Source organism: Streptomyces sp. NPDC029292 (genome assembly GCF_055569295.1).
In genome coordinates this window covers 1-95,199 of record NZ_JBVHXR010000001.1, presented here as the reverse complement: position 1 = coordinate 95,199, position 95,199 = coordinate 1, and the positions used below count along the sequence as shown (strand labels likewise).

Below are 95,199 nucleotides of genomic sequence, written 5' to 3'. Positions count from 1 at the left end.
CCCCCCCCCCCCCCCCCCCCCCCCCCCCCCCCCCCCCCCCCCCCCCCCCCCCCTCTTCCCCCCCCGAGGCGGTGGCCCCGGAGCTCGTCGCCGCTCTCGACGAGGTCGCCTAGGCGGCGCTGCGCCTCCTCCCTCGGTGCGCCCGGATGATGTCCGCGTACCGATGCCCGCTCCCCTTCACCGTGCGCCGCTGCGTCTTGTAGTCGACGTGCACCAGACCGAAGCGCTTGGCGTAGCCGTACGCCCACTCGAAGTTGTCGAGCAGCGACCAGGCGAAGTACCCGGCGAGCGGAACACCCTTGCCGGCCGCCGACGTGCAGGCCGCGAGGTGCTGCTCCAGATACGTCGTGCGCTCGGGGTCGTCGACGGTTCCGTCGGGCCGTACGACATCGGGATAGGCGGAGCCGTTCTCCGTGACGTAGATCTTGCGGGCGCCGTAGTCGTCCGTCAGGCGGAGCAGCAGGCGCTCGATGCCGGTGGCGTCGACCTCCCAGTCCATGCCGGTGCGGGGTACGCCGAGACGGCGGACCGTGCGGACGTGCGGGGCCGGTCCGCTGGGGTCGTCGGCGACGGTGGACGGGAAGTAGTAGTTGAGGCCCAGCCAGTCCAAGGGCTGCGCGATGGTGTCCAAGTCCCCCGGAAGTTCGGGGAGTTCCACCCCGTACACCTCGCGCATGTCTGCGGGGAAGCCGCGCCCGTGCACCGGATCGAGCCACCAGCGGTTGGTGTGGCCGTCCAGACGGCGGGCAGCCGCGACGTCCTCGGGGCGCTCGGTGGCGGCCTCGATGCTGGACAGGTTGTTGACGATGCCGACCTGGGCGTCCGGGACCGCCGCGCGGATCGCCTGGGTCGCCAGGCCATGCCCCAGAAGCAGGTGGTACGAGGCACGCACCGCGGCAGTGAGATCCGTCAGCCCAGGAGCCATCCGGCCCTCCAGATGACCGATCCACGCCGAGCACAGCGGCTCGTTGAGCGTGGTCCAGTGCCGGACGCGGTCACCCAGCCGCTCCGCGACGACCGCCGCGTACGCGGCGAAGTGATGAGCCGTCTCGCGCACCGGCCAGCCGCCCCGGTCCTGGAGCACCTGCGGCAGATCCCAGTGGTAGAGGGTGACGGACGGCGTGATGCCCGCCTCCAGCAGGCCGTCGATCAACGCGTCGTAGAAATCGAGCCCCTTGGCGTTGACCGGGCCGTCGCCGCCCGGCATCACGCGCGGCCAGGCGAGGGACAGCCGGTAGGCGTTGGTGCCGAGTTGCCGCATCAGCGCGATGTCCTCGCGCCAGCGGTGGTAGTGGTCGCAGGCGAGGTCCCCGTCGTCGCCGTTGTCGATCTTTCCGGGGGTGTGCGAGAAGGTGTCCCAGATCGATGGCGATCGGCCGTCCTCCGCCACGGCTCCCTCGATCTGGTACGCCGATGTGGCCGTGCCCCACAGGAAGTCGTGCGGGAGTGCGGCGAGGTCGATGGTCACGGAAGTCCCTTCGGAATGGGGAGAGTTGGTCACTTGACGGCTCCGGCCGTCAGCCCGGCGACGAGATAGCGCTGCAACAGCAGGAAGCCCGCGACCACCGGCACGCTGACGACGAGCGAGGCGGCCATGATCTGGTTCCAGTAGACGTTGTTGAGCGTGGAGTAGCCCTGGAGCCCGACGGCTAGCGTGCGCGTGGTGTCGTTGGTCATCACCGAGGCGAACAGCACCTCGCCCCAGGCGGTCATGAAGGCGTAGACGGCGACCGCGACGATGCCGGGGATCGCGGCCGGGACGACCACCCGGAACAGCGCGCCGAGTGGTCCGCAGCCGTCCACCAGCGCCGCCTCGTCCAAGTCGCGCGGCACCGAGTCGAAGTACCCGATCAGCATCCAGATCGAGAACGGCAGCGAGAAGGTGAGATACGTCAGGATCAGCCCGCCGCGCGAGCCGAACAGGGCGATGCCCGTGGCGTTGCCGATGTTGACGTAGAGGAGGAACAGCGGGAGCAGGAAGAGGATGCCGGGGAACATCTGCGTGGACAGCACGGTGACCGTGAAGACGCGCTTGCCGCGGAAGCTGTAGCGGCTGACGGCGTACGCGGAGAAGACCGCGATCACCACCGAGCAGACCGTCGCCGCACCCGCAACGATCAGCGAGTTCACGAAGTACCGCGCGAGCGGGATCGTCGACCAGATGTCGATGTAGGGGCGGATGGTCAGGCCGCTCGGCAGCCAGCGGAACTTCCCCGAGACGTCCGCGAGCGGCTTCAGCGAGCTGGAGACCATGACGTAGACCGGCACCAGGACGAACCCGGTGAGCAGGGTGAGGAAGATCCGCCGGGACCAGAGGAAGGACCGGGGCGGAGCCATCGGCGAGCGAAGCGTCGTGGAGCTGCTAGACATCGGCCGTCTTCCTTCCCCAGGAGGTGAGCAGCAGATAGCCGCCCGTCACGACGAGCAGGAAGAGCAGCAGCAGGACCGACATCGCGGAGCCGGTGCCGAAGTTCCAGGTGACGAACGACGCCTGGTAGATGTGGACCGAGATGAGGTCGGCTGCCTCCGGAGCGGTCTTGCCGAACAGGACGTACGGCGTGTTGAAGTCGTTGAACGTCCACAGGAACAGGACCAGGACCAGAACCTGGTTGACCGGGCGCAGCGACGGCAGGGTGATGCGGCGGATCCGTTGCCACATGCCGGCCCCGTCGAGGGCGGCCGCCTCGTACAGCTCGCCCGGGATGTTCTGCAGTCCGGCCATGACGATGAGGAAGGCGAACGGCCAGCCCTTCCACACGGACACGGTGAGCAGGGCGTAGAAGCTGTTGTCGCCGATGAGCCAGAAGGACGGCTTGTCGGTGAGGTGCAGCTGGTCGTGCAGGACGTGGTTCACCAGGCCGTTGTCGTGCTGGAACATGAACACCCAGGTGATGACGGCCGTGTACACGGGCAGCGCGTACGGGACGAGGAACAGGGCGCGCAGCAGGCCGCGGCCGCGGAAGGTGTCCTGCATGTAGATGGCCGCCGCCGTGCCGATCAGCCAGCACAGGCCGACCGACAGCAGGGTGAAACCGACGGTGACGAGGAACGAGTGGAGCAGCGCCTCGCCGACGGGCGCGCTGAAATCCACCGAGACCTTGTAGTTGTCGAGGCCCGACCAGGGGGCGGTGCCCCAGTCGCGGATGTAGAACTGGGTGAGCTCCTTGAAGCTCATCACGATGCCGATCACCATCGGCACCAGGTGGACCAGGAGTTCGAGGATCAGAGCGGGCAGAAGCAGCAGGTACGGCAGCCCGATGCGGCGGATCCGCCCGGTGCGGCGCGGGCCGCGCGCCGCACCGGGGGATTTCGTGCGCACCGTCCGCTCGCCGACCTCCGTGGAGGCGGTCGTGGTGGTCATGTCGGTGCTCGCGCTCACTTCGTCGGCATCTGCTGCTGGGCCTTCTCGAGCCTGGCCTTCACCGAATCCGTGGTCACCGGGCGTCCGGCGGCTGCGTCGGCGAACAGGTCCTTGACGGCCGTTCCGACCGCCGTCTCGAACTGGGACTCGTCGGCGACCTGCGGAAGCGCGGCGGCGCTCTTGGCGAGGGTGTCCTTGAGGACGGCGATCGCCGGGGTGTTGAACGTGGCGTCCGACTGGGCGGCCTTGACCGGCGGGATGGAGCTGTACGCCGTGTTGAGGATCTTCTGCTCCCCGTCGCTGGTCATGAACTTCACGAACTGCGTGGCGCCGTCGAGGTTGTCGGTGTTCTTGAAGACGGCCAGATTGATGCCCGCCACCATCGAGTTGACGTTCGTGCCGGTCCCCGGGGTGCCGGACTGCACGGGCACCGGAGCGATGCCGTACGCGTCCGCGCTCATGCCCTGCGAGGTGAGGTTGGCGGACGCGGACTGCCACAGCAGCATCGCGTTCTTGCCCTTGGCGAAGTCGCTCACGGACTGGTTCTGCGCGTACTCGGCGTTGCCCGGCGCGATGATCTTGTCCTTGGCCATCAGGTCGACGTACTGCTTGACCGCGGCGACCGTACCGTCGGAGGTGAAGTCGGGCTTGCCGTCGGCGGTGAAGAAGCCGGCGCCGTGCTGCTGGGCGAAGACGAAGGCGTGGTGGATGTTCTCCGACGGGTTCGAGCCCTCTGCGCCCAGGCCCCACTTGCCGTTCTTGGAGAGCTTCTTGCCGTCGGCGATCAGCTCGTCCCAGGTGGCCGGCGGCTGGGCGATGCCCGCGTCGGCGAACATCTTCTTGTTGTAGTAGAGGGCGTACGCCATCGAATACAGCGGCACCGCGGCCGGGTCCTTGCCCTGCGCGCCCGTCGAGCCGAGCGCCGAGTCGACGAAACGGTCCTTGCCGCCGATCTTGGCGAAGTTCTTCGCGTCCCACGGCAGCAACGCGCCCGTGGCCTGCAGCGACGCGCTCCAGGTGTTGCCGATGTTGAGGACGTCGGGGCCCTGGCCGGAGGTGGTCGCGGTGAGGATCCGGTTCAGCAGGTCCGACCAGGGCACGACCTCCACCTTGACCTTGATCCCGGTCTGCTTCTCGAACTTGTCGAGTTCGGGCTGGAGGACCTTCTTGTCGACCTCGATGCTGGCGCCCTGGTTGGAGGCCCAGTACGTGAGCGTCTTCGGCGAATCGTTGGACCCGCCGCCCGTCGACGAGCCGCCGCCACAGGCGGTCACGGCGGTCAGCAGGGAGACGGTGACCGCACCGGCGGCCGCGGCTCGGATTCTGCGCATGGCTGCTTATGTCCCTTTCCCGGAGGGAGAGCCACGAGGGCCGTATGCGTTCACTTCCCGAACGCCCCTCATGGCTTAATTTAGGACGTGAGTTAAGACCCGGAAGAAAGTCGCGTCAAGGGATCGCGCAGAGGTATCTTGCAGGTCGGGCAGTCCGGAAGGGATTCACATGGCGGGGCGGAACGGGCGGACAGTGCGTGACCTGCGGCGAGGCAATCGCACCGCCGTGCTGCAACGGTTGTATTTCGACGGGCCGATGAGCCGGTACGAGCTGGGCCCGGCCACCGGGTTGAGTTCCGGTTCCATCAGCAACGTGGTCGCCGAACTCGTCGCCGACGGACTGGTCGAGGAGGCGGGCAGCGTCGACTCCGACGGCGGCCGCCCGCGCACCTTGCTGCGCGTGGTGCCCGGCAGCGGCCACATGATCGGCGTCGACGTCGGCGAAACCCGCGTCCGCGTCGAGCTGTTCGACCTGACCCTCACCGAACTCGCCCGCACCGAGAGGCCGTTGGAGCATCAGCACTACGACGTCGAGGTCGTCGTCGGCCACATCCGCGACGGCATCGCCGAGGTCCTGGCCGAGACGGGCATCGCCCCGGAGCAGCTCCTCGGCGTCGGTATCGGCGTCCCCGGCATCGTGGCCCGCACCCCGGAGCGCGGCGCGGTGGTGCACGGCCAGACGATCGGCTGGGACGCCGTCCCGCTCGAATCCCTGCTCCGTTCGACCTGCGAACTCCCCGACACGGTCCCGTACTTCGCGGACAACGGTGCCCGGACTCTCGGCCAGGCCGAGATGTGGTTCGGCGCCGGCCGCGGCGCCCGCAACGCGGTCGTCGTCCTCTTCGGCTCCGGAGTCGGCGCCTGTCTGGTGACCGAGGAGGTGGAGAACGGCCGGTCCGTCGAATGGGGTCATCTGACCGTACGGGTCAGGGGGCGCCGCTGCCGCTGCGGCGCCCTGGGCTGCCTGGAGGCGTACGCGGGTGCGGAGGCGCTCCTCGACCGCTGGCGCGAGGAAGGCGGACGCCCCCCGGAGGGCACCGACGAGGAGACCGCGCTCACCGCGATGCTCGCCGCGGCCTACCCGCTCGAGAAGGATGCCGAACCCGACCCCGTGGCGCTCGCCGTCCTGGAGGAAACCGCCGAGTACCTGGGCGCGGGCCTGTCCGACCTGATCAACCTCTTCCAGCCCGAGCGGATCCTCATCGGCGGCTGGGCCGGACTTCAACTCGGCTCCCGTTTCCTGCCCGCCGTACGCCGGTACGCGGCCTCGTACGCGCTGCGCTATCCCGCCGAGCGCGTCTCCATCGACCTCGGCAGGCTCGGCCCGGACGCGGTCACCGTCGGCGCCGCGATCCTGCCCCTCGCCGACTTCTTCGCCCGGGGTGGACGGCGCGCCGAGCCCGTACCGGAGGACCGGTCACCGGCCTGGCGCACGGCCCTGGAGGAGCGGGCTCCGCACTGATCCGCGGCAGGCGATTCCGCCGGTCACCGGTCATGACCCATGAGGTAATCGACGCGCGCTCCGCCTCCCGGAACCATGAAGGGCGTACCCGCTCGACTCGCCCGTCACCGGATTCCGGGAGGTTTCCCATGCCGTACTTCGAGAGCCCCGTCGATGGCACCCGGCTGCACTTCGTCGACTACGGGCCGGCCACGGGGCCGGTGGTCGTGTTCGTCAACAGCTCCTACCTCGCGACGGACATGTGGGAGTTCCAGATGCTGCCGCTCGCCGAAGAGGGCTACCGGTGTGTGGGGTTCGACCGGCGAGGGCACGGCCGCTCCGAGGACGTGTGGGGCGGCTTCGACCTCGACAGCCTGGCCGACGACGTCAACGGACTGCTGAGCCACCTCGACCTGTGGGACGTGACGCTGGTCGGGCACTCCGTAGGAGCCTCGGAAGTCGTGCGCTGCCTGACCCGGCACGGGGCCGGACGGGTGGCGAGGGCGGCGCTCGTGGCGGCCGTGGTGCCAGGAGTCGTCCGGACCGAGAATCATCCCGAGGGCTTCGACCCGGCCGTCATGCGGACCGGCAACGAGACCATCCGGCGCGACCCGGCCGCCTTCTTCACCGGCACAGCCCACGAGTTCTTCGCCCTCCAGCTCCCCGCCAACGAACTCTCCCCGGCCTACGTGCAGTCCTTGATCGACCGCTGCCTGCGTTCGACTCCGCGCGCCGGGGCAGCTCTCAGGGAGCTCGTGGCCACCCTGGACCTCACCCCCGAGCTGCCGAAACTCGACCTGCCCGTCCTCGTCGTGCACGGCACGCACGACACCTTCGTGCCGCTGGACGAGACCGGCCGCCGGGCGGCGGAGCTGCTGCCCGACAGCACGCTCAAGGTCTACGAGCACGGGGGCCACGGCCTCTTCGCCACCCACGCCGATCAACTCACCGCGGATCTCCGGGAGTTCGCGGCCCGCGTTTGACCTCGTGCTCAGGTCACGCGAACGCGTTCACCCCGGTCAGCTCCGCCGACAGCTCCCACAGTCGCGCGGCCTGCCCGGGGTCGATCGCGTAGTCCCGTACGCCGATGCGCGTGTCGTCCGCCGGAGCGGGCTCGGCGATGTCGCAGTCCTCGCAGTACACCCCGCCCATACCGGCCAGCTGCGGTGAGGTCGCGGCCCACACCTGAGTGGCCGCGCCCTGCTCGGGCGTCTTGAAGGCCTCGGGGTGCAGCAGGGCGCCGTTGTCGTCGATCCAGCCGCGCTCGACCATCTCCTCCTTGCGGAGGTGACGCTGAAGGGGCGTGAGGATGCCGCCGGGGTGCAGGGCGAAGGCGCGTACACCGGAGTCGCGGCCGAGCCGGTCGAGGTGCACGGCGAAGAGCACGTTCGCCGTCTTCGCCTGTCCGTAGGCCTCCCATTTGTCGTAGCCGTTGTTCCAGTGCACGTCGTCCCAGCGGATCCCCGAGTTGTGGTGGCCGGTGGAGGACACCGCCACCACGCGTGCGCCGCCCGGCTCGATCGCCGGCCAGAGCCGGTTGACGAGCGCGTAGTGGCCGAGGTGGTTGGTCGCGAACTGGGCCTCCCAGCCGGGCCCGACCCGGGTCTCCGGGCAGGCCATGATCCCGGCGTTGTTGATCACGATGTCGACGGTGCGGCCCGAGTCGAGGAATCGCTCGGCGAAGCCGCGCACGCTCTCCAGGTCGCCGAGGTCGAGCTCGTCCACCTCGACCCCGTCGATACCCTCCAGCGCCTCTCGGGCGGCGGCCGGGCGGCGCGCGGGGACGACGACACGGGCGCCCGCCTCGGTGAGCGCGCGTGTCGTCTCCAGGCCGAGGCCCGAGTAGCCGCCCGTGACGATCGCGAGCTTTCCGGAGAGGTCGATTCCGTGAAGGACGTCGTCGGCGGTGCTCCGGGCACCGAAGCCCGAACCGATCTTGTGCTGTGCAGTGGTCATGCGTCGCACGCTACGAATTGAAGTGGACTCGAAGTCAACCGGACACGGCCGTCCCTGTGGGGCTGCGAGCCGGGGCCGCCTCCGGGCATGGAAAGACCCCGACCGGACGGGGGAATCTCGGTCGGGGCCGCCTGTGGTGGGCACGGATGGCGGTCGCCTCTCGGCGAAGGGCTCCACAGGGCTTCAGCCGAACGATCGTCCCTGTGAGCAAAGGTGAGGCCCGGGGACACTGTCCCATCCGCACCCACGGTTGGTTCAACGGGTAACTACCGGTGGGTGTTCCCTCTGACGTGGCCGGAGGCGGTGATGTGCGTCACGACGGCCACGCGCGACGCATCAGGGTTTCACGGCGACCGCGCCGAACTGGGGAAGTGCGGCGGGGGAGGCGGACTCGGCGCGCCACTGCGCGCACGAAACGAGTCCCGGTGTGACCAGATCCAGGCCGTCGAAGAACGCCGTGATCTCCGCGCGGCCGCGTGCGGTGATCGGCGGGGTGGCGTTCTCGTTCCAGAACTTCATCGCCTCGATGTTGCCCTCGCCGCCGAGGTCGGAGTCGGTGGTGGGATGGGTCAGCGCGAGACAGCTGCCCGAGGGAACCGCGGCCATGATCCGGCGCACGATATCCTGGGCCTGGCCGGTGTCCAGGACGAAGTTGAGGATGCCCAGCATCATGACCGCGACGGGCCGGTCGAGGTCGAGGGTCACCGCGGCGCCCTGGACGATGGCGTCCGGGCGGTGGACGTCGGCGTCGATGTAGTCGGTGGTTCCCTCGGGCGTGCTGGTCAGCAGAGTGCGGGCGTGGACGAGCACGATGGGGTCGTTGTCGACGTACACGATCCGCGACTCGGGCGCGATCCGCTGGGCGATCTCGTGGGTGTTGTCCAGCGTCGGCAGCCCGGTGCCGATGTCCAGGAACTGCCGTACCCCGCGCTCGTCGGCCAGGTACCGGACCGCGCGCCCCAGGAATTCGCGGTCGGCGCGCGCCACGTCACGGATCACCGGGAACATCGAGGCGACCTGGTCACCGACCGTCTGGTCGACCTCGTAGTTGTCCTTCCCGCCGATCCAGTAGTTCCAGACCCGGGCATTGTGCGCCACGCTGGTGTTCAGCCTCGCCGATCCGCCCGCCGGGCGCTGGCTCTCACTCACGTCTTCCCCTTCCCGCGCGCCCAGGAGCTGCCCTGGGCGCATACGGCCGCCGCAGCGGCTCCGGACCGTCGGCGTCATTGTGCCGCCAGGGATACGTACGGGGTGCCGCCTTGGATACCTATCCGGCTCCTGCTCCATGCGGGTGATCCATTCGGAAGGAGGGCGCACCATGGCTGAGGACGAGCACGACGGCAAGGACCGCGCCGAGCAGGCGCAGCGGCGAGAGGGCGCATCTGCCCAGGAGGCCCGTCACCGCGACGCGGGACCCGCCACCACCAGTTCCGCGTTGCGGTCCCCGGCGCCGCCCGCCCAACTCTCCTGGACACCGGCCGACATGCCTTCGGCCAGGCCGGGCGCGTTGTACGCCAACTCCCGGTACAAGGAGGCGAGGCCCACCGCCGACAGGTCGGCGAAGTCCGGGTCGGTGCGGTGCGGGGCGGCGGACTCGATGAGGGTGGTGAACAGGGACAGCGTTCCGTCCGGGTTGTCGGCCAGCTCGATGAGGCGGGCATGGTGCGGATAGTCCACGTGGGAGGCGGTGTTGACCTCCCAGAAGGAGCGGGCGGGCGTCGCGTGCGCGTGCGGTGTGATCCGGTTGACGTGGCTGTGGCCGTTGATCCAGGCCACCACGTTCGGGAACCGGCTGAGCAGGGCGACGACCTCCGCGCCGTCGTGGCGCGGCTCGTCCGTGCGGGCGGCGTCCGGGCGGCGGGTCATGCCGGGGCTGTGGTGGTGGCTGAAGATCAGGAGGTGGGCGTCGTCGCCGCCCGGATGGCGTACGAGGCCGCCGTCCGCGTCGTACGACCGGGCACTGTGCGCGGTCAGTGTCCGTTCCAGCCAGCGGAGCTGCTCGGTGCCGAGCGAACCCTCGTAATGGCCGCCGCGGTACGTCGTGTCGATGCTGATGCCGATGACGTTCTCGGCCACCCGGAAGGCGTAGTACATCCGCTCGCCGTCCAGATTGTTCTCCGTGTAGCCGTGGCCGACCGGACCGGCACCGGTGTGCGCGGGGTCGAGATGCGCGGCCAGATAGTCGCGCGGGGTGTACAGCCGACGCCGCTCGTCGGCCGTCACGGTCCGCGCCGACGCCGCGTGCCTGCTCAGGATCGCCTTGAGCACCTCGCTCTTGGGGTCGTCGCCCGACCCCAGCGCCCTCGCGTAAGCCGCCGCGTCCGCGTCGGGGACCGACAGCAGCTTGCGGGAGCCGACGGCGAAGTCGCCCAGCGCGGGCGAGAGACAACCGCCGGGCAGATCGTCGTGATTGCCGACCGTGGAGTACCAGGGGATGCCGAGCCCCGGGCTGGTCACCGGCCGTGTCCCGGCGTCGAGGAAGCCGGGTATCAGGGGCACCCCGCGCCGCTTGTCCACATCGCGCAGGACCGCGTTGTCGGGATGCCAGAAGAGGGGGAGACCTGAGTTCTGGACGCCTTCGTACGCCGTCGGGTCACCGGTATTGGGCGTGATCCGGCCGCCGCTCATCACCGTGAGGAACCACTCCAGCTCGATCGCGGAGTTGTTGTCGGTGTTGTCGCCCGTCGTCATCACGAACGACGGCGGCAGGCCGGTGTGCGGCCCTCCGCCGAGCGCGTTCACCTGCTCCACGAGCGCGACCGCACCCGCCACCGTCAGCGCCTCCGGGGCCCGCCATGCGGCGGGACTGCGCGACCGCAGGAACTCGGTGCGCAGCGGGTTCTGTACGTCGGCGAGATGGAGGTCGGTGAACTGCACGTAGCACGCGAGCGCGGTACGCCGGTCCAGGCGGCCCGCACCGGGAGAGGCGAGTTCTCCCCGTACGACCAGGGGCCAGCCGGGCCCTGAGACGAGCCGCCGATAGGTGCCGGTGTGCGCGCTGCCGGCGCTGCTCGTCGTGCCGGCGCCGAGTCGGGCCGTCGTCTCCAGGGTGGTCGTCGCGTACGGCTCCGACCGGCGGGTGGTCCGGGCGACACCCCGTACGGCCGGTTGCGCGGAGGGGGACTGGCGCTGACGCGGGAAGAGCGCGCCCGTCGCTGCGGCCGTCCCCACGCCCGTTCCCGCCACGGCGGCGGTGGAAGCGAGCAGAAAGCGACGACGGTTGATCGCGGACAGGGGTTCAGTCCCGGCCATGGAGCGGCCCTCCGGTGCCTCCGAGTGACTCACTGAGCGGAACCACTCATTCAGGCCCCAGGGGCAGGCGCATGACGTCGCCATGAACGCCGCCGGAACAGGCGGAACAGGCGGCTCAGCCGGAGCGGACGGGGTCGGGGACAGTGGCCCTATCGGTCCGTGGATCGGCGGCGGACTGCCGAGAGCAGGCGCCGGGTGCCCATCACGTGCCCGCCCGTGCCGATGACGAGCCGCCGGTAGAGGCCGCCGGCCAGGCCGGGAAAGGCGGCTCGGGTTTCGGCGCGCAGCCGTGATCGCCCCGGACCGATGTCTTCGAGGCGAAAGATCAGGGCGTAGGACGAGAAGCGATGGCGCCCTTGGAGGACCAGCTCCCGCCCCGGGACCGCCGAGACGACCCGGAAGCCGGGAAACGTCGAGCCCTCGGCAAAGGGCCGAGGCCCGGACCCTGTGCGATCGGCGCATCCGACCAGGCGCGCGTAGCCGGCCGCACCGGGGCGTGAGAAGGACCGGTCCAGCGTTTCGCCCAGACCGCGCCAGACGTCGTCGGTGCCCGCCGCGACGACCGTCACGTGCTCATCGATGTACGGCAGCGAAGCGATCTGCATCAAAGCCTCCATGAGGTTCGATCGCGGTCGGCGGGGGCGTTCGGTGCGTGGTCGAGGTGACCCCAAGTGACTTGCCCCGGCTGACTCCCCACTCCCATAGAAGCCCAGGCGGGCCGAAAGCACCCCGCGCACGGCACGACCACCACGTCAGGGGCTTGTCACGCGTGCCGGTGTCTCCCCGTTCCTGGTCCAGGACAGCAGCTCGTCCGCGGTCCAGGTGGTGATCACGCGCTCGGGGGGCACCCCGCACTCCTCGGCCCGCGCGCAGCCGTGGATCTGCCAGTCGAGCTGCCCCGGCGCGTGCGCGTCGGTGTCCACGGAGAACAGCACCCCCGCGTCGACCGCCCGGCGCAGCAGCCGTCGCGGCGGGTCGAGCCGCTCGGGACGGCTGTTGATCTCCACGGCCGTGCCGGACTCCGCGCAGGCCGCGAAGACCGCGTCCGCGTCGAACTCCGACTCGGGCCGGCCACGCTCGCCGAGCAGGCGGCCCGTGCAGTGCCCGAGCACGTCCGACAGCGGATTGCGTACGGCGGCGACCATCCGGCGGGTCATCGGCCGCGCGGCCATGCGCAGCTTGGAGTGCACGGACACCACCACGACATCCAGTTGGTCCAGCAGCTCCGGCTCCTGGTCGAGCGAGCCGTCGTCGAGGATGTCGCACTCGATGCCGGTCAGCAGCCGGAAAGGGGCCCACCGCTGGTTGAGTTCCGCGACCACGGTCAGCTGCTCGCGCAGGCGCTCCGGGGACAGCCCGCGCGCCACGGTCAGCCGCGGCGAGTGGTCCGTGAGCACCGCCCACTCGTGCCCGAGCCGTGCCGCGGTCCGGCCCATGTCCTCGATGGGGCTGCCGCCGTCCGACCAGTCGGAGTGCAGATGGCAGTCGCCGCGCAACAGCGCCCGCAGCCGCTCACCCCCATCGGCCGGCGGAGCCTCGGCCTCCCGTTCGAGCTTGTCCAGATACTCGGGCACCCGACCGGCCAGCGCCTCGCGGACGACCTGCGCCGTCTTCGGGCCGATGCCCTTGAGGGACTCCAGGGACCCGGCCGCCGCGCGCTCCTCGACCTCGCTGTCGGGCAACGCGGCCAGCACGGCCGCCGCGGTACGAAAGGCACGTACGCGATACGTGGGGGCCTGGGCCCGCTCCAGCAGGAACGCGATCCGGTCCAGTGCCTCGACGGGATCCATCGGCACCTCCTCCCTCCAGCCTTTCCCAGCCGTCGCGCGCCCGCACGGTGGAGGGGCACCGCCCGGCCGTGGGCGGCACGCTCACCCGGCTGGGCGAACTGCCCAGCCGCTGACCCGGGGGAACCGCTCTACGCTCTATTCATGACCGAAATCGCGAGCCCCCACATCTCCCACCCGCGGATCATGGTGCTCGGGGTGCAGCCGGGCACGCCGCCGTTCCGCATCATGGAGATCGACGGCGAAGTGGTCGGCGCGGCGAAGGCGATCACCGACGTCCTGGAGACCGCCGCCGCCTACGGCATCACGGTCCACGATCTCGACGACCCGGAGGTGGTCCGCTGGGTGGGCGGCGACAAGCTCACCTGGAGGCTGCGCTAGTACCCCGGCGCAGCCGAGGGAGCGCGCGGACCAGTGGGTTTCGCGCCGGTGTGAGCTGCTGGGGGAGGAATGACCCCGCACCTCGGCAAAGATCCCTATTCGGTGGGAACCGCGCATGGCCCCACTCCCGCGAGGGCACGTTGATCGTGCCGGGTGATCACGACCGCCCGGCGTCCCTCTTCCCGGGTCCGCGCCGATCGGCGTGACCAGCTGACCACCTATCGGCAGTTGCGCGCCCGCGCACTGAACCGCGCGGCGGCTCTGCACGCTGAGCCGACCGTGACATCGACCGATTGGCTGACACCGGCTGGCCGGCCGGTGCCGGCCACCGGTGCTGTCCGCCCGCGGTGGGGGCCGCGGGCAGACGGTAAGGGACAGCGGGACCCGTGGACGCGGAGGGTCCGGACGGGGCACCGCCCGCCGGACCCTCCGTTTGCCCGCCCGAGCGGTCTCTCAGCCCACCGTCCACTTCTGGTTGGCTCCGCCGGAGCACGTCCAGATCTGCAGCCGTGTGCCGTTGGCCGAGGTGTTGCCGGTGACATCCAGGCACTTGTTGGCCTGGGGGTTCACGATGTCGTGGGCTGAGGAGACCGCCCACTTCTGGTTGGGACCGCCGGTGCAGTCCCACAGCTGGACGGTCGAGCCGTCCGCCGTACCGTTGCCCGTGACGTCAAGGCACTTGCCCAGCGCGCGGAGCGAGCCGTCCGAGGAGACCGTCCACTGCTGGGCGGCGGTGCCGTTGCAGTCGTAGAGCTGTACGGGGGTGCCGTTGGCCGAGCTCGCCCCGGCCACGTCCACGCACTTGCCCGCGAGACCCGTGATCGGGACGCCGGTGCCGCCCGAGCTGTCGCTCGTCGTCACCTGCACCTCGTCCACGACGAGTTGCTGCGGGAAGACGGTGGATCCGTCGGGGTCGCCCGGCCAGTAGCCGCCGACCGCGAGGTTGAGGATCAGGAAGAACGGCTTGTTGAACACCCAGGTGTTGCCGCCCAGATCGGCGGGCGTGCGCCGCTGGTAGACGGTGCCGTCCACCGACCAGGTGATCGAGTCGGGCGCCCAGTCGACCGCGAAGGTGTGGAAGGCGTCCGCGAAGGCCTGGCCGCCCGGCAGGGAGTACGCGGCGCCGATGCCGCCCGAGCCGGAGTACCCGGGACCGTGGATGGTGCCGTGCACGGTGGAGGGCTCGAATCCGACGTTCTCCATCACGTCGATCTCACCCGAGTTCGGCCAGCCGACCTGCCCGATGTCGTTGCCGAGCATCCAGAACGCGGGCCACATGCCCTGCCCGCGCGGGATCTTCATGCGGGCCTCGACATGGCCGTACGTGGAGGTGAACTTGCCGGAGGTGTTCAGCCGGGCCGAGGTGTACTGGCACGTGCCGTACCAGCACTGGTAGTTGGCGGGGTTCTCCTTTCGGGCGGTGATCACCAGATGGCCCTGGCCGTCCAGGGCCGCGTTGTTGCTGCCGGACGTGTAGTACTGCCGCTCGTGGTTGTTGACGTTGTCGCCGGTCTCGATCTGCCATTTGGAGGAGTCGACGGCCGACCCGGCGGGGCCGTCGAAGGTGTCCTGGAACGTCACGGCCGCGGCGGCCGCCGCGGGACCCGCGTGGGCGGGCGCGACGACGGCGGATGCGGACGCGATGAGCACGGCGGACAGTGCGGCGAAGAGGCATCTTCGGAGCAGGCGCGGGGAGTCCATGACTCTCCCTTCCGTACGGCGACCCGGGGGACGGGTGAGCCGACTGAGGTGGGGGGTGCATGCTTCGCCTCTTGATTTAAGAAGTGAAGTAAGGGGGTGTCAAGACTCTGGTCCGGACCATTACTTCAGGGGTGGTGCGTCACGTACGCCGACGGCTTGGTTCACCCGCGACGACGGGCGCGGGGATGCACGGCCCGGCCGAGCCGGCGCCCCAGCAGCAGATAACCCACCAGCGCCCCGGCCGTGTTCAGAATGACGTCGTCGATGTCGAAGGCCCGCCCGGTGATGAGCGCCCCCTGGACCAGCTCGACAAGGAGCATGACCGCCGCGGTGAGCGCGGCAACGCGCAGGATTCCCCTGACCCTTGGAGCCAGCACGGGCAGCAGCACCCCGAAGGGCACACCGAGCAGAAGGTTCCCGCCGACCTGCTTGACGGCGTCGCGCAGCTCCGGCTGGGAGAGGTAGGCGTGCAGGGAGCGGCCGGGGTGGAGGTTGCTGTGGGTCAGCGCCTCCGAGGCCGGAGACGGCTCCAGCGTCAGACGGGCCAGCGCGACCGCGAACGCCACCATGGCCGTGAAGGCCAGCACCATGACGAGTAGCCGTACCGGGAACGGAAGCGAGCCTCGCTCCCGCGGTGGCGCCGAGGTCCGGCGACCGGATTTCGTGGCACGCGAGCGTAACGCCGTACGGACCATGTGATCCTCCCAGTTTCAACTGGCCTTCAGCTAAAGGTGATTACCCCCGAAGCGGGCCTCGATGCCGATCCGAACGGCGTACTTCCCGTCGGCGTACCGCTGGTTTCCTTTCGTTCCACCAGGGCACTCCGGGGACCGGGCCATCGCGCGCCGTCGCCTTGCCGGGGCACGGCAATGCTTGGATGGCAGAACGGATATTTCCTACCAAAGCGGCGATCGCGGGACGGTGGAGGCGGCGCATGAACCGGCGTATGACACTCCGGGCCGTGCTCGAAGTCCTGGCGTGGTGGGCCGCCCTCACCTTGCTGTGGCTGGTCCTCATCAGCACGGTGGACACGCTGGAACTGGTCGTCGGAGCGGCCGCCGCGCTCGTCGGCGCGGTCGCGGCCCGGGGTGCGCGGCGGGCGGTGGGCGGACGGTGAACGGCTGGACCGTCGCGGCGACGGCCGTGCTGGCCGGGGGAGTCGGGGCCACCGTGTGGGGCGTCGCCACCGGGCCGCTGCGGCGCCGGGTCGTCGCGCAGAACCTGTCCACCTCGCTGGCCTGTCCCAGCCTGCTGCTCCTCGCCCAGGGCTACGACCGGCCGGCGTACGTCGATCTCGCCCTGGTCCTCGCCCTCTTGGGCCCCGTCGGCACCCTCGTCTTCGCCCGGCTGCTCGCCGAGGACCTGGAGAAGGATCCGCCGAAGGCCTGGGCGCTCACCTACGCGGTCGCCGGTTTCGGCGCCGTGGTTGTGCTCGTCCTGTGCGTGGCCACCGGACCCGGCCGGGCGATGGTGAAGCTCCTGGTCGTCGGCGCCCTGTTGATCGGCGGGAACCTCATCGCGTCCCGGGCAATGTCCGGCGGACTCGGAGGGAGCCGCCATGGATGACCCGCTCATCGTCGTCGCGCTGCTACTGGTGGCCGCCTGCACGACCGTGGCCGTCGCGGTGCGCGACCCCGAGCGCCAGGCACTCGTGCTGGCGGTCCTGGGCACGGCCCTGGCCGTCCTGTTCACCGTGCTCCAAGCCCCCGACGTGGCCCTCTCGCAGCTGGCCGTGGGCTCCGCCCTGACCCCGCTGTTGCTGCTGCTGTCGGTGCGCAAGGTCAGACGGCGCGAGCGGAAGAAGCGGACGAAGGGGAAGGCGCGGTGACACGGCGCCTACGGCTGTGGTTGCTGACCGCGGGTGGTGCGGGCCTCGCGGCGCTGCTGGTCGCCGCCTGCCTGCGACTGCCCGGCTTCGGCGGCGCCCGGCACCCGTACGGGGAGCGGGCGGTCCACGCGTCGCTGGCCCGCCGCACCGCCAACACCATCGCGTCCGTCAACTTCGACCAGCGTGCCTTCGACACCCTCGGCGAGATGACCATCCTCTTCGCCTCGGTCCTGGGCACGGTCGTGCTGTTGCGACAGACCCGGGACGAACACCGCGCCGAGCCCGAACCCGAGGACGTCGCACTTTCCATCCGCCGGTACGCCCTGATCGTCCTGCCGGTAGCCATCCTGTGCGGCCTGTACGTCATCGCCCACGGACAGCTCAGCCCCGGCGGCGGCTTCCAGGGCGGCGTGGTCGCCGCGACGGCCCTGCATCTGCTCTACCTCGGCGCCGACTACCGCGCGCTGGAGAGGATCCGGCCGGTTGGCCCGTACGAGGTCGGCGACGCGCTCGCCGCCTCGGCGTACGTCGTCACGGGCCTCGCGGGGCTGCTGGGCGGGACGGCGTTCCTCGCCAACACGCTGCTCCCGTACGGCACGTTCAACACACTGTCGTCGGGCGGCATCGTCCCCCTGCTGAACGCGGCCATCGGCATGGAGGTCGCCTGCGCGGTGGTCGTGCTGCTCGCTCGCTTCCTGGACCAGGCCGTCGAGATCGAGGAGGAGAGCGGGAAGTGAGCCAACCGTGATGTCCGTACTGCCCTATCTCGTCGCCGTGTGGATCTTTCTGACCGGCTGCTACGGAATCGCCACCAGCCGGAACCTGATCCACGCCGTGGGCTGTCTCGCGGTCTGCCAGTCCGCGACGTACGTCCTGCTGCTGGCCGTCGGCTACCGCGACGGCGGCACCGCGCCCGTCTTCTCCGACATGAAGCCCGGCACGCGACCGGTGGTGGACCCGGTCGTGCAGGCCCTCGCCCTCACCGACGTGGTCGTCGGAGCCACCGTCACCGCGCTGCTGCTCGCCCTCGTCATGCAGATCTCCAAACGCCACGGCACGGTCGACCCGGACGAACTCTCGGAGCTGCGCGGCTGATGAACCACCTGCTGCCGCTTCTCGTCGCCGTACCGCTGCTCGGGGCCGGACTGCTCGTCGCGGGCGGCCGTCGAGTGCCGCGCGCCGTGGCCGAAGCCTTGGGCTGTCTCGTCTCCGCGGGTACGGCCGGACTCGCGATCGTGCTCCTGCTCAACTCCTCGCCGCCCCTGGTCGAATGGGCGGGTGGATGGGTGCCCAAGGAGGGGGAGAGCGTCGGGATCGTCCTCGTCGGGGACGGGCCCGGGCTCGGGATGGCCGCGCTCGCCTCGCTGCTGACCGTGGCGGCGCTGGCGTACTCCTGGCACTACTTCGACGAACCGCCGCGCCGCCACGCGGGCTCCTTCCCCGCCCTGATGCTGCTCTTCCAAGGCGGCATGTGCGGCTTCGCGATCGCGGGCGATCTCTTCAACGCGTTCGTGTTCTTCGAGTTGATGAGCGTCGTGGCGTACGCGCTGACCGGCCATCGCGTCGAGGAGGCGAAGGCTGTGCAGGGCGCGCTGACCTTCGGGGTCGTCAACTCCCTGGGCGCGTATGCCATGTTGCTGGGCATCGGGCTGCTGTACGCGCGCACCGGCGAGCTCGCCATGGTGAAGATCGGCCGCGGCCTCGACGAGCACGGCGGGCCCGACGCCCTCACTCTGGCGGCCTTCGTGCTCGTCCTGACCGGGCTGCTGGTCAAGGCCGCGGCCGTGCCCTTTCACTTCTGGCTGCCGGACGCGCACGCGGTCGCGCCGACGCCGGTGTGCATGCTGATGTCCGGGGTGATGGTCGAACTCGGCGCGTACGGCGTCTGGCGGGTGTACGGCACGGTCTTCTCCGGGCCGGGCGGCATCCCGGCGGCCGATCTGGAGCGCGCGCTGCTCGTCCTCGGCGCGCTGACGAGCGTGGTCGGCGCGGTCATGTGCTGGTACCAGCGGCATGTGAAGCGGCTGCTGGCGTACTCGACGGTCGCCCACATGGGGCTCTTCGTGATCGGCCTCGGCGCGCTCGTCCCCGAGGCGGACGACGGGGTCGCGCTCTACATCCTGGGGCACGCCGGAGTGAAGGCCGCCCTGTTCGCCTGCACCGGCGTCCTGCTCGCCCGGTACGGCAGCGTCGACGAACACGTGCTGCACGGGCGCGCCCGTCCACTGCGCGGGGTCGCCGTGATGTTCGTCGTCGGCGCGCTGGGCCTCGCCGGGCTGCCACCCTTCGGGAGCGGGCTCGGCAAGGCGGTCACCGAGGAGGCGGTCGGAGGACTGTTCACCGTGCTGTTCGTCGCCGTCTCGGCGGTGACCGCGGGCGCGGTGCTGCGCGTCGCCGCGCGGGTGTTCTTCGGCCTCGGGCCCAGGCCGAAGGACGAGTCCTCGTACGAGACCACTGGCTCCGGGGAGGAACCCGAGACCCGGCACCGGCTGAAACGGGTCCCGGACACCATGACTGCGGTTCCCGCGGTGCTGCTCGCCGGGTCCCTCGCCGTCGGCGTGGCGCCCGGCTTCGCCGCCGTGATCGGGCACGCCGTGAGCGAGGCAGGGTCCGGCGGGGCAATCACCGCACCCCACTGGACCCTCGCCGGGGTGCTGCTCGGCCTGACCTCGACCGGCCTGGCGGTGGGTCTCGCAGCGCTCGCCGTGGCCCGCCCGAGACTGCTGGGTGAGCAGTCCTGGACCAGGCCCCTGCGGCACCTGCAGTCCGGCCACATCGGGGACTACGTGGCCTGGATGCTGGCGGGCGCGACGTTGCTGGGAGCGCTGGCGCTGCCAGGGATCCTGGGCGGCTAGCCCGTGATGAGCCTGCGCGCCATGGAGTCGATGGGTGCCGTGGTCCCATGTCGTAGTTGCTGAGGGTCACCAACACCGGGCGCCCGAACCCGGCCGAGGAGGCGGACGGGCCGCTGGAACCCTTCGTCCGCGGCGCGGGCACGCCGACGGCGGCGCCGGGCTCGGCCTGTCCATCGTGCGTGCCGTCGTCCCCGTCCACAGCGGAGAGATCTCCCTCACCGCCCACCCACCGGCGGCCTGGACGTCACCGTCCGCTTCCCCGCCCCACGCATACCTAGATCCAGTTCGCCCACCCAAAGGTGAGGAGAGGGGCGCGGCGCCGCGCGTCCGCGCCCCGTCGTCCGGCACCCGATCCATCGGACAGCGCTAGGCGTTGGCCGCCTTCGCGTACTCCTGTGCCATGCCGCCCGCGAAGTCGTACACGATGAACTGTTCGTCGCCCACGACCCAGGCGTCGTGCCCGGGCGGACAGACGAAGACATCGCCGGGTCCGACTTCTCCTTCGCCGCCGTCGTCCATGCGGATGTGCATCCGTCCTTGCACGACATAGCCGTTGTGATGGATTTCGCAGCTCTTGGTCCCCGCGACGGGGGCCACGGACTCGGACCAGCGCCAACCGGGTTCGAAGGTCCCGACCGCGAAGTCGAGCCCGGTGAGGTGGACCGCTTCGAGGTGGCCGCGGGGGAAATCACGCCGCTCGTCGGGCTTGTCGACCGTCTTGATCTCAAGCATGACGGGCTCCCTTCAGTTGCCCCCCTCCATCGTCTGCCTGTCCCGAGGGGGCTGCCATCGGTGAAAGCGGTCTGTGACGGACGGTTGCCGTGCGGGGCGTGGGAGCGCTTCCATGGATGCCATGTCCATGCCACTATGCACAGGGAGACCGCTCCGGTCAGCACTCGGCGCGCTGCTCACAGCGCTGGTGCCCTTACTCGCCGCGGTGCTGCTCACCGCACCCCCGGCTTCCGCCGCACCTCCCGCTTCCGCCGCCGCGTCCCTCACCGAGGTGACGAACTTCGGCAGCAACCCCAGCAACCTCCAGATGTACCTGTACGTGCCGGACAGCGTCACCGCGCACCCGGCGGTCCTGGTGGCCGTGCACTACTGCACGGGCTCCGGTCCCGCGATGTACTCCGGCACGGAGTTCGCCTCGCTGGCCGACCGCTACGGGTTCATCGTGATCTACCCGTCGGTCACCCGCAGCAGCAAGTGCTTCGACGTGTCCTCGCCCCAGGCCCTCAGCCGCGGCGGCGGTAGCGACCCGGTCGGCATCAAGTCCATGATCGACTGGGTCACCGGCACCTACGGCGCCGACACCAGCAGGGTTTTCGCCACGGGCATCTCCTCCGGCGCGATGATGACCAACGTCCTGCTGGGCGACTACCCGGACGTGTTCGCCGCAGGGGCCGCGTTCGCGGGTGTGCCGTTCGGCTGCTTCGCCACCACCGACGGGTCCGAGTGGAACAGTGCGTGCGCGAACGGCACAGTGACCCACACCTCGCAGGAGTGGGGCGACCTGGTCCGCACCGCCTACCCCGGCTATACCGGACCCCGGCCGCGAATGCAGCTGTGGCACGGCACCGACGACGCCACCCTGACGTACCCCAACTTCGGGGAAGAGATCAAACAGTGGACGAACGTGCTCGGGGCCAGCCAGACACCGGCCGCCACGGACTCGCCCCAGTCCGGATGGACCCGCACACGCTACGGCTCCACCGGCGACCGGGCTCCGGTCGAGGCGATCAGCCTCCAGGGCGTCGGACACAACCTGATGACCAGTGGCATGGCGGCCCGCGTCCTCACGTTCTTCGGCCTGGACAGCACCGGCCCCGCACCTCAACCCCAGCCGGGCGGCTGCCGGGTGGCCGTCACCACCAGCGCCTGGAACACCGGCCTGACCGCCTCCGCGACCCTCACCAACACCGGCACCACCGCCGTCAACGGCTGGCAGCTGAGCTTCGCCCTGCCGTCCGGCCAGACCATCACCAACGGCTGGGGAGCCACGTACGCCCCGGCCACCGGCACCGTGACCGCGACCAATGCCGCGTACAACGGCACCATCGCCCCGGGTGCCTCCGTCACCATCGGCTATCAGGCAAGCCATACGGGCAACGCCGGGGCCCCCACCGGCTACACCCTCAACGGCACGGCCTGCGCCGTCACTTGACCGGTCGGCACGGGACGCACGCCGGACACCTCAGGCGCCGTACGTGACCGTCACCTCCTTGAAGCCCAGGGAGCGCAGCAGGCCTTGGAGCATGCCGGTGGTGTTCGTCTCGGCGCGTGAGGTGAGCCGGCTGTCCTTCGCGGCCTCGCCGATGTGCTGGGCCGCGAGACGCTGCACGGCCCGCTCGTCGTTCGGGTTGTCGGAGAAGATGTCGCCGATCCGGTCCAGGAGACCGCGCTGTTTGGAGACGGCGTAGGAGTGGTCGGGGTCGAGCGCGGGCTTGCCCAGCGCCGCGTGCGGCAGCCGGAGCGTGGCCGACGTACGGTCGTCGTTGACCGTGATGTCCTTCTTGTCGAGCGTGCCGAGGTCGACGTACGCGTCGACTGTGCCGGCCCCCACGTACAGCATGCGGGTGCCGCGGATCGCGTCGGGCAAGTACTTGGCGTCCTTCTCCAGGTCCACGACGACCTGGAAGTTGCCCGACGCCGCGTCGTAACGGCTCAAGTCCTGGATCGATGTGAGGAGCGCGGGGCCCGACCGGTCATGCGTGTCCGTGCCGAACAGATCGCGCAGCCCAGGTAGAACGGCCAGCCGCAGGCCGGCGAACAGCACCACGAGCACCAGCACGAAGGCGCTGAGCACCTTCGCCCACCCGGGCATGCGCTTGATGGACGTCGTCATGTCTACGGTCCTCCTTCTTGACGTCCGTGTACCCATCAAGTCCCTTGACAGGCCGCCCCGTTGGCCGATTGCTGCCGGTGACGGGGGTGTGGGCGGCCGTCTAGCGTGGGGGCGTACGCACCGGCGCGCCAGGAGGACCGGATGACTCCAGACAGCACGTCCGGGCCCCTTTGCCCCATGCACCAGGTGACTTTTCCCGAGTCGGGCCCACCCCGGCGGGCCGCCCTGGCCACCGGTACCCCGCTCTGGCTGGTCACCCGGTACGACGAGGTGCGCCAAGTACTGATGGACCCCCGTTTCCACCGCAGTTCGCTGTACGCCGAGCACGCACCGCGTCTGCTCGTCGTACCGAATCTGCTGGACAACCCCAACGGGCTGCTGAACCAGGACGGTCCCGCCCACCAGAGGCTGCGCGGGACCGTGCAGCGCGCCTTCACTCCGCGGGCGATCGCGCGCCGGCGGCCGTGGGTGGCCGGGGTGGTGGAGACGCTCCTGGACCGGTTCGCCGAGCGGCCCCGGCCCGCCGACATCATCGAGGGGTTGGGAACTGCTGGGGACTGACTGAGCACGAGTGCGTTCTGGCGTGTATGGGTGAGCGCTGACGGTCGCGGTCCAGGGCTCTGCGCTGCCTTCCAGGATGGGAATGGGAGTTCGTCTGTCGAGTGTGTGACCTTTGCGGGTAGTGCTCGTTGGGTGTGATGACCGGCTTTTCGAGGGGTGCGCGGGGGTGTGGGGTGGGTGGTCTGCGGGAGCTTGCGGCGCCGTTTGTCGCGCCCGGCCCCTCGGGGGGTGGCAGTCCGTACCCGGCTCAAGCAGCTCTCGCCTGCCGATGAGGAGGTGCTGCGGCGGGTGGGCGCGCACCTGGGCACGCTGGCCTCCCGTGATCTGAAGGAGCGTTGCCGGGATGGTCTGGAGCATGACGGTGAGGCGTGGGCGGCGCGCAAGCGGCAGCTGACGCCCGCGTCTTCCTCCCGCTGGGCGGGATCGATCACCAAAGCCAGCCACGATCAGTGGGCGCTGGCCCGCCGCTGTCAGCTCGCCCACATCCAGGGCCTGGAGGCCGGTGTCAGGACGATCAGGCACCGGCTGTCCCTGCCGGTCGGGGAGAAGGGCACCAAGCGGACGCCGGGCGGCTACCGCAGCAAGCGGGAGTGGCACGCCAAGTCCCGCCGCCTGCACGTCCATGAGGACCGGCTGGAGCGCGAACGGGCCGACCGTGAGGCCGGGGTCGTGCATGTCGTGCGCGGCGGCAAGCGGCTGGCCCGCACCCGGCACCACCTTGATGCCGCGCAGCTCACCGAGGCCGGGTGGCGGCAGCGGTGGGAGGCCGAACGGTGGTTCCTGCAGGCCGATGGCGAGTCCGGGAAGCTGTACGGGAACGAGACGATCCGTGTTGCTCCGGACGGTGAGGTGAGCATCAGGCTCCCCGCTCCGCTGAAGGAGTTGGCCAACGCCCCGCATGGGCGGTACGTCCTGGGCTGCCGGGTCGGCTTCCCGCACCGGGGGCAGGAGTGGGCGGACCGGGTGGAGGCGAACCGGGCGGTGGCCTACCGCATCCACCTGGACACCGTCCGCGGGCGCTGGTACCTGACGGCCTCCTGGCAGATCCCGGTGACCCAGGTCGTTCCCCTGGCCGCGGCGCTGGCCGACCGCGTGATCGGTGTCGACACCAACGCCGATCACCTGGCCGCCTGGCGCCTCGACACCCACGGCAACCCCATCGGAATCCCGCGCCGCTTCTTCTACGACCTGTCCGGCCGCACGGAGCATCGCGATGCCCAGGTCCGCCACGCCCTCACCCGACTCCTGCACTGGGCCAGGACCTGCGGTGTCAAGGCGATCGCCGTCGAGGACCTCGATTTCACGGCGGAGAAGACCCGTGAGAAACACGGCCGCAAGCGCCGGTTTAGGCAGCTCATCTCCGGCATGCCCACGGGGAGACTGCGGGCCCGCCTGGCCTCGATGGCCGACCGGACGGGTATCGCGGTCATCGCGGTCGACCCGGCCTACACCTCGACGTGGGGCGCCCAGCACTGGCAGAAGCCCCTCACCCACGAACACAGGAAGACGACTCGCCACGAGGCTGCCGCCGTGGCGATCGGACGGCGCGCCCAAGGGCACCCGATCCGGCGACGGACGACACCGCCCCATGACGACCAGAGTGATCGTCGTGGGCATCGGACCGTCCAGGCCGGACCAGGCACCCTCGGGCGTGAGGGACCCCGCCCCCACATCCCCGGACCACGCACACGATGCGTGCCGCCGGACTGCGGAGCGAACGCGGGCAACCAGAACGCCCAACACCGCTCGGGGCGTTCGACTGAGCATGAATCCTGGCAACAGGACTCACTCCCGCTCAGTCCATAGGAACGGTTCACCCGTTCACTGCCCGTCTCGGTGATCTCCCGCCTGATGGGCGCCTCGACCACGTGGACGGCGACCGCATCCGCCACTGGGCCGACCACGCCCTGTCCGGTGGTGCTCACACGGCCGAGGAAGTCGGCCTCGCCATGCGGGAGTTCGGTGCCTTCGCCGCGCAACTCGTCGCGGAGCGAAGGGAATCGCCCAGTGACGACCTGGTGAGCGAACTGGTGGCGGCGGCCGACGAGACGGCGGAGATCGACGACCGGCAGCTGGTGTCCCTCGTCTGCGGCCTGGTCGTCGCCGGACACGAGACCACCATGACCGCGCTCGGCAACGCCGTCGTCTACTTCCTCACCGAGGGCCGCGCCGCCTGGCCGGGCCTCGCCAAGGACCAGGACGCGGCGGCGGCCGCGGCGGAACAGCTCCTGCGCATCGTCCCGCTCAGCGAGAGCAAGCTGCTGCCCGGCCTCATGCGGCGGGCCGTCGAGGACGCCGAGATCGGCGGGGTGACGATCCCGGCGGGCAGTGTCGTCGCCGCCGCGACCAACTCCGCCGGCCGCGACCCGGAGGTCTACCCGCCGGAGCCGCCGGACCTCTTCGCCCCGCTCCCGGCCCCCGGCGTGGTCTTCGGCGCCGGACCACACCACTGCCTCGGCGCCTGGCTCGCCCGCCTGGAACTCGAACTCGCCCTCCACCACTTGGCCGCCCGGTTCCCACAGCTGCGCCCCGCGTTCACCCTCGACACGATCAGCTGGCGGGAGGGACAGATGACGCGGAGCCCGCTCCGGTTGCCGGTGGCCTGGTGAGGGCCCGCGCCTCAGCAGCGGCGCTTCCCGCGGTCAGGTGACCGTCGGGTGGCCGGTGGTCACCCCAGTAGCATGAGCCGCGTATCCCGGTTCGATCATGCGAGGAGCGGTCGTGCGTGACATCGCCGTGTTCAGCGGTAGTGCCCATCCGGAGCTTGCGGCCGAGGTCTGCGCGCATCTCGGTGTGCCCCTCAGCCCGACCCGGGTCAGCCGGTTCGCCAACGACTGCCTGGAGGTGCAGCTCCAGGCCAACTGCCGCGAGCGGGACGTCTTCCTCGTACAGCCGCTGGTCACGCCGGTGCAGGAGCATCTTGTCGAGCTGCTGATGATGTGCGACGCGGCGCGCGGCGCGTCCGCGGGGCGGATCACCGTGGTCATGCCGCACTACTCGTACGCCCGCTCGGACAAGAAGGACATGCCGCGGATCTCCTTGGGCGGGCGCCTGGTCGCGGACCTGATGGTGGCGGCGGGGGCGAGCCGTGTCCTGGCGATGACGCTGCACTCCCCGCAGGTGCACGGGTTCTTCTCGGTGCCGGTCGACCATCTGCACGCCCTGCGCGAGCTGGCCGTGCACTTCCGCGGCTACGACCTGTCACGTACGACGGTCGTGTCGCCGGACCTCGGCAACGCCAAGGAGGCCGCCGCGTTCGCGCGGCTGATCGGCGCCCAGGTGGCCGCCGGCGCCAAGCAGCGGTTCGCCGACGACCGGGTGAGCATCAGCGCCGTCATCGGTGAGGTCACCGGGCGCGACGTCATCGTGCTGGACGACGAGATCGCCAAGGGCAGCACCGTCCTCGAACTCCTTGAGCGGCTACGGGAGTTGGAGCCACGGTCGATCAGGGTCGCCTGTACCCACGGCCTGTTCGCGGCGGGCGCCCTCAAGCGGCTCAGCGAGCAGCCCGACGTCCTGGAGATCGTGTGCACGAACACCGTGCCGATTCCGGTCGAGGAGCACACGGAGAAGCTGCGGATCCTGTCCATCGCCCCGGCGCTCGCCGAGGCCGTGCGGCGCATTCACAACGGCGAGTCCGTCAGCGCCCTGTTCGACGCGCCCCGGAGCGAATAGACAGGAAGCAGCGAAGCAACGCTCGGCGTCACCCAGGTGATCAGGAGGGCTTGCAGTGGCGAAGGCGAAATTCCAGCGGACCAAGCCGCACGTCAACATCGGCACCATCGGTCACATCGACCACGGCAAGACGACGCTCACGGCGGCCATGACCAAGGTGTTGCACGACCAGTTCCCCGACCTGAACCCCTACACGCCGTTCGACCAGATCGACAAGGCTCCCGAGGAGCGCCAGCGCGGCATCACGATCTCGATCGCCCATGTCGAGTACCAGACGGAGAACCGGCACTACGCGCACGTTGACTGCCCGGGACACGCGGACTACATCAAGAACATGATCACGGGCGCCGCGCAGATGGACGGCGCCATCCTGGTCGTCGCGGCGACCGACGGCCCGATGCCGCAGACCAAGGAGCACGTCCTGCTGGCCCGGCAGGTCGGTGTCCCGTACATCGTCGTCGCGCTCAACAAGACCGACATGGTGGACGACGAGGAGATCCTGGAACTCGTCGAGCTCGAAGTGCGCGAGCTGCTCACCGAGTACGAGTTCCCGGGCGACGACGTCCCGGTCGTACGGGTCTCCGCGCTCAAGGCGCTCGAGGGCGACGCCGAGTGGACCGCCTCCGTCCTCGAACTCCTCGCGGCCGTCGATGAGTTCGTGCCCGAGCCGGTACGCGATGTGGACCGGCCCTTCCTGATGCCGATCGAGGACGTCTTCACCATCACCGGCCGCGGCACGGTCGTCACCGGTCGCATCGAACGCGGTGTGCTGAAGGTCAACAACGAGGTCGAGATCATCGGCATCCACGAGCAGAAGACGAAGACCACGGTCACCGGCATCGAGATGTTCCGCAAGCTCCTCGACGAGGGCCGGGCGGGCGAGAACGTCGGGCTGCTGCTGCGGGGCGTGAAGCGTGAGGACGTCGAGCGCGGCCAGGTCGTCATCAGGCCCGGCTCGGTGACCCCGCACACGGAGTTCGAGGCGCGCGCGTACATCCTGTCGAAGGACGAGGGCGGCCGGCACACGCCCTTCTTCGACAACTACCGCCCGCAGTTCTACTTCCGTACGACCGACGTGACCGGCGTCGTCACCCTCCCCAAGGGCACGGAAATGGTCATGCCGGGCGACAACACCACCATGGAGGTGCAGCTGATCCAGCCCATCGCGATGGAGGAGGGGCTGAAGTTCGCCATCCGCGAGGGCGGCAGGACGGTCGGCGCGGGACAGGTCACAAAGATCCGGAAGTAGCCTCGGGGCGGCTCAGCGCCTCGTCCAGTGACGCCGAGGGCGGCAGGAGGCGCGCGAGGCCGGTCACCCGGAGGATGCGGAGGGTCAGCGGCTGCGTGCAGACGAGGTGCAGGCGTCCGCCCCGGGCCAGCACCCGGCGCCGGGCCCGGTACAGCAGGCGCAGCCCCGAGCAGTCGAAGAACTCGACGGGCCGCAGGTCGATCACGATCTGCGGTTCCGGGCGCGCGGTCGCGGAGTCCAGGAACGCGGTGATCTCCAGGGCCGCGAGGATGTCGATCTCCCCGTGGAACTCCAGCACCATGTGCCCGCGCTCCTCGCGGACGCGCAGATGCCGGCTGAGCGGTGCGGGGTCGTACGCCACGACGACATCACCTCCAACCGGCAACTGACCCGCCGCTGAGGGCGGGGCCCAGGGTCACCGGGGGCCAGGGTGACGACGTCCAGCGAGCTTGGACACGCCTCCGGCGCACCGGTGGTTGCAGAACCGTTCCTTGTTCTGCAAGTTACCCTCGATGGGGTGAAGTTCAGCATGTTCGATTGACATATGTCTTCGATTTGGGCGGCGCGTCGTCTCACTGTTACGACAACGCGTGCCACGCCTTGGACAGCGCCTGGCGGAACTGGTCGGTCTGGTGGGACGTGAGGTCCCGGACCATGCGTTCCTCCAGCTCCCGCACGGCGTCCGTGAAGCGTGCGAGCAGCTCGCGCCCCTCGTCGGTGAGCAGGATCAGCAGTTCCCGGCGATTGCGCGGGTTGCGCTCGCGGCGCACCAGTCCGTGGTTCTCCAGCGACCGCACCAGATCGGCCATGGACTGCGCCGTCACGAACGAATCGCGCGCCAGCTGCGCCGCCGACAGGCCGTCGTGCCGCTCCAGCACGGTGAGCGAGGTGTACTGCAGCGCGGTGATCCCCGCCGGTTTCACCAGCTCGTCGAGGTGTGATCGCACGACGAGCTCCACCTGCTTGACCATGTAGAGCAGTGACGGAGGTGCCTTGGTTGCCTTGGTCCCGACCATGGGTTCAGCCTAAGGCATTGACAGGAAACCTGTCCGTAATGAGACTGCGAACCAACAGGAATCCTGTTGGTTGAAATCTTGGCGATCAAGGCTGAGGAGTGGGCAATGACGACCACCTTCGAGAGTGGGCCCGGGCGGCTGTTCATCGGCGGACAGTGGCGCGAGGCGGCCGACGGAGCGCGTACGGACGTGATCGATCCGTCCACGGGCCGGGTGGTCGCGACCGTCGCGGAGGCCGGAGCGGCCGACGTCGACGCGGCCGTACGCGCCGCACGGGAAGCCTTCGACAACGGCCCCTGGGCGGCGATGAGCGGCCGCGAGCGCGGCCGGGTACTGCACCGCGTCTCCGAGCTGATCCGTGAGAACGCCGACGAGCTCGCGGCCCTGGAGAGCCTCGACGTCGGCAAACCCCTCGCGCTGTGCCGCCCCGTCGACGTCCTCACCGCTGCCGACGAGTACGAGTACTGCGCCGCGCTCGCCCAGACCCTGGACGGCGCCACCCGCGACACCCCGCTCAACGCCCTCGCCTACACCCGCCGCGGACCGCTCGGTGTGGTCGCCGCGATCACCCCCTTCAACTTCCCGCTGATCCTCTCCAGTTCGAAGCTCGCCCCGGCGCTCGCGGCCGGCAACGCCGTGGTGCACAAGCCCGCCGACGAGACCCCGCTGAGTGCCCTGTACATGGCCCGCCTGCTGAAGGAGGCCGGTGTCCCGGACGGCGTCGTGAACGTCGTCACCGGTCGCGGGCCGGTCGCGGGCGAGGCGCTGCTGCGGCATCCCGGCATCGACAAGCTCGCCTTCACGGGGTCGACCGCCGTCGGCCGGTACGCCGCGAGTGTCGCCGGTGGGGCGCTCAAGCCCGTCACGATGGAGCTGGGCGGCAACGCGGCCCATCTCGTCTTCGAGGACGCCGACCTGGACAAGGCGATCGGCGCGGTCATCAAGGCCTTCGTCTTCAACACCGGACAGTTCTGCATGGGCGGCCCGCGGCTGCTGGTGGCGCGCCCGCTGTACGACACCGTGCTGGGCATCCTGGCCGACGCGGTGCCCGGCGTACCGGTCGGAGACCCCCGTGCCCCGGAGACCGTCGTCGGGCCGATGGCGGGGGAGAAGCACCTCCAGAAGGTCGAGGAGTACGTCGCCCTGGCGCGCAAGGAGGGCGCTCGCATCGTCTGCGGCGGTGAGCGTCTCGATCTGAACGGCGGCTACTACTACAAGCCCACGGTCGTCGCGGGACTCCCCAACGACTCCCGCGTCGTCCAGGAGGAGATCTTCGGTCCGGTTCTCACGGTCCAGCCCTTCGACACCGAGGACGAGGCCGTCGCACTGGCCAACTCCACCTCGTACGGCCTGGCTTCGGGCATCCAGACCACCGACCTCGCCCGCGCGCACCGGGTCGCGGACCGGCTCCAGGCGGGCATCGTCTGGATCAACGACTGGGCGATGCTCGACCCCGCGGTCCCCTTCGGCGGGGTCAAGGACTCCGGCTTCGGGCGGGAGTACGGGCCCGAGGCGCTCGCCGCCTACACCAAGGTCAAGTCCGTCGTCGTCTCGCTCGACTGAGTGCCCCCGCAAAGGAGTTCATGCGATGTCCACCACCACTCGCGCCGCCGTGGTCGAGTCCGGGGGAGCGCCGTTCACGCTCACCGATGTCGAGCTCGACGAGCCCGGACCGGGCGAAGCCCTGGTCCGTATGGTGGCGACCGGCCTGTGCCACACCGATCTCGGTGTGGCGAGCGGCGGTCTGCCCTTCCCGCTGCCCGGAGTCCTCGGCCACGAGGGAGCGGGCGTCGTCGAAGCCGTCGGCCCGCACGTCACCGGTGTCGCCCCCGGCGACCATGTCGTGCTGTCCTTCACCTCCTGCGGAGGCTGCCGCAACTGCCGTGACGGGCACCCCGCGTACTGCGCGACCTGGCTGCCGCTGAACCTCATCGGCGGTCGGCGCGCCGACGGCACCAGCACGATCAGCCGCGACGGGCAGCCGCTCGGCGGCCACTTCTTCGGACAGTCATCGTTCGCGGAACGGGCGTTGGTCGACGAGCGCAGCCTCGTGAAGGTCGATCCGAACGTTCGGCTGGAGTCGATCGCCCCGCTGGGCTGCGGGGTGCAGACCGGAGTCGGCGCCGTCTGGAACGTACTGAAGCCGCAGGCGGGCAGCTCCCTCGTCGTCCTCGGTGCCGGAGCCGTCGGCCTGTCCGCGGTAATGGCGGCGGCCCTGACCCCCGCGACCACGGTCATCGCCGTCGACAAGGTCGCCGAACGGCTTGAACTCGCACGGGAGTTGGGTGCCACGCACACCGTGAACGCGGGCGAGGCCGATGTCGCCGAGGCGATTCTCGCGCTGACCGGTGGCCGGGGCGCCGACGGTGTCGTGGAGACTACGGGCAGTGTCGCCGTGCTGCGCAAGGGCGCCGACGCGCTCGCCCCCCGCGGCACCCTGGTCGTCGTCGGCGCTCCGCCCTTCGGCACCGAAGTCGCCCTGGACGTCAACGCGTTGCTCCCCGGCAAGAAGATCGTGGGCCTCACCCTCGGCGACAGCGAGACCCAGACCTCCATCCCCGCCCTGGTGGAGCTCGTACGGGACGGACGGCTCCCGCTGCACCGCCTGATCAGCCACTATCCGTTCGCGGACATCGAGCAGGCGGTGCGGGACATGAACGCGGGCAAGACGATCAAGCCCGTACTCACGTTCTGAGACGGCCGATCCGTCGGTCGATCCGTCCCTCAATCCGTCAGTCGACCAGCAGCACCAGCTTCCCCGTGGTCCGGCCGGTGTCGCCCAGCGCATGCGCCTTGGCGGCATCGGCCAGCGGGAAGGTCTCGGCGATGGTGGCGCGCAGCTTTCCCGCCTCGACGAGGTTCGCGATCGCCGTCATGCCGGTGTGGTCGGCATCGACGAGCATCCGCACCGCCCGTACGCCGAGCCGCTCAGCCTCCTCGGGGAACTCGTCCGACCCGACCGGCAGGATCGAGACCACCACTCCGCCCGGTCGGAGCACGCGCAGCGAGCGGACCGAGTTCTCGCCACCGATCGTGTCCAGCACGACGTCGACGTCCCGCACGGCCTCGGTGAAGTCGACGCTGCGGTAGTCGATGGCCTCGTCCACGCCGATCCCGCGCAGGAAGTCGTGCTTGCCCGCGCTCGCCGTACCGATCACATACGCGCCGAGCGCCTTGGCGATCTGCACGGCCACATGTCCGACGCCGCCGGCCGCCGCGTGGATCAGTACGCGCTGCCCCGGCTCGAGGTTCGCCTGTTCGGTCAGGGCATGCCATGCAGTCAGCGAGACCAGCGGGAGCGCGCCCGCCTGCGTGTGGTCGATTCCGGACGGCTTCAGCGCGAAGGCGCGGGCCGGGGCGGTCACGTACTCGGCGTGCGAGCCGTGGCCGAACGGATAGGGCAGCATGCCGAAGACCTCGTCGCCGGGCTTGAAGAGGGCGACGCCGATCCCGGTCGCCTCGACCACGCCGGAGACGTCCCAGCCGAGGACGAAGGGCGGCTCACCGAGGAAACCGCCGGTGGCGCGGTGCTTCCAGTCGGTCGGGTTGACCCCGGCGGCCCGCACCCGGACCAGCACCTCGTTCGGCCGCGGCACGGGGCGCTCCACCTGCACTTCCTTCAAGACCTCGGGACCGCCGAGGACGTCCTGGCTGATGGCTCGCATCGTGTTCACAGTGCTCATGGTGACCCAGCCTGCCCGGACCCGCCCCGCAAGAAAATGGCACGATTGCCAACCTTCGATAGGATCGTGCCATGCGGCATGTGGAACGGATCGTGGTCCTGGCGCTCGACGGCGTCTACCCCTTCGAGCTGGGCATCCCCAGCCGGATCTTCGGCGCGGCGGACGGCCGGTACGAGGTGGTGACCTGCACCGTCGACGGACGGCCGGTCCGCACCAGCGCCGATTTCTCGGTCACCGTCGACCATGGTCCCGAGGCGCTGTCCACGGCGGACACGGTGGTGATCGCGGCGATCGCTCCGGCGAGGCTCGTCGTGGAACCCTCCGACGAGCTCACCGCCGCGCTCGCGCTGATCCGGCCCGGCGCCCGCCTCGTCTCCATCTGCACGGGTGCGTTCGTCCTGGCGGCGGCGGGTCTGCTGGACGGGCATCGGGCGACCACGCACTGGCAGGTGGTCGACGAGTTCCGGCGTCTGTTCCCGCGTGTGTCGCTGGACCCGGACGTGCTGTTCGTCGACGACGACTCGGTCCTCACCTCGGCCGGCGCCGCGTCCGGCATCGACGTCTGCCTGCACATCCTCCGCAAGGACCACGGCAGCGAGCTGGCCAACAAGGTGGCCCGGCGCTGTGTCGTCCCGCCACTGCGGGAGGGCGGCCAGGCCCAGTACATCGAGCTGCCCGTCCCGGAACCCTCGGCGACGAGCACGGCCGCCACCCGCGCCTGGGCCCTGGCGCGCCTCGACGACCCGCTGACACTCACCGATCTCGCCGGCCACGCCCGGATGAGCCTGCGCACCTTCGCCCGCCGGTTCAACGACGAGGTGGGCATGAGCCCCGGCCGCTGGCTCATCCAGCAGCGGGTCGCCCGGGCCCGCCATCTGCTGGAGTCCAGCGACCTGTCGGTGGACCAGATCGCGGGCGAGGTCGGCTTCGCGACCGGCACCTCGCTGCGCCAGCATCTGAACGCGGCGATCGGCGTCTCACCGCAGGCGTACCGCCGTACGTTCCAGGCGACCCGCTAGCCACCGAACGATCCCGGCCACTCGTGCGTCGTAGGAGGGCACACGCGAGTCGGAGGAACAGGGGTGGGGATGCGCAAGGGAATCGTGGCGACGGTGGTGCTGGTCGGTCTGACGGCGGTGGGGTGCGACGACGGGATGCGTGACGACCTCGTCGTCACCGGGACGCCCCCGGCCACGCCGTACGCCGGGCGGCTGGACCTGCCGTTCAAGGAGAGCGCCGACGGCAGTCCGCGCGAGGCCGAGCGGAGTTCGGGCTCGGCCGGCCAGGCCCTGGAATGCGACCACGGGATCTACGAGGGCACTGGGGGCGATGGGTGGAGCAAGGGTGACGGCGGCTCGACGCCGGAGGAGGGCTTGAACGCGTACTTCAACATGTATCAGCCCGAGGTGCCGGAAAGCGGCTACCGGGTGGAGCGCAAGGAAGGAGACCGCGTCCTGTTCTCGTACGACGTCAAGGGCAGGACCAAGGTCGCCGTCGTCGTCGCCAAGGACCAGCCGAACCGCCCCGGCTGGGGCCCGGAGACCAGCGCCTCCTGCGACCCGGCCGAACTCCCGGCGAGCTTCACCGACTCGAAGTCGTACGAGATCTGGCTCGACCGCGACGGCAACCGCGTGCCCACCTCCGTGGTGAGCAGCTCCGCGGGTGCGGAGCACTGCGACTGGGAGAGCGTGCACTTCCTCGGCCTGGGATATGGCGAGAAGAGCAAGCAGTACGCGCGCGACCCGCACGGGGTGCTCGGGACCGAGTCGCTCACCGCCCCGTACGACGGAGACGTCCGTATGCCCGCCGACGCCCGTGACACCGGATACCACTTCGGCGACTGGGAACTGTGGCTGGCGGCCGACAAGGCCACGGCGTACGTCCGCACCCCCAACGGGGTGGAAGCCTGGCCCGCGACGAAGGATCGGGTGGGCTGCATGTGAGGCGTCACCGGCTCATGTGCAGGGCGACGAGCAGTTGCCAGACCTGATGGGCGATGTCCTGCGGGCTGCCCTCCAGCAGACCGTGCAGCCAGTCGGCCAGGACCCCCGCGAACGTGGCGGCCACGGCGGAGGCGACGAGCGGGGCGTCCGGGGCGCCCACAAGGGTGCGCTCGGCCAGGCTGCGGGCGCGCAGATCCCGGTGCAGCACGCGCCCGAGCGGGCCGCCGCCGCCCGGGCTCAGCAGCGCGCGGTAGAGGGCGGCATGCGGTTCCAGCTCGGTGAAGAACGTGAGGAGGGCGGGCGGCGCGGACACCGGGTCGGGCCGCCCGCGCCACGCGTGCAGCGCCTCCACTGCGTCCCGTACGACATCGGCGCAGGCGTCGACGGCCAGCGCCTCCAGGTCGGCGTAGTGCACATAGAAGGTGGCCCGGCCGACTCCGGCCCGCCGCACCAGCGCGGCGACGCCGACCTCCTCCAGCGGCCGCTCCGCGCACTCCTCCAGCAGCGCCCGCCGCAACTTCGCCCGGGTGCGGGCGGCCCGCGGGTCCTCGGGCGTCATCGCGCGAGGAGGACGGCGGCCAGGGCGAGCGCGCCGGGCAGTGCCTGCGCGAAGAGGATGCGGCGGTTCGCGGTGACCGCTCCGTAGACACCCGCGACGACGACGCACGCCAGGAAGAAGACCTGCACGCGGAAGCCGGTCGGATCGGCGGCGATCAGGCCCCAGACCAGGCCTGCCGCCAGAAACCCGTTGTAGAGGCCCTGGTTGGCCGCCATCGGCGCGGTCGCCCGCGCCATCTCCGCGTCGAACCCGTGCAGGCCCCGACCCGGCTTCTTCTGCCACAGGAACATCTCCAGCACCAGGATGTACGCGTGCAGCGCGGCCACCAGGCCCACCAGCACGTTCGCGACCGTCTCCATCGTCAGCAGGCTCCCTCGTACGCGGTCATTTCTTGGACAGGTGTCTACTATAGCTGGACATCTGTCCAAGAGGTGACAGGCAAGAGGTGACAGGCAAGAGGTGACAGGCAAGAGGTGACAGGCAAGAGGTGACAGGCAAGAGGTGACGGGCGCCTCAGGTTGTCCCGCGCGCCCCCGGGGTAGCGATGCAACCGGTTTCCGTTGCCGAAGGGGGAGTTGACGTGTCGGGCAGCCTCGCGCCGAACGGATGGAGCGGAAGCGAGCGGGGGATGTGGGCCGCTTTCCGCAGGGGGGAGTGGTACGCGGACCGGGGCGAGGTCCGGGCCTCCGTCGTACGGAGGCTGCTGCTGGCGCCGCCGCCGCCCGAGCCGGGACATCTGCCGCGGCTGAGGCTCAGGAACGTACGGATCACCGGGCGGCTCGACCTGGCCGAGGCCGTCGTCGCCGGCACCTTACGGTTGCGTAACTGCCGTTTCGAGCAGGCCCCTTGTCTCGACGGCGCCTCGCTGGGTGCCCTGGAGATGCGGGACTGCGTGCTGCCCGGACTGTCGGCGGTGGGCGTCTCGATCGGCTGGAAGTGCGAGATCTCCGGATGCCGGGTGGAAGGGCCCATCGATCTCTACGGCGCCTCGATCGGAGGCACCCTGCACCTGGAGAACAGCCACCTGACCGGGCACGGCGAACGACGCGGCGAACGGGCGCTGCAATTGCTGTGCGCCACCATCGGCGGGGACATCCAGGCCGGGACGGGGCTGCGCGTCGACGGCTGCACGGACCTGCGGGACACCTCCGTACGCGGCAGCGTCGTGCTCAAGCGCGCCGAGCTGCTCAACCCGTCGGGGACGGCGCTCAAGGCCAACAGGCTGCACATAGGAGGGGACTTGAACTGCCGCGGCGGACTCGTCGCCGAAGGCACCGTCGATCTGTGCGACGCCCGGGTGGGCGGCGGCGCCCTCTTCGAGGGAGCCTTGCTCACCGCCGAACACGGACCCGCGCTGCGTGCCCACGGCATAGACGTCGGTGCCGTGTTCAACTGCTGCGACGGGTTCACCGCGCGCGGCCGGGTCACGCTCAGCAGCATCACCGTGCGCAGCCGGGTCTGTTTCCAGGACGCCGTCATCGACGTACCGTCCGGCGCACCCGCCCTCACCTGCCGCCGCTCCACCGCCTCCGAACTCCATCTGCGGCCCCGCGAGCCCGTGCACGGCACCGTCGACCTCAGCCACACCCGGCTGACCATAGTGCGCGGGACACCGGAGAGCTGGCCGAGCGCGGTACGCCTCGAAGGAGTCGTCTACGAGAGCCTGTTGCCCCAACTCCCCGCCGTACAACGGCTTCCCCTGCTCGCCCGCGACCCCGAGGGCTTCACCCCGCAGCCGTACGAGCAACTCGCCGCCGCCTACCGCCTGCACGGCCGTGACGGCGACGCCCGTACGGTGCTGGTCGCCAAACAGCGGCGGCTGCGCACCACGCTGGCGTGGCCGGGCCGTGTGTGGGGCCGCCTCCAGGAGGTCACCGTCGGATACGGCTACCGGCCGATGCGCGCCGTGTGGTGGCTGTGCGCGATCATGCTGAGCGGCAGCCTGGTGTTCACGAAGTGGCCGCCGCAGGCGGTCGACCCGGGCAAGCCGCCCCACTTCCAGGCGGCCATCTACACCTTCGACCTGGTGCTGCCGCTGGTCGACTTCGGACAGGAGCAGGCGTTCAGCCCCCGCGGCGGACTCCAGTGGGCGGCCGTCGTCCTCGTCTGCCTGGGCTGGCTGCTGGCGACCACGGCCGCCGCGGGCGCCAACCGCATGCTCCGCAGGGCGTGATCACCTGAGATGCGGCCGCTCACCTCGGCGACCGCACGCGCGGTAGCCTGTGGCACCCCTCCGTCGCGCCGGGCCACCCTGGAGAGTCACTGGTGAACGATGCCACCGAGCCGACCGCTGTGGAGGAAGACGAGTTCACCGCCGTGCTGGAGGAGGGGACCGCACTCCTCGGGGCCCTCGGCCTCTCCTGGGAGCGGCTGCTGGACGTGGAAACCGTCAGCTACGCCACGGGCGTTGCGCCACAGCGAGCCGGGGCGGGACCTCGCCGCCCGTCTGGAACGGTTCTTCGGCGTCCCAGTGGGTTTCTGCTCGCTCAGCGAGGGCGAGGCCCTGGCCGGGTATGTCCGGCCCCTTCTCCAGCAGTTGCTGATACTGAAGAAGGTGGCCGAAGTGCGGGAGCGCGGCGTGGAGTCGGTGGCGGCGCGGAGCACGGACGACGTCGGCCGGAGTCCTGACCTGCTCCTGGAACTCGTGACCGTCGTGCTTGCCGCCGTCGACCATCCTCGGCTCGATCCAGGAGTGCAGGGCGGCCGTACCCCTTGGGGGAGTGGGCACGGCCGCACCCAGTGACGCCTCGCCGCGATCACGCCTCCGTGGCGTGTGATGTCTGCCGCGCCCGCTCGCGGGGCCGTACGGTCATCTGCAGTGTGCTGGGCCGTACGGTGGCGCGGGCCACGGGACGAATGCTCTGGCCGGGAGCGAGTTCGAGCCGCCAGGCCCGGGTGAGGGTGGCGATCGCCGTGGTGAGTTCGGCCTGCGCGAACCGGTCGCCGATGCACTTGTGCTTGCCCGCACCGAAGGGCAGGAACGCGCCCTCGGACAGCGGCGGCTGGGTGTCGCCCAGCCACCTGTCGGGGTCGAACGTCAGCGGATCGGGGAAGAGTTCGGGATCGCGGTGCAGGGCGTGCTGGCAGTACGCCAGTTCGGTCCCGGCGGGGATCTCCCACGCGCCGATGCGGGTCGCCTGCAGGGTCCGGCGGGTGACGAGCCAGCCGGTGTGATGCAGCCGGAGTGCCTCGGTGATGACGCGGCCCAGGTAGGGCAGGTGGGACAGGTCGTCGAAGGTGACCGGCCGGTCGCCGAGGACATCGTCGAGTTCGGTCTGGACGCGCTCGTCGATATCGGGGTTGCGGGCGAGCTCGTACAAGACCCAGGACAGCACGGACGCGGTGGTCTCGGTGCCGGCCACGGCGAGGGTGAGGATCTCGGAGCAGATCTGGTGCCCGGTCAGCGGTTGGCCGCTCTCTTCGTCCTGCGCCTGGAGAAGCAGGGAGAGCATGTCGCCGGTGTCGAGACCGGAGGCGCGCAGCTCGTCGACGGCCTCGCCGATGGTGGCGCGGACGGCGTCCCGGGCAGCGGTGAATCGCCGGTTCGCGGGCAGCGGCAGCCGTTCCGCCCAGTCCGGCAGCATGATCCGGGTGCCGACGCCGTTCATCACCACGGACAGGTCGCGGCGCAGCTGGTGAAAGGCCTGCTCATCGATGCTGCCGGAGAAGACCGTCGCGGAGAGCATGTCGAGGGACAGCTTGACCATCACCTCGCGCACGTCGAGGACCTGGCCCGCCCTCCAGCCCGTCGTGGTCGAGGTGACCTGCTCGCGCATGAGGTCGACGTACCGCGGGATCCCGTTGGGGCGGAAAGCGGGCTGGAGCTGGCGGCGCTTGCGCACGTGAGCGGAACCGGCCGCGGTGACCACGCTGTCGCCGAGCAGCACGCCCATCTTCTCGAAGAAGCGGCCCTTGTCGAGGGTGGGTGCGAGGTCGACCAGCATGGTCCGGATCAACGCAGGGTCGTTGACGACGATCGTCGGCTGCTGGGGCTGCAGGCGGATCTCAACGAGGGGCCCGTAGTCGCGCAGCGAGGCGATGAAGGCAAGGTTGTCGCGCAGGAGCGGAATCGCGTGGCCGAGCAACGGGAGCGATCCCGCCGCCTTGGGTATGGGGGGAGGCGCGATGGTGGTCACGGGGTTCAGTCAGTCCCTTCACGGAGATGGCGCCCAGATCACTTCCCTTCTCGCAGCCCGTCGTAATCCCGTCCCACTGCGTGTTGTTGGACATCTGTCCGCCGTGCCGATCCCGTGAGAGTGGCTCCGGTCGTGGTGCGGTGCAGGGCAGCGACCACGATCGGATGGTTCAGGTGACGTGCCACCTGACCGAGGTGGGCGCGCTCGCCCGTGGCCGGAATGCCGCTCGCGGCCGAGGCGAATGGCCAGGCCGCACCGCCGGACGGGGTGGCGACCGGCTGCGCGGCGGCGCACGACGCGTGCGCGTGGCGGAGCGTGGCGGCGGCCTTGACGGCGAGGAGATCCACGGCTGCGTCGGGCTGGTACGGCGCGTCGGCCTCGCGGGCCGGGCGGGGCTTCGCCGCCCTGGTGTCCGGCGTCAGGTCGTCCACGGCCTGGGCGGGTGCGGGGCTCATCCAGGGGTGCAGGGCGCGGATGCCGTCGAGGATGTCGACGATGAGGTCGGTGAGGGCGTATCGGCTGTTCCACCAGCGGGCGGGCCGCGGCGCGGGGGACCTGGGGGCGGCGATGACGGTTGCCCACAGGCGGAGCAGGATCTCGTGGTCGCGGCGCTCGGCGGCCCGGGCGGCGAGCGCCGGTTTGGCCAGGCCGTAGCTGGCGACCAGGGCGCTGGTGCCGTTGGCGAGGGAACCGAGCGCGGCGAGGAAGTCGAGCCGGTGCTCGCCGCGCGCCGCGGCGAGCACCGCGGTGGCGGTGCAGGCGACGTAGGCGAGGTCGAGGGCGACGGCTGCGGCGAACAGCCGGAGACTGCGGGCCAGTTCGGGACGTTCGGGCAGAGCGATCACGCCGTCGGGCCCGCGGCACTGGCGCACCGTGGCGACGATGCCGGCGACCAGGGCGGTGAGGTAGACCAGTTCGCAGGCGAGCGCGGCGGGGACGTACGCGTACGAGGTGGCGAACGAGAGCGGGCGGGCGGCATGGGTGGGGCCGGTCAGGTCGGCGGCCCGGAACAGCGTGGCCATGGCGACGATGGCCACCGTGTGCCAGATCTTGGGGCACCGCGAAGCAGGGTGTCAACAATTGTGAATGGCTCTGGGTGATCAAGTTTGCGGTATTGGTGAACGTATTGGTCGATTTGATCACTCTTGGCGGAGCGTGACCGAACAGTCGCCGCTATGCGGAGGGGAGTTGATCCTTTCGATCTCAAACCCGATAAGCTCCCCTGCGGCGCTGCGAGTTGACGCGAACACACTCGGTCGCCTCGAGCTGCGTGCTTGATGCATACGGCGCCCGCATACCCCCCCGTTCGATCGTGTTGCTTTCGAAGGATGCAGATGGAACTTGCCACTCCGCCCCCGGCGGCGCGGGCACCGGTCGCCTGGTACAGCTGGTGGCTGATGCCACTCGCCTTAGGTGCCGGAACCGTCGCCACCGCCGTCGCCGGACCCGACCAGGTCCAGATACCCGCGACGTTCGCCGGTGCCGCGGCCACCGCGGCCAGTGCCGTCTGTGTACGGCTCCTCGTCCGCACCCAGAGCCAACTGCGCCGTGCCACCGGCGAGTTCCGGACCTCACAGGCCGAGCACTCGCAGCAGTGGCAGCAGCATGTGGCCGGTCTGGAGCGGAAGTCCGCGGCCGAGCGCTCCGCGCTGGAGGCTCAACTGGCCGAGCAGGCCCAGATCTTCGAGACGCGGCTCGCCGAGGACGCCAAGGCCTACGAGACGCGGCTCGCCGGAGACGCCAAGGCCTACGAGGCCCGGCTCACCGGTGAGGCTCAGGGCTATGAGTCCCGGCTCGCCGATGAGGCGCAGGTCTGGCAGGAGCAACTCGACCGCCAGCAGGCCGTGATCGCCCGCCTCGGTGACGTCTATCTGCCCGACGCGCTCAAGCGGCTGCGCGCCGGTGACGCCATCGACGACATCCTGCCGTCGGTCGCCGGGGAACGGGACGCGAGCCCCGAACTGCGGGCCGAGCTGCGCAAGGTCCTCAGGACCGCGCTGATCGGCGTGGAGGAGGAGTTCGACCGCTCCACGTCGGCCGAGCAGGCCGTGATCAGCATCGGCAGCCGTATCCACGTACTGACCAGCAAGCTGCGCGGGCGCCTGCACGAGATGCAGGGCGAACACGGGCGGCTGCCCGCGGTGGCCCAGGGCCTGATGGAACTGGACCAGGAGATCGGCCCCGCCGACTGTCTCGCCGCCTCCATCGGCGTGCTCGGCGGCTCGGACCGGCCCGGACGCCAGTGGCAGGAACCGCAGCGGCTGCTCAGCGTGGTCCGCGGCGGCATCGGCCGCATCAAGGACTTCGACCGCATTCAGGTCCGTCACCTGCCCGAACTCGGCGTCGACGGCGGTCTGGTCGACCACCTCACGCTGATCTTCGCCCACCTCCTCGACAACGCGGCGCGCTACTCGCCGCCCACCGAGCCCGTGGTCGTCTCCGGCAAGGAAGTCCCCAACGGCGTCGGCATCGAGATCCAGGACGCGGGCAAGGGCCTCAACGAGGAGAAGAAGCTCGAGGCCGAGCATTCGCTCGCGGGCACCGCGCCGGGCCCCGGACTCGGCGGCCTGTCGGAGGACGCCAACCTCGGTCTGCGCGTGGTGGGGGCCCTGGCACGTCGCTACGGCATCCGCGTCACCTTCGCGGACTCGCCCTGGCTCGGCACCTCGGTGGTCGTAGTGGTTCCCCACAAGTACTTCAGCCAGCTGCCCGCCGCCGTCACGGAGCCGGCCCCGGCCGCCGTGGCCGAGCCGAGCACGGAGCCGGCCCCGGCCGCCGCGTCCGTCGACACCGCCGAAGCCGTGGACACCACGCCCGGTGGCCTGCCCCGGCGCCGGAGCAAGCGGAGTGAGACGTCGGTGCCGCGGCCGAGGCCCGCCGAGCGGACCGAGGACACCGTGGCCGCCGTACCGCCGGACGCGTCCTTCACCGGCCTCGCCGCCTTCGCCACCGCCGGACGCGAGAGCGACCCGCCCCCAGTCTCGTCTTCGCTCGACCGGGGGGACCCCCATCGCGAGACGACCGCGGACCGCGACCCGGCACCCGGCGGCGAGACGACCGCCGGATCCGAGTTCAACGAGCACCGCACTGAAGAGAGCGACTAGTCCACATGACGCAACAGGGAACCGACGTGAGCTGGGCGCTCCGCGACCTGACGGAGAGCATCCAGGAGATCCGCTTCGCCCTCGTGGCATCGAGTGACGGCAAGGCCATCACCTCCTACGGTGCCGACGACCCCGACGACGTGGACCGCTTCGCGGCGGTGGTCGCGGGCCTGCAGGCGCTTGCCCAGCCGGTGGCCGAGCAGTTCCCCCAGTACGCGGGGCAGCTGCGGCTGGCGATGATCGAGGTCGACGGCGGCCACCTGTTCGTGGTGCGGGCCGGCGTGGAGACGTACCTCGGAGTACTTGCCAAGGAAGGCCTCGACCAGGGTCTTCTCGGTCACCAGATGAGGGATCTGGCCCGCAGGATGGGTGAGCTCCTCGGCACCACTCCGCGCCTGGAGGAGCACTCTGGATGAGTGCTCCCCGTCGGCCCACGGACCCGTCCGGTCTCGAGCGCTACTACGTCCTCACCGGTGGCCGCAGCGGACCGGGCGGTTCGGCGTCGAGTCTTGACGTGGCGACCCTCATCGTCTCCCGCGCCGCCCCCGCTCCGGGCATGCAGCACGAGCACGAGGACATCATCCGGCGCTGCCGCGATCCGCTGTCGGTGGCCGAACTCGGCGCCCACCTCGGATTGCCCTTCAACATTCTCGCGGTGCTCCTGGCCGATCTGCTGGACGCAGGCGGCGTCGAAGCCCGTAATCCCATCCCGGCGTCCGGCGCCGGCAGCGGGCCCGACCTCGCGCTCCTTGAGGAGGTACTCAGTGGACTTCAAAGGCTTTGACCATCCCGACCGGCAGACGGCCGGGGGCACCCGCTCGGTGAAGGTGATGATCGCCGGCGGCTTCGGCACCGGAAAGACCACCATGGTGCGCTCGGTCAGCGACATCAAGCCGCTCACCACCGAAGAGACACTGACGCAGGCCAGCGTGGGCGTCGACAACCTGATCGGGGTGGCGGACAAGCAGGAGACCACCGTCAGCCTCGACTTCGGCAAGATCGGCATCAACGACGAGCTGGTGCTCTACCTGTTCGGGACGCCGGGGCAGGAGCGGTTCTGGTTCCTGTGGAACGGTCTGTTCAAGGGCGCCCTCGGTGCCGTGGTCCTGGTGGACACCCGGCGGCTGGCCTCCAGCTTCCGGGCCATCGAGGAGATGGAGCGGCAGAACGTGCCCTTCGTCATCGCCCTGAATGTCTTCCCCGACTCCCAGGAACATCCGATCGAAGAGATCCGCGACGCCCTGGACATCTCCCCGCACACCCCGATCGTGGCCTGCGACGCGCGCGACCGGGGATCCAGCCGAGACGTACTCATCGCGCTGATACGTCACCTCAAGGAACGCTCTGCCGTCGCTCTGGAGCCCCGATGAACGATCAGCCCTTAAACGGTCCCGACGCGCCCCGCGGCTGCCCCGTCGCGCACGGCGGCGCGGGCGACCTCACCCGGCTGTACGGGCCGGAGGCGGCGCTCGACCCGCACGGCATCTACGTGCGGCTGCGCAAGGAGCACGGTGCCGTCGCTCCCATACTGCTGGAGGGCGACGTTCCCGCCTGGCTGGTCCTCGGCTACCGCGAGAACCGGCGGGTGCTCGACAACCCCCGCCAGTTCAGCAGGGATTCGCGTATCTGGCGGGACTGGAAGGAAGGGCGCGTCGACAACGCCTCCCCGCTGATGCAGATGGTGGGATGGCGCCCCGACTGCGTGTCGCAGGACGGCGAGCCGCACCGCAGGCTGCGCGGCGCGGTCACCGACAATCTGCAGGCCATGGCGGGGCGCGGCATCCGCCGTCATGTCACGCACTTCGCGAACAAGCAGATCGACGCGTTCGCGGAGGCGGGGAGCGCGGATCTGGTGGCGGAGTACGCCGAGTACCTTCCGATGCTCGTCCTGACCAGGGTCTTCGGGCTTGCCGAGGGCGAGGGTCGCAACCTGGCCATGTCCTGTGCCCATGTGATCAAGGGTGGCGAGGACGCGCTCATCCACAACGGCCGCATCATGGCGATCCTCGGGGAACTCGCCGAGCGCAAGCGCCTCGAGCCCGGCTCCGACTTCACCTCCGGACTGCTGGAGCACCACGCCGACCTCGACGACGACGAGATCCTCAATCATCTGCGCCTGGTGCTGATCACCGCGCACACCACCACCAGCAATCTGCTGGCCCGGGTGCTGCAGCTGATCCTCACCGACACCTCCCGGCTCGCCGGGCTCGTGAGCGGACAGCTGAACATCTCGGCCGTCGTCGAGGAGGTCATGTGGAACACCCCGCCGCTGGCCGTCCTTCCGGGGCGTTTCGCCACCGCGGACCTCGAACTCGGCGGCCTGCACATCAAGGAGGGCGATCTGCTGGTCCTCGGGCTCACCGCGGGCAATCTCGACCCGGAGATCCGGCCCGACGCGGGTGTCTCCCTGGACGGCAACCAGTCGCACCTCGCGTTCAGCGGGGGCCCGCACGAGTGCCCCGGCCAGAACATCGGGCAGGCCATCATCGAGACGGCCGTCGACGTCCTGCTGCACCGGCTGCCGGGACTGCGCCTGGCCGTGTCGCCGGACGAGCTCACCTCGACCGCCTCCACCTGGGAGGCGCGTCTCGACTCCCTGCCGGTCGAGTTCGCGGCGCAGACCGCCGGGGTGTGAGCGCAGGGGGAGCCACGACGCGCGTGGCTCCCCGTGAGCGTTGCGGGCGACAGCGGACGCTGCCGGGCTGCCCGGGGACCCTCGCTGCGGCAATCGGGCAGTAAGCACACAGGCCCGGCCCGAATGCCGTACCGGGCAGAGGCGGCGGGATAGGTTCGTATCAGGCCTGGCCCGCCGCATCGTCCGCTGGCGAGCCCGGCAGGCGGCTGACGGCAGCCAAGCCGCCGTGTGGTGTCGGCACCGGTCGGCTCGGAGCCGGCTGGCGGGTCCGGCGGGAGGTCGTGCGGCTGGACGACGATCGACGACTCGGACCTGGCGTGCGTACCGACGGAAGGGGACTCCTCATGGGCCTGATCGGATCGATCGGCCTGATCCTGCATCCCAGACGCAACCCGGGGCCGGTCATCGAATCGGTCGTTGAATGGGCCCGTAAGAGCCAGACCGAGGTGTTGGGGCTGCCGGACGAGGTGGGCCGTATCGACTGCAGCGCCGTGTCCGTGCCGGCGCAGGCCCTCGTCGCCCGGGCCGGACTGGTCGTGAGCCTCGGCGGTGACGGAACCATGCTCCGCGCCATGCGACTGCTCTTTGGCACCGCCACCCCCGTACTCGGCGTCAACCTGGGCCGGTTGGGCTTCCTCGCCGAGATCGACGTCGACGACCTGCCCATGGCGCTGGACAGAGTCGACCAGGGCCACTACAACACCGAGCCCCGCATGGCCGTACGGACCCGCCTCCCGGACGGGCGCGAGGTCCGCGCGTTCAACGACATCGCTCTCGTACGTGTACCCGGTAGCGGACTTGCCGCCATCGCGATCCGCCTCCAGGGCAACGAGTTCATCCGATACGCAGCCGACGCGGTCGTCGTCGCCACGTCGACCGGATCAACGGCGTACAGCTTCGCCGCGGGCGGCCCCATCATGTCGCCCAGAGTCGAGGCCATCCTCGTCGTCCCCGCCAGCGCCCACTCGTCGTTCGACAGAGCGCTCGTCCTGCCGGCGGACGAGGATGTCACACTCGAACTGCTCCCTACGACAGGGCGTCTTGCCGTCGAGGTCGACGGTGAAGTGGTCGGCTACCTCAACGCGGACGACCGGATCACGGTGACGGCGTCTCCCGCGGCGGCTCAAGTGGTACGCCTCGGCGGCACGACCTTCTACCAGCGGGCGCGCAGAAAGCTCGGCATCAAAGGCAGTGTGGAAGCGGGCCACCAAGCTTCCGACGGCACGTCTGCGCAGTGAACGCTGCGGGCGGCGACGGAAGCCGACCTGCCCAACGTGCTGCTCACGGCTTCCAGAGCGCGGCGCGAATCCTGATCAGAGCGGCCGCACCGAGGGAAGCCGCTTGGCGGTACTGAGCCGACGTCAGCCCTTGTGGCCCGCCCCCGTCAGCGCCGCCCGTTCCCTCGCGGCGCGGACCGCCGCGGACAGCGTGGCGATGTCGTAGGCGCCGTGATGGCGGCGGCCGTTGACGAAGAACGTCGGTGTGCCCGACACACCGCTGAGATCGGCGGACTCCACATCCGCGGCGATCCGGGCGGCACCCGCGCCGGCTCGGAGGTCACTGCGGAAGCGGTCGACATCGAGACCGATCTCCTCGGCGTAGCGGAGCAGATCCTTGGGCCGCAGATCCCCCTGATGCTCCAGCAGCAGATCGTGCATCTCCCAGTAGCCGCCCTGGCGGGCCGCGGCCTCGGCGGCCTCCGCGGCCAGCTGGGCGTTGGGGTGCACATCGATCAGCGGCAGATGCCGCCACACGTAGCGCACGTCGCCGAAGTCCGCGAGCAGCTCGCGCACCACGGGCTCGGCCAGCCCGCAGTAGGGGCACTCGAAGTCCCCGTACTCCACGAGCGTCACAGGCGCGTGCAGGGGGCCGCGTACATGGTCGCGGTCCACGTCGACGGGGTCACTGAGATCGATGATGGCCTCGCCTGTGCCGAGGAGGGCCCGGGCACGGGAACGCCGGGGAAGGGCGCCGATCACCCGGGTGACCAGCCAGGTCAGGAGGAACGAGCAGACCGCGGCGGCAAGGATGCCGATCTTCGCCTCTTCCAGTCGGGCACCCTCGAAAGCGAGTGTGGCGATCAGCAGGGACACGGTGAAACCCACCCCGGCAAGGGTGCCGCCCGCGGTGATGGCACCCCAGCCGACCGGAGGGTGAAGGCGTCCTCGACCGGCGCGCGTCGTGAGCCAGGTCGCGCCGATAATGCCGAGCGGTTTGCCGAGCACGAAGCCGAGGAGAACGCCGAGGGTGATCGGCGAGGTGAAGGCGTGGGCCAACTGGTTGCCGCTGATGGTGATGCCGGCGTTGGCGAGCGCGAACAGTGGCACGATCACGTAACTCGTCCATGGGTGGTACATCCGCTGGAGCCGCTCATTGAGTGAGAGCGTCGAGGCGATCCCGCGGCGTACGGTCCGCTCGAGTTCCGGGGTCGGCTGCTCGCGGAAGCGTTTGAACAGCCTGCTGGCGTGTTCCAGGTCGAGGCGCTCCGCCGGGCGCGCGTAGGTCAGCATGCCCATCCCGAGGCCGGTCACGACCGGGTCCACACCCGACTTCATGAGCGCCACCCAGACCGCCACGCCCAGCACTCCGTACAAGGCGGGGATCCGCGCTCCGATGGTGCGCCGCACCACCAGGACGAACGCGAAGAGGCCGAGCGCCGTCAGCAGTGCGGGCAGGGCGATCGATCCGCTGTAGGCGACGGCGATGACGGCCAGGGCCAGGAAGTCGTCGACGACGGCGACGGTGAGGATGAAGACCCGAAGGCCGGAGGGCAGCCTTGCCCCGAAGACGGCCAGCATGCCCAGCGCGAAGGCCGTGTCCGTCGACATGGCGGCGCCCCAGCCGTGGACGGAGTCTTCACCCGCGTTGACGGCCAGGTAGATCGCGACGGGGACGAGCATGCCGCTGAGCCCGGCAAGCAGCGGCAGGGTGACCCGTCGCCGCTCTCGCAGCTCGCCCATGTCGAACTCACGGCGTGCCTCCAGGCCGACGACGAAGAAGAACAGCGCCATCAGGCCGCTGTTCACCCACTCGCGCAGATCCAGGGAAACCCCGCCCGATCCGATGCGCACCGACAGATCGGTGCTCCAGAACGTCTCATATGAGCTGGGTCCGATGTTGGCCCAAGCGAGCGCCGCCAGCGCGGCACCGAGCAGCACCGCGGCACTGCCGGTCTCGGTGTGCAGGAACGCCCGCACAGGACTGCGAGCATCCTTGCCGCACAGGGTCTGTTCCGACAGGGGCGAGCTCTCAGGTGGCACAGTCACTCCCTGATTCTCGCTCCGCGAGTGATCCGCTTCTCGGCGAAGTGCTGGTGCGACACGGCCGCGTCCTTGCGCCGGTCAACACCGTCGGCTCGCACTGTATGCGCGGAGAAGGGGCGGGCTGGGACGAGGAGCGGAAGGGCCGGATGGCGGCTGTGCTCCGGGGTCAGCCGTTCTCGCGGGCGGCGGCGCGGCGCTGTCGTTTGCCGAGGGGCGCCTGGGAGAGGTCCTCGGCCTGGGACCTGAGGTTCTTGTAGCCGTAGCCCCGCTGGGTCAGCCACGCTTCGGCGGCCGTTTCGGCGCGTTCGGTCGCCTCCAGGATGTCCTCCTCGCTCTCTCCCGAGTCCAGGAACCGGAAGGTGAAGGCGGATCGGGCGGCAAGGTCGTAGCTGAGGTGTCCCTCGGGGGTGAAGGCGGCGCGTAGTACGTCGTGCTCCGTCGCACGGGCCAGGAGTTCGGCGCGTTGGTCGGTGCTGAGTGCGTCGAAGATGCCGCGGACGGTGATGCGGAATGTGCGAGTGGTCATCGCCCCACCCTAGGCAGTGGGATCGGTGCGGTTCCATCGAGTTTTGTGCAGCTCACGGCCGGTCTGGTGCGTCCGCGGCGTCAGCCTGCCGCGGGACCCGGGACCTGCAGAGAGCTTCGCCTGCCGCACTGCCAGGCGGGAATGCGACGACCAAGGCCGCTGTTACAAGACACAGAACTGACATGCGCGAGTCAAAATCGCGTGTGTGGGCGGAAGGAGGACCTCATGGCACGCAACAGTGCGCGTCCCGTCGTCACGCTGAAGTCGACGGCCGGGACCGGCGTCACCTATGTGACGCGCAAGAACCGTCTGAACGACCCCGACCGGCTCGTCCTGCGCAAGTACGACCCGGTGGCCGGCGAGCACGTCCCGTTCCGCGAGGAACGCTGAACCGAGCCCGGCGCCACCGGGCGGACAGCCACAGAGAAGGAAACCGCATGAGGCCCCGTATCCACCCCGTATCCCGGCCGGTCGTCTTCCGCGACCACGCCGCAGGCGCAGCGTTTCTGACTCGTTCGACCGCGCAGTCGGCCAGGACGGTCGAGTGGGAGGACGGCAACACCTACCCGGTCATCGATGTCGAGATCTCGTCGGCGAGCCATCCGTTCTACACCGGGGCCTCGCGGGTCGTGGACACCGCCGGCCGTGTGGAGCGCTTCGAGCGGCGTTATGGCCGTGTGGCATCGGCGCGGCGCTGACCGCGGGCCGGTGCTCAGCAGGAGGAGAGCAGAGTGATGAAGGTGCGCAAGTCCTTGCGTTCGCTGAAGTCCAAGCCCGGGGCCCAGGTGGTCCGTCGGCGGGGCGTGGTCTTCGTCGTCAACAAGAAGAACCCGCGGTTCAAGGCCCGCCAGGGCTGACACTCCCTCGGGGAGATGACGGCCGGCCCGGTCCTCGCACGGCGCGAGAACCGGGCCGGCCGCCTCCACCGTGTCCCGCTTCTATGCATACGTGGAGGCGAGTTGGTCGCCCGTCATCATCAGCGGGCGCCAGGCCGTGGCCAGGTCGGCGTTTCTGCCCGGCGGGAGCATCCGGCCGGGCAGAAACGGTCGGTCACACCGCGAGCAGATCGTCCAGCGAGCCCTTGCCCGCCAACTCGGCGGTGACAGCCGGGCCTTCCTTCGCGGCGGCGTACCGGCCCGAGGTCAGCGCCCACTCGTAGTTGCCGTTGATCCAGTGCTGGATCGCCTCCACGCCCATTCGCACCTGGACGCGCTGCTCGGCGGTCAGACCGAGCTCCTCGCACATCTCCGGTACCCGGGCTTCGAGTTCGAGGTACTCGACGAGGCAGTCCGTGGTCATCCGGTACGCGTCCGCGGCGGCCTGCTCCCAGGTGCAGGCGCGTTCTCGGTGCAGTACGGCGATCAGGTTGTGGCCGTCTCCTCGGCGCTTCTCGCGCTCGAAGGAGTGGATGTCGTTCATGAACCCGATGGTGTCCGCGGCCAGGTCCCGCATGCGGACCATCAGCGGATGTGCCTGCACCTGCGGCGGCACCTCGAAGCCACGGCTGCGCTCACCGGCGTCGATGCTGTGGTGGATGCCCACCGTGCGGCGCCGGAACTCGGCGTACTCCTCCAGGCCGAGAGTGCCCGCGAGGCCCCGGGCCGCCAGGTCGACCTCCTCGGTGTGCGCCACGAGGAAGCGGCCCCAGGAGGCCGCGAACCGCGTGCGCCAGGTCAGCGACATGCCGTCCGAGAGATGTCCCCAGACCTCCGCCCAGGCCACGGTGATCGGGCAGACCGCTCGGGGCGGAGTTCCGGCGGGCCGCAGCGGGGTGGCTATCAACTCCCGTGCGACCTCCGCTATGCGGTCCGCGCGGTCGGGCCTCTGGCTGTCGAACTGGTCGTCGAACAGGAAGGCCAGGGAGAACCAGTTCATCAGGACGACCATGTCGTCGGCCGAGGCGTGGGGGTAGGTTCGGGCCGCCGCCTGGGGGAGGTCCCAGGACTGGTACTCCTCGAACCCGGCCTGGCTGCGTACCAGTCCCATGTCCCACACCCAGCGCAGGTGGCGCTCTCGGGCGTACTCCAGGTGTTCGCTGACCGGGGTCTTGAAGGGGAGGTCGAACCTGACGTCCTGCGGCATTCGCGTCCTCTCTAGAGACGATTCACAGGCCCCCGCCCCTGCGAGCGGGCGATCGGAATTGACGCCCGCTGACTCGAACTGCTCTGAATGAGTCGCCAGTTGATGACTCAAAAGTGCGCTTCGAGACTGCCCAGAGCCTAAACGATCTATGGTGTGAGATCTGCAACGCGTGATGCGGGTGTGAACTCGCTCAACTCGCCCTGCCGCAGGTGGAGTCAGGCGTCGGGCGCCCCGTACACGCGCTCACCGCCCACATAGGTGAGCGCGACCTTCGTCTCGGCGATCGCCTCCGGCGGTCCGGCGTACGGGTCGCGGTCCAGCACGACGAGATCCGCCAGCGCCCCCTCCCGGACGCTTCCGGTGTCGTCGAGATGGTTCGCGTACGCCGATCCCGCGGTGTACGCCGTCAGCGCGGCGGTGAGGCCGATGCGCTCGGCGGGCAGGAACACCGGACCCGACTCACCCGGCTCCACACGGTTGACCGCGACATGGATGCCCTGGAGCGGGTCCGGGCTGCTGACGGGCCAGTCGCTGCCCGCCGCGAGCCTCGCCCCGGAGCGCAGGAGCGCGCCGAACGGGTACTGCCAGGCGGCGCGTTCGGGCCCGAGGAAGGGGATGGTCAGCTCGTCCATCTGCGGCTCGTGTGCGGCCCACAGCGGCTGGATGTTGGCCGTGGCGCCGAGGCGCGCGAAACGGGGCACGTCGTCGGGGTGCACGACCTGGAGGTGGGCCAGGTGCGGACGCGTGTCGCTCGGCCCGTTCGCCTCGCGTGCCGCCTCGACGGCGTCCAGGGCGTCGCGTACGGCCCGGTCGCCCAGCGCGTGGAAGTGGCACTGGAATCCGAGCGCGTCCAACTCGGTGACGTACGCGGGCAGGTGGGACGGGTCGATGAAGCTCTTGCCCCGGTTGGCGGTGGCGCAGCCGCACTTGTCCAGATAGGGGTCGAGCAAGGAGGCGGTGCCGTTCTCGGCGACCCCGTCGAGCATCAGCTTGACGCTGGTCGCCTGGAACCGGCCGTGGCTCGACGCGGCCCGCCGCTCGACGAGTTCGGGGATCTGCTCGGCCCCGCGCTCGCGGTCCCACCACAGGGCGCCGACCACACGCGCGGTCAGTGAACCGTCCCGGGCCGCCGCCCGATAGGCCTCCGACGGATCGTCCATGCCCAGGAACGCGCCGACGAGCGCGTCCTGCCAGGCGGTGATACCGAGCGCGTGCAGATGCCGCTGGGCGTGCAGCAGCGCGGCGAGCCGGTCCGCCGGGGTGGCCTCGGGCGTGATCCGGCCGACGTACTGCATGGCTCCTTCCTGGAGCATGCCGGTGGGCTCGCCCGACGCGTCCCGCTCGAACCGCCCGTCGGCCGGGTCGGGCGTGTCCCGTGTGACGCCCGCGAGCTCCAGGGCGCGGCTGTTGACCCAGGCGCCGTGATGATCCCGGTTGGGCAGATACACCGGCCGGTCCGGTACGACCGCGTCCAGCAGCTCCTTGGCCGGCGTACCGCCCTCGAAGGCCTCCATGGACCAGCCGCCGCCCGTGATCCACTCCCGGTCGGGGTGCGCGTCGGCGTACGCGCGGACGGCGGCGACGGTGTCCTCGGCCGTCTTCGCCCCGGTCAGGTCGCACTGGGTGAGCTCCAGGCCCGCCGGCACCGGGTGGACGTGCGCGTCCTGGAAGCCGGGCAGGAGCAGCCGTCCGGCCAGGTCGACCACTTCGGTCCGGGGGCCGATCAGGTCGTGGACCTCGGCGTTCCCGACGGCGGTGATCCGGTCGCCGGTGACGGCGACGGCCGTCGCGGTGCGGCCCTCGGGCGTGAGGACCGGGCCGCCGGTGAAGAGGAGGTCTGCGTGCATGTTCTGTTTCCTTAGTTGGGTGTGGCCAGCAACTGGGGCGCGTCGGCGTCGGTGCCATGTCCCGTAAGGAAGTACGGGGACTTGCGGACCCACTTCGCCCACGCGGCGGCCACAAAACCGGAGACGATCATCAAAGCGGGTGTGAGCAGCAGGAACCACCCGTTGTCCGCGCTGACTTCGAAGTGGTCCGTGGAGGTGTAGAAGGACCAGGCGAGGTAGCCGCCCAGCGCGAGCAGCGACGCGGCGCTCAAAGAGGGGAGGACCACGGCCCGTATCCCCTGCCGCCAGTCCTCGCGCAGCAGCCCCCGGAAGCGGGCGGCGGCCGCGAGGCCGGTGAGCGCGTAGGAGAGGGCCACGACGATCCCGACCGCGTTGACCGTCGCCATGATCATGTCGGCGAGCCGGGGGATCACCAGGGCGAGCGCGGCCACGGCCGTCGCCAGCGCGCCGATCAGCAGCGTCCCGGTCGCCGGAGTCCCGTACCGGGCGCTGACCTTCGACCACACGGGCCCGAGCGTACGGTCCCGGCTCATCGCGAACATCCCGCGAGCCGTCGGGATCACCCCGGCCTGGAGCGAGGCGACGGCCGAGAACATCAGGGCCACCAGCGGCAGCGCGGCCAGCGGCTGGGAGGCCAGCCGGTCGCCGAAGAACGCCAGCCCCTGGGCGCCGTGCCCGGCCAACTCCTCTTCGGAGAGCACGCGTTGGAAGGCGATGGAGCCGAGCAGGAACAGCCCCAGCATCGTCACCAGCGTGATGGTCCCGGCCCGCGAGGCGTCCCGCGGATCGCGCACCTCCTCGTTCACGGTGAACGCCGCCTCGAAGCCCCAGTAACAGAACACCGACAGCAGCAGCCCCTGCGCGAGCGCCGACGCCGAGGGGATCGCGAACGGGTCGAACCAGCTCGGGCTGAAGGGGTGCGGGCCGGTGACGATGCCGTATCCGCAAAAGCCCAGCAGGACGACGTACTCGAAGACCAGCAATCCGCTCTGCAGCCGCGCGGCGGTCTTGACGCCGGTGATCGCGGTGAGCGTGACGCCGACGAGGACCAGGATGCCCACCGCGGTGGTCTGGGCGGTGGAGCCCGGATCGAGCGCGAGACCCGCCACCCGGTGCAGCCCGGCCTCACCGGCGAGCTGGAGCATCGCCGAACCGGTCACGGCCGTGGTGTACGCGAGGAACGCCACCGTGGCCACGATGCTCACCCAGCCGACCAGGAAACCGAGCCAGGGGGTGAGCGAACGGCCCACCCACACATAGCCGTTGCCCGCGTTCGGCTCGACCCGGTTGAGCCGGGAGTAGGCGCCCGCGATCCCGAGGATCGGCAGGAAGGCCAGCAGCATGATCGCGGGCAGATGCAGCCCGACCACCCCGGCCGTCACCCCGATCCCGATGCCGATGCTGGTGGTCGCCGCCGTGCTCGACGCGGCGATCGCGACGCCGTCGACGACACCGAGGGTCTTGCGCAGGGACGGGGGATCCACACCGTACGGCTGCTGCGTCATGGCCTGCTCCGATCGCACCCGGGGCCTGATTCCGGCCCGATGACCGGAAATGAAACTGCCCGGAGCCTTAACAGGTCAACGCTGTTGACATAAGGTGCCCGCACCGGAGGGAGAGCCCCATGACGTCCACGAACGACCGAGTCGTCCCGCCCGCCGCCCGGCGGCGCAGGCGCCCCACCAAGTCGGGCGTCGTGCTCTCGGAGGAGCTGATCGTCGAGACGGCGCTGCGGCTGCTCAAGGAGCACGGCGCCGACGCCCTCACCGTCCGCCGCCTCGGCCTCGCCCTCGGCGCCGATCCCAGCGCCCTGTACCGGTACTTCCGCGACACAGACGACCTGCTGCTCGCCATCGCCGACGAACTCATCGGCCGTACGCTGCGCGCCTGGCACCCCACCGGGGAGTGGCGCGCCGACCTGCGGGACCTGGGCCTGCGGGTGCACTCCGGATCCCTCGCCCATCCGCAGGCCGCGGTGCTCAGCTCCTACCGTGTGACGGGCAGGGTCCACGAGATCGAGGCCGTGGAGGCGATCCTCGGCGTGCTCCGCGGCGCGGGCTTCCCCGATCCCGACGCCGTACGGATCTACCACGCGTTCGTCGACCAGGCGCTGTCGTTCGCGGCCCTCGACGCGGCGGGCCTCGCCCTCCCACGGGCCGCGCGCGAGGCGGAGGCGGGCGTGTGGCGGACGACGTACGCCCGGCTGCCCGCCGACACCCACCCGCACATCGCGGCGACGGCCCGCCATCTGGTGGTCGACATGCGGCGCAGCGGGTATCCCGTGGCGCTCGACATGCTGCTGACCGCGGCGGCGGCCCGTCTGGAGGAAATCACCGCGCAGCAGAACGCCCGCCCGTCACACTGAGGACCGCCCGGCCGTCAACTCTGTACAACATCCCGACAGGAGGCTGCCCGCAGATGACCTCACCCGCCCGCACCCCGAAGCAGCGCAAGCAGGACACGCTCAACCGGCTGGAGAACGACGAAGACGTCTGGGTGTCCACGGCCGACGGCGACGGGGGAGCGCCGTATCTGATCCCGCTGTCCTTCCTCTGGGACGGCACCGCCCTGCTGCTCGCCACCCCGGCCGCCAGTCCGACCGGGCGGAACCTGCGGACGACCGGGAGGACGCGCCTGGGTATCGGCCCGACCCGTGACGTAGTCATGATCGAGGGCACCGTGCGGACGCTGGAACCCGCCGAGCTGCCCGACGGAGTCGGCGACGCCTTCGCGAAGAAGACCGGCTTCGACCCACGTCAACTCACCACCGCCTACCTCTACTTCAGCGTCACCCCGCAGCGCGTGCAGGCCTGGCGCGAGGCCAACGAGCTCTCCGGACGGGACCTCATGCGCGACGGCGAGTGGCTCGTGGCCGACTGAATTCGCCGGACGGAGTACCCGGCGTTCGGGCTGAGCGTTTTCCTCGTGACGTACCGCCTCCCAGGTCTGCTGGAAGGCGAGTCCGGTCAGGAACGTCCGCGCGCCGGAATCCGCTCGTGCTCCGGCACCGGGCCCGGCGCGGTCCCGTCGCCGAACGGCCGGCCGCCGAGCCGCTCGCGGTGATGAGGCGTCCGCCAGCCGGACAGGTCCGGCCCGAGGGGAACGATGCCGGTCGGGTTGATCCCCGTGTGGACCTGGTAGTAGTGCCGCTTGATGTGGTCGAAGTCGACGGTGTCACCGAATCCGGGCGTCTGGTAGAGGTCGCGGGCGTACGCCCACAGCACCGGGTTCTCCGCCAGTTTCCAGCGGTTGCACTTGAAGTGGCCGTGATAGACGGCGTCGAAACGGACGAGCGTGGTGAACAGCCGGATGTCCGCCTCGGTGATCGTGTCGCCCACGAGGTAGCGGCGGTCCGCGAGACGCCCGGCCAGCAGCTCCAGACGCCGGAAGACCCCCGCACAGGCCTCCGTGTACTCCTCCTGCCCCGTCGCGAAGCCCGCCCGGTACACGCCGTTGTTGACGTCCGCGTAGACGTCCGCCATGACCGCGTCGATCTCGTCGCGCAGCGGTGCCGGGTAGAGGTCGGGCGCCCCGGCCCGGTGCTGCGCCGTCCACTCGGTGGCGAAGTCGAGCGTGATCCGCTGGTAGTCGTTGGTGACGAGCTCGCCGCTGGGCACGTCCACGATCGCCGGGACGCTGACGCCGCCGGGGTAGTCCGGCTCCCGCGCGTCGTACGCCTCGCTGAGAAAGCGGATGCCGAGGACGGGATCGCGCCCGCCCGGGTCCAGGGTGAACCGCCAGCTCCGGTCGTCCTGGATCGGATCGGTGATGGCCAGCGACAGGGCGTCCTCCAGGCCGAGGAGCCGCCGCGAGATCACCGCGCGGCTCGCCCAGGGGCAGGCGCGGCTGACGACCAGCCGGTAGCGCCCCGCCTCCACCGGCCAGCCGTCCCGGCCGTCCGCCGTGACGCGGTCGGCGAAGTGACTCTTGGACCGCTTGAACGACTTCATTCCGTAGTCGGCGTTTTCCCCGCCCTCGCTCATGACGCACGCCTCCCTCTCTTTGTGTGCCCTGATACGGGTGCCCCGGGGAACGTCCCCGATTCCCGCCCGCGCCACGGTGTGGGGCGGACGGACCTGGGAAACCGGCAGGTGTGGGCAGTGACTCGGCGGACCGCCGGCCCGACCGGTCGGACCGCAAGACCCGCGTCACCGTGCTGGTGGCACTGGGTGCCAATCTGCTGATCGCCGTGGCCAAGGCGGTGGGCGGCCTGATCGCGGGCTCGCCCGCGCTCCTCTCGGAGGCGGCGCACTCCGTGGCCGACAGCATGAACGAGGTCTTCCTGCTCGCCGCGCTGCGCCGCAGCCGCCGCCCCGCCGACCGTCGGCATCCTTTCGGCTACGGCAGGGAGCGGTTCTTCTGGTCGCTGCTCGCGGCCGTCGGCATTTTCGTGATGGGCGGCTGCTTCTCCTTCTTCCAGGGTTTCGAGGCCCTCAGGAACGGCGCCAACGAGTCGTTCGACGGTTATGTCGCGGGGTTCGTGGTCCTTGGAGTGGCGCTGCTGGCCGAGGGCGGCTCCCTGCTGCGGGCGCTCCATCAGGTGCACCGGCAGGGTGGCGCGGGCGGTATGCGGGATCCCGCGCTGCGCACGGTCATCGCCGAGGACGGCACGGCGGTCCTTGGCGTGACCCTCGCGATCGCCGGCATGGCGCTGCACATGGTCACGGGTCAGGTTGTGTGGGAGGCCTCCGCCTCCCTCGCCATCGGGGTGCTGCTCGTGTTCGTCGCCTACTGGCTGGGCCGTGACGCGCGCGAGCAGCTCATCGGGCGGGCCGTCGACGAGGAGCAGAGCGGCAGGATCCGCGCCCTGCTGGAGGCGCAGCCCGAGATCGACAGCGTGGAGGCGCTGCTCACCATGGAGCTCGGCCTCGACTCGACCCTGGTGGCCGCGCGGATCGACCTCGTCCCCGGGCTCGACAGCGAGGAGGTGGAGGACGTCGCCGTCCGCATCAAACGCTCCGTCGCCCACACCATTCCGGCGGCCGAGCAGATCTTCCTCGACGTGACCGACGCGCGGACGACGCGGGCGGCCGTGCCGGGGGACGCGGCAGCGGTAAGCCCCGCCGCGACGGGGGAGCGCGGCGGGGCCTGAGGCTCGGATGCCCGGTGGGTGGCGGATCATGCATGCCGGATTCCCGGAATTTTCGGCGGCCCCGGCCGGGAGTCCGCCCGAAGGGCCCCACCGTCCTCACGCCGTGAGATACGCCTGCGGCCGTTCGCCACGATCGCCCTGGTCGCGGTCGTCGTCGGACAGGTGATGAACTTCCTGCTCACCTGGCTCGCACCGGGCGGCGACCCCAGCGACGGCGAGTCGTACGACAAGGTCGCCGGTAACCGGGGCGCCTTCTGGACGCTCTACGCCTACGGAGGCGTGGGCATCGCCGTGTTCACGGTCGGTCTGGCGGTCGCCGTCTGCGTCCTGGTGCGCGAACGCGGTGCCCTACTCGCCAGGATCGGCGCGGTGGTGGCGGTGCTCTCGGGGGTGTTCCTCGCCGCCGGGCTCGCTGCGATCGCCGCCGTCTACTCGTACGCGACCGACACGGCGGCCCTGAACGAAACGGCCGGACAAAGCTTCGTGCACTACGTCAATGACCACGACGGCCCTTTGATGGGCCTGGTGGCCCCTGGCGCACTGGCCACCATCGTGGCGACGCTGTTCATCACCGTGGCCCTGCTGCGCTCGCGCGTGCTCCCCTGGTGGATCTCGGTGCTGTTTTTCGTCGGCGGCCCGCTGGGCTTCGTCTTCTCGTCGGGGACGTCGGGCGCGGTGGCGGCGCTGCCGGGTGCGGTGTCGGCGATTTTGATCGCCGGGTACGCGTGGCGGCGCACAGCCGCCTGACCAGGGGGAGTGGCCCGTACCGGCGCGGGGGGCCGGTGCGGGCCACCGCCATGCCCGCGCGCCGGTCAGTCGGTCGGTTCCAGCACGAAGACGGGGATCTCCCGGTCGGTCTTCTTCTGGTAGTCGGCGTACGGGGGATACGCGGCGACCGCGCGCTCCCACCACTCGGCCTTCTGCTCGCCGGTGATCTCACGGGCCTTCAGCTCGTGGACGACGGGGCCGTCCTGGAGTTTCACGTGCGGATCGGACTTGAGGTTGTGGTACCAGACCGGGTGCTTGGGGGCACCGCCCAGCGAGGCGACCACCGCGTAGCGTCCGTCGTGCTCCACGCGCATCAGCGGAGTCTTGCGGATCTTGCCGCTCTTGGCGCCGCGGGTCGTGAGGATGATGACGGGGAGGCCCGTGTCCATCAGTGTCGTCCCCTTGGTGCCACCGGAACTCTCGTACAGCTCCACCTGGTCCCGCACCCACTGCGTCGGGCTGGGTTCGTACTCGCCCTCAAGAGGCATGACTTCCGTCCCATCGTCGCGTCGTACTGGTTGTGTCTCGGCACGATTCAACACCAGCACAGGCGCAAATCAACCGCACCGTTCACAGCGGGGCGGCCCCATGTCCTTGGCCATCGGTCACGCGTCGGCGACGCGTGACCGATGGCCAAGGAGTAGCTGCGCCGGATGGAGGAGCCCGGCGCCGACACCTGACCGCTCAGCCCCAGGTGGCCCCCGCGGGCTCCTTGATCGTCGCGTTGAGGCGGTTGAAGAAGTTGGTCGTCGCGATCCAGAGAATGAGCGCGGCGACCTGCTGCTCGTCGTAGTGGTCGGCGACCTCGTCCCACAACTCGTCCGGCACCGCGTCGCCGGAACGGTCGTTCAGCCGGGTCATCGCCTCGGCCAGCGCCAGCGCGGCCCGCTCGGCGTCCGAGTAGTACGGCGCCTCGCGCCAGGCCGCGACGGACCACAGGCGCTCGTCCGTCAGGCCCGCCTTCTGCCCGCCCCGCCCACCGGCGTCGACGCAGGCGCTGCACCCGTTGATCTGGCTGGCCCGCAGATGGACGAGCTCCAGGGTCTGCTGGGGGACACCGCCCTTGCCGGTGGCCTTGTACAACCCCTGGATGGCCTCCATGGCGCCAGGAAGGATCATGGCCGGGTTCTTCATCCGTGCCTGCATGACGTGCTCCTCAAGAGATTCGCGGCGTTTTCTGCGCTGTCACTGCACTGACGGAGCCCGGCGGGGAAATGTGACAGGACCGATCAACGTCACGCGGATCGACGTCATGCCGATCGATGTCATTGCGGGGCCGCGAGCATCCGTACCGCCAGCACCATGATCACGACGCTCGACGCCAGCGCGGTCACCAGCCGCCCCTGGCGCCCCGTCAGGGTGCGGCCGAGCACCGCACCACCCCCGGCGAGCAGGAGTTGCCAGCTTGCGGACGCGGCGAAGGCGCCGAGGACGAACACCCCCTGCTCCAGGGGGCGCACCGCCTCCGCCGTACGGCTGCCGAGCACGAGTGCGGCGAAGTAGATGACGGTGGTGGGGTTCAGCAGGGTGATCCCCAGTAAGGCCAGATAGGCGTGCGCCGGGCGCACCGGGTCTTTTCCGGACCGGGTGGCGAGCCGTCGCTCGCGGTACTGGCGGAGTGCGACGACCGCGCCGCGTACCGCCAGGGCGGCCAGCGCGAGGCCCGAAGCCCAGCGCAGCGGTACCAGTACCGGCTGCAGCGCGGCCGCGAGCGCGGAACCCCCGAGCGCGGCGACCAGGGCGTACAGCCCGTCGGCGGTGGCGACGCCGAGCGCGGCGCACACGCCGGTCCGCAGGGAGGTACGGGCAGTGAGGGAGACGAGGTAGGTCGCGACCGCTCCGACGGGCATGGCGATGCCATAGCCCGCGAGAAGCCCCGCGACGAGCGCGGCGGTCACGACCGGGGAAGCATGGGCCTTCGCGGTCGGCCGGACTGCTGCTGGACCCGCACCGGACGAGCGGCGGCGGACATCAGCGGCAGGAAGGCTTCGACTGTGGACATGGGCAGATCCTGGGACCACCGGATCTGCCCACGCAAGCGAATTACTGGGGAGCTACCCTGGAAGAGATCAAGCCACGTGTGCACCACCTGGGCGACGAGACACGTGGGAAACCCGAGGAACTCGGCGGCGGTCCCCCACGCTTCGGCCAGATCGCGCGTCCGGCGCATCTGGCCGAACTTCGCGTGGCCGTGTAGGTGCCCCGGGCATCTAATGATGATCGGCAAGAGGGAACCAGCGCTTGCGAGGTCACCATGACAGAGCCCCTCACGACTGAAACCCCCACGACGGAACCGATTGCCTTCCCCCAGGACCGTACGTGTCCTTACCACCCGCCCACCGCCTACGACCCGTTGCGCGAGGCGCGCCCGCTCTCGCGGATCTCCCTGTTCGACGGGCGCGCCGTGTGGGTGGTCACCGGCCACGCCACGGCCCGTGAACTCCTCTCCGACCCACGCCTGTCGTCGGACCGCACCCTGCCCGCGTTCCCGGCGCCCACGGAGAGGTTCGCGGCGGTCCGCAACCGCCGCGTCGCGCTGCTCGGACTCGACGACCCCGAGCACAACACCCAGCGCCGCATGCTGGTCCCCAGCTTCACTGTCAAACGCGTCGCTACGCTGCGCCCGCGCATCCAGGAGACGGTCGACCGGCTCCTCGGCCGGATGGCGGCGCAGGGCCCGCCGGCCGACCTGGTGAACGCCTTCGCGCTGCCCCTGCCCTCCATGGTGATCTGCGCCCTGCTCGGCGTCCCGTACGCCGACCACGACTTCTTCGAGGAGCAGTCCCGCAGACTGCTGCGCGGCCCCGCAACGACCGACGTCGAGAACGCGCGCGACCGGCTGGACGCGTACTTCGGCTCGTTGATCGACCGCAAGCAGCGGGAGCCGGGCGACGGACTCCTCGACGAGCTCATCCACGATCAGCTGCGCGAGGGCGCGGTGGACCGCGAGGAGCTGATCTCGCTGGCGACGATCCTGCTCGTCGCCGGGCACGAGACGACGGCGAACATGATCTCGCTCGGTACGTTCACCCTGCTGAGGCATCCGGAGCAGCTGGCCGAACTGCGGGCCGCGCCGACGCTGATGCCCGCCGCCGTCGAGGAGCTGCTGCGCTTTCTCTCCATCGCGGACGGACTGCTGCGGGTCGCCACCGAGGACATCGAGGTGGCCGGGAAGACGATCCGCGCCGACGAGGGGGTGGTCTTCTCCACCTCCGTCATCAACCGCGACGCGCACACCTTCCCCGAACCGGACGCCCTGGACTGGCACCGCTCGGCCCGCCACCACGTCGCGTTCGGCTTCGGTATTCACCAGTGCCTCGGCCAGAACCTGGCCCGGGCCGAGCTGGAGATCGCGCTGCTGTCCCTCTTCGACCGGTTCCCGGGGCTGCGGCTCGACGCACCGGTGGACGACATCCCCTTCAAACCCGGAGACACGATCCAGGGAATGCTGGAACTCCCTGTGACCTGGTAAGAGGCTGCGGACATGAGTATCGACATCTCCATCGACAAGGACGTCTGCATCGGCGCGGGCCAGTGCGCCCTCACCGCCCCGGGCGTCTTCACCCAGGACGACGACGGATTCAGCGAGCTGCTGCCGGGCCGCGAGGACGGCGGCGGCGACCCGATGGTGCGGGAGGCGGCGCGGGCCTGCCCGGTCGGCGCCATCACGGTCTTTGAAGCGTGAAGGTCACGTGGCGTTGACTGCCAAGTCGAGCCGGCGCGAGCCCGACGGAGTCGGCCCTAGCGCCGGGCTTCCATCAGCGTCCGCGCCGCCTCCCGCGCCTGCTCGGCGGGCTCTGTGCTCCGTGTGATGCCCGCGGTGACCATGGCGCCCTCGGCGAGCAGATACAGCTGGTCGGTGAGGGGCCCGGGAAGCCCGGCGTCGGTCACGAGGCCGCCCAGATAGTTTCTGAACGCCTGCTTGTGGGCGTGGACTTGGGCGGCCACGCGCGGTGAGGTGGCGCCGAGTTCGCCGTACGAGTTGATCCAGGCGCACCCGCGGAAGCCGGGCTCGCCGAACCACTGCCGCAGCCAGTCGAACACCGCCAGAATCCGCCGCCCGGGTTCGTCGTGCCGCTCGACGTGCTCGGCCAGCCGCTGCCGCCAGCGGAGGTCGCGGCGCTCCAAGTACGCCTCCACCAGCTGCTCCTTGGCGGGGAACAGCTGGTAGAGGCGCTTGAGCGAGACGCCCGAGGCGCCGCGGATGTCGTCCATGCCGACGGTCTGGATGCCGCGGCCGTAGAACAACTCCTCCGCGGCGTCCAGCGCCTGCTCCCGGGCGAGTGCCAGTGCCTGTTCGCGGGCGACTGCGCTGTCCATGTAGGGGCCACTCCTTGACGAGAGAACGATCGTTCTCTACGTTAGCAGCCATCGGGGAGAACGATCGTTCTCTCCTTCTCAGGCTAGGGAGACACCATGACCGACCGCCCGCCCCTCCCGCCCTTCACCCGTGAAACCGCAGCCCAGAAGGTCCAGGCCGCTGAGGACGCGTGGAATACCCGCGACCCCCACAAGGTCTCGCTCGCCTACTCCGAGGACTCGGTCTGGCGCAACCGCGACACCTTCGTGACCGGGCGCGCGCAGATCGTGGAGCTCCTGACGGCCAAGTGGGGGCGCGAGCGGGAGTACGCCCTGCGCAAGGACTTGTGGGCCTTCGACGGCAATCGCATCGCCGTCCGCTTCCAGTACGAGTCCCGCGACGCCGACGGCCAGTGGTGGCGCTCGTACGGCAATGAGCTGTGGGAGTTCGACGAGCACGGGCTGATGACCCGACGCGAGGCGAGCATCAACGACGTGCGGATCGAGGAGAAGGAGCGCCGGATCCTCGGCCCGCGCCCGGATGCGGAACGCGGGGAGTCCTTCCCGGTTCACTAGGGTCTTGCGCGTGACCGCACACGTCGAAAAGCCCTTCGCCGAGAAGCCCTTCCTCTATGTCGTCGTCTGCGCGGCCGGTATCGCGGAGGACATCAGCAAACTCATCACCGCGGCTCAGGAGCGTGACTGGGAGGTCGGCGTCATCGCCACCCCGCAGGGCCTCGGATTCATCGACGCGACGGCCGTCGAGGCGCAGACCGGCCACCCGATCCGCTCCGCCTGGAGGTCCCCCGGCGACCCGCGTCCCTTCCCGGCCCCCGACGCGGTCGCCGTCGCGCCGGCCACCTTCAACACCATCAACAAGTGGGCGGCCGGCATATCCGACACCCTCGCCCTCGGGACCCTGTGCGAGGTGTACGGCCTCGGTGTCCCGATCGCCGTACTGCCCTGTGTCGGCGAGGCGCTGTCGGCCCACCCCGCCTACCGGGCCAGTGTCGAGCGGCTGCGCGACATGGGTGTCCGGTTCGGCGCCCCGTACTCCGGCGGGGCGCAAGCGAACGGCGAGCGCGCGGAGTTCCACTGGGAGCGGGTGCTGGACCTCCTCACTCCTACGGCCGGCGGTAGATCGTGATGGAGTGGCCGACGTCGTCGACGGGCCTGCTGGTGGCGAGCAGCGCCGCCAGTCGGCTGTCGGCCTTGGCGATCGAGGTGTCCGAGACGACGAGCAGCCCGTGCACCTCGCCCGGGGGCACCTTGCGCGGGTCGGCCGCGTCGATGCCGTAGTACGACGGCACACCGCTGCCCTTGTAGACCAGCCACACCTTGTCGTGCGGGTAGCGCCGGTCCAGGCGGTCGGCGAGCCGTCCCAGGTCCTGGCCCCAGTCGACGTTGGAGTCGTGCAGGCGCAGATGGGTGGCCGACGGGCCGCCGAACGCCTCGTTGGAGTACGGCAGGTAGTACGGGTACGTGAGCGCGGAGCTGACGGCGACGAACAGGACAAGTGCCGCCGTGGCGACATGGGCCCACCTCCGTCGGGAGGCGACGACACCGGCCGCCGCGACCGCGAGGAACACCGGCATGAACAGGGCGTAGCGGCTGCCGAGATCGCGGGAGCCGAACATGGCTGCGGCCAGCAGCAGGGCCGGGGGGATCAGGACGTACGGGGCCGCGGGACGCAGCCGGGGAACGGTGATCATCGCGACGGTACCGGCGAGCCACAGCGCCAGCATGCCCAGCGGCGTCTTCACCAGCAGCGCGGCCGGCAGGTAGTACCAGAGCGAACCGCGATAGAGCCGGCCGAACAGAAAGCCTTGCCAGGTCGCGTTCTCGAAGCCGAACTGGACGCGCATCCCGTCCCGGTACGGCTGCGGGAAGGGCAGCCAGCCGACGAGGAGCCCGCGCAGTCCATGGACGGCGGGGAGGTTCGCGGGCGCCGTCCAGCGCAGCTGCGGATCCACCGCGAGGTAGGTGGCCCACACCACGACGAGGGCAACCAGCGCCACACCCGATGCCGCCGCCACGCCGAGCCGGGCCTTCGCGGCGGCGCCGAGGCCGCGCCCGTGCCACACGGACAGGACCGCCAGGAGCAGCAGCACCGGAACGGCGGGCAGCGTACTCATCTTCGTGGCCACGGCCGCGCCGAGCGCCACCCCGGCGAGCGGAAGGTAGCGGAGCGGCCGCCGCCGCGCCCGCCACAGCATCCAGACCGACGTCAGCAGGAAACCCGACGCCGGTACGTCGAGCGTGGCCAGCGAGCCGTGCGCGATGACGTCGGGCGAGAACGCGTACAGGGCGAGCGCCACCAACCCGCCCACAGCACCCACGAGGTCACGGGCGAACCCGAGAACGACCAGACCGAACAGCAGCGTCAGCACGATCACCGGGAGCCGCGCCCACAGCATCACCCGCCATGGATCGTTGCCCGACTCGTACAGCAGACGCCGGCCGAGCGCGGTCTGATCACCCGTGAAGCCGGCGTCCAGGTGCGGGTGGGCGAACACCAGCCCGGTCCCGATGATCAGCTTGCCCAGCGGCGGATGCTCCGGGTTGAAGCGCAGGCTGTGCTCCCGGGTGTAGACAACCGCTGTGCCCGCGTACACGGGCTCGTCGATCGTCGGGGTCTGCTCCACGGCCGTCGTCACCATCGCGACGGCCATCTCGGCGAGCAGCGTGACCACGACCAGCACGAACAGCCACCGCCGGTGCCGCCGAAGTCTCTCGAAGCGCCCCGGCGGCTCCGCGCTGCTCACCGGCGCGCGGTCCCCGCTTCTGCTGGCCATAAATGTCGGCATGCCCTTTGTTACGTCCGCTCCGTGCGCCCCCGCTCATCCGCCGGCACCCGGCTTTTGAGTGTCCGTCGGTCCGCCCGCTAGCCTGTCGCGATCATCCAGCTGAGACCACGACGGGGGACTCATGAGTATGCACCGCCACATGTCCGGATCCGCGGGCGCCGCAGCGTCTGCCGCCGCGCTCGTCCTCGCGCTCACCGCGTGCTCCGGATCCGGATCCGACGGCAAGGGCGACGCGGCCGCGGCGTCCGGAGTCATCTCGCTCAAGTCGGCGCAGGCCGTCCTGCTCAACTACGTGAAGGTCAACAACGAGGCCAACGCCCAGCACGACGCGGACAAGACGCGGCTGGTCGAGCACGGCGCGCTGCTGGAACAGAGCCGGGCGACGTTCACCCAGTTCCCCGCCCTGTCGAAGAAGGAGCAGGCCGGCTACCAGGTCCCCTTCTACTATCCGGTCAAGGACGCGCGCTTCTACATCCCCCGCAAGGGCTCGGCGAACTTCTTCATGGTCGACGCCCGGATCACCGGCAAGGGGATCGAGAAGGACCGCCGACGGCTGATCACCTTCAAACGAGTGACCGGCGAGACGGGCGCCGCGTGGAAGGCGGCCTCCGTCGGCGAACTGAACGGCAAGCTGCCGGCCGTACAGCGGGGCGGCGACGGGTTTGTCACCGCGCTCCAGGCGTCCGACAAGGTGGGGACGACCAAGCTCGACGACCTGCGTGAACTGTCCCGGGACTTCTACGAGACCGGTGGCAAGAAGGCGGGCAGCAGGTTCGCGGTCACCTCGGCGGTGAAGGACTGGAAGAAGGCATATGAGGACCGCGCATCGTTCGACGACAAGTGCGTCGACGGCAAGTACGAGAACGGCTTCAGCGCGGCCGAGACGGCATACGGGCTCAAGACCGCCGACGGTGGCGCGATCGTCCAGTACGACTTCGGAATCGACTACCGGAACTGGCCGAAGGCCGACGGCGGGTGTCCCGGAATCGAGCTGAACCTCAACGACATGCCCAAGGTCACGAAGATCTACCTGGGCGGCCGGACCACCACCATTGGACTGACCCGCACCGATGCGCACATCGTCACGGCCGTGGTGCCGCCCTCGGGTGAGCGCGTCCGCGTCACCGGCTACCTGTTCCAGATGGTCAACGCCAAGGGGTAGCAGGGTCCCGTCGTGTACGTCCCGTCAGTGGCCCGACTCCGCACGCAGATCGGGCGGGAGGAGCTCGCCATGGGCGCGTACGAGGTGGTCGCACAGGTCCCAGATGCGCCGTAGTCGATCTTCGCGCCGATGATGTCCGGGAGCTGCCAGGGCCCGGTCGCCACCATGGCCATCCGGCCGCCCAGGAAGACCTGGTACATCTGTTCGCTGCCGGTTTTCGGATCGACGTACACGCTCTTGGCGCGGGTGAGTTGAGCGAGGGGCTCCAGTGCCCGAACGCCCTGGTCGGCGAAGCCGATGCTCTTGCCGTCGGCGGCGACGACGTCCCCGCCCAGGTCCCAGATCATCGGCCACAGCCGCCAGACCGTGTCCTCGTCGCCCGTCCCGGGCCAGCCCGTGCCGAAGACGCCCCGCCCCGAGTCGGTCAACTTCCTGGCCGCGTCGACGAATTCGTCCCACGTCCAGCCCGCCTCGGGGAAGGGGACCCGGCCCGCCGGAACAGCTTCTTGTTGTAGACGTAGGCGATGTCGGGATAGGAGCCCGCGGCGAGCGCGGCAGTCACCTTCTGGAGCATCGCGTCGGCCAGGACCCCGCCGCCCGCGCTGTCGACACGGATGCGCGGATGCGTCCGGTTGAACTCGGCGACCAGCGCCTCCATGGCCTTCCTGCCCGTGTCGTTCTGGCCGTGCCACAGCTCGACGGTCACCTTGCCGTCGGCACCGACACCGTCCGAGGCGCCGCCACCGCACCCACCGAGGGCCCCGACCGCCGCCGCACCCAGGAGCAGACGGCGGCGCGGAATCGTGGAATTCATCACGGCCTCCCGTCAGCTGGTCCTGCGGACGTAGTCCGCGTTGCCGGGCGTCGACACCAGCACATCCCGGCGCACGATGCTCAGCCGGTCACCGAACCCCGACCGGGCCTTGCGCAGACCGCTGTCGGTGTACTCGATGTCGACCACCCGGTCGTGGAACGCCTTCGCGTACGGCCCGCACTCGTCGTACTCGCCGCACTGCTCCGCCACCGCGAAGTCGAGCCCGGTCCGCGCCCTGAGCCCGGCCAGCTCCACGGTGTTCTTCTGCCCGATGGCCAGATGGCGGGCGTGCGCGTGCGCCGAGAGCAGGGTGATGAACGCGGTGGCGTCGTCGGCGGTCAGCAGGTGGCGCGAGCGGGTGTAGGTGTCGTAGTTGTCCGGCTCGACCGCGTCGAAGCCCTTGTCGGCGCAGCCGTCGATCCACCGGTTGATCCGCGCGGCCACTCGCTTGCGCTTGGCCGGCGTGCGGATGTCCAGCAGCGCCTCGCCCCAGTCCTGGTCGACGACGACCTTGCCCCGCGCGTCCCGCAGCAGCAGGTCGGCGGGCCACTGCTTCCGCTCGTCGGGTTGGGCCTGGAAGGCGTTGACGTAACAGATGTTGTAGAGGCCCGGCGCGGGGGAAGCCGCACGGTCGCGGGTGACGATGCGGACACCCGAGGGCGGAGGGTAGGCGCCGCCGATCTGGTAGTCGAAGCCCGCGTGCAGCGGGGGGAGTTCGACGGCCGACGGGGTCGGCTTCGCCTTCGCCTTCGGCGAGGTGGCTGGGGCCTTGGGGGAAGCCGTCGGGCTTTTGGAAGCCTCCTGGCCCCCAGGAGCTGTCGAGTTCTTGGAGGCCTTCGGGTTCTCGGAGGCCTTCGGGCGCTGTGGCGAGGCTCCGGTGTCCTTCCCCGAACCGCATCCCACCAGCGTCAGGAGGACCCCGAGGACGGCGACCGTCCCCAGACCTCCGACGCGGGAAACACGCTTGACGGGCATGTCCGCTCCATCAATCGCGAGTACGACCCCGCCTCGGACGCTTCCCGCGATCCTGGCGACTTTGGCCGGACTTGAACCGAGTCCGCTACCGGCTGGGCGCACCTCTGCGTGCCGGGTCGCACCACGGCACGTCAGGATCAAAGCGTCTGGACACGCCCACGTCAAGGGCCCGCTGTTCAGGGCGGAGGCCGGTCACACAACAGAAGAGCCACCGCGCGCCGTGCCCCGATGCCGGCCGGTGCGCACGTCCGGGAAAGCGGGCTCATCGAGGAAAGCAGGCACGCCATGCCGATCGGAATCATCGGTGCCGGAGCCATCGGGCAGGCCCTCGCCGGGCGGTTCGTGGCCGCGGGGGAACAGGTCGTGATCAGCAACAGCCGCGGCCCGCAGTCGCTGCGGGGACTCGCCTCCTCGATGGGGCCGGGGCTGAGACCCGCCACGGTGGGCGAGGCGGCCGACGAGGAGATCGTCGTCCTCGCCGTGCCCTGGCGACGGCTGCGCGAGGCTGGGCCCCCGTGGACCTCGGCCCGCTGGCGGCCGGTGGTCTTCTGCAGCAGTTCCCCGGCGGACCCCTGCCGACGCTCCATCTCGTCCTGGAGCCCTGATCGAGCCTCTATCGTCAGGACATGACCGGAGACCGCATCGCACTGGCCGTCCACGACCACGGAGGCGAGGGCCCACCCCTGCTCCTGCTCCACGGCGCCGGACGCACCCTCGCCGACTGGGCCGCCGTCGCCCCGCTCCTCGTCCCCCGCCACCGGGTGCTGGCCGTCGACCTTCGCGGCCACGGTCTGTCACCCTCGGGAACCTGGAACGTCTCGGCGGTACTCGGAGACATCGAGGCGGTACTCGGGGAGTACGGCATCCCGGGTGCGCTGCCCGTCGGCCACTCCCTTGGTGGGATGATCGCCGTGCGCTACGCGGCGGATCACCCGGACGTGACACCCGGCGCGGTGAACCTGGACGGGTTCGGGTGGGGCCGCGCCGACCAGTACGTGGGCCTGGACCCGGTCTACGTCGAGGAACGGCTCACCGAGGTAAGGAAGTCGGCGGCCGCGGCATCGAGCGGCGAACCGCTTTCGGCCGACGGGCTGCAGGGGCTGCTCGCTCAGCAGCGCGCCATGTCCGATCAACTGGGCATCCCGTACGAGCTGTTGGAGTCCGGCCTCCGGCGCTCCGTGCACGAAAGACCCGACGGCCGACTGGAGTTGAGGCCCGAGCGGGAGCACGCGCTGGAGATGCTGATCGCGATCGACTCGCTCGACCTCTTCGCGCTCTTCCGCCGGACGCCCGTACCGCTGCTGCTCGGGCGCGCGCTGCGGCCCGTGCCGTCGATCCCGGGCATGGACTGGTTCGAGGAGATGATGGCGGCTTACGCGAGGGGACTCGCCCGTGATCTGGCCGAACTGGCCGACGAGCGCGTCGATGTGACGGTCGCCGAGATCGACGGCACCCACGCCATGCTCCTGGAGAACCCCAGGGCGGTCGCCGACGCGGTCCTCGGATTCACCTCCGGCGCGATCCCCGGATGCACGTCATGACGCCGGTCGGAGACGAGTGGATCGTCGGCCGGGGCCATGAACTGGCCCTGCTGACCGGGCTGGTGGACGATCTGGCGGCGCCGTTCGAACGGGCGCAGGTCCGCCTCGATTGCGCGGAGTGGCTGCGCCGCCGGCGGCGCGCGGTGGCGGCGCGTCCGCTGCTCGGCGCGGCGCTGGACGTCTTCGAACGGCTGGCCGCCCGCCCGTGGACCGAACGTGCCCGCGCGGAACTGCGCGCCGCGGGTGTCACCCCCGGGTCCGCGCCGTCCACGTCCCTGGACGCGCTCGCCGAACTGACCGCGCAGCAGCTGCAGATCGCCCGCCTCGCCGCGGCGGGCCTGACCAATCGTGAGATCGGCGAACGCATCTTCCTCTCACCCCGCACGGTCGGATTCCACCTGTACCGGATCTTCCCCGAGCTCGGCATCACCTCCCGGGCCCAACTCCGGGACGCGCTGCCCGAGTCGCTGGAGTGACCGACCGATTCAGTGGGGACTCGACGCCGCGAACTCCGTACCGCACGGGCCCCCGCTCTCGCTCTCGGGCAGGGCGACGGGTTCCCCGCTCATCGTCAGCGTCCGGTAGAAGCCGCCGATGCGTGTCGTGGAGCGGCCGACGTAGTGGCCGATGAAGGAGCGGCGGAAGCGGTCGGCGCTGTGGTTGGGTCCGGAGCCGTGCACCAGGCTGCCGTTGAAGAACAGCACGTCGCCCGGCTCCATGTCGATGGGTACGGCGGTGAGGCCGGGCGGCGGCGGAACGTACTCCCGGGCGAAGGACAGCGCCGCGTCCGCCTCCTCCGGGCAGTACAGGTCCATATGGTGGGTGCCCGGCACGACCTCCAGGCCGCCGTTCTCGCGGTCGATCACATCGCAGGCGATCCAGGCGGCCACGCAGGTGCCCGGTTCGACCCGCAGATAGAAGTTGTCCTGGTGCAGCGCCTGGCCGCGGGCGCCGGGCGGCTTGAAGTAGAACATGCTCTGCGCGGCCAGGACTTCCTCCCCGAGCAGGGTCTCCAGGACGCTCCGCAGCCGGGGATCGAGGAGGCAGCGCAGGGACAGGGCGTTGATGCGGTGCGGGTGGAGGACCCGGGGGTGGGCGTGCAGCGGGTCGGCGGGGCCGTCGGTCTCCGTGGCACGGGGTTCGAAGTGCCCCGGGACCGGGCCCGCGGCATGCAGGGCCGTGAACTCCGCGCACAGCGCGTCGATTTCGGCGGCGGTGAACAGTCCGCGCACCACAACGAAGCCGTTCTCCTCGAACTCGGTCTCGAGCTCCGTCTCGAGCTCGGACTTCCGAAGCCCGCCCCTGTCCGTGACTGCCATCCGACCGCCCCTTCCCACCGGTGTCCCAGGTGCCTCACGCTAGGCCGGTGCGCCTTTCGGAAGGATGCCTGTGCGTGCTGAGGAGTTGCCCGAGCCTGCTGATCCGTCGCCGCCGCCGGGCCTGGTGACCGTCGGACGCTTCGATCAACGGCCCGGGTACCGGGTCAACCGGCCGAGCGGAGCGGACAGCTGGCTGTTCACCTGGACCACGGGCGGACGGGGGCGGCTCCAACAGGGCGCGTCACAGTCGGTGGCCGGTGCCGGGGATCTGGTGGTCCTGGGGCCCGGCGTACCGCACCGGTACGCCGTCGAACCGGGCGCCGGGCACTGGGCGTTCTGGTGGGTGCACTGTCAGGCGAGGGCGGCCTGGCCGGGGTGGCTGGGGCCCTACGGACTGGGCGACCGGCTGTACGCGGTCGGTTCCGGCGAACCGGGCGCTCGATGTGACGGGGGCCCCGCCCGGAGCCGGGAACGCATCGAGGCGGCCTTCTGCCGGATGCTTGCCGACGCCCGCTGGACGGGGGACGGGCCACCCCCCGCCCCCACGGATCCCCTCGACGGGGAGGTCGCGGTGGCGCACGGCACCGCCGCCCGCGAACTGGCCCTCTGCTCCCTGGAGGAGATCGTCCTGCTCGCCACCGCGCGGGCGGAGCGGCACGGCTCCGGCGTCGACGCGCGCATCCGTCAGGCGGAGGCGCTGCTCGCCGCCGACCCGGGCGCGCCGCACACCGTCCGGTCGCTCGCCGCCGCCGTCTCCCTCTCACCGTCCCGTTTCGCCCACCTCTTCAGCGAGCAGCTCGGCCGCTCCCCGATGCGGGCCCTGCGGGAGGCCCGGCTGCTGCACGCCGCCCGGCTCCTGGAAGCCACCGAACTCCCGGTGGAACGCGTGGCCGCCGCCTCGGGTTTCACGAGCGCGTTCCACTTCAACCGGGTCTTCCGACAGCGTTACGGCACACCGCCGGGCGCCTACCGGGCCACCCTCGCTAGGGAGGCGGCGGCAACGTCGTGACATCCGGCGCCGGTTCGGGCCAGACCAGCAGCACCGGACAGGGCGCGTGGTCGACGACGAACCGCCCGGCCGGTCCCAGACTGTGCGGGCCGAGCCGGGCCCGGTCCCCGTCGCGGGCCAGCACGAGCAGGTCGGCGCCCTCGGCGGCGGCGACCACCTCCCGCTCGACGCGTCCGGCGCGCTCAAGGCGTGTGCAGGGGCGGGCCAGCCGCTCGGCGGCCGCGTCAAGGAGCCGCGCGGCCGAGGTGGTGCCGAGGTCCTCCAGACGGTCACCCGGGTCGGGCTCGGAATGTCCGCGGCCGAGCAGCCCGGCGAAGGCGCCGTGGGCCAGACCGGGCACGCCGGGTTCAGCGACGTGCAACAGGACCACATCCGTCGCCCGGGGCGCGTGACGGCGTACGGCGTCCACGCATGCGGGCCACGTCCCCTCGACCAGCCAGGCGATCACCCGCATGCGTATCAGCCTCCGATGACGTGGAGCGAGACCCACAGTGCCAGTACGGCCGGGACCAGCGCGGCAGGCACGGCGATCAGACCGAGCCGGGTGAACTCCTTGAGGTCGACCCCGTGTTCGTGCTGGTGCACGATACGCCGCCACAGCAGGGTCGCCAGGGAACCCGCGTAGGTCAGATTGGGGCCGATGTTGACCCCCAGCAGGACGGCCAGCACGGCGCCGGGTCCGGACCCTGCGGCCAGCGGGATCAGAACGAGGACCGCGGGCAGGTTGTTGATCAGATTGGCCAGTACGGCGGCGAGCGCCGCGACGCCCAGCAGTGCGGGCAGACTGCTGCCGTCGGGGAGCAGCCGGCCGAGTGCGTCGGCGAGTCCGTTGTCGACGACCGCCCGGACGACGATGCCCAGCGCGAGCACGAACACGAGGAAGGCCGGAGCTGCCGCACGTACCATCGCGAGCGGGGTGGTACGTCGGCGGACCAGGGCACGGGCGGCGAGCACCAGCGCCCCCGCCGCCGCTGACCACGCCGGATCGATGCCGAGCGCGGAGGCGACGACGAACCCCGCCAGCGTGCAGGCGACGGTGACCAGCGCGAACAGCGGCAGGTCCGGCGGCTCGTCGACGCTCGGCGCCGGGGCGGCCGCGCCCAGGTCACGGGCGAAGAAGCGCCGGAAGACCACGTATTCGGCGCCGATCGCGACGAGCCAGGGCAGAACCATCAGCGCGGCGAACCGGGTGAAACTGAGGCCGCTGGCGGTGAACGCGAGCAGGTTGGTGAGGTTGGAGACGGGCAGCAGCAGCGAGGCCGTGTTCGAGAGGTGGGTGCAGGCGTACACGTGCGGCTTCGGGCGCGCGCCCATCCGCGCCGCGGTGGCGAACACGACCGGTGTGAGCAGCACGATGGTGGCGTCCAGGCTGAGCACGGCCGTGATCGCCGAGGCGAGCGCGAAGACCGCGGTCAGCAGCCGCCCCGGCCGCCCCGCCGCCCAGCGGGCCATCCACGCTCCACAGGCCTGGAAGAGGCCCTCGTCGTCGCAGAACCGAGCCAGCACGAGGACCCCCGCCAGGAAGCCGATGACCGGGCCGAGATGCCCGGCCTCCGCGCGGACGTGGTCCCAGGAGATCGCGCCGGTCGCGACGACCAGACCGGCGGCCGGAACCGCCACGACGGCCTCGGGCCAGTTGAAGGGCCGGATCACGGCGCACGCGAGGACCGCGACGAGCAGGACGATCGAGAGGGCTTCGGCGAGCGGGGCGTTCAGGGTTCGGTCCTTCCGGGGCTTGATCGTGGTGCCCGTCCATCACATCAGACATCGCACCACCTGCCCCGGCGAGGCCGTCAGTCCTCGCCGAGCAGCGTCAGCTCCGCCCAGATCGTCTTGCCCTCGGTCGTGTGGCGGCTGCCCCAGCGCTGGGTGAGCTGGGCGACGAGCAGCAGTCCCCGGCCGCCTTCGTCGAAGGTCTTGGCCCGGCGCAGATGCGGAGCGGTGTGGCTGCTGTCGGAGACCTCGCAGATGAGGGTGGCGGCGTCGTGGATGAGACGCAGCCGGATGGGCGACTCGCCGTACCGGATGGCGTTGGTGACCAGTTCGCTCACCACGAGTTCGGCCGTGAACGTCGCCTCACTCAGACCCCAGGTGTCCAGCTGGTCGACCACCTGCTTGCGGACCGGCGCGACGAGGGCGGGGTCGGCGGGAATGTCCCAGGTCGCCACCTGGGAGGCGGGCAGGCCGCGCGTACGGGCGAGCAGCAGGGCCACGTCGTCCGGGACGCCGCCCAGGGGAAGCAGGGCCTGCAGGATCTCGTGGCACGCTCCTTCGAGGGACTCCGAAGAGCGCTCCAGGGCCTGGTACAGCAACTGGTGGCTGGTCTCGGCATCCCGCTCGCGGCTCCCGATCAGACCGTCGGTGTACAGCGCCAGCACCGTGCCCTCGGGAAGGTCGAGTTCGACGGACTCGAACGGCAGTCCGCCCAGGCCCAGCGGCGGCCCGGCCGGGAGATCGATCTGCCGGGGCAGGTCGTTCGGCCGGAGCATGACGGGCGGCGGGTGCCCGGCCCGGGCGAGGTTGCAGCGCCGGGACACCGGGTCGTACACCGCGTACAGGCAGGTGGCTCCGACCTCGCCGGTGGCGCCTTCGGATCCGGCCTCCGTGGACAGCCGTACGACGAGGTCGTCCAGGTGCGTGAGCAGCTCGTCCGGGGCCAGGTCGATGTCGGCGAGCGTGCGGACGGCGGTGCGCAGCCGTCCCATGGTCGCCGAGGCCTGGATGCCGTGGCCGACGACATCGCCGACGACCATGGCGACCCGCATCCCGGACAGCGGGATCACGTCGAACCAGTCGCCGCCCACCCCGGCGCGCGCCGCGGGAAGGTAGCGCGACGCCGCTTCCACGGCGGCCGTCCGGGGCAGCGACTGGGGGAGCAGGCTGCGCTGCAGGGCCAGCGCGGTCTGGCGCTCACGGGAGAAGCGGCGGGCGTTGTCGATGCAGACGGCGGCCCTGGCCGTGACCTCCTCGGCGAGCAGCACGTCGTCGGGGGTGAAGGGGTCGGGCCGCCGGTAGCGGGTGAGGACGGCGACCCCGAGGGTCTGGCCCCGGGCCTGGATCGGGACCGACATCGTGGCGTGGACGCCGTACTCCGCGACGCGCTCGCCGCGCACTTTGTCCCAGGCGAGCCACTCCTCCAGCGTGGTGGTGACGTCCGGCGCCACGATCGTCCGGCCTGCGATCAGGGAGTCCGCCTGCGGGGAGGCGGCGGGGTAGACGTCGACTTCGCCGGGCTTGACGACCGCTTCGGGGCTGCCCGGGTTCACCGACTGATGGGCGGCGCGACGCAGCGTGATCGGCGCGGCCGGCGGCTCCGAGTGGTGCTCGCCCCCGTGCTCCGGCGGATCCAGCAGATCGACGCTGACGAAGTCGGCCAGCGCGGGCACACAGACGTCGGCGAGCTCTTGGGCCGTTCGGGTGACGTCGAGGGTGCTGCCGATGCACACACTCGCCTTGTTGACCAGCTGCAGCCGCTCCCGGGCCTGGTACTGCTCGGTGAAGTCGTGCGCGGCCAGGCACACGCCACGCACCCGGCCCTCGGGGTCGGTCAGCGGGGCGATCCGCGCCAGCCAGGCGTGCGCGCGGTCCTCGCCGCCCGTGCGCATGTACGTCTCCACATCGCGTCCCTCGCCGGAGAGGAGGACGCCGTACATGTCCTCCTCGAGCTTCTCGCTCGCCCGCTTGCCGCCGATCTCGGAGACCCGCAGGCCCCGGATACGCGCTTCCGGGAGACCGACCACCTCGGCCATCGCGTCGTTGACCCCGTACAGCCGCAGCCGGTCGTCATAGATCGCCATGGCGCAGGGCGACTGTGTGAGCACCGCTCTGATCAGCGGGTCGTCCTGCGTGTGTGGTTCCCCGCTGTCCAGCGGGGTGACCACGAGCCAGCTGCCGTCCGCGTCACTGCGATGGGCGAGCAGCCACACGGACAGGGTCCGTCCGTCGCGGTGGCGCAGCGGGAGGATGCCGCTCCAGCGGTTCTCGGTGGGTTCGGGCGGTGCGGCGGCGCCCGTGGGTGCCAGCAGGTCTGTGGCGGGGCGGCGCTCGACCTCGTCCGGCGCATAGCCCAGCAGTCGGCGAGCCCCCTCGCTCCAGCGGACCAGGGTGCCGTTCACGTCGATGACCGCGCGTGCCGTGGCGGCCTCGTCGAGGGGGTGGACCGGGCTCATCGTCGCCACTCCATTGCGCACACTCACAGTGAACAAGCGCGTCACTCGGGTTCCAGCCTAGTGCGTGGGCGCCCTCCGTACCCGGAGAGGGGCCGCCGGTGGGTCACATCCGCACGACGGATTCCGGCCCGATGTGATGCCCGGGGCGGAAGTGAGTGCCGGACCCTTGACGGCCGTGTGTGTCGCCCCGTCAGAATCTGTTTGTTCACGATCAGTTGTGATGACTTATGGGCCCTGACGAGGGAGAGCCGCCGTGACGGTCACTCGAAGATCCGTATTGGTCGCAGGAACGGCCGTACCCGCGGTCGGAGCGCTCCCGGGCGCGGCCGACGCCTGGGCCGCGTCCTCCGAGCGCGCCACGGGCCGACGCACGGTCGAACTGCGCGACGGCTGGCGCTTCGCGCTGGTCAACCCGGGCGGGATCACCGACCCCACGGGCGCGTACGAGGGCGCCGCGCAGCCCGGCTACGACGACTCGGCGTGGCGCGAGGTCGCGGTACCCCATGACTGGAGCATCGAGCAGACCCCCACCACGGAGCACGGCACCACCAGCGGCACAGGGTTCTTCCCCGGCGGCCTCGGCTGGTACCGCACCGCCTTCACCCTGCCGCCCTCCCTCGCGGGCAAGCGGATCTCGGTGGAGTTCGACGGCGTCTACATGGACGCGTACGTGTACTGCAACGGCACGGAAGTCGGCCGCCACCCCTACGGATACACCGGGTTCGCCTTCGACCTCACCGACCTGCTGCACACCGACGGCACCACCGCCGACGTCATCGCCGTCAAGGTCCAGAACCAACTCCCCAGCAGCCGCTGGTACTCGGGCAGCGGCATCTACCGCGAGGCCCGGCTGGTCGTCACCGAGCCGGTGCACGTCCAGCGCTGGGGCACCTATGTCACGACGCCGGACATCACGGCGGAGCGGGCGGTGGTACGGGCCCGGACGACCGTCGTCAATGAAACCGGTGCCTCGGCCGATGTCCAGGTCATCTCACGGGTCGTCGACCCCAAGGGCCGTACGGCCGCCCGTACGGCCACCACGGTCACGGTCGGCGACCGGGTGGACGAGACCCACGAACTCACCGTCGCCAAGCCGAAGGTGTGGGACTTCGCGACCCCGGACCACCGCTACACCCTGGAGACCGAACTGCGCGTCGGCGGCGAGACCGTCGACACCCACCGCACCCCCTTCGGCATCCGGCAGTTCCGCTTCGACCCGGACGAGGGCTTCCACCTCAACGGCACCCACGCCAAGATCAAGGGCGTCGACCTGCACCACGACCAGGGCGCGCTCGGGGCCGCGATCAGCATCGACGCCGTACGCCGGCAGATGACCATCATGAAGTCGATGGGCGTCAACGCCTTCCGCACCTCCCACAACCCGCCCTCGCCGCAGATGATCCAGGTCTGCGAGGAGCTGGGCATCGTGATGATGGTGGAGGCGTTCGACTGCTGGCGGACCCGCAAGACGACCTACGACTACGGCCGGTTCTTCGACGAGTGGTGCGAGAAGGACGCCACCGAGATGGTCCTCGCGGCCCGCAACTCGCCCGCCGTGGTCCTGTGGTCCATCGGCAACGAGATCCCCGACTCGACGTCCACCGCCGGACTCGCCATGGCGGACCGCGTCATCGGCGCGATCAAGGCGGCGGACGACACCCGGCCGCTGGTCATCGGCTCGGACAAATACCGCCGCGTCCCCACGAAGGGCTCCGCGGCCGACCTCATGCTCGCCAAGCTGGACGGCCTCGGCCTCAACTACAACACCGCCAAGTCGGTGGACGCCCTGCACGCCGCCTACCCGCACCTGTTCCTCTTCGAGTCGGAGTCGTCGTCCGAGACCTCGACGCGGAGCACCTACCAGGAGCCGGAGCACCTCAACACCGGCGAGAACCACACCCCTGGAAGGCGCGCGGTCTCGTCGTACGACAACAACCTCGCCTCCTGGACGATGAGCGGCGAGTACGGGCACAAGAAGGACCGGGACCGGAAATGGTTCGCCGGGCAGTTCCTGTGGTCGGGCATCGACTACATCGGGGAGCCGACGCCGTACGACGTCTTCCCGGTGAAGGCCTCCTTCTTCGGCGCGGTCGACACGGCGGGCTTCGCCAAGGACATGTACCACCTGTTCAAGAGCCAGTGGACGAGCGAGCCCATGGTCCATCTGCTGCCCATGAGCTGGAACCACGAGGCGGGGGACACGGTCGAGGTCTGGGCGTACGCGAACGTGGACACCGTCGAGCTGTTCCTCAACGGAAAGTCCCTCGGTATCCGGGAGTTCAGCACCAAGAAGACCACCGACGGCCGTACGTACCTGGAGACCACGGAGGCGACCGGCGACGACAAAACCTTCACCGATGGCCCCTATCCAGGGAGTTACACCAGCCCGAACGGCAGCGCGGGCAAACTGCACCTCGGCTGGAAGGTGCCGTACGAGTCCGGAGAGCTGAAGGCGGTCGCCCGTCGGGACGGCAGGACGGTGGCGACGGACGTCCTGCGGACCGCGGGGCAGCCCCACACGATCCGCCTCACGCCGGATCGCAAGACGCTTGCGGCGGACGGCCGTTCCCTGTGCTTCGTCATCGCGGAGGTGGTCGACGCCCGCGGTGTCGTGGTGCCCGACGCCGAGGACCTGCTCGCGTTCGACGTGGCGGGCGGCTCACTCGCCGGAGTCGACAACGGCCGGGAGGAGAGCGCCGAGCGCTACCAGGCGAGCACCCGAACCGCCTTCCACGGCAAGGCGCTGGTGATCGTCAGGTCCGGGTCGAAGGCGGGCACCCTGAAGGTGACCGCACGCGGGGACGGCCTGCGTACGGCCTCCACGACCGTACGCACCACCACGGCCGGGTCGAAGGCGACCACTCCGGCGACGGCGTTCGAGCCGGACTACCCGGCGGCCCCGAACTATCCGTACGCGGACGCCAGTTACTCCGGCCGCCCCGACACCCTCCCCGCCGCCCTGATCGACGGCGACGCGGCCACCGGCTGGTCCAACGCCTTCTCCAAGTCGGCGACGGCCCTGCTGCCCGCGTTCAATGGAGCCCGCCCCGAGGACTGGGTGTCGATCACCTGGGCGCGGGCCCGCACCGTCGACCGCGTCGAGGTCTCGTTCACCGTCGACGCGACCCACACGCTGCCCGCCTCGGTCGAGGTCGCGGTCTGGGACGGCGAGCGGTACGTGCCGGTGCAGGGCGCGGTCGTGGACTGGGCCACCGCGTCCGACGCGCCGACGGTGATCACCTTCGAGGCGGCACGCGGCTCACGGCTGCGGCTCCTCATGACCAGCGGGCACCCGGGAGCCGCCGACGGCGGGCTGCGGATCAGTCGCCTGGAGGTCCCCGCCGGCTGAACGGCCGACGGGGAGCGTCCGTCGCTCGTGCTCGGTCAGCGTGTGGAGTTCGGCCGGGCCGAGCGGGCGGTGCACCTCGACGTACTCGCCGTGCGGCAGGCGTTTGATGACGCCCGTCGCACGGCCGTGCGCCACCAGCTCGCGGTCCCGCCGCTGCAGCCCCAGACAGATGCGCCGAGTCACCTCGAAGACGAGGACGGGGACCGCGAACAGGGCGATCCGCACCGTCCAGGTCACGGTGTTGATCGACAGATGGAAGCGCGTCGCCACGATGTCGTTGCCGCCGCCCGCGAGCAGGATCAGATACACGCTGATCCACGCCGTCCCGAGCGACGTACGGACCGGCCGGTTGCGCGGGCGGTCCAGCAGATGGTGCTCACTCCGGTCCTTGGTGACCCAGGCCTCCACGAACGGATAGACGCCGATGAGGACCAGGAGCAGCGGGAAGACGACGATGGGGATGAGCACCCCGAGTACGAGCGTGTGCCCCGCCACGGTGATCTCCCAGCCCGGCATGACGCGGACCAGCCCCTCCGCGAAGCCCAGATACCAGTCGGGCTGCGCCCCCGTCGACACCTGGTCGGCGCGGTAAGGGCCGTACGTCCAGACCGGGTTGATGGTCGCGACCGCCGCGATCAGCGCGATGACACCGAACACCAGGAAGAAGAAGCCGCCCGCCTTCGCCATGTAGACCGGCAGGAACGGCGTGCCCACGACGTTGCGTTCGGTCTTTCCCGGCCCCCCGAACTGGGTGTGCTTGTGGTAGACGACCAGGATCAGATGGGCGACCACGAGAGCCGCCATGATCCCCGGGATCAGCAGGATGTGGAGCGAGTAGAAGACGCCCACGACGTCATGGCCCGGGAACTCCCCGCCGAACAGGAAGAACGACAGATACGTGCCGACGATCGGCACCGACAGGAGCGCCCCGTCCACGAACCGCATCCCGGTCCCGGACAGCAGATCGTCCGGCAGCGAGTAGCCGAAGAGGCCCTCGAACAGGCCGAGGAGCAGCAGCGTCCAGCCGAACAGCCAGTTCACCTCGCGGGGCTTGCGGAACGAGCCCGTGAAGAAGTGCCGCATCATGTGCGTCAGCATCCCGGCGAGGAAGATCAGCGCGGCCCAGTGGTGGATCTGCCGGATCAGCAGTCCGCCGCGCACGTCGAAGCTGATGTCGAGCGTGGAGGCGTACGCCTCGGACATGCGGATGCCGTTGAGCGGGACGTAACTGCCGTGGTAGACCACCTCGTTCATCGACGGGTGGAAGAACAGCGTCAGATACACGCCGGTGAGGATCAGCACGATGAAGCTGTAGAGGCAGATCTCGCCGAGGAGGAAGGACCAGTGGTCCGGGAAGACCTTGCGGAGGTACCGCCTGCCGAGGGCGTAGACGCCGAGACGGCCGTCGAACCAGTCGGCGACCCGCTCACCGGAGGACGCCTTCTCGGGCGGGCGCTCTGTCGCCGTCACGCGGGCTCCCCCTCCCCGGCCTCTTCGTTCCGCCGCACATGCGCCAGCTTGTCGGGATTGGTGACGATGTAGACGTCGGACACCTGCTCGCCGTCCGGGGTGAGGTCCATGACCATGACCGCGTACGGCGACTCGCCCTCGAACACCACCGCGGAGTCGTCACCGTTGACCCGCCGGTAGCTGACCTCCAAGTCCGTCCCGCGGCGCGTGGCGTAGCCGGCGAGCAGCCGGGCCGCCTTGTCCCTGCCGTGCACCGGCCGCAGCCCCGCCCGGTGTGCCTTGCCGCCGCCGTCCGTCCACACCGTGACGTCCGGCGCGAGGATCTCCATCAGCGCGGCGATGTCCCCGCCGAGCGCGGCCTCCACGAAGCGTTCGGTGGCCTGACGGCGTACCCGCGGATGGGCCCGGTAGAGCGGACGGCGGGCGTGCACGTGCCCCCGGGCGCGGTGCGCGAGCTGGCGTACCGCCGCCGGGCTGCGGTCGATGACCTCCGCGATCTCGGTGTGCGCATAGCCGAACACCTCGTGGAGGACGAACACCGCCCGCTCCAGCGGGGTCAGCGACTCCAGGACCACGAGCATCGCCAGCGACACCGACTCGGCCCGCAGGGTGTGGTCGGCGGAGTCGTCGGAGGCGGGCTCGTCGAGCAGGGGCTCCGGCAGCCACGGGCCCACATATGTCTCGCGGCGGCGGGTGATGGCGGCGCGGCGGGCGAGCGCGTGGTTCACCGCGATGCGCACGAGGTAGGCGCGCGGGTTGTCGATCCCGTCGAGCGGGGAGCGGTGGGCACGGCCCGTCCACGACAGCCAGGTGTCCTGGAGCACGTCCTCGGTGTCGGCGACGCTGCCGAGCATGTTGTAGACGATCGCGAACAGCAGCTCGCGGTGGTCGACGAAGACGCGCGTCGCGGTGTCGGTCCCCGATGTCGCGCCGTCGATCCCGGCCCCGGGCCTTTCGGACATGCCTTGCCTCCCTTGATGCGCTCACTACTGCGAGGGCGAAAGAGGGGCCGAATGTGACGTCCGACGGTGAAATGTGACGTACGTCTCAGGTGGCTCTCCCGGTGTCACACCGGCCGTCGCGCCCTCCCTCTTGAACGCGAGTCCGATGCCTCGGCATCGCTTCGACACAAGGAGACACACATCGTGTTCAAGAAATGGCACGGCAACCCATGGGCGATCCTCGTCACGCTCTCCCTCGGGTTCTTCATGACGCTCCTCGACCTGACGATCGTGAACATCGCGATCCCCGACATGGGTCAGGACCTGAACGCCTCGCTCGACGAGATCCTGTGGGTCGTCAACGCCTACACGCTCGCCCTGGCTGTCCTGCTGATCACCGCGGGCCGCCTCGGTGACCTGCGCGGCAAGCGGAACCTGTTCATCGCGGGCATCGCGCTGTTCACGCTCGCCAGCCTGGCCTGCGGCCTCGCGCGGGACCCGGCCCAGCTGATCGCCTTCCGGGCGGTCCAGGGCCTGGGCGCGGCGCTGCTCATGCCGCAGACCCTGTCGATCATCGCTGACGTGTTCCCGGCGGACCGGCGCGGTGCGGCGATGGGGATCTGGGGCGCGGTCGCGGGCATCTCCGGCGCCCTCGGCCCGATCGTCGGCGGCGCGCTGATCACCCACCTCGACTGGCGGTGGATCTTCTTCGTCAATCTGCCGCTCGGAGTGCTGGTCCTGTGCCTCGCCGTGGCGATCATCCCGGGTTCGCGGCGCACGGTCCGCCACCGCTTCGACACCTTCGGCGTACTGCTCGCCTCAAGTGCCCTGTTCTGCCTGGCCTTCGGCCTGACCGAGGGGCAGCGGTACGACTGGAACGGCTGGATCTGGACGCTGTTCGGCGCGGCGGCGGTGCTCTTCGCCTGCTTCCTCGGCCATGAGCGCGGTCAGCAGGGCGACGACCCGCTCGTCCCGTTCTCGCTCTTCAAGGACCGCAACTTCACCCTCATCAACTTCGTCGCCGTCACGGTGTCCTTCGGCGTGATCGGCATGTTCCTGCCGCTGACGATCTACCTCCAGTCCGTGCTGGGCTTCAGCGCCCTCAAGTCCGGACTCGTGTTCCTGCCCCTCGCGCTCGGCTCGTTCGTGATGGCCGGACCCGCCGGAGTCCTCGCGGACAAGATCGGCGGCAAGTTCATCCTGATGACCGGGCTGCTCGCCTGGGCGGCGGCCCTGATCTGGATCATGGCCGCGACCGACGTCGGTTCGAGCTGGACGGCGGTCGCCTTCCCGCTCTTCCTGGCCGGCCTGGGCGCCGGTTGCACCTTCGCGCCGATGGCCACGGAGGTCATGCGCAACGTACCGGCGCGCCTGTCCGGCGCCGCCTCGGGCGTCAACACCGCGCTGAGGCAAGTCGGTTCGGTACTCGCGGGCGCCGTCGTCGGAGCCGTGCTCCAGGCCCAGCTGGCCTCCTCACTGACCGACCAGGCGCGGCAGCGCGCCGGGCAGCTCCCCGCCGCGTACCGCGACGGCTTCGTCGCCGCCTTCTCCAAGGGGGAGTCCGACGTGAACGCCCAGCAGTCGGCCGGAGTCCCGTCCGGGGTGCCGCACGGCGTCGCCGACCGTATGCGCGAGCTCGGGGGCCAGGTCTTCGGCCACGGTTTCGTGCACGCGATGGGCCCCGCCTTCCTGGTCTCCGCCGCGGTCCTGCTGGCGGGCGCGCTCGCCTGCCTCGCCGTACGCCGCCAGCACGGCTCGTCCGCCAACCCGCACGCCCTGCCCGTGTACGAACCCGAACTGGAGGAAGCCACCTCATGAGCATCGACCTCACCGCCATGTACGCCTCCCACGACGCGTTCCGGCGCGACGTGGAACGCCTCGGGAAGGCCGCGGCGGACGGCACCGCCTTCACGCCTCAAGTCCGCGCCGGCTGGGACAACTTCACACATCAGCTGCACATCCACCACGCGGCCGAGGACAGCGACCTGTGGCCGCGGGTGGAGCGCAAGCTCGAGGGCCGTCCCCAGGACGTCGCCCTCCTCGCCGAGATGGAGGCGGAGCACGCCCTCCTCGACCCGCTGCTCGCCGCCGTCGACGCGGCCCTCCTGGACCGGTCGGCCGAACTCCCCGAGCTGGTCCACACGTTGGCCACGACCCTCGACGATCACCTCAAGCACGAGGAGGAGAGCGCCCTGCCGCTGATCCAGGAGGTGCTGACGGCAGCGGACTGGGGTGCCTTCACCGGTCGTATCCGGGAAACGCAGGGCATGCGCGGGGCCGCCGTCTTCGTGCCGTGGATCATCGACGGCATCCCGCCCGCCGACCGCGCCGCGTTCCTCGGCGCACTGCCCCCGCCCGTCCGCGTCCTCAACCGCCTGTTCTGGGAGGCGGGTTACCGCAGGCGCGGGTTGTGGCAGAGCTGACCGGGCGGCGTGCGACCCCGGCCCCAGGGCGCTCAGGCGGGCTTCGGCTCCATCCAGCTGTCCGGGCCGGGGTCGCCGCCGGGCGCCCGTACGGCGAGCCGGTCGAGGTAGTGCTCCCAGCCCTCCTGATGCGGCTCGCGGGCCGGCTCGGGCAGGCCGGAGTGGGTGAGGGTGAGCAGGGTGCCGTCCGGCTCGGGCGCGAGGGTGACCTCGACCCGGCTGCTGCCGGGCGGTACCGGGTCGCCCTCGTTCTCCCAGCCCCAGGTGAAGACGACCCGCCTGTACGGCTCGACCTCCTCGAAGCGCCCGGAGGCGGTGGCGTCACCGACGACCCGCATCCGGTACGCACCACTGGGCTTCGGGTCGAAGACGCCCTCGATGCCCTGCCAGGACAGCCAGCGCTCGGCGTCGGTGAAGAAGGAGAACACGGTCTCCGGGCGGGCCTTGATGTGCCGCTGTACGACGACGGAGCCGTCGGGGGTGATCGTCACTTCTACTCCTCCTCCCGCTCGGCCTGTTCGGCGAGCGCGGCCAGGGCGTCCAGCGAGTCGCCCCACATGGACTCCAAGTAGGCGGCCAGTGGTCCCATCCCAGCACGGTCCGCGCGGTAGTACCGCTTGGTGCCGTCCTTTCGAACGACGACGAGGCCCGCCTCGCGGAGCACCTTGAGGTGCTGGGAGACCGCGCCGAAGGTGACGTCGAAGCGCTCGGCGATCTCTCCGGCCGAGAGCTCCTCGTGCCACACGAGCTGGAGAATCGCCCGCCGTCGCGGCTCACTGATCGCCTTCACCTGATCCACGCCGCCTATTTTAGTCACGGCTTTAACTTGCGCCGCCGCGGTTCTTATTTTAGTGTCGACTAAAGAAAGAGGTTCCGGGCAATACCGGACACTCGCGACACCTTCCGAGAGGGCATCCGATGGCCGACATCGCCATGCAGCTGACCATCGAGGCCGAGGCGGACACCGTCCGCGAAGCCCTCGCCACGGAGACCGGCGTACGCAGCTGGTTCACTGCGGACGCCGCGATAGGGGAGGGCGTCGGGGCGGAGCACGCGCTGAGCTTCCCCGGCATGCCGGAGCCCTGGCGGCTGCGCATCGCCGAGTCCGGCGACCGGCGGCTGGTCCTGGCGGGAGAGAACGGCCCGTGGGAGGGCACCACGCAGACGTACGAGATCCTCGACGTCCCCGAGGGCGGAGTCCTGCTGCGCTTCACGCACGCCGGATTCCCGGCCCAGGACGACGCCTACCGCAACTTCACCTACGGCTGGGCGACCAAGCTCACGGCGCTCAAGGCGTACGCGGAGACGGGCAAGCCCGAACCCTTTTTCGGCTGAGCCGAGTCAGTACCGGCAGAAGCACCTTCCTTCCCCGCCGGGCCGCATCCCTTCCCGGGTGAGCGACCCCTCTCGCATCGGAGACACGCCATGAACACCACCCCCGTCGAGCTCGCCGACCAGCTCGCCCGCGCCGCCCGCAACCTCCAGGCGTACACCCGGCAGCCCGCGCTCACCGGCAAGCGGGAACTCCCCACTCCCTGCGCCGGCTTCACCGTCCATCAGCTCAGCGAGCACCTGCTCGGCACGCTCGTGATGAGCGGTTGCGCTGCCGCGAAGGAGCCGGTGCCCGCCGACGCCCCGGTGACGCTGACCGAGGCTCCCTGGGTGGTCTTCCCGCCGCTCGTCGACCGGCTTGCCGCCGCGTGGGCCGAGCCGGGAGCCTGGGAGGGCGAGACGCCGTTCGCGTCGAGCACCACCTACCCCGCTCCGTTCGCCGGGATGATCACCATCATGGAGCTGACCGTGCACGGCTGGGATCTGGCCACCGCCACCGGCCAGCCGTTCACGGCCGACGACGACGTGGTCGCCACCGCGGCGGCGGTCGCCGGACAGATCGCCGACGGCGCCCGGACGAACGGAGCCTTCGGCCCCGAGGTCGAGCCCGCCGCCGAGGCCACCCCGCTGGAGCGCCTGCTGGCCTTCACCGGACGCAAGGTCGCCTGATGGCCGACGCCGGCCAACTGTTCGCCCGCCTCGCCGAGGATCTACAACCGCGCGGGGCGAAGCGCTACAAGATGTTCGGGAAGGACCGGATCTGCCTGCCGTCCGCTGTGTGGGCGCACTGGCTGGCGGAGGCGGCGCGCGCCCAGCCGCGCTGAAATCGGCTGCGGGTACCGCTGCTCATGGCCGCTGACCTGGTGGTATTTACGATTAAGTACCCGCGCGGTACCGTGAGGGCATGCCAGCTCTCAACGTGGAGTTCAGCGACCGCGAGCTAGAGGACCTGCGGCAGATAGCCAAGGAGCGCGGTACGTCGATGAAGGCCCTGGTACGGGAGGCGGCCGCGGCCGACATCGTGCGGCACCGGGCACTGCAGGAAGGCGCGGAGGTGTTCCGCCGGTTCTTCGCCGCGCACGCGGACGAGTTCGCCGCCGCCTTCCCCGAGGACGAACCACCCGCCAAGGGCGAGGGGCGGGTCGCCTGACCGATGGCTCCCGTCATCCATATCGACGTGCCCTGGCTGCTCCAGCGCCACGAAGAAGTACTGCCCGACCAGCCGACGGTCAACGACTTCTCGGCGCTCGTCGCCGCCGTGGCCCGCCACCGCGTCGACCCTCCCCGCCTCGGCGTCGACTCCGACCCGGCCTGGCGCGCCGCCGCGCTCCTGCACACCCTGGCCCTGCTGAAGCCGTTACCGGCGGCCAACGCCCGCTTCGCCTGCTCGGCGGCGGTCGCGTACATGTTCGTCAGCGGCGTCGGCATCGACCCGCCGTACGGAGCCCTCGTCGACCTCGCCCGCGATCTGATCTCCGGCAAGACGGACGTCTACGGCGCGGCCGACCGGCTGCGCTCCTGGCAGATCTGAGACGGGCCGGGGAGGGGGAGGACTACACGGTGGCCGTATGCCCCTGATCATGAGACCTGCCGCCCGGGACTGGACCTGTACTCCCGCTCCCGGTGAGGTACGCGCCTTCCACGCCGCCCTGCCCGGCTATGCGCCCACCCCACTCACCGAACTGCCCAGTCTCGCCGCCGAGTTGGGTGTCGCCCGCGTCCTCGTCAAGGACGAGTCGTCCCGTCTCGGCCTGCCCGCCTTCAAGGCGCTGGGCGCGTCCTGGGCCATCCACTGGATCCTCCACACGGCGGACACGCCGCTCACACTCGTCACGGCCACCGACGGCAACCACGGCCGGGCCGTGGCCCGCATGGCCCGCCTCCTCGGGCAGCGCGCCCATGTCCTGGTGCCGAAGGGGGTGCGGCCGGCCGCCGTCGACGCCATCGCCGGTGAAGGGGCGCGGGTCACGCGGGTCGACGGCCCCTTCGACGAGGCGGTGCGGCGGGCCGCCGAGGTAGCGGGCGAGCCCGGCTCCGTCCTGGTGCAGGACACCGCCTGGCCCGGGTACGAGGAGATACCGGGCCGGATCGTCGAGGGCTACTCCACCCTGTTCGCCGAGATCGACGCCCAACTGGCCGCAGCGGGAGTCGAGTTGCCCGATCTCGTGGCCGTCCCGGCCGGCGTGGGATCCCTCGCGCAGGCGGCTGTCACGCACTACCGCAGCCGCCGTACGCCCGGCCCGTGCCTGCTGTCGGTGGAACCCGAAACGGCGTCCTGCGTCCTGACGAGCCTGACCCACGGCCGGCGGATGAGCGTGACGACCGGCGACACCACCATGGCGGGGCTCAATTGCGGTACGCCGTCCAGCCTCGCCTGGCCCTACCTCCGCGACGGCCTGGACGCCGCCGTCGCCGTCACCGACGCGGGCAGTGCTCGCGCGGCCCGCGATCTGGCCGCCCTGGGCGTCTCCTCCGGCCCCTGTGGCGCAGCGCCCCTGGCGGGAGTACGGGCCGCTGTCGAGCAGGGCCTCGGCCTCGGCCCCGCCTCGACCGTCGTGCTGCTCAGCACCGAAGGGACCGCCGCGGGCTGATCGCGGATCGGCACACCGCCCCGTCCCGGGGCCGCCGGCCGAGGGCGGGAGGATCGGGACGGGCGGCCGGTTTCGCGCGGGAGAGCCGCCGTCCTGCGCGGGGCCTCCGAGAAGGGCCGGTTCCAGTGGACTACGGAGTTCCGTGCGCCGGGAGCGTGCGACGGACACCGGCGTGTGCGCACGGTTCGCACGGGGCGCATAAAATATCGAAAGCCGGTGCGCGTCGCAGGAGTTGCCGCAGGATTTGACTTTCTTTCAATGATGCTGATGTTGCTCAAGTGCCTTGTTGGTCATGAGCGTGTTGTGCGAGGGTGAACGTCCTGCGCTGGGTCAATGGCCGGGTTTGAATCGCTGTTCGCTATTCCGGGCTGTCGAAGAGCTCCAAAGGCTCTTGACCGACGGTCGCCGTACGGCCTTCGTCCCCCAGCCGTTTTCCTGGCACTCCGTCAAAAAGGTACGCACCAATCAGGGGCTCCTTTTCGGCGGACAGGAACTTCTGTGTGCCACCTTGCACCTTGGAAGGAACCCGCTCTGTGCACACCCCCCACCCCCCTCGTCCCCCTTATCCGCCCAGTGGTGTTCCCGGCGAATCCGACGAGAATCTCGCCGCCCTGCTGAGAGGCCTGCCGGAGAGCGATGCCGTCCATCCCGTCGCCCTGCTGATGGCCCGGCACTGGCAGCCGACGTACGACTACTCGGTCATCTGCCTCGCTTCTTCGGCGAATGTCGCCTCCATGGTGACCGCGACCTCCTTCCACGAGGTGCTCGACCGCCTCGCACAAGGCGATTCAGGTCTCGCGATCAGGCCCCAACTCCTCGTGGCCGTAAGGGACACCGTCAAGGAGTGGTCCGCGGACGATCGGATATCCGGTGTTCTGCCGGACTTGAGGAAACCCGCGGGGGGCCGCGGTATGCGCGCGGCGAAGTCCATGACGGCCGAAAATCGGAAGCTCGCCGAGCGTGCTTTCCAGGCCCTCCCGGGACTCGCCCGGTGCCTGCTGTGGCACACCGAGGTCGAGGCCGAACACATATCCGTACCGGCCGGTCTGTCGGGCATGGATACCGACATCGCGTCGGCAGCTCTGGAGCAGGCCCGCGAGCAATTCCGGGAGGGCTGTGTACGCGCCCACCGGGAACTCGCTCCGACCAAGGAATGCCGCTTCTACAACCGGTTGCTGGACGTACCGATTCGCCGCGGCGGTGCCTTGCTGCCCGATGTCCAACAGCATCTGACGGAGTGCCCCTACTGCCGTTACGCCGCCGAGCAACTCAGCCATTTCGAGGGCGGGTTGGGTGTTCTGCTCGCCGAAGCGGTACTCGGCTGGGGCGCCCGGCGCTATCTCGACTCACGCCCGGGGCGCGCTCGGAGAGGAGCGCTCACGCGGGCAGGATCCCCCTTCGGTGGCCGGGGCGCAGGTGGCGGCGGACGTCCCAGGAGCGGCGCAGGCTCGGGCAGCGACGGAGGCTGGGGGAGCGGCGCAGGCTCGGGCAGCGACGGAGGCTGGGGGAGCGGCGCAGGGTCAGGAAGCGGTGGAGGTTCTGGGAGTGGTGGAGGCTCGGGGAGTGGTGGAGGTTCGGGGAGTGGCGGACGCCATCGCCTGCTGTCCCAGCTTCCCGTCCCGGCCCGCATCACGCAGGCGGGGCAGCGGCACTCGAAGGCCCTGCTCACGGGGGCGGGCCTGGTCTCGGCCGTCCTCCTCGTGACCGTCCTCGCCGCCAGCCTGTGGTCGCATGACGACGGCGGCGCCGATCCCGCGGCCTCCACCGGCGCGAGCAGCAGCCGCACCCTGACACCCGGCTCCCAGGCCCCGCCCGCCGTGTCGTCGCCCCCCACCTCGGCCGGACTCCCCACGGCCACCGAACAGACCCGGCTGCGCAACCTCGCCGCCGACCTGTGCCTCGACATCCGGGGCGGCAAGGCGAAGGCCGGCGCCGAGACCGGACTGGCGGTGTGCTCGTCCGCCTGGACCCAGCAGTGGTCGTACGAGGACGACGGCCTGCTGCGCAGCATCGCCAACCCCGCACTGTGCCTGGACTCCCACGCCGACGACGGTGTCGTCGTCCTGGACCGCTGCGTCGCCGAGAGCGCGGCACGCGGCGACGACGTGCGCTACGACCTCACCGTGCGCGGCGAGTTGCTGCCCCGCTGGGACGACGGACTCGCCGTCACGCCGAGCTCCACGGACCCCGATGCCGACATCGTTGCCAAGGTCCGTGACGGCTCCGACGCGCAGCGCTGGCGGACCGACTCCTCGTCGGTCGGCCCCGAGTCGCTGTCGGTCGCCGGCACGGCCAGTGCCTCGACGCGGCCCACCGGCGAGCCGCCGTCCGCCGACAGCATGCCCGAGCCCCCGAACGAGCCGCCGGACGAGCAGTCGACGGGGGTGCAGGCCGATCCCGAGGCCACGCCGTCGGAGACCTACCAGGAACCCCGCGCCGTGGCCGTCGGCGACACCGCCAGCCCCGGGCCCGCGCTGCCGCTGCCCGTCCAACTGCCGGACGTGACCGGGGGAGTGGGGCTGTAACGCTACGAGACGACGTCCCGCGGAGGCTTGCCGTCCATGAAGTCGGCGGCATTCTGGACGGCAGCCAGCGCGATCCGTACGAGTGTCTCGCGCGTGACGCCCGCGACATGCGGTGAGAGCACCACGTTCGGGGCCTTGAGCAACCGCAGGGCCGTCGTGGGCGGTTCGGGGTCGAAGACGTCGATGCCCGCTCCGGCGAGGGCGCCCGCCTCCAGCGCGTCCGCGAGGGCGTCCTGGTCGATCAGGGCGCCCCGCGCGGTGTTGATGACGAACGCGGTCTGCTTGAGGAGCGCGAGCCGCTCGGCGTTCAGCAGGTGCCGGGTGGCGTCGGTGAGCGGCGCGTGCAGCGTGATGTAGTCCGACGTACGCAGCAGTTCGTCGAGCTCGACATGGCGGGCACCGCCGAGCCGGGCCGCCGTCTCGGCGCTGACGGGCTGGGGACCCGCGTACACGATGCTCATGTCGAACGCCACCGCGCGGCGGGCGACCTCCTCGCCGATGTGCCCGAGTCCGACGATGCCGAGCGTCTTGCCGGACAGCTCGGTGATGGACTGCTGCAGCCGCGGCAGCGCCCAGTCGGCGTCGACGAGCGCCGTGTGCGCCGGGACCAGCTGCTTGGCGAGGGCGAGCATCAGCGCGAAGGTCTGCTCGGCCACGTTCTGCTTCTCGGCCCCGCTGGATCCGATGTTGCAGACGGGCACCCCCTGGGCGTGCGCGGCGTCCAGGTCGACGTAGTCGAAGCCGTGGCTCGCGCACTGGATGAGCTCCAAGTCCGGTGCGGCGGCGATGTGTTCGGCGGTCACCGGGCCCAGACCCGTGATGATGACGTGCGCCTCGCGCAGCGCGACGGGGTCCTCGTCGGTCGCCTCCACGACGGTGACATGGGCCTGCCCGGGGAAGACGGTGGCGAGCGCGGCGCCCGCATTACGGCCGCCGACGTGGGGGGAGACGACGGCGAGCACGTTCTTCACGGTGTTCTTCTCCGCGTCCTGCGTGGCGGTCATGCGGTTTCCTCGATCAGGTCGTCGGGGCCGATGGTGGCGGGGCGGGCGTGCCCGGACAGGGCCAGCGTGAGGTCGAACTCGGCGAGCAGACAGCGGATGACGTGCTCGACGCCCGCCTGACCGTCGAGGCCGAGTCCGTAGGCGTACGGACGTCCGACGAGCACGGCCCGCGCACCCAGCGCCAGCGCCTTGAAGATGTCGTCGCCCGTACGGATGCCACTGTCGAACAGGACGGTCAGCCGGTCGCCGACCGCCTCCACCACGCGCGGCAGCGCGTCCGCCGCGGCGACGGAACCGGCCACCTGCCGGCCGCCGTGGTTGGAGACCACCACACCGTCCATCCCGGCGTCGGCGGCGCGGCGGGCGTCGTCCGGGTGCAGGATCCCCTTCAGGACGATCGGTCCGTCCCAGTTCTCCCGCAGGAACTCCAGGTCCGGCCAGGTCTTGCCGGGGTCCGCGAACATGCCCACGAAATGCATCACGGCAGCGTTCGGGTCCTCGTGCACCGGCTTGGCCAGGCCCGCCTGGAACGCCGGGTCCGAGAAGTAGTTGGCGGTGCCGACTCCGTGCAGGAACGGCAGATACGCCTGGTCGAGGTCGCGCGGGCGCCAGGCCAGCAGGGGCGTGTCGAGGGTGACGAGCAGCGCGGTGTACCCGGCGGCCTTCGCCCGGTTCAGGAAGCTCCGGGTGACCTCGCGGTCCTTCGCCCAGTACAGCTGGAACCAGCGCTCCGCCTCGCCCATCGCCTCCGCGACCTGCTCCATCGGCGTGCTGGACGCCGAGGACAGGATGTACGGGACGCCCCGCGCCGCGGCGGCCCGCGCGGCGGCGGACTCCGCGTCCGGGTGCATGATCGACAGCACACCGACGGGGGCGAGCGCCACCGGCGCGGGCAGCGCGCGCCCCAACACCTCGACGGACAGGTCGCGTTCGTGCACATCGCGCAGCATGCGCGGCACGATGCGGCGCCGGTCGAGCGCGGCCCGGTTCGCCCGCGCCGTGCTGCCGTTGCCCGCGCTGCCCGCCACATAGCCGACCGGACCGGGCCCGAGCCGCTGCTCGGTCAGCTCCTCCAGCCGCGTCAGATCAGTGGGCAGCCGCGGTACGGCGCCCGTCATTCCATTCAGATAGATCTCGTACTGGAAGTCGGCCCAATGCTTCGCCATCCGTACGTCCCGCCTCTCGTCCCTGAGACCGCGCTGTACGACGTCGATCCTGGCGACTGTGACAAGGCCCGTCCACTGTGGTGCGCACATCGCGCGGCTGGGATCATCACCTTGTGACAAGCAAGCCCATGGAAGTCAGAGAGCGCATCCGGCAGGAGATGACCGCCGACCCGCGCGTCGTCGAGACGATCGTCGCCGCGGTCCACGACCAGGTGCCGGTGTACGCGGCGCTCGACGACAGCAGGCTGCCGGAGGTACGGGCCATCGCGGCCTGGGGCCTTGAGAGGCTGCTCCATCTCTGGGCGACCGACGGCACGCTGGAAATGGCCGATCTGCGGCGGTTCAGGGGCATCGCGGCGGCCCGCGCGGCGGACGGGCGCCCCGTGCAGGCGGTGCTGCGCGCCTACCGCGTGGCGGGGACCGTCCTCACCGACGAGATCGCGGCCCGCGCACCCAGGCTCACCGCCGAGGACGCCTTCGCGCTCGCCCGGATGCTGCTGACCGCGCTCGACACGCTCTCCGAGGAGATGGCCGCGGCGTACGCCGCCACCAGCGAGGACCTCGCCGGGGACCGCGACCGGGCGCTGCGGCTACTGCTCGACGATCTGATCGCCGGGCGGCACGCCTCGGTGGGCGCGCTCTCGGACCGGTCGGCCCGGCTGGGCATCCAACTCCCCGACCTTTACTGCCTGTTGGTGGCCGAGCCGGTCGGTGGCGACCGGCCCGAGATGGCGCACGACGCGGCGGCGGGGCTGCTCGACGCGCTGGCCGTTCCGGGTGACGAGGTCACCTCCTTGGCGACGGTACGTGGCTCCCGGGCCGTTCTGCTGCTGCCGGCCGGGGCCTCCGCCAGGGCGGGGGTGGTGCTGGGCGGGCAGTCCTGGTGCGGTTGCGCGATCACCGGCGAGAGCCTGGACCGGGTCGCCGTCGCCCATCGCCTTGCCGCCGATGCCCTCGACATGGCACCCGCCCACGCCCATCGGCCCGGCCGCGTCCTCACCGACGCCGACGCGCATGTCCTCGCGCTGCTCTCCGGGCGCCCGGCCAGCGCGCCGGAGCACATCGCCCGGCTGGTCCTCGGTCCGCTCGCCGACCCGGCTCAGCGACACCTTCTGGAGGCGCTCACCGCGTACCTCGACACGGGTTCGGCGAACGCCGCCGCCCGTGAACTGCACCTCCACGCCCAGTCCCTGCGCTACCGGCTGCGCCGCATCCACGAACTGACGTCCCGCGATCCCCGGGATCCGTGGCAACGGCTCATGCTGGACATCGCCCGCACGATCGGGACGTAGCGTCGGCACGCCGTGGGTTTTTCGCCCCCTCCGCCCCTACCCGTCCCCTCCCTGGGGGCTGCGCCCCCAGACCCCCGCTATCGGCCTGACGGCCTCGTCCTCAAACGCCGGACGGGCTAAAAGATCTTCAGCAC

Annotated in this window: 94 protein-coding genes and 3 pseudogenes; 54 read left to right on the top strand and 43 right to left on the bottom strand. The window is 70.6% G+C overall.

Features of this window, described 5'->3' with window-relative positions:
• Window positions 1-109: 109 nt before the first annotated feature.
• The 4 genes from ACZ4WS_RS00485 to ACZ4WS_RS00470 are packed head-to-tail and all read right to left on the bottom strand — an operon-like array spanning window position 110 to window position 4,692.
• Window positions 110-1,468, bottom strand: coding sequence for a GH1 family beta-glucosidase (locus ACZ4WS_RS00485; protein ID WP_467975852.1), 1,359 nt, complete (start codon window positions 1,466-1,468; stop codon window positions 110-112).
• A gap of 29 nt (window positions 1,469-1,497) precedes the next feature.
• Window positions 1,498-2,337: a carbohydrate ABC transporter permease gene (locus ACZ4WS_RS00480; RefSeq protein WP_467977107.1), complete on the bottom strand. Its 840-nt coding sequence runs from the start codon at window positions 2,335-2,337 to the stop codon at window positions 1,498-1,500.
• A gap of 25 nt (window positions 2,338-2,362) precedes the next feature.
• The gene (locus ACZ4WS_RS00475) at window positions 2,363-3,361 is read right to left on the bottom strand and encodes a carbohydrate ABC transporter permease (protein ID WP_467977105.1); all 999 of its coding nucleotides are present in this window, start codon (window positions 3,359-3,361) and stop codon (window positions 2,363-2,365) included.
• A 14-nt stretch (window positions 3,362-3,375) separates the two neighbouring features.
• Complete coding sequence (locus ACZ4WS_RS00470) at window positions 3,376-4,692, bottom strand: ABC transporter substrate-binding protein (RefSeq protein WP_467975850.1); 1,317 nt, start codon at window positions 4,690-4,692, stop codon at window positions 3,376-3,378.
• A gap of 169 nt (window positions 4,693-4,861) precedes the next feature.
• On the opposite strand from ACZ4WS_RS00470, the gene ACZ4WS_RS00465 reads away from it, so the two are divergent.
• Window positions 4,862-6,154 (top strand): ROK family transcriptional regulator, encoded by a 1,293-nt coding sequence (locus ACZ4WS_RS00465; RefSeq protein WP_467975848.1) that lies wholly within the window; start codon window positions 4,862-4,864, stop codon window positions 6,152-6,154.
• A 128-nt stretch (window positions 6,155-6,282) separates the two neighbouring features.
• Entirely contained in the window at window positions 6,283-7,116 is an 834-nt protein-coding gene (locus ACZ4WS_RS00460) for an alpha/beta fold hydrolase (protein WP_467975847.1), read from the top strand.
• Between the two features lie 13 nt (window positions 7,117-7,129).
• Here ACZ4WS_RS00460 and ACZ4WS_RS00455 read toward each other — a convergent pair whose 3' ends face one another.
• The 5 genes from ACZ4WS_RS00455 to ACZ4WS_RS00435 all read right to left on the bottom strand — a co-directional run bounded on the left by ACZ4WS_RS00455 (window position 7,130) and on the right by ACZ4WS_RS00435 (window position 13,131).
• On the bottom strand, window positions 7,130-8,089 hold the full coding sequence (locus ACZ4WS_RS00455; RefSeq protein WP_467975846.1) for an SDR family NAD(P)-dependent oxidoreductase: 960 nt from the start codon (window positions 8,087-8,089) through the stop codon (window positions 7,130-7,132).
• Between the two features lie 336 nt (window positions 8,090-8,425).
• Window positions 8,426-9,238, bottom strand: coding sequence for an SAM-dependent methyltransferase (locus tag ACZ4WS_RS00450; protein WP_467975844.1), 813 nt, complete (start codon window positions 9,236-9,238; stop codon window positions 8,426-8,428).
• Between the two features lie 249 nt (window positions 9,239-9,487).
• Window positions 9,488-11,341 carry a TIGR03767 family metallophosphoesterase gene (locus tag ACZ4WS_RS00445; protein WP_467975842.1) on the bottom strand — a complete coding sequence of 618 codons (1,854 nt, stop codon included), beginning with the start codon at window positions 11,339-11,341 and terminating at the stop codon, window positions 9,488-9,490.
• A gap of 149 nt (window positions 11,342-11,490) precedes the next feature.
• Window positions 11,491-11,946 (bottom strand): hypothetical protein, encoded by a 456-nt coding sequence (locus ACZ4WS_RS00440; protein WP_467975841.1) that lies wholly within the window; start codon window positions 11,944-11,946, stop codon window positions 11,491-11,493.
• Window positions 11,947-12,093: 147 nt separating this feature from the next.
• On the bottom strand, window positions 12,094-13,131 hold the full coding sequence (locus ACZ4WS_RS00435) for a PHP domain-containing protein (protein ID WP_467975840.1): 1,038 nt from the start codon (window positions 13,129-13,131) through the stop codon (window positions 12,094-12,096).
• A gap of 141 nt (window positions 13,132-13,272) precedes the next feature.
• On the opposite strand from ACZ4WS_RS00435, the gene ACZ4WS_RS00430 reads away from it, so the two are divergent.
• Window positions 13,273-13,509, top strand: a complete 237-nt coding sequence (locus ACZ4WS_RS00430) for a hypothetical protein (RefSeq protein WP_467975838.1) — start codon at window positions 13,273-13,275, stop codon at window positions 13,507-13,509.
• 453 nt (window positions 13,510-13,962) lie between these two features.
• On the opposite strand, the gene ACZ4WS_RS00425 is transcribed toward ACZ4WS_RS00430, so the two are convergent.
• Both ACZ4WS_RS00425 and ACZ4WS_RS00420 read right to left on the bottom strand, forming a co-directional pair.
• The gene (locus ACZ4WS_RS00425) at window positions 13,963-15,210 is read right to left on the bottom strand and encodes a ricin-type beta-trefoil lectin domain protein (RefSeq protein ID WP_467975837.1); all 1,248 of its coding nucleotides are present in this window, start codon (window positions 15,208-15,210) and stop codon (window positions 13,963-13,965) included.
• 161 nt (window positions 15,211-15,371) lie between these two features.
• The gene (locus tag ACZ4WS_RS00420) at window positions 15,372-15,905 is read right to left on the bottom strand and encodes a VanZ family protein (protein ID WP_467975835.1); all 534 of its coding nucleotides are present in this window, start codon (window positions 15,903-15,905) and stop codon (window positions 15,372-15,374) included.
• A gap of 239 nt (window positions 15,906-16,144) precedes the next feature.
• Here ACZ4WS_RS00420 and ACZ4WS_RS00415 point away from each other — a divergent pair, with 239 nt between their 5' ends.
• From ACZ4WS_RS00415 to ACZ4WS_RS00390, 6 genes are read left to right on the top strand one after another with little or no spacing between them, the layout of a single operon-like run.
• The gene (locus ACZ4WS_RS00415) at window positions 16,145-16,327 is read left to right on the top strand and encodes a hypothetical protein (protein ID WP_467975834.1); all 183 of its coding nucleotides are present in this window, start codon (window positions 16,145-16,147) and stop codon (window positions 16,325-16,327) included.
• Window positions 16,324-16,776: a monovalent cation/H+ antiporter complex subunit F gene (locus tag ACZ4WS_RS00410; RefSeq protein WP_467975833.1), complete on the top strand. Its 453-nt coding sequence runs from the start codon at window positions 16,324-16,326 to the stop codon at window positions 16,774-16,776. The genes ACZ4WS_RS00415 and ACZ4WS_RS00410 overlap by 4 nt, the downstream gene beginning before the upstream one ends.
• A complete protein-coding gene (locus ACZ4WS_RS00405) occupies window positions 16,769-17,038 on the top strand; it encodes a Na(+)/H(+) antiporter subunit B (RefSeq protein WP_467975832.1) in 270 nt (89 codons plus the stop codon). Before ACZ4WS_RS00410 ends, ACZ4WS_RS00405 begins: the two co-directional genes overlap by 8 nt.
• On the top strand, window positions 17,035-17,775 hold the full coding sequence (locus tag ACZ4WS_RS00400) for an MnhB domain-containing protein (RefSeq protein ID WP_467975831.1): 741 nt from the start codon (window positions 17,035-17,037) through the stop codon (window positions 17,773-17,775). The genes ACZ4WS_RS00405 and ACZ4WS_RS00400 overlap by 4 nt, the downstream gene beginning before the upstream one ends.
• Before the next feature lie 10 nt (window positions 17,776-17,785).
• Window positions 17,786-18,133 (top strand): sodium:proton antiporter, encoded by a 348-nt coding sequence (locus tag ACZ4WS_RS00395; protein ID WP_467975830.1) that lies wholly within the window; start codon window positions 17,786-17,788, stop codon window positions 18,131-18,133.
• Complete coding sequence (locus tag ACZ4WS_RS00390) at window positions 18,133-19,893, top strand: complex I subunit 5 family protein (RefSeq protein ID WP_467975829.1); 1,761 nt, start codon at window positions 18,133-18,135, stop codon at window positions 19,891-19,893. Before ACZ4WS_RS00395 ends, ACZ4WS_RS00390 begins: the two co-directional genes overlap by 1 nt.
• Before the next feature lie 366 nt (window positions 19,894-20,259).
• Here the strand turns inward: ACZ4WS_RS00390 and ACZ4WS_RS00385 are convergent, their stop codons facing one another.
• Window positions 20,260-20,625, bottom strand: a complete 366-nt coding sequence (locus ACZ4WS_RS00385) for a cupin domain-containing protein (protein WP_467975828.1) — start codon at window positions 20,623-20,625, stop codon at window positions 20,260-20,262.
• A gap of 127 nt (window positions 20,626-20,752) precedes the next feature.
• On the opposite strand from ACZ4WS_RS00385, the gene ACZ4WS_RS00380 reads away from it, so the two are divergent.
• Window positions 20,753-22,057, top strand: a complete 1,305-nt coding sequence (locus ACZ4WS_RS00380; RefSeq protein WP_467977103.1) for an extracellular catalytic domain type 1 short-chain-length polyhydroxyalkanoate depolymerase — start codon at window positions 20,753-20,755, stop codon at window positions 22,055-22,057.
• Between the two features lie 30 nt (window positions 22,058-22,087).
• Here ACZ4WS_RS00380 and ACZ4WS_RS00375 read toward each other — a convergent pair whose 3' ends face one another.
• Complete coding sequence (locus tag ACZ4WS_RS00375; RefSeq protein ID WP_467975827.1) at window positions 22,088-22,738, bottom strand: DUF4230 domain-containing protein; 651 nt, start codon at window positions 22,736-22,738, stop codon at window positions 22,088-22,090.
• Window positions 22,739-22,915: 177 nt separating this feature from the next.
• Here ACZ4WS_RS00375 and ACZ4WS_RS00370 point away from each other — a divergent pair, with 177 nt between their 5' ends.
• From ACZ4WS_RS00370 to tuf, 5 genes and pseudogenes are all read left to right on the top strand, one after another.
• Window positions 22,916-23,299 (top strand): hypothetical protein, encoded by a 384-nt coding sequence (locus ACZ4WS_RS00370; RefSeq protein WP_467975826.1) that lies wholly within the window; start codon window positions 22,916-22,918, stop codon window positions 23,297-23,299.
• 173 nt (window positions 23,300-23,472) lie between these two features.
• Window positions 23,473-25,105 (top strand): annotated as a pseudogene (locus ACZ4WS_RS00365) (IS200/IS605 family accessory protein TnpB-related protein).
• A gap of 62 nt (window positions 25,106-25,167) precedes the next feature.
• A complete protein-coding gene (locus ACZ4WS_RS00360; RefSeq protein ID WP_467975825.1) occupies window positions 25,168-25,908 on the top strand; it encodes a cytochrome P450 in 741 nt (246 codons plus the stop codon).
• A 112-nt stretch (window positions 25,909-26,020) separates the two neighbouring features.
• The gene (locus ACZ4WS_RS00355; protein WP_467975824.1) at window positions 26,021-26,974 is read left to right on the top strand and encodes a ribose-phosphate diphosphokinase; all 954 of its coding nucleotides are present in this window, start codon (window positions 26,021-26,023) and stop codon (window positions 26,972-26,974) included.
• A gap of 55 nt (window positions 26,975-27,029) precedes the next feature.
• Complete coding sequence (gene tuf, locus ACZ4WS_RS00350) at window positions 27,030-28,223, top strand: elongation factor Tu (protein WP_467975823.1); 1,194 nt, start codon at window positions 27,030-27,032, stop codon at window positions 28,221-28,223.
• Here tuf and ACZ4WS_RS00345 read toward each other — a convergent pair.
• Both ACZ4WS_RS00345 and ACZ4WS_RS00340 read right to left on the bottom strand, forming a co-directional pair.
• Window positions 28,204-28,584, bottom strand: a complete 381-nt coding sequence (locus tag ACZ4WS_RS00345) for an anti-sigma factor antagonist (RefSeq protein WP_467975822.1) — start codon at window positions 28,582-28,584, stop codon at window positions 28,204-28,206. The two genes, tuf and ACZ4WS_RS00345, sit on opposite strands and share 20 nt — an antisense overlap.
• Before the next feature lie 217 nt (window positions 28,585-28,801).
• Window positions 28,802-29,239 carry a MarR family winged helix-turn-helix transcriptional regulator gene (locus tag ACZ4WS_RS00340; RefSeq protein WP_467975821.1) on the bottom strand — a complete coding sequence of 146 codons (438 nt, stop codon included), beginning with the start codon at window positions 29,237-29,239 and terminating at the stop codon, window positions 28,802-28,804.
• A 105-nt stretch (window positions 29,240-29,344) separates the two neighbouring features.
• Between ACZ4WS_RS00340 and ACZ4WS_RS00335 the strand changes: the two genes are divergently transcribed.
• Window positions 29,345-30,802: an aldehyde dehydrogenase family protein gene (locus tag ACZ4WS_RS00335; RefSeq protein ID WP_467975820.1), complete on the top strand. Its 1,458-nt coding sequence runs from the start codon at window positions 29,345-29,347 to the stop codon at window positions 30,800-30,802.
• Window positions 30,803-30,827: 25 nt separating this feature from the next.
• Window positions 30,828-31,934, top strand: a complete 1,107-nt coding sequence (locus ACZ4WS_RS00330; RefSeq protein WP_467975819.1) for an NAD(P)-dependent alcohol dehydrogenase — start codon at window positions 30,828-30,830, stop codon at window positions 31,932-31,934.
• 37 nt (window positions 31,935-31,971) lie between these two features.
• Here ACZ4WS_RS00330 and ACZ4WS_RS00325 read toward each other — a convergent pair whose 3' ends face one another.
• The gene (locus ACZ4WS_RS00325; protein WP_467975818.1) at window positions 31,972-32,922 is read right to left on the bottom strand and encodes an NADP-dependent oxidoreductase; all 951 of its coding nucleotides are present in this window, start codon (window positions 32,920-32,922) and stop codon (window positions 31,972-31,974) included.
• Window positions 32,923-32,993: 71 nt separating this feature from the next.
• On the opposite strand from ACZ4WS_RS00325, the gene ACZ4WS_RS00320 reads away from it, so the two are divergent.
• A complete protein-coding gene (locus tag ACZ4WS_RS00320) occupies window positions 32,994-33,941 on the top strand; it encodes a GlxA family transcriptional regulator (RefSeq protein ID WP_467975817.1) in 948 nt (315 codons plus the stop codon).
• Between the two features lie 69 nt (window positions 33,942-34,010).
• Window positions 34,011-34,865 (top strand): hypothetical protein, encoded by an 855-nt coding sequence (locus ACZ4WS_RS00315; protein ID WP_467975815.1) that lies wholly within the window; start codon window positions 34,011-34,013, stop codon window positions 34,863-34,865.
• A 4-nt stretch (window positions 34,866-34,869) separates the two neighbouring features.
• Here the strand turns inward: ACZ4WS_RS00315 and ACZ4WS_RS00310 are convergent, their stop codons facing one another.
• Window positions 34,870-35,424 (bottom strand): TetR/AcrR family transcriptional regulator, encoded by a 555-nt coding sequence (locus ACZ4WS_RS00310; protein WP_467975814.1) that lies wholly within the window; start codon window positions 35,422-35,424, stop codon window positions 34,870-34,872.
• On the bottom strand, window positions 35,421-35,783 hold the full coding sequence (locus ACZ4WS_RS00305; RefSeq protein ID WP_467975812.1) for a DUF1304 domain-containing protein: 363 nt from the start codon (window positions 35,781-35,783) through the stop codon (window positions 35,421-35,423). The genes ACZ4WS_RS00310 and ACZ4WS_RS00305 overlap by 4 nt, the downstream gene beginning before the upstream one ends.
• A 221-nt stretch (window positions 35,784-36,004) precedes the next feature.
• Between ACZ4WS_RS00305 and ACZ4WS_RS00300 the strand changes: the two genes are divergently transcribed.
• Window positions 36,005-37,597, top strand: coding sequence for a bactofilin family protein (locus tag ACZ4WS_RS00300; protein ID WP_467975811.1), 1,593 nt, complete (start codon window positions 36,005-36,007; stop codon window positions 37,595-37,597).
• 234 nt (window positions 37,598-37,831) lie between these two features.
• A complete protein-coding gene (locus ACZ4WS_RS00295) occupies window positions 37,832-38,167 on the top strand; it encodes a hypothetical protein (RefSeq protein WP_467975810.1) in 336 nt (111 codons plus the stop codon).
• 13 nt (window positions 38,168-38,180) lie between these two features.
• Here the strand turns inward: ACZ4WS_RS00295 and ACZ4WS_RS00290 are convergent, their stop codons facing one another.
• Window positions 38,181-39,560, bottom strand: coding sequence for a cytochrome P450 (locus ACZ4WS_RS00290; RefSeq protein WP_467975808.1), 1,380 nt, complete (start codon window positions 39,558-39,560; stop codon window positions 38,181-38,183).
• 38 nt (window positions 39,561-39,598) lie between these two features.
• Window positions 39,599-40,582, bottom strand: coding sequence for a hypothetical protein (locus ACZ4WS_RS00285; protein WP_467975807.1), 984 nt, complete (start codon window positions 40,580-40,582; stop codon window positions 39,599-39,601).
• 312 nt (window positions 40,583-40,894) lie between these two features.
• On the opposite strand from ACZ4WS_RS00285, the gene ACZ4WS_RS00280 reads away from it, so the two are divergent.
• From ACZ4WS_RS00280 to ACZ4WS_RS00255, 6 genes are all read left to right on the top strand, one after another.
• Complete coding sequence (locus ACZ4WS_RS00280; RefSeq protein ID WP_467975806.1) at window positions 40,895-42,664, top strand: sensor histidine kinase; 1,770 nt, start codon at window positions 40,895-40,897, stop codon at window positions 42,662-42,664.
• Window positions 42,665-42,669: 5 nt separating this feature from the next.
• Complete coding sequence (locus ACZ4WS_RS00275) at window positions 42,670-43,080, top strand: roadblock/LC7 domain-containing protein (RefSeq protein ID WP_028798637.1); 411 nt, start codon at window positions 42,670-42,672, stop codon at window positions 43,078-43,080.
• The gene (locus tag ACZ4WS_RS00270; protein ID WP_467975804.1) at window positions 43,077-43,448 is read left to right on the top strand and encodes a DUF742 domain-containing protein; all 372 of its coding nucleotides are present in this window, start codon (window positions 43,077-43,079) and stop codon (window positions 43,446-43,448) included. Before ACZ4WS_RS00275 ends, ACZ4WS_RS00270 begins: the two co-directional genes overlap by 4 nt.
• Window positions 43,429-44,034 (top strand): GTP-binding protein, encoded by a 606-nt coding sequence (locus tag ACZ4WS_RS00265; RefSeq protein ID WP_467975802.1) that lies wholly within the window; start codon window positions 43,429-43,431, stop codon window positions 44,032-44,034. The genes ACZ4WS_RS00270 and ACZ4WS_RS00265 overlap by 20 nt, the downstream gene beginning before the upstream one ends.
• Window positions 44,031-45,299 carry a cytochrome P450 gene (locus ACZ4WS_RS00260; RefSeq protein WP_467975801.1) on the top strand — a complete coding sequence of 423 codons (1,269 nt, stop codon included), beginning with the start codon at window positions 44,031-44,033 and terminating at the stop codon, window positions 45,297-45,299. Before ACZ4WS_RS00265 ends, ACZ4WS_RS00260 begins: the two co-directional genes overlap by 4 nt.
• Before the next feature lie 344 nt (window positions 45,300-45,643).
• Entirely contained in the window at window positions 45,644-46,537 is an 894-nt protein-coding gene (locus tag ACZ4WS_RS00255) for an NAD(+)/NADH kinase (RefSeq protein ID WP_467975799.1), read from the top strand.
• 123 nt (window positions 46,538-46,660) lie between these two features.
• On the opposite strand, the gene nhaA is transcribed toward ACZ4WS_RS00255, so the two are convergent.
• Window positions 46,661-48,565 (bottom strand): Na+/H+ antiporter NhaA, encoded by a 1,905-nt coding sequence (nhaA, locus tag ACZ4WS_RS00250; RefSeq protein ID WP_467975797.1) that lies wholly within the window; start codon window positions 48,563-48,565, stop codon window positions 46,661-46,663.
• A 163-nt stretch (window positions 48,566-48,728) separates the two neighbouring features.
• The gene (locus ACZ4WS_RS00245) at window positions 48,729-49,088 is read right to left on the bottom strand and encodes a DUF6204 family protein (RefSeq protein WP_467975796.1); all 360 of its coding nucleotides are present in this window, start codon (window positions 49,086-49,088) and stop codon (window positions 48,729-48,731) included.
• Window positions 49,089-49,313: 225 nt separating this feature from the next.
• On the opposite strand from ACZ4WS_RS00245, the gene rpmG reads away from it, so the two are divergent.
• From rpmG to ykgO, 3 genes are read left to right on the top strand one after another with little or no spacing between them, the layout of a single operon-like run.
• Window positions 49,314-49,478 carry a 50S ribosomal protein L33 gene (gene rpmG / locus ACZ4WS_RS00240; RefSeq protein ID WP_467975794.1) on the top strand — a complete coding sequence of 55 codons (165 nt, stop codon included), beginning with the start codon at window positions 49,314-49,316 and terminating at the stop codon, window positions 49,476-49,478.
• A 47-nt stretch (window positions 49,479-49,525) separates the two neighbouring features.
• On the top strand, window positions 49,526-49,786 hold the full coding sequence (locus ACZ4WS_RS00235; RefSeq protein ID WP_467975793.1) for a type B 50S ribosomal protein L31: 261 nt from the start codon (window positions 49,526-49,528) through the stop codon (window positions 49,784-49,786).
• 36 nt (window positions 49,787-49,822) lie between these two features.
• Window positions 49,823-49,945 carry a type B 50S ribosomal protein L36 gene (ykgO, locus tag ACZ4WS_RS00230; RefSeq protein ID WP_054244622.1) on the top strand — a complete coding sequence of 41 codons (123 nt, stop codon included), beginning with the start codon at window positions 49,823-49,825 and terminating at the stop codon, window positions 49,943-49,945.
• A gap of 193 nt (window positions 49,946-50,138) precedes the next feature.
• Here ykgO and ACZ4WS_RS00225 read toward each other — a convergent pair whose 3' ends face one another.
• The 3 genes from ACZ4WS_RS00225 to ACZ4WS_RS00215 all read right to left on the bottom strand — a co-directional run bounded on the left by ACZ4WS_RS00225 (window position 50,139) and on the right by ACZ4WS_RS00215 (window position 54,522).
• Window positions 50,139-51,170: a 7-epi-alpha-eudesmol synthase gene (locus tag ACZ4WS_RS00225; RefSeq protein ID WP_467975791.1), complete on the bottom strand. Its 1,032-nt coding sequence runs from the start codon at window positions 51,168-51,170 to the stop codon at window positions 50,139-50,141.
• A 215-nt stretch (window positions 51,171-51,385) separates the two neighbouring features.
• Window positions 51,386-53,017, bottom strand: a complete 1,632-nt coding sequence (locus ACZ4WS_RS00220) for an amidohydrolase (protein ID WP_467975790.1) — start codon at window positions 53,015-53,017, stop codon at window positions 51,386-51,388.
• An 11-nt stretch (window positions 53,018-53,028) separates the two neighbouring features.
• Window positions 53,029-54,522 (bottom strand): APC family permease, encoded by a 1,494-nt coding sequence (locus ACZ4WS_RS00215; RefSeq protein ID WP_467975789.1) that lies wholly within the window; start codon window positions 54,520-54,522, stop codon window positions 53,029-53,031.
• Window positions 54,523-54,641: 119 nt separating this feature from the next.
• Between ACZ4WS_RS00215 and ACZ4WS_RS00210 the strand changes: the two genes are divergently transcribed.
• The gene (locus tag ACZ4WS_RS00210) at window positions 54,642-55,382 is read left to right on the top strand and encodes a TetR/AcrR family transcriptional regulator (protein ID WP_467975787.1); all 741 of its coding nucleotides are present in this window, start codon (window positions 54,642-54,644) and stop codon (window positions 55,380-55,382) included.
• A 53-nt stretch (window positions 55,383-55,435) separates the two neighbouring features.
• Window positions 55,436-55,897, top strand: a complete 462-nt coding sequence (locus ACZ4WS_RS00205) for a pyridoxamine 5'-phosphate oxidase family protein (protein WP_467975785.1) — start codon at window positions 55,436-55,438, stop codon at window positions 55,895-55,897.
• An 86-nt stretch (window positions 55,898-55,983) separates the two neighbouring features.
• Here ACZ4WS_RS00205 and ACZ4WS_RS00200 read toward each other — a convergent pair whose 3' ends face one another.
• Window positions 55,984-57,000, bottom strand: a complete 1,017-nt coding sequence (locus ACZ4WS_RS00200; protein WP_467975784.1) for a glutathione S-transferase family protein — start codon at window positions 56,998-57,000, stop codon at window positions 55,984-55,986.
• Between the two features lie 110 nt (window positions 57,001-57,110).
• Here ACZ4WS_RS00200 and ACZ4WS_RS00195 point away from each other — a divergent pair, with 110 nt between their 5' ends.
• The gene (locus ACZ4WS_RS00195; RefSeq protein ID WP_467975782.1) at window positions 57,111-58,109 is read left to right on the top strand and encodes a cation diffusion facilitator family transporter; all 999 of its coding nucleotides are present in this window, start codon (window positions 57,111-57,113) and stop codon (window positions 58,107-58,109) included.
• An 18-nt stretch (window positions 58,110-58,127) separates the two neighbouring features.
• On the top strand, window positions 58,128-58,856 hold the full coding sequence (locus ACZ4WS_RS00190) for a DUF4386 family protein (protein ID WP_467975780.1): 729 nt from the start codon (window positions 58,128-58,130) through the stop codon (window positions 58,854-58,856).
• 65 nt (window positions 58,857-58,921) lie between these two features.
• On the opposite strand, the gene ACZ4WS_RS00185 is transcribed toward ACZ4WS_RS00190, so the two are convergent.
• From ACZ4WS_RS00185 to ACZ4WS_RS00175, 3 genes are all read right to left on the bottom strand, one after another.
• Entirely contained in the window at window positions 58,922-59,365 is a 444-nt protein-coding gene (locus tag ACZ4WS_RS00185; protein WP_467975779.1) for a nitroreductase family deazaflavin-dependent oxidoreductase, read from the bottom strand.
• A 196-nt stretch (window positions 59,366-59,561) separates the two neighbouring features.
• Complete coding sequence (locus ACZ4WS_RS00180) at window positions 59,562-60,023, bottom strand: carboxymuconolactone decarboxylase family protein (protein ID WP_467975777.1); 462 nt, start codon at window positions 60,021-60,023, stop codon at window positions 59,562-59,564.
• A 119-nt stretch (window positions 60,024-60,142) separates the two neighbouring features.
• Window positions 60,143-60,775 (bottom strand): LysE family transporter, encoded by a 633-nt coding sequence (locus ACZ4WS_RS00175; RefSeq protein ID WP_467975776.1) that lies wholly within the window; start codon window positions 60,773-60,775, stop codon window positions 60,143-60,145.
• A gap of 356 nt (window positions 60,776-61,131) precedes the next feature.
• Between ACZ4WS_RS00175 and ACZ4WS_RS00170 the strand changes: the two genes are divergently transcribed.
• Window positions 61,132-62,349, top strand: coding sequence for a cytochrome P450 (locus tag ACZ4WS_RS00170; RefSeq protein ID WP_467975774.1), 1,218 nt, complete (start codon window positions 61,132-61,134; stop codon window positions 62,347-62,349).
• Window positions 62,350-62,367: 18 nt separating this feature from the next.
• Entirely contained in the window at window positions 62,368-62,562 is a 195-nt protein-coding gene (locus ACZ4WS_RS00165; protein ID WP_467977102.1) for a ferredoxin, read from the top strand.
• Window positions 62,563-62,618: 56 nt separating this feature from the next.
• Here the strand turns inward: ACZ4WS_RS00165 and ACZ4WS_RS00160 are convergent, their stop codons facing one another.
• On the bottom strand, window positions 62,619-63,197 hold the full coding sequence (locus ACZ4WS_RS00160; protein ID WP_467975772.1) for a TetR/AcrR family transcriptional regulator: 579 nt from the start codon (window positions 63,195-63,197) through the stop codon (window positions 62,619-62,621).
• A 96-nt stretch (window positions 63,198-63,293) separates the two neighbouring features.
• On the opposite strand from ACZ4WS_RS00160, the gene ACZ4WS_RS00155 reads away from it, so the two are divergent.
• Both ACZ4WS_RS00155 and ACZ4WS_RS00150 read left to right on the top strand, forming a co-directional pair.
• Window positions 63,294-63,752, top strand: a complete 459-nt coding sequence (locus tag ACZ4WS_RS00155; RefSeq protein ID WP_467975770.1) for a DUF1348 family protein — start codon at window positions 63,294-63,296, stop codon at window positions 63,750-63,752.
• Window positions 63,753-63,762: 10 nt separating this feature from the next.
• Window positions 63,763-64,323, top strand: a complete 561-nt coding sequence (locus ACZ4WS_RS00150; RefSeq protein WP_467975769.1) for a flavoprotein — start codon at window positions 63,763-63,765, stop codon at window positions 64,321-64,323.
• On the opposite strand, the gene ACZ4WS_RS00145 is transcribed toward ACZ4WS_RS00150, so the two are convergent.
• Entirely contained in the window at window positions 64,301-65,971 is a 1,671-nt protein-coding gene (locus tag ACZ4WS_RS00145; RefSeq protein ID WP_467975767.1) for an ArnT family glycosyltransferase, read from the bottom strand. The genes ACZ4WS_RS00150 and ACZ4WS_RS00145 overlap by 23 nt on opposite strands.
• A gap of 151 nt (window positions 65,972-66,122) precedes the next feature.
• On the opposite strand from ACZ4WS_RS00145, the gene ACZ4WS_RS00140 reads away from it, so the two are divergent.
• The gene (locus tag ACZ4WS_RS00140) at window positions 66,123-67,145 is read left to right on the top strand and encodes a DUF8094 domain-containing protein (protein WP_467975765.1); all 1,023 of its coding nucleotides are present in this window, start codon (window positions 66,123-66,125) and stop codon (window positions 67,143-67,145) included.
• A gap of 5 nt (window positions 67,146-67,150) precedes the next feature.
• Here the strand turns inward: ACZ4WS_RS00140 and ACZ4WS_RS00135 are convergent.
• Together ACZ4WS_RS00135 and ACZ4WS_RS00130 are read right to left on the bottom strand one after the other, a co-directional pair.
• Window positions 67,151-67,959, bottom strand: a pseudogene (locus tag ACZ4WS_RS00135) (extracellular solute-binding protein); the annotation flags it as partial.
• Between the two features lie 12 nt (window positions 67,960-67,971).
• Window positions 67,972-68,934 (bottom strand): endo alpha-1,4 polygalactosaminidase, encoded by a 963-nt coding sequence (locus ACZ4WS_RS00130; RefSeq protein WP_467975763.1) that lies wholly within the window; start codon window positions 68,932-68,934, stop codon window positions 67,972-67,974.
• Between the two features lie 285 nt (window positions 68,935-69,219).
• Between ACZ4WS_RS00130 and ACZ4WS_RS00125 the strand changes: the two genes are divergently transcribed.
• The 3 genes and pseudogenes from ACZ4WS_RS00125 to ACZ4WS_RS00115 all read left to right on the top strand — a co-directional run.
• Window positions 69,220-69,564: an NAD(P)-binding domain-containing protein gene (locus ACZ4WS_RS00125; protein ID WP_467975762.1), complete on the top strand. Its 345-nt coding sequence runs from the start codon at window positions 69,220-69,222 to the stop codon at window positions 69,562-69,564.
• Window positions 69,561-70,475, top strand: a complete 915-nt coding sequence (locus tag ACZ4WS_RS00120; protein ID WP_467975760.1) for an alpha/beta fold hydrolase — start codon at window positions 69,561-69,563, stop codon at window positions 70,473-70,475. Before ACZ4WS_RS00125 ends, ACZ4WS_RS00120 begins: the two co-directional genes overlap by 4 nt.
• Before the next feature lie 80 nt (window positions 70,476-70,555).
• Window positions 70,556-70,951: pseudogene (locus tag ACZ4WS_RS00115) on the top strand (helix-turn-helix transcriptional regulator); the annotation flags it as partial.
• A 9-nt stretch (window positions 70,952-70,960) separates the two neighbouring features.
• On the opposite strand, the gene ACZ4WS_RS00110 reads toward ACZ4WS_RS00115, so the two are convergent.
• Window positions 70,961-71,794: a phytanoyl-CoA dioxygenase family protein gene (locus ACZ4WS_RS00110; RefSeq protein WP_467975758.1), complete on the bottom strand. Its 834-nt coding sequence runs from the start codon at window positions 71,792-71,794 to the stop codon at window positions 70,961-70,963.
• Window positions 71,795-71,858: 64 nt separating this feature from the next.
• On the opposite strand from ACZ4WS_RS00110, the gene ACZ4WS_RS00105 reads away from it, so the two are divergent.
• Window positions 71,859-72,803 carry a helix-turn-helix domain-containing protein gene (locus ACZ4WS_RS00105; protein WP_467975757.1) on the top strand — a complete coding sequence of 315 codons (945 nt, stop codon included), beginning with the start codon at window positions 71,859-71,861 and terminating at the stop codon, window positions 72,801-72,803.
• On the opposite strand, the gene ACZ4WS_RS00100 is transcribed toward ACZ4WS_RS00105, so the two are convergent.
• From ACZ4WS_RS00100 to ACZ4WS_RS00090, 3 genes are all read right to left on the bottom strand, one after another.
• A complete protein-coding gene (locus ACZ4WS_RS00100; RefSeq protein WP_467975755.1) occupies window positions 72,778-73,257 on the bottom strand; it encodes a universal stress protein in 480 nt (159 codons plus the stop codon). The genes ACZ4WS_RS00105 and ACZ4WS_RS00100 overlap by 26 nt on opposite strands.
• A gap of 5 nt (window positions 73,258-73,262) precedes the next feature.
• Window positions 73,263-74,519 (bottom strand): arsenic transporter, encoded by a 1,257-nt coding sequence (locus tag ACZ4WS_RS00095; RefSeq protein WP_467977100.1) that lies wholly within the window; start codon window positions 74,517-74,519, stop codon window positions 73,263-73,265.
• A gap of 77 nt (window positions 74,520-74,596) precedes the next feature.
• The gene (locus ACZ4WS_RS00090) at window positions 74,597-76,972 is read right to left on the bottom strand and encodes a SpoIIE family protein phosphatase (RefSeq protein WP_467975754.1); all 2,376 of its coding nucleotides are present in this window, start codon (window positions 76,970-76,972) and stop codon (window positions 74,597-74,599) included.
• 253 nt (window positions 76,973-77,225) lie between these two features.
• Here ACZ4WS_RS00090 and ACZ4WS_RS00085 point away from each other — a divergent pair, with 253 nt between their 5' ends.
• A complete protein-coding gene (locus ACZ4WS_RS00085; protein WP_467975753.1) occupies window positions 77,226-80,321 on the top strand; it encodes a glycoside hydrolase family 2 TIM barrel-domain containing protein in 3,096 nt (1,031 codons plus the stop codon).
• Here the strand turns inward: ACZ4WS_RS00085 and qcrB are convergent.
• On the bottom strand, window positions 80,232-81,791 hold the full coding sequence (gene qcrB, locus ACZ4WS_RS00080; protein WP_467975751.1) for a cytochrome bc1 complex cytochrome b subunit: 1,560 nt from the start codon (window positions 81,789-81,791) through the stop codon (window positions 80,232-80,234). The two genes, ACZ4WS_RS00085 and qcrB, sit on opposite strands and share 90 nt — an antisense overlap.
• Window positions 81,788-82,753: an RNA polymerase sigma factor SigJ gene (gene sigJ, locus ACZ4WS_RS00075; protein ID WP_467975749.1), complete on the bottom strand. Its 966-nt coding sequence runs from the start codon at window positions 82,751-82,753 to the stop codon at window positions 81,788-81,790. The genes qcrB and sigJ overlap by 4 nt, the downstream gene beginning before the upstream one ends.
• Window positions 82,754-82,936: 183 nt before the next feature.
• On the opposite strand from sigJ, the gene ACZ4WS_RS00070 reads away from it, so the two are divergent.
• Both ACZ4WS_RS00070 and ACZ4WS_RS00065 read left to right on the top strand, forming a co-directional pair.
• Window positions 82,937-84,550 carry an MFS transporter gene (locus tag ACZ4WS_RS00070; protein WP_467975748.1) on the top strand — a complete coding sequence of 538 codons (1,614 nt, stop codon included), beginning with the start codon at window positions 82,937-82,939 and terminating at the stop codon, window positions 84,548-84,550.
• The gene (locus tag ACZ4WS_RS00065; RefSeq protein ID WP_467975746.1) at window positions 84,547-85,155 is read left to right on the top strand and encodes a hemerythrin domain-containing protein; all 609 of its coding nucleotides are present in this window, start codon (window positions 84,547-84,549) and stop codon (window positions 85,153-85,155) included. The genes ACZ4WS_RS00070 and ACZ4WS_RS00065 overlap by 4 nt, the downstream gene beginning before the upstream one ends.
• A gap of 32 nt (window positions 85,156-85,187) precedes the next feature.
• Here the strand turns inward: ACZ4WS_RS00065 and ACZ4WS_RS00060 are convergent, their stop codons facing one another.
• Both ACZ4WS_RS00060 and ACZ4WS_RS00055 read right to left on the bottom strand, forming a co-directional pair.
• On the bottom strand, window positions 85,188-85,646 hold the full coding sequence (locus tag ACZ4WS_RS00060; RefSeq protein WP_467975745.1) for an SRPBCC family protein: 459 nt from the start codon (window positions 85,644-85,646) through the stop codon (window positions 85,188-85,190).
• A 2-nt stretch (window positions 85,647-85,648) separates the two neighbouring features.
• The gene (locus ACZ4WS_RS00055) at window positions 85,649-85,954 is read right to left on the bottom strand and encodes an ArsR/SmtB family transcription factor (protein ID WP_467975743.1); all 306 of its coding nucleotides are present in this window, start codon (window positions 85,952-85,954) and stop codon (window positions 85,649-85,651) included.
• A gap of 119 nt (window positions 85,955-86,073) precedes the next feature.
• Here ACZ4WS_RS00055 and ACZ4WS_RS00050 point away from each other — a divergent pair, with 119 nt between their 5' ends.
• From ACZ4WS_RS00050 to ACZ4WS_RS00020, 7 genes are all read left to right on the top strand, one after another.
• A complete protein-coding gene (locus ACZ4WS_RS00050; RefSeq protein WP_467975742.1) occupies window positions 86,074-86,490 on the top strand; it encodes an SRPBCC domain-containing protein in 417 nt (138 codons plus the stop codon).
• A gap of 90 nt (window positions 86,491-86,580) precedes the next feature.
• A complete protein-coding gene (locus tag ACZ4WS_RS00045; protein WP_467975740.1) occupies window positions 86,581-87,156 on the top strand; it encodes a TIGR03086 family metal-binding protein in 576 nt (191 codons plus the stop codon).
• Window positions 87,156-87,311 (top strand): hypothetical protein, encoded by a 156-nt coding sequence (locus tag ACZ4WS_RS00040; RefSeq protein ID WP_467975738.1) that lies wholly within the window; start codon window positions 87,156-87,158, stop codon window positions 87,309-87,311. Before ACZ4WS_RS00045 ends, ACZ4WS_RS00040 begins: the two co-directional genes overlap by 1 nt.
• Before the next feature lie 80 nt (window positions 87,312-87,391).
• Entirely contained in the window at window positions 87,392-87,637 is a 246-nt protein-coding gene (locus ACZ4WS_RS00035; RefSeq protein WP_099501331.1) for a hypothetical protein, read from the top strand.
• 3 nt (window positions 87,638-87,640) lie between these two features.
• Complete coding sequence (locus ACZ4WS_RS00030; RefSeq protein ID WP_075028158.1) at window positions 87,641-88,018, top strand: toxin Doc; 378 nt, start codon at window positions 87,641-87,643, stop codon at window positions 88,016-88,018.
• 49 nt (window positions 88,019-88,067) lie between these two features.
• Window positions 88,068-89,078 (top strand): pyridoxal-phosphate dependent enzyme, encoded by a 1,011-nt coding sequence (locus ACZ4WS_RS00025; RefSeq protein ID WP_467975737.1) that lies wholly within the window; start codon window positions 88,068-88,070, stop codon window positions 89,076-89,078.
• A 533-nt stretch (window positions 89,079-89,611) separates the two neighbouring features.
• A complete protein-coding gene (locus ACZ4WS_RS00020; protein WP_467975736.1) occupies window positions 89,612-91,603 on the top strand; it encodes an RICIN domain-containing protein in 1,992 nt (663 codons plus the stop codon).
• A 2-nt stretch (window positions 91,604-91,605) separates the two neighbouring features.
• Here the strand turns inward: ACZ4WS_RS00020 and ACZ4WS_RS00015 are convergent, their stop codons facing one another.
• Both ACZ4WS_RS00015 and ACZ4WS_RS00010 read right to left on the bottom strand, forming a co-directional pair.
• A complete protein-coding gene (locus ACZ4WS_RS00015) occupies window positions 91,606-92,607 on the bottom strand; it encodes a 2-hydroxyacid dehydrogenase (RefSeq protein WP_467975734.1) in 1,002 nt (333 codons plus the stop codon).
• Window positions 92,604-93,773, bottom strand: a complete 1,170-nt coding sequence (locus ACZ4WS_RS00010) for a lactate 2-monooxygenase (protein ID WP_467975732.1) — start codon at window positions 93,771-93,773, stop codon at window positions 92,604-92,606. The genes ACZ4WS_RS00015 and ACZ4WS_RS00010 overlap by 4 nt, the downstream gene beginning before the upstream one ends.
• A gap of 113 nt (window positions 93,774-93,886) precedes the next feature.
• Between ACZ4WS_RS00010 and ACZ4WS_RS00005 the strand changes: the two genes are divergently transcribed.
• On the top strand, window positions 93,887-95,065 hold the full coding sequence (locus tag ACZ4WS_RS00005; RefSeq protein ID WP_467975730.1) for a PucR family transcriptional regulator: 1,179 nt from the start codon (window positions 93,887-93,889) through the stop codon (window positions 95,063-95,065).
• Window positions 95,066-95,199: the final 134 nt, after the last annotated feature.

Coding starts and splice junctions, on each gene's coding strand:
- ACZ4WS_RS00480 (WP_467977107.1), bottom strand. CDS start 2,337: ATGGCTCCGCCCCGGTCCTTCCTCTGGTCCCGGCGGATCTTCCTCACC.
- ACZ4WS_RS00475 (WP_467977105.1), bottom strand. CDS start 3,361: ATGACCACCACGACCGCCTCCACGGAGGTCGGCGAGCGGACGGTGCGC.
- ACZ4WS_RS00470 (WP_467975850.1), bottom strand. CDS start 4,692: ATGCGCAGAATCCGAGCCGCGGCCGCCGGTGCGGTCACCGTCTCCCTG.
- ACZ4WS_RS00465 (WP_467975848.1), top strand. CDS start 4,862: ATGGCGGGGCGGAACGGGCGGACAGTGCGTGACCTGCGGCGAGGCAAT.
- ACZ4WS_RS00460 (WP_467975847.1), top strand. CDS start 6,283: ATGCCGTACTTCGAGAGCCCCGTCGATGGCACCCGGCTGCACTTCGTC.
- ACZ4WS_RS00455 (WP_467975846.1), bottom strand. CDS start 8,089: ATGACCACTGCACAGCACAAGATCGGTTCGGGCTTCGGTGCCCGGAGC.
- ACZ4WS_RS00445 (WP_467975842.1), bottom strand. CDS start 11,341: ATGGCCGGGACTGAACCCCTGTCCGCGATCAACCGTCGTCGCTTTCTG.
- ACZ4WS_RS00440 (WP_467975841.1), bottom strand. CDS start 11,946: ATGCAGATCGCTTCGCTGCCGTACATCGATGAGCACGTGACGGTCGTC.
- ACZ4WS_RS00435 (WP_467975840.1), bottom strand. CDS start 13,131: ATGGATCCCGTCGAGGCACTGGACCGGATCGCGTTCCTGCTGGAGCGG.
- ACZ4WS_RS00430 (WP_467975838.1), top strand. CDS start 13,273: ATGACCGAAATCGCGAGCCCCCACATCTCCCACCCGCGGATCATGGTG.
- ACZ4WS_RS00425 (WP_467975837.1), bottom strand. CDS start 15,210: ATGGACTCCCCGCGCCTGCTCCGAAGATGCCTCTTCGCCGCACTGTCC.
- ACZ4WS_RS00420 (WP_467975835.1), bottom strand. CDS start 15,905: ATGGTCCGTACGGCGTTACGCTCGCGTGCCACGAAATCCGGTCGCCGG.
- ACZ4WS_RS00415 (WP_467975834.1), top strand. CDS start 16,145: ATGAACCGGCGTATGACACTCCGGGCCGTGCTCGAAGTCCTGGCGTGG.
- ACZ4WS_RS00405 (WP_467975832.1), top strand. CDS start 16,769: ATGGATGACCCGCTCATCGTCGTCGCGCTGCTACTGGTGGCCGCCTGC.
- ACZ4WS_RS00395 (WP_467975830.1), top strand. CDS start 17,786: ATGTCCGTACTGCCCTATCTCGTCGCCGTGTGGATCTTTCTGACCGGC.
- ACZ4WS_RS00390 (WP_467975829.1), top strand. CDS start 18,133: ATGAACCACCTGCTGCCGCTTCTCGTCGCCGTACCGCTGCTCGGGGCC.
- ACZ4WS_RS00385 (WP_467975828.1), bottom strand. CDS start 20,625: ATGCTTGAGATCAAGACGGTCGACAAGCCCGACGAGCGGCGTGATTTC.
- ACZ4WS_RS00380 (WP_467977103.1), top strand. CDS start 20,753: ATGCCACTATGCACAGGGAGACCGCTCCGGTCAGCACTCGGCGCGCTG.
- ACZ4WS_RS00375 (WP_467975827.1), bottom strand. CDS start 22,738: ATGACGACGTCCATCAAGCGCATGCCCGGGTGGGCGAAGGTGCTCAGC.
- ACZ4WS_RS00370 (WP_467975826.1), top strand. CDS start 22,916: ATGCACCAGGTGACTTTTCCCGAGTCGGGCCCACCCCGGCGGGCCGCC.
- ACZ4WS_RS00340 (WP_467975821.1), bottom strand. CDS start 29,239: ATGGTCGGGACCAAGGCAACCAAGGCACCTCCGTCACTGCTCTACATG.
- ACZ4WS_RS00335 (WP_467975820.1), top strand. CDS start 29,345: ATGACGACCACCTTCGAGAGTGGGCCCGGGCGGCTGTTCATCGGCGGA.
- ACZ4WS_RS00330 (WP_467975819.1), top strand. CDS start 30,828: ATGTCCACCACCACTCGCGCCGCCGTGGTCGAGTCCGGGGGAGCGCCG.
- ACZ4WS_RS00325 (WP_467975818.1), bottom strand. CDS start 32,922: ATGAGCACTGTGAACACGATGCGAGCCATCAGCCAGGACGTCCTCGGC.
- ACZ4WS_RS00320 (WP_467975817.1), top strand. CDS start 32,994: ATGCGGCATGTGGAACGGATCGTGGTCCTGGCGCTCGACGGCGTCTAC.
- ACZ4WS_RS00315 (WP_467975815.1), top strand. CDS start 34,011: ATGCGCAAGGGAATCGTGGCGACGGTGGTGCTGGTCGGTCTGACGGCG.
- ACZ4WS_RS00310 (WP_467975814.1), bottom strand. CDS start 35,424: ATGACGCCCGAGGACCCGCGGGCCGCCCGCACCCGGGCGAAGTTGCGG.
- ACZ4WS_RS00305 (WP_467975812.1), bottom strand. CDS start 35,783: ATGGAGACGGTCGCGAACGTGCTGGTGGGCCTGGTGGCCGCGCTGCAC.
- ACZ4WS_RS00285 (WP_467975807.1), bottom strand. CDS start 40,582: ATGGCCACGCTGTTCCGGGCCGCCGACCTGACCGGCCCCACCCATGCC.
- ACZ4WS_RS00280 (WP_467975806.1), top strand. CDS start 40,895: ATGGAACTTGCCACTCCGCCCCCGGCGGCGCGGGCACCGGTCGCCTGG.
- ACZ4WS_RS00275 (WP_028798637.1), top strand. CDS start 42,670: ATGACGCAACAGGGAACCGACGTGAGCTGGGCGCTCCGCGACCTGACG.
- ACZ4WS_RS00270 (WP_467975804.1), top strand. CDS start 43,077: ATGAGTGCTCCCCGTCGGCCCACGGACCCGTCCGGTCTCGAGCGCTAC.
- ACZ4WS_RS00260 (WP_467975801.1), top strand. CDS start 44,031: ATGAACGATCAGCCCTTAAACGGTCCCGACGCGCCCCGCGGCTGCCCC.
- ACZ4WS_RS00255 (WP_467975799.1), top strand. CDS start 45,644: ATGGGCCTGATCGGATCGATCGGCCTGATCCTGCATCCCAGACGCAAC.
- ACZ4WS_RS00245 (WP_467975796.1), bottom strand. CDS start 49,088: ATGACCACTCGCACATTCCGCATCACCGTCCGCGGCATCTTCGACGCA.
- rpmG (WP_467975794.1), top strand. CDS start 49,314: ATGGCACGCAACAGTGCGCGTCCCGTCGTCACGCTGAAGTCGACGGCC.
- ACZ4WS_RS00235 (WP_467975793.1), top strand. CDS start 49,526: ATGAGGCCCCGTATCCACCCCGTATCCCGGCCGGTCGTCTTCCGCGAC.
- ykgO (WP_054244622.1), top strand. CDS start 49,823: ATGAAGGTGCGCAAGTCCTTGCGTTCGCTGAAGTCCAAGCCCGGGGCC.
- ACZ4WS_RS00225 (WP_467975791.1), bottom strand. CDS start 51,170: ATGCCGCAGGACGTCAGGTTCGACCTCCCCTTCAAGACCCCGGTCAGC.
- ACZ4WS_RS00220 (WP_467975790.1), bottom strand. CDS start 53,017: ATGCACGCAGACCTCCTCTTCACCGGCGGCCCGGTCCTCACGCCCGAG.
- ACZ4WS_RS00215 (WP_467975789.1), bottom strand. CDS start 54,522: ATGACGCAGCAGCCGTACGGTGTGGATCCCCCGTCCCTGCGCAAGACC.
- ACZ4WS_RS00210 (WP_467975787.1), top strand. CDS start 54,642: ATGACGTCCACGAACGACCGAGTCGTCCCGCCCGCCGCCCGGCGGCGC.
- ACZ4WS_RS00205 (WP_467975785.1), top strand. CDS start 55,436: ATGACCTCACCCGCCCGCACCCCGAAGCAGCGCAAGCAGGACACGCTC.
- ACZ4WS_RS00200 (WP_467975784.1), bottom strand. CDS start 57,000: ATGAGCGAGGGCGGGGAAAACGCCGACTACGGAATGAAGTCGTTCAAG.
- ACZ4WS_RS00185 (WP_467975779.1), bottom strand. CDS start 59,365: ATGCCTCTTGAGGGCGAGTACGAACCCAGCCCGACGCAGTGGGTGCGG.
- ACZ4WS_RS00180 (WP_467975777.1), bottom strand. CDS start 60,023: ATGCAGGCACGGATGAAGAACCCGGCCATGATCCTTCCTGGCGCCATG.
- ACZ4WS_RS00170 (WP_467975774.1), top strand. CDS start 61,132: ATGACAGAGCCCCTCACGACTGAAACCCCCACGACGGAACCGATTGCC.
- ACZ4WS_RS00160 (WP_467975772.1), bottom strand. CDS start 63,197: ATGGACAGCGCAGTCGCCCGCGAACAGGCACTGGCACTCGCCCGGGAG.
- ACZ4WS_RS00155 (WP_467975770.1), top strand. CDS start 63,294: ATGACCGACCGCCCGCCCCTCCCGCCCTTCACCCGTGAAACCGCAGCC.
- ACZ4WS_RS00145 (WP_467975767.1), bottom strand. CDS start 65,971: ATGGCCAGCAGAAGCGGGGACCGCGCGCCGGTGAGCAGCGCGGAGCCG.
- ACZ4WS_RS00140 (WP_467975765.1), top strand. CDS start 66,123: ATGTCCGGATCCGCGGGCGCCGCAGCGTCTGCCGCCGCGCTCGTCCTC.
- ACZ4WS_RS00130 (WP_467975763.1), bottom strand. CDS start 68,934: ATGCCCGTCAAGCGTGTTTCCCGCGTCGGAGGTCTGGGGACGGTCGCC.
- ACZ4WS_RS00125 (WP_467975762.1), top strand. CDS start 69,220: ATGCCGATCGGAATCATCGGTGCCGGAGCCATCGGGCAGGCCCTCGCC.
- ACZ4WS_RS00120 (WP_467975760.1), top strand. CDS start 69,561: ATGACCGGAGACCGCATCGCACTGGCCGTCCACGACCACGGAGGCGAG.
- ACZ4WS_RS00110 (WP_467975758.1), bottom strand. CDS start 71,794: ATGGCAGTCACGGACAGGGGCGGGCTTCGGAAGTCCGAGCTCGAGACG.
- ACZ4WS_RS00105 (WP_467975757.1), top strand. CDS start 71,859: ATGCCTGTGCGTGCTGAGGAGTTGCCCGAGCCTGCTGATCCGTCGCCG.
- ACZ4WS_RS00100 (WP_467975755.1), bottom strand. CDS start 73,257: ATGCGGGTGATCGCCTGGCTGGTCGAGGGGACGTGGCCCGCATGCGTG.
- ACZ4WS_RS00090 (WP_467975754.1), bottom strand. CDS start 76,972: ATGAGCCCGGTCCACCCCCTCGACGAGGCCGCCACGGCACGCGCGGTC.
- sigJ (WP_467975749.1), bottom strand. CDS start 82,753: ATGTCCGAAAGGCCCGGGGCCGGGATCGACGGCGCGACATCGGGGACC.
- ACZ4WS_RS00065 (WP_467975746.1), top strand. CDS start 84,547: ATGAGCATCGACCTCACCGCCATGTACGCCTCCCACGACGCGTTCCGG.
- ACZ4WS_RS00050 (WP_467975742.1), top strand. CDS start 86,074: ATGGCCGACATCGCCATGCAGCTGACCATCGAGGCCGAGGCGGACACC.
- ACZ4WS_RS00045 (WP_467975740.1), top strand. CDS start 86,581: ATGAACACCACCCCCGTCGAGCTCGCCGACCAGCTCGCCCGCGCCGCC.
- ACZ4WS_RS00040 (WP_467975738.1), top strand. CDS start 87,156: ATGGCCGACGCCGGCCAACTGTTCGCCCGCCTCGCCGAGGATCTACAA.
- ACZ4WS_RS00035 (WP_099501331.1), top strand. CDS start 87,392: ATGCCAGCTCTCAACGTGGAGTTCAGCGACCGCGAGCTAGAGGACCTG.
- ACZ4WS_RS00030 (WP_075028158.1), top strand. CDS start 87,641: ATGGCTCCCGTCATCCATATCGACGTGCCCTGGCTGCTCCAGCGCCAC.
- ACZ4WS_RS00025 (WP_467975737.1), top strand. CDS start 88,068: ATGAGACCTGCCGCCCGGGACTGGACCTGTACTCCCGCTCCCGGTGAG.
- ACZ4WS_RS00015 (WP_467975734.1), bottom strand. CDS start 92,607: ATGACCGCCACGCAGGACGCGGAGAAGAACACCGTGAAGAACGTGCTC.
- ACZ4WS_RS00010 (WP_467975732.1), bottom strand. CDS start 93,773: ATGGCGAAGCATTGGGCCGACTTCCAGTACGAGATCTATCTGAATGGA.